Origin of the sequence: Actinotalea alkalitolerans, assembly GCF_023369855.1 — a bacterium.
GTDB lineage: Bacteria > Actinomycetota > Actinomycetes > Actinomycetales > Cellulomonadaceae > Actinotalea.
Genome location: NZ_JAMBPP010000011.1, coordinates 56,376 through 170,367, shown reverse-complemented (window position 1 = coordinate 170,367; position 113,992 = coordinate 56,376). Strand labels below are relative to the sequence as shown.

The 113,992-nt window shown below is 71.5% G+C and carries 106 protein-coding genes and 4 tRNA genes (2 of these 110 only partly in view); 64 read left to right on the top strand and 46 right to left on the bottom strand.

What is annotated here, in order from left to right; translation table 11 throughout:
- The 10 genes from M1R94_RS14995 to M1R94_RS14950 all read right to left on the bottom strand — a co-directional run.
- Positions 1-176: the start of an NUDIX hydrolase gene (locus tag M1R94_RS14995; protein WP_249382516.1), read on the bottom strand. The gene continues 406 nt to the left of window position 1, outside the view; the window shows 176 of its 582 coding nt (coding positions 1-176); its start codon is at positions 174-176; the stop codon falls past the left edge of the window.
- Positions 173-1,075, bottom strand: a complete 903-nt coding sequence (pdxS, locus tag M1R94_RS14990) for a pyridoxal 5'-phosphate synthase lyase subunit PdxS (RefSeq protein WP_308199916.1) — start codon at positions 1,073-1,075, stop codon at positions 173-175. The genes M1R94_RS14995 and pdxS overlap by 4 nt, the downstream gene beginning before the upstream one ends.
- 59 nt (positions 1,076-1,134) lie before the next feature.
- Positions 1,135-2,337: a PrsW family glutamic-type intramembrane protease gene (locus M1R94_RS14985; RefSeq protein WP_249382515.1), complete on the bottom strand. Its 1,203-nt coding sequence runs from the start codon at positions 2,335-2,337 to the stop codon at positions 1,135-1,137.
- Entirely contained in the window at positions 2,334-3,020 is a 687-nt protein-coding gene (locus M1R94_RS14980; protein ID WP_249382514.1) for a hypothetical protein, read from the bottom strand. The genes M1R94_RS14985 and M1R94_RS14980 overlap by 4 nt, the downstream gene beginning before the upstream one ends.
- Positions 3,017-4,246 (bottom strand): glycosyltransferase family 4 protein, encoded by a 1,230-nt coding sequence (locus M1R94_RS14975; protein ID WP_374109473.1) that lies wholly within the window; start codon positions 4,244-4,246, stop codon positions 3,017-3,019. The genes M1R94_RS14980 and M1R94_RS14975 overlap by 4 nt, the downstream gene beginning before the upstream one ends.
- Positions 4,243-5,202: a phosphatidylinositol mannoside acyltransferase gene (locus M1R94_RS14970; RefSeq protein WP_308199915.1), complete on the bottom strand. Its 960-nt coding sequence runs from the start codon at positions 5,200-5,202 to the stop codon at positions 4,243-4,245. The genes M1R94_RS14975 and M1R94_RS14970 overlap by 4 nt, the downstream gene beginning before the upstream one ends.
- Positions 5,199-5,804: a phosphatidylinositol phosphate synthase gene (pgsA, locus tag M1R94_RS14965; RefSeq protein WP_249382513.1), complete on the bottom strand. Its 606-nt coding sequence runs from the start codon at positions 5,802-5,804 to the stop codon at positions 5,199-5,201. The genes M1R94_RS14970 and pgsA overlap by 4 nt, the downstream gene beginning before the upstream one ends.
- 5 nt (positions 5,805-5,809) lie before the next feature.
- Positions 5,810-6,364: an HIT family protein gene (locus M1R94_RS14960; protein ID WP_249382512.1), complete on the bottom strand. Its 555-nt coding sequence runs from the start codon at positions 6,362-6,364 to the stop codon at positions 5,810-5,812.
- Positions 6,365-6,367: 3 nt separating this feature from the next.
- Positions 6,368-8,368 (bottom strand): threonine--tRNA ligase, encoded by a 2,001-nt coding sequence (gene thrS, locus M1R94_RS14955; protein WP_249382511.1) that lies wholly within the window; start codon positions 8,366-8,368, stop codon positions 6,368-6,370.
- 324 nt (positions 8,369-8,692) lie between these two features.
- Positions 8,693-8,764, bottom strand: a tRNA-Val gene (locus M1R94_RS14950).
- Between the two features lie 152 nt (positions 8,765-8,916).
- On the opposite strand from M1R94_RS14950, the gene M1R94_RS14945 reads away from it, so the two are divergent.
- A complete protein-coding gene (locus tag M1R94_RS14945) occupies positions 8,917-9,345 on the top strand; it encodes an SsgA family sporulation/cell division regulator (RefSeq protein WP_249382510.1) in 429 nt (142 codons plus the stop codon).
- A 25-nt stretch (positions 9,346-9,370) separates the two neighbouring features.
- On the opposite strand, the gene M1R94_RS14940 is transcribed toward M1R94_RS14945, so the two are convergent.
- Both M1R94_RS14940 and M1R94_RS14935 read right to left on the bottom strand, forming a co-directional pair.
- Positions 9,371-10,225 (bottom strand): aminotransferase class IV, encoded by an 855-nt coding sequence (locus tag M1R94_RS14940; protein WP_249382509.1) that lies wholly within the window; start codon positions 10,223-10,225, stop codon positions 9,371-9,373.
- 44 nt (positions 10,226-10,269) lie between these two features.
- Positions 10,270-11,358 (bottom strand): chorismate-binding protein, encoded by a 1,089-nt coding sequence (locus M1R94_RS14935; protein WP_249382508.1) that lies wholly within the window; start codon positions 11,356-11,358, stop codon positions 10,270-10,272.
- A 141-nt stretch (positions 11,359-11,499) separates the two neighbouring features.
- Between M1R94_RS14935 and M1R94_RS14930 the strand changes: the two genes are divergently transcribed.
- From M1R94_RS14930 to M1R94_RS14910, 5 genes are all read left to right on the top strand, one after another.
- Positions 11,500-11,571: transfer RNA gene (locus M1R94_RS14930), tRNA-Gly, on the top strand.
- Positions 11,572-11,623: 52 nt separating this feature from the next.
- Positions 11,624-11,694: transfer RNA gene (locus tag M1R94_RS14925), tRNA-Cys, on the top strand.
- A 39-nt stretch (positions 11,695-11,733) separates the two neighbouring features.
- Positions 11,734-11,808, top strand: a tRNA-Val gene (locus M1R94_RS14920).
- A 213-nt stretch (positions 11,809-12,021) separates the two neighbouring features.
- A complete protein-coding gene (locus M1R94_RS14915) occupies positions 12,022-13,776 on the top strand; it encodes an AMP-binding protein (protein ID WP_249382507.1) in 1,755 nt (584 codons plus the stop codon).
- Positions 13,773-14,750, top strand: coding sequence for a bile acid:sodium symporter family protein (locus tag M1R94_RS14910; RefSeq protein WP_249382506.1), 978 nt, complete (start codon positions 13,773-13,775; stop codon positions 14,748-14,750). The genes M1R94_RS14915 and M1R94_RS14910 overlap by 4 nt, the downstream gene beginning before the upstream one ends.
- A 70-nt stretch (positions 14,751-14,820) precedes the next feature.
- Here M1R94_RS14910 and M1R94_RS14905 read toward each other — a convergent pair whose 3' ends face one another.
- Entirely contained in the window at positions 14,821-16,134 is a 1,314-nt protein-coding gene (locus tag M1R94_RS14905; RefSeq protein ID WP_249382505.1) for a multidrug effflux MFS transporter, read from the bottom strand.
- Positions 16,135-16,434: 300 nt separating this feature from the next.
- Here M1R94_RS14905 and M1R94_RS14900 point away from each other — a divergent pair, with 300 nt between their 5' ends.
- Positions 16,435-17,142, top strand: a complete 708-nt coding sequence (locus tag M1R94_RS14900) for a HEAT repeat domain-containing protein (protein WP_249382504.1) — start codon at positions 16,435-16,437, stop codon at positions 17,140-17,142.
- Between the two features lie 258 nt (positions 17,143-17,400).
- On the top strand, positions 17,401-18,231 hold the full coding sequence (locus tag M1R94_RS14895; RefSeq protein WP_249382503.1) for a hypothetical protein: 831 nt from the start codon (positions 17,401-17,403) through the stop codon (positions 18,229-18,231).
- Positions 18,232-18,253: 22 nt separating this feature from the next.
- Here M1R94_RS14895 and M1R94_RS14890 read toward each other — a convergent pair whose 3' ends face one another.
- Entirely contained in the window at positions 18,254-19,783 is a 1,530-nt protein-coding gene (locus M1R94_RS14890; RefSeq protein ID WP_249382502.1) for a serine/threonine protein kinase, read from the bottom strand.
- A gap of 195 nt (positions 19,784-19,978) precedes the next feature.
- On the opposite strand from M1R94_RS14890, the gene M1R94_RS14885 reads away from it, so the two are divergent.
- Together M1R94_RS14885 and M1R94_RS14880 are read left to right on the top strand one after the other, a co-directional pair.
- Positions 19,979-20,947: a universal stress protein gene (locus M1R94_RS14885; protein WP_249382501.1), complete on the top strand. Its 969-nt coding sequence runs from the start codon at positions 19,979-19,981 to the stop codon at positions 20,945-20,947.
- Complete coding sequence (locus tag M1R94_RS14880) at positions 20,947-22,251, top strand: hemolysin family protein (RefSeq protein WP_249382500.1); 1,305 nt, start codon at positions 20,947-20,949, stop codon at positions 22,249-22,251. Before M1R94_RS14885 ends, M1R94_RS14880 begins: the two co-directional genes overlap by 1 nt.
- Before the next feature lie 31 nt (positions 22,252-22,282).
- On the opposite strand, the gene M1R94_RS14875 is transcribed toward M1R94_RS14880, so the two are convergent.
- Entirely contained in the window at positions 22,283-22,564 is a 282-nt protein-coding gene (locus M1R94_RS14875) for a hypothetical protein (RefSeq protein ID WP_249382499.1), read from the bottom strand.
- Positions 22,565-22,756: 192 nt separating this feature from the next.
- On the opposite strand from M1R94_RS14875, the gene M1R94_RS14870 reads away from it, so the two are divergent.
- On the top strand, positions 22,757-23,806 hold the full coding sequence (locus M1R94_RS14870) for an LLM class flavin-dependent oxidoreductase (RefSeq protein ID WP_249382498.1): 1,050 nt from the start codon (positions 22,757-22,759) through the stop codon (positions 23,804-23,806).
- Positions 23,803-24,507 carry an NADPH-dependent F420 reductase gene (locus tag M1R94_RS14865; RefSeq protein ID WP_249382497.1) on the top strand — a complete coding sequence of 235 codons (705 nt, stop codon included), beginning with the start codon at positions 23,803-23,805 and terminating at the stop codon, positions 24,505-24,507. Before M1R94_RS14870 ends, M1R94_RS14865 begins: the two co-directional genes overlap by 4 nt.
- 55 nt (positions 24,508-24,562) lie before the next feature.
- Here the strand turns inward: M1R94_RS14865 and M1R94_RS14860 are convergent, their stop codons facing one another.
- Positions 24,563-24,922 (bottom strand): ArsR/SmtB family transcription factor, encoded by a 360-nt coding sequence (locus M1R94_RS14860; protein WP_249382496.1) that lies wholly within the window; start codon positions 24,920-24,922, stop codon positions 24,563-24,565.
- Between the two features lie 93 nt (positions 24,923-25,015).
- On the opposite strand from M1R94_RS14860, the gene arsD reads away from it, so the two are divergent.
- Both arsD and arsA read left to right on the top strand, forming a co-directional pair.
- Complete coding sequence (gene arsD, locus M1R94_RS14855) at positions 25,016-25,396, top strand: arsenite efflux transporter metallochaperone ArsD (protein ID WP_249382495.1); 381 nt, start codon at positions 25,016-25,018, stop codon at positions 25,394-25,396.
- Complete coding sequence (gene arsA / locus M1R94_RS14850; protein ID WP_308199914.1) at positions 25,390-27,216, top strand: arsenical pump-driving ATPase; 1,827 nt, start codon at positions 25,390-25,392, stop codon at positions 27,214-27,216. The genes arsD and arsA overlap by 7 nt, the downstream gene beginning before the upstream one ends.
- Here the strand turns inward: arsA and M1R94_RS14845 are convergent.
- From M1R94_RS14845 to M1R94_RS14835, 3 genes are all read right to left on the bottom strand, one after another.
- A complete protein-coding gene (locus M1R94_RS14845) occupies positions 27,198-28,316 on the bottom strand; it encodes a sensor histidine kinase (RefSeq protein WP_249382494.1) in 1,119 nt (372 codons plus the stop codon). The genes arsA and M1R94_RS14845 overlap by 19 nt on opposite strands.
- Complete coding sequence (locus M1R94_RS14840; protein WP_249382493.1) at positions 28,313-28,954, bottom strand: winged helix-turn-helix domain-containing protein; 642 nt, start codon at positions 28,952-28,954, stop codon at positions 28,313-28,315. Before M1R94_RS14840 ends, M1R94_RS14845 begins: the two co-directional genes overlap by 4 nt.
- 96 nt (positions 28,955-29,050) lie before the next feature.
- On the bottom strand, positions 29,051-29,380 hold the full coding sequence (locus tag M1R94_RS14835) for a hypothetical protein (protein WP_249382492.1): 330 nt from the start codon (positions 29,378-29,380) through the stop codon (positions 29,051-29,053).
- Positions 29,381-29,589: 209 nt separating this feature from the next.
- On the opposite strand from M1R94_RS14835, the gene trxA reads away from it, so the two are divergent.
- The 4 genes from trxA to M1R94_RS14815 all read left to right on the top strand — a co-directional run bounded on the left by trxA (position 29,590) and on the right by M1R94_RS14815 (position 32,013).
- Positions 29,590-29,958 (top strand): thioredoxin, encoded by a 369-nt coding sequence (gene trxA, locus M1R94_RS14830; protein ID WP_249382491.1) that lies wholly within the window; start codon positions 29,590-29,592, stop codon positions 29,956-29,958.
- 15 nt (positions 29,959-29,973) lie between these two features.
- Positions 29,974-30,357 carry a hypothetical protein gene (locus tag M1R94_RS14825; protein WP_249382490.1) on the top strand — a complete coding sequence of 128 codons (384 nt, stop codon included), beginning with the start codon at positions 29,974-29,976 and terminating at the stop codon, positions 30,355-30,357.
- Positions 30,354-30,758 carry a hypothetical protein gene (locus M1R94_RS14820; protein WP_249382489.1) on the top strand — a complete coding sequence of 135 codons (405 nt, stop codon included), beginning with the start codon at positions 30,354-30,356 and terminating at the stop codon, positions 30,756-30,758. Before M1R94_RS14825 ends, M1R94_RS14820 begins: the two co-directional genes overlap by 4 nt.
- Positions 30,759-30,882: 124 nt before the next feature.
- Positions 30,883-32,013 carry a 6-phosphofructokinase gene (locus tag M1R94_RS14815; RefSeq protein ID WP_249382488.1) on the top strand — a complete coding sequence of 377 codons (1,131 nt, stop codon included), beginning with the start codon at positions 30,883-30,885 and terminating at the stop codon, positions 32,011-32,013.
- Between the two features lie 50 nt (positions 32,014-32,063).
- Here the strand turns inward: M1R94_RS14815 and M1R94_RS14810 are convergent, their stop codons facing one another.
- Both M1R94_RS14810 and M1R94_RS14805 read right to left on the bottom strand, forming a co-directional pair.
- Positions 32,064-32,444, bottom strand: a complete 381-nt coding sequence (locus M1R94_RS14810) for a BlaI/MecI/CopY family transcriptional regulator (protein ID WP_249382487.1) — start codon at positions 32,442-32,444, stop codon at positions 32,064-32,066.
- Positions 32,437-33,063, bottom strand: a complete 627-nt coding sequence (locus M1R94_RS14805; RefSeq protein WP_249382486.1) for a hypothetical protein — start codon at positions 33,061-33,063, stop codon at positions 32,437-32,439. Before M1R94_RS14805 ends, M1R94_RS14810 begins: the two co-directional genes overlap by 8 nt.
- A gap of 460 nt (positions 33,064-33,523) precedes the next feature.
- On the opposite strand from M1R94_RS14805, the gene M1R94_RS14800 reads away from it, so the two are divergent.
- Genes M1R94_RS14800 through M1R94_RS14790 form a run of 3 tightly spaced genes read left to right on the top strand, consistent with a single transcriptional unit; the run spans position 33,524 to position 36,149 of the window.
- Positions 33,524-34,024 carry a DsbA family protein gene (locus M1R94_RS14800; RefSeq protein ID WP_249382485.1) on the top strand — a complete coding sequence of 167 codons (501 nt, stop codon included), beginning with the start codon at positions 33,524-33,526 and terminating at the stop codon, positions 34,022-34,024.
- The gene (locus M1R94_RS14795; protein ID WP_249382484.1) at positions 34,021-34,950 is read left to right on the top strand and encodes a cytochrome c biogenesis CcdA family protein; all 930 of its coding nucleotides are present in this window, start codon (positions 34,021-34,023) and stop codon (positions 34,948-34,950) included. Before M1R94_RS14800 ends, M1R94_RS14795 begins: the two co-directional genes overlap by 4 nt.
- Positions 34,947-36,149 carry a hypothetical protein gene (locus tag M1R94_RS14790; protein ID WP_249382483.1) on the top strand — a complete coding sequence of 401 codons (1,203 nt, stop codon included), beginning with the start codon at positions 34,947-34,949 and terminating at the stop codon, positions 36,147-36,149. Before M1R94_RS14795 ends, M1R94_RS14790 begins: the two co-directional genes overlap by 4 nt.
- A gap of 10 nt (positions 36,150-36,159) precedes the next feature.
- Here the strand turns inward: M1R94_RS14790 and M1R94_RS14785 are convergent, their stop codons facing one another.
- The 4 genes from M1R94_RS14785 to M1R94_RS14770 all read right to left on the bottom strand — a co-directional run bounded on the left by M1R94_RS14785 (position 36,160) and on the right by M1R94_RS14770 (position 38,658).
- Positions 36,160-36,402 (bottom strand): thioredoxin family protein, encoded by a 243-nt coding sequence (locus tag M1R94_RS14785; protein ID WP_249382482.1) that lies wholly within the window; start codon positions 36,400-36,402, stop codon positions 36,160-36,162.
- Positions 36,403-36,427: 25 nt separating this feature from the next.
- The gene (locus M1R94_RS14780; protein WP_249382481.1) at positions 36,428-37,486 is read right to left on the bottom strand and encodes a permease; all 1,059 of its coding nucleotides are present in this window, start codon (positions 37,484-37,486) and stop codon (positions 36,428-36,430) included.
- Positions 37,483-37,797, bottom strand: a complete 315-nt coding sequence (locus tag M1R94_RS14775) for an ArsR/SmtB family transcription factor (protein ID WP_249382480.1) — start codon at positions 37,795-37,797, stop codon at positions 37,483-37,485. The genes M1R94_RS14780 and M1R94_RS14775 overlap by 4 nt, the downstream gene beginning before the upstream one ends.
- A gap of 69 nt (positions 37,798-37,866) precedes the next feature.
- Complete coding sequence (locus M1R94_RS14770; RefSeq protein ID WP_249382479.1) at positions 37,867-38,658, bottom strand: helix-turn-helix transcriptional regulator; 792 nt, start codon at positions 38,656-38,658, stop codon at positions 37,867-37,869.
- A 139-nt stretch (positions 38,659-38,797) separates the two neighbouring features.
- On the opposite strand from M1R94_RS14770, the gene M1R94_RS14765 reads away from it, so the two are divergent.
- The 8 genes from M1R94_RS14765 to M1R94_RS14730 all read left to right on the top strand — a co-directional run bounded on the left by M1R94_RS14765 (position 38,798) and on the right by M1R94_RS14730 (position 53,069).
- Positions 38,798-42,319, top strand: coding sequence for a hypothetical protein (locus M1R94_RS14765; protein WP_249382478.1), 3,522 nt, complete (start codon positions 38,798-38,800; stop codon positions 42,317-42,319).
- Positions 42,320-42,327: 8 nt separating this feature from the next.
- Positions 42,328-43,299 carry a hypothetical protein gene (locus tag M1R94_RS14760; protein ID WP_249382477.1) on the top strand — a complete coding sequence of 324 codons (972 nt, stop codon included), beginning with the start codon at positions 42,328-42,330 and terminating at the stop codon, positions 43,297-43,299.
- A 365-nt stretch (positions 43,300-43,664) separates the two neighbouring features.
- Complete coding sequence (locus M1R94_RS14755; protein ID WP_249382476.1) at positions 43,665-44,504, top strand: amino acid ABC transporter substrate-binding protein; 840 nt, start codon at positions 43,665-43,667, stop codon at positions 44,502-44,504.
- 30 nt (positions 44,505-44,534) lie between these two features.
- Positions 44,535-45,203, top strand: a complete 669-nt coding sequence (locus M1R94_RS14750; protein WP_249382475.1) for an amino acid ABC transporter permease — start codon at positions 44,535-44,537, stop codon at positions 45,201-45,203.
- On the top strand, positions 45,190-46,014 hold the full coding sequence (locus M1R94_RS14745; protein WP_249382474.1) for an amino acid ABC transporter ATP-binding protein: 825 nt from the start codon (positions 45,190-45,192) through the stop codon (positions 46,012-46,014). Before M1R94_RS14750 ends, M1R94_RS14745 begins: the two co-directional genes overlap by 14 nt.
- Before the next feature lie 66 nt (positions 46,015-46,080).
- Positions 46,081-48,390 (top strand): putative bifunctional diguanylate cyclase/phosphodiesterase, encoded by a 2,310-nt coding sequence (locus M1R94_RS14740; protein ID WP_249382473.1) that lies wholly within the window; start codon positions 46,081-46,083, stop codon positions 48,388-48,390.
- Between the two features lie 153 nt (positions 48,391-48,543).
- Complete coding sequence (locus M1R94_RS14735; protein WP_249382472.1) at positions 48,544-51,054, top strand: FAD-dependent oxidoreductase; 2,511 nt, start codon at positions 48,544-48,546, stop codon at positions 51,052-51,054.
- Between the two features lie 110 nt (positions 51,055-51,164).
- The gene (locus M1R94_RS14730) at positions 51,165-53,069 is read left to right on the top strand and encodes a sensor domain-containing protein (protein ID WP_249382471.1); all 1,905 of its coding nucleotides are present in this window, start codon (positions 51,165-51,167) and stop codon (positions 53,067-53,069) included.
- 2 nt (positions 53,070-53,071) lie between these two features.
- On the opposite strand, the gene M1R94_RS14725 is transcribed toward M1R94_RS14730, so the two are convergent.
- From M1R94_RS14725 to M1R94_RS14715, 3 genes are all read right to left on the bottom strand, one after another.
- Positions 53,072-53,929, bottom strand: a complete 858-nt coding sequence (locus tag M1R94_RS14725) for a formate/nitrite transporter family protein (protein ID WP_249382470.1) — start codon at positions 53,927-53,929, stop codon at positions 53,072-53,074.
- 89 nt (positions 53,930-54,018) lie between these two features.
- Positions 54,019-54,231 (bottom strand): hypothetical protein, encoded by a 213-nt coding sequence (locus M1R94_RS14720; RefSeq protein WP_249382469.1) that lies wholly within the window; start codon positions 54,229-54,231, stop codon positions 54,019-54,021.
- Complete coding sequence (locus M1R94_RS14715) at positions 54,228-54,914, bottom strand: PadR family transcriptional regulator (RefSeq protein ID WP_249382468.1); 687 nt, start codon at positions 54,912-54,914, stop codon at positions 54,228-54,230. The genes M1R94_RS14720 and M1R94_RS14715 overlap by 4 nt, the downstream gene beginning before the upstream one ends.
- A gap of 84 nt (positions 54,915-54,998) precedes the next feature.
- Between M1R94_RS14715 and M1R94_RS14710 the strand changes: the two genes are divergently transcribed.
- Genes M1R94_RS14710 through M1R94_RS14700 form a run of 3 tightly spaced genes read left to right on the top strand, consistent with a single transcriptional unit; the run spans position 54,999 to position 58,414 of the window.
- Complete coding sequence (locus tag M1R94_RS14710) at positions 54,999-55,982, top strand: ATP-binding cassette domain-containing protein (RefSeq protein ID WP_249382467.1); 984 nt, start codon at positions 54,999-55,001, stop codon at positions 55,980-55,982.
- Complete coding sequence (locus M1R94_RS14705; protein ID WP_249382466.1) at positions 55,979-56,821, top strand: ABC transporter permease; 843 nt, start codon at positions 55,979-55,981, stop codon at positions 56,819-56,821. Before M1R94_RS14710 ends, M1R94_RS14705 begins: the two co-directional genes overlap by 4 nt.
- Before the next feature lie 57 nt (positions 56,822-56,878).
- Complete coding sequence (locus M1R94_RS14700; RefSeq protein WP_249382465.1) at positions 56,879-58,414, top strand: alanine/glycine:cation symporter family protein; 1,536 nt, start codon at positions 56,879-56,881, stop codon at positions 58,412-58,414.
- Positions 58,415-58,423: 9 nt separating this feature from the next.
- On the opposite strand, the gene glsA is transcribed toward M1R94_RS14700, so the two are convergent.
- The 4 genes from glsA to M1R94_RS14680 all read right to left on the bottom strand — a co-directional run bounded on the left by glsA (position 58,424) and on the right by M1R94_RS14680 (position 62,072).
- Positions 58,424-59,449, bottom strand: coding sequence for a glutaminase A (glsA, locus tag M1R94_RS14695; protein WP_249382464.1), 1,026 nt, complete (start codon positions 59,447-59,449; stop codon positions 58,424-58,426).
- Between the two features lie 263 nt (positions 59,450-59,712).
- Positions 59,713-60,042 (bottom strand): hypothetical protein, encoded by a 330-nt coding sequence (locus M1R94_RS14690; protein WP_249382463.1) that lies wholly within the window; start codon positions 60,040-60,042, stop codon positions 59,713-59,715.
- A gap of 96 nt (positions 60,043-60,138) precedes the next feature.
- Entirely contained in the window at positions 60,139-61,239 is a 1,101-nt protein-coding gene (locus M1R94_RS14685; RefSeq protein ID WP_249382462.1) for a carboxylate-amine ligase, read from the bottom strand.
- 74 nt (positions 61,240-61,313) lie between these two features.
- Positions 61,314-62,072 (bottom strand): polyamine aminopropyltransferase, encoded by a 759-nt coding sequence (locus M1R94_RS14680; RefSeq protein ID WP_249382461.1) that lies wholly within the window; start codon positions 62,070-62,072, stop codon positions 61,314-61,316.
- An 84-nt stretch (positions 62,073-62,156) separates the two neighbouring features.
- On the opposite strand from M1R94_RS14680, the gene M1R94_RS14675 reads away from it, so the two are divergent.
- Complete coding sequence (locus M1R94_RS14675) at positions 62,157-62,876, top strand: nitroreductase family protein (protein ID WP_249382460.1); 720 nt, start codon at positions 62,157-62,159, stop codon at positions 62,874-62,876.
- Here the strand turns inward: M1R94_RS14675 and M1R94_RS14670 are convergent.
- On the bottom strand, positions 62,839-63,057 hold the full coding sequence (locus tag M1R94_RS14670; RefSeq protein WP_249382459.1) for a hypothetical protein: 219 nt from the start codon (positions 63,055-63,057) through the stop codon (positions 62,839-62,841). The genes M1R94_RS14675 and M1R94_RS14670 overlap by 38 nt on opposite strands.
- A 66-nt stretch (positions 63,058-63,123) precedes the next feature.
- Between M1R94_RS14670 and M1R94_RS14665 the strand changes: the two genes are divergently transcribed.
- The gene (locus M1R94_RS14665) at positions 63,124-63,771 is read left to right on the top strand and encodes a DUF998 domain-containing protein (RefSeq protein WP_249382458.1); all 648 of its coding nucleotides are present in this window, start codon (positions 63,124-63,126) and stop codon (positions 63,769-63,771) included.
- Here the strand turns inward: M1R94_RS14665 and M1R94_RS14660 are convergent.
- Positions 63,768-65,660, bottom strand: coding sequence for a penicillin-binding transpeptidase domain-containing protein (locus tag M1R94_RS14660; RefSeq protein ID WP_249382457.1), 1,893 nt, complete (start codon positions 65,658-65,660; stop codon positions 63,768-63,770). The two genes, M1R94_RS14665 and M1R94_RS14660, sit on opposite strands and share 4 nt — an antisense overlap.
- A gap of 276 nt (positions 65,661-65,936) precedes the next feature.
- On the opposite strand from M1R94_RS14660, the gene M1R94_RS14655 reads away from it, so the two are divergent.
- From M1R94_RS14655 to M1R94_RS14645, 3 genes are all read left to right on the top strand, one after another.
- Positions 65,937-66,818, top strand: a complete 882-nt coding sequence (locus tag M1R94_RS14655) for a D-hexose-6-phosphate mutarotase (RefSeq protein ID WP_249382456.1) — start codon at positions 65,937-65,939, stop codon at positions 66,816-66,818.
- 99 nt (positions 66,819-66,917) lie between these two features.
- The gene (locus M1R94_RS14650; protein WP_249382455.1) at positions 66,918-68,330 is read left to right on the top strand and encodes an NAD(P)/FAD-dependent oxidoreductase; all 1,413 of its coding nucleotides are present in this window, start codon (positions 66,918-66,920) and stop codon (positions 68,328-68,330) included.
- Positions 68,331-68,357: 27 nt separating this feature from the next.
- The gene (locus M1R94_RS14645) at positions 68,358-68,621 is read left to right on the top strand and encodes a KTSC domain-containing protein (RefSeq protein WP_249382454.1); all 264 of its coding nucleotides are present in this window, start codon (positions 68,358-68,360) and stop codon (positions 68,619-68,621) included.
- A 4-nt stretch (positions 68,622-68,625) separates the two neighbouring features.
- Here M1R94_RS14645 and M1R94_RS14640 read toward each other — a convergent pair whose 3' ends face one another.
- A complete protein-coding gene (locus M1R94_RS14640) occupies positions 68,626-68,919 on the bottom strand; it encodes a hypothetical protein (protein ID WP_249382453.1) in 294 nt (97 codons plus the stop codon).
- A 74-nt stretch (positions 68,920-68,993) separates the two neighbouring features.
- Between M1R94_RS14640 and M1R94_RS14635 the strand changes: the two genes are divergently transcribed.
- Positions 68,994-70,622: a molybdopterin-dependent oxidoreductase gene (locus tag M1R94_RS14635; protein ID WP_249382452.1), complete on the top strand. Its 1,629-nt coding sequence runs from the start codon at positions 68,994-68,996 to the stop codon at positions 70,620-70,622.
- A gap of 14 nt (positions 70,623-70,636) precedes the next feature.
- Here the strand turns inward: M1R94_RS14635 and M1R94_RS14630 are convergent, their stop codons facing one another.
- Positions 70,637-71,539 carry a UbiA family prenyltransferase gene (locus tag M1R94_RS14630; protein ID WP_249382451.1) on the bottom strand — a complete coding sequence of 301 codons (903 nt, stop codon included), beginning with the start codon at positions 71,537-71,539 and terminating at the stop codon, positions 70,637-70,639.
- A 56-nt stretch (positions 71,540-71,595) separates the two neighbouring features.
- Between M1R94_RS14630 and M1R94_RS14625 the strand changes: the two genes are divergently transcribed.
- The 11 genes from M1R94_RS14625 (at position 71,596) to M1R94_RS14575 (ending at position 84,625) form a co-directional block, all read left to right on the top strand.
- Complete coding sequence (locus M1R94_RS14625) at positions 71,596-72,678, top strand: type III polyketide synthase (protein ID WP_249382450.1); 1,083 nt, start codon at positions 71,596-71,598, stop codon at positions 72,676-72,678.
- Positions 72,678-73,241 carry an isoprenylcysteine carboxyl methyltransferase family protein gene (locus tag M1R94_RS14620; protein WP_249382449.1) on the top strand — a complete coding sequence of 188 codons (564 nt, stop codon included), beginning with the start codon at positions 72,678-72,680 and terminating at the stop codon, positions 73,239-73,241. Before M1R94_RS14625 ends, M1R94_RS14620 begins: the two co-directional genes overlap by 1 nt.
- Complete coding sequence (locus M1R94_RS14615; protein ID WP_249382448.1) at positions 73,238-74,281, top strand: NAD(P)/FAD-dependent oxidoreductase; 1,044 nt, start codon at positions 73,238-73,240, stop codon at positions 74,279-74,281. The genes M1R94_RS14620 and M1R94_RS14615 overlap by 4 nt, the downstream gene beginning before the upstream one ends.
- 163 nt (positions 74,282-74,444) lie before the next feature.
- Positions 74,445-75,731, top strand: a complete 1,287-nt coding sequence (sqr, locus tag M1R94_RS14610; protein ID WP_249382447.1) for a type III sulfide quinone reductase, selenoprotein subtype — start codon at positions 74,445-74,447, stop codon at positions 75,729-75,731.
- A 12-nt stretch (positions 75,732-75,743) separates the two neighbouring features.
- Complete coding sequence (locus M1R94_RS14605) at positions 75,744-76,058, top strand: TusE/DsrC/DsvC family sulfur relay protein (protein ID WP_249382446.1); 315 nt, start codon at positions 75,744-75,746, stop codon at positions 76,056-76,058.
- Positions 76,059-76,113: 55 nt separating this feature from the next.
- A complete protein-coding gene (locus M1R94_RS14600) occupies positions 76,114-76,614 on the top strand; it encodes a DsrE/DsrF/DrsH-like family protein (protein WP_249382445.1) in 501 nt (166 codons plus the stop codon).
- Positions 76,615-76,670: 56 nt separating this feature from the next.
- Positions 76,671-77,105: a rhodanese-like domain-containing protein gene (locus tag M1R94_RS14595; RefSeq protein ID WP_249382444.1), complete on the top strand. Its 435-nt coding sequence runs from the start codon at positions 76,671-76,673 to the stop codon at positions 77,103-77,105.
- Positions 77,106-77,230: 125 nt separating this feature from the next.
- A complete protein-coding gene (gene glgX / locus M1R94_RS14590; RefSeq protein WP_249382443.1) occupies positions 77,231-79,348 on the top strand; it encodes a glycogen debranching protein GlgX in 2,118 nt (705 codons plus the stop codon).
- Positions 79,349-79,355: 7 nt separating this feature from the next.
- Complete coding sequence (treY, locus tag M1R94_RS14585) at positions 79,356-81,959, top strand: malto-oligosyltrehalose synthase (RefSeq protein ID WP_249382442.1); 2,604 nt, start codon at positions 79,356-79,358, stop codon at positions 81,957-81,959.
- A complete protein-coding gene (treZ, locus tag M1R94_RS14580) occupies positions 81,952-83,763 on the top strand; it encodes a malto-oligosyltrehalose trehalohydrolase (protein ID WP_249382441.1) in 1,812 nt (603 codons plus the stop codon). Before treY ends, treZ begins: the two co-directional genes overlap by 8 nt.
- A 1-nt stretch (position 83,764) precedes the next feature.
- On the top strand, positions 83,765-84,625 hold the full coding sequence (locus tag M1R94_RS14575) for a PPK2 family polyphosphate kinase (protein ID WP_249382440.1): 861 nt from the start codon (positions 83,765-83,767) through the stop codon (positions 84,623-84,625).
- A 27-nt stretch (positions 84,626-84,652) separates the two neighbouring features.
- Here M1R94_RS14575 and zapE read toward each other — a convergent pair whose 3' ends face one another.
- Entirely contained in the window at positions 84,653-85,708 is a 1,056-nt protein-coding gene (zapE, locus tag M1R94_RS14570) for a cell division protein ZapE (protein WP_249382439.1), read from the bottom strand.
- Between the two features lie 46 nt (positions 85,709-85,754).
- Here zapE and M1R94_RS14565 point away from each other — a divergent pair, with 46 nt between their 5' ends.
- Together M1R94_RS14565 and M1R94_RS14560 are read left to right on the top strand one after the other, a co-directional pair.
- Positions 85,755-86,543, top strand: a complete 789-nt coding sequence (locus M1R94_RS14565) for a dihydrofolate reductase family protein (RefSeq protein ID WP_249382438.1) — start codon at positions 85,755-85,757, stop codon at positions 86,541-86,543.
- Positions 86,544-86,552: 9 nt separating this feature from the next.
- Entirely contained in the window at positions 86,553-87,038 is a 486-nt protein-coding gene (locus M1R94_RS14560; protein WP_249382437.1) for a hypothetical protein, read from the top strand.
- Between the two features lie 61 nt (positions 87,039-87,099).
- Here the strand turns inward: M1R94_RS14560 and cuyB are convergent, their stop codons facing one another.
- The 3 genes from cuyB to gndA are packed head-to-tail and all read right to left on the bottom strand — an operon-like array spanning position 87,100 to position 90,528.
- Positions 87,100-87,819, bottom strand: a complete 720-nt coding sequence (gene cuyB / locus M1R94_RS14555; RefSeq protein ID WP_249382436.1) for a cysteate racemase — start codon at positions 87,817-87,819, stop codon at positions 87,100-87,102.
- Entirely contained in the window at positions 87,816-89,087 is a 1,272-nt protein-coding gene (locus M1R94_RS14550) for a carboxylate--amine ligase (protein ID WP_249382435.1), read from the bottom strand. Before M1R94_RS14550 ends, cuyB begins: the two co-directional genes overlap by 4 nt.
- Before the next feature lie 4 nt (positions 89,088-89,091).
- On the bottom strand, positions 89,092-90,528 hold the full coding sequence (gene gndA / locus M1R94_RS14545; RefSeq protein ID WP_249382434.1) for an NADP-dependent phosphogluconate dehydrogenase: 1,437 nt from the start codon (positions 90,526-90,528) through the stop codon (positions 89,092-89,094).
- 121 nt (positions 90,529-90,649) lie between these two features.
- On the opposite strand from gndA, the gene M1R94_RS14540 reads away from it, so the two are divergent.
- The 6 genes from M1R94_RS14540 to M1R94_RS14515 all read left to right on the top strand — a co-directional run bounded on the left by M1R94_RS14540 (position 90,650) and on the right by M1R94_RS14515 (position 97,959).
- A complete protein-coding gene (locus M1R94_RS14540) occupies positions 90,650-91,234 on the top strand; it encodes a DUF3000 domain-containing protein (protein WP_374109472.1) in 585 nt (194 codons plus the stop codon).
- Between the two features lie 115 nt (positions 91,235-91,349).
- The gene (locus M1R94_RS14535) at positions 91,350-91,898 is read left to right on the top strand and encodes a helix-turn-helix transcriptional regulator (protein ID WP_249382433.1); all 549 of its coding nucleotides are present in this window, start codon (positions 91,350-91,352) and stop codon (positions 91,896-91,898) included.
- A 53-nt stretch (positions 91,899-91,951) separates the two neighbouring features.
- Positions 91,952-93,277 carry an HRDC domain-containing protein gene (locus M1R94_RS14530; RefSeq protein ID WP_249382432.1) on the top strand — a complete coding sequence of 442 codons (1,326 nt, stop codon included), beginning with the start codon at positions 91,952-91,954 and terminating at the stop codon, positions 93,275-93,277.
- Between the two features lie 43 nt (positions 93,278-93,320).
- Positions 93,321-94,568, top strand: a complete 1,248-nt coding sequence (locus M1R94_RS14525; RefSeq protein ID WP_249382431.1) for a thiolase family protein — start codon at positions 93,321-93,323, stop codon at positions 94,566-94,568.
- Positions 94,565-96,709, top strand: a complete 2,145-nt coding sequence (locus M1R94_RS14520; RefSeq protein WP_249382430.1) for a 3-hydroxyacyl-CoA dehydrogenase NAD-binding domain-containing protein — start codon at positions 94,565-94,567, stop codon at positions 96,707-96,709. Before M1R94_RS14525 ends, M1R94_RS14520 begins: the two co-directional genes overlap by 4 nt.
- 62 nt (positions 96,710-96,771) lie before the next feature.
- Positions 96,772-97,959, top strand: coding sequence for a GGDEF domain-containing protein (locus tag M1R94_RS14515; protein ID WP_249382429.1), 1,188 nt, complete (start codon positions 96,772-96,774; stop codon positions 97,957-97,959).
- Here the strand turns inward: M1R94_RS14515 and pflA are convergent.
- The 4 genes from pflA to M1R94_RS14495 all read right to left on the bottom strand — a co-directional run bounded on the left by pflA (position 97,953) and on the right by M1R94_RS14495 (position 105,458).
- Positions 97,953-98,852, bottom strand: coding sequence for a pyruvate formate-lyase-activating protein (gene pflA / locus M1R94_RS14510; RefSeq protein ID WP_249382428.1), 900 nt, complete (start codon positions 98,850-98,852; stop codon positions 97,953-97,955). The two genes, M1R94_RS14515 and pflA, sit on opposite strands and share 7 nt — an antisense overlap.
- A gap of 161 nt (positions 98,853-99,013) precedes the next feature.
- The gene (pflB, locus tag M1R94_RS14505) at positions 99,014-101,293 is read right to left on the bottom strand and encodes a formate C-acetyltransferase (RefSeq protein ID WP_249382427.1); all 2,280 of its coding nucleotides are present in this window, start codon (positions 101,291-101,293) and stop codon (positions 99,014-99,016) included.
- Between the two features lie 200 nt (positions 101,294-101,493).
- Entirely contained in the window at positions 101,494-103,374 is a 1,881-nt protein-coding gene (dxs, locus tag M1R94_RS14500; protein WP_249382426.1) for a 1-deoxy-D-xylulose-5-phosphate synthase, read from the bottom strand.
- Between the two features lie 38 nt (positions 103,375-103,412).
- Entirely contained in the window at positions 103,413-105,458 is a 2,046-nt protein-coding gene (locus M1R94_RS14495; protein ID WP_249382425.1) for an amylo-alpha-1,6-glucosidase, read from the bottom strand.
- Positions 105,459-105,654: 196 nt separating this feature from the next.
- On the opposite strand from M1R94_RS14495, the gene M1R94_RS14490 reads away from it, so the two are divergent.
- The 7 genes from M1R94_RS14490 (at position 105,655) to M1R94_RS14460 (ending at position 112,628) form a co-directional block, all read left to right on the top strand.
- Positions 105,655-106,746 carry a LacI family DNA-binding transcriptional regulator gene (locus tag M1R94_RS14490; protein WP_249382424.1) on the top strand — a complete coding sequence of 364 codons (1,092 nt, stop codon included), beginning with the start codon at positions 105,655-105,657 and terminating at the stop codon, positions 106,744-106,746.
- 62 nt (positions 106,747-106,808) lie between these two features.
- A complete protein-coding gene (locus tag M1R94_RS14485) occupies positions 106,809-108,080 on the top strand; it encodes a sugar ABC transporter substrate-binding protein (RefSeq protein WP_249382423.1) in 1,272 nt (423 codons plus the stop codon).
- Positions 108,080-109,240 (top strand): carbohydrate ABC transporter permease, encoded by a 1,161-nt coding sequence (locus M1R94_RS14480; protein WP_249382422.1) that lies wholly within the window; start codon positions 108,080-108,082, stop codon positions 109,238-109,240. The genes M1R94_RS14485 and M1R94_RS14480 overlap by 1 nt, the downstream gene beginning before the upstream one ends.
- A complete protein-coding gene (locus M1R94_RS14475; RefSeq protein WP_374109471.1) occupies positions 109,237-110,139 on the top strand; it encodes a carbohydrate ABC transporter permease in 903 nt (300 codons plus the stop codon). Before M1R94_RS14480 ends, M1R94_RS14475 begins: the two co-directional genes overlap by 4 nt.
- A gap of 66 nt (positions 110,140-110,205) precedes the next feature.
- Positions 110,206-111,654, top strand: coding sequence for a GuaB1 family IMP dehydrogenase-related protein (locus M1R94_RS14470; RefSeq protein ID WP_249382421.1), 1,449 nt, complete (start codon positions 110,206-110,208; stop codon positions 111,652-111,654).
- Position 111,655: 1 nt separating this feature from the next.
- The gene (locus tag M1R94_RS14465) at positions 111,656-112,342 is read left to right on the top strand and encodes an NUDIX hydrolase (RefSeq protein ID WP_249382420.1); all 687 of its coding nucleotides are present in this window, start codon (positions 111,656-111,658) and stop codon (positions 112,340-112,342) included.
- A gap of 34 nt (positions 112,343-112,376) precedes the next feature.
- The gene (locus tag M1R94_RS14460; RefSeq protein WP_249382419.1) at positions 112,377-112,628 is read left to right on the top strand and encodes a hypothetical protein; all 252 of its coding nucleotides are present in this window, start codon (positions 112,377-112,379) and stop codon (positions 112,626-112,628) included.
- A 73-nt stretch (positions 112,629-112,701) separates the two neighbouring features.
- Here M1R94_RS14460 and M1R94_RS14455 read toward each other — a convergent pair whose 3' ends face one another.
- Together M1R94_RS14455 and M1R94_RS14450 are read right to left on the bottom strand one after the other, a co-directional pair.
- Positions 112,702-113,145, bottom strand: coding sequence for a DUF1801 domain-containing protein (locus tag M1R94_RS14455; RefSeq protein WP_249382418.1), 444 nt, complete (start codon positions 113,143-113,145; stop codon positions 112,702-112,704).
- 78 nt (positions 113,146-113,223) lie between these two features.
- Positions 113,224-113,992, bottom strand: the final stretch of a protein-coding gene (locus M1R94_RS14450) for an aconitate hydratase (RefSeq protein ID WP_249382417.1). Its footprint extends 2,066 nt past the window's final position; 769 of the gene's 2,835 nt are visible here — the last part of the coding sequence; the start codon falls outside the window, past its right edge; the stop codon is at positions 113,224-113,226.

Below are 113,992 nucleotides of genomic sequence, written 5' to 3'. Positions count from 1 at the left end.
TCCATGTCGTGGCCCCGCACGAGCAGGACCCGGTCGGCGTCGTCCAGCAGGACCACCCGGGCACCCCGTCGGTGCGGGAGACCGTCGGCGCCGGTCACCCAGTCGGGTCCGAGCTGGGTGGGCAGCGCTCCGGGCAGACCCGGTGCACCGTCCCCCGACCGGGCCGCCGCGGTCACCAGCCGCGCTCGGCCAGCCGGTGCGGCTCGGGGACGTCCTCGACGTTGATGCCCACCATCGCCTCGCCCAGACCTCGCGAGACCTGGGCGATGACGTCCGGGTCGTCGAAGAACGTGGTCGCCTTGACGATCGCCGCGGCACGCTCGGCCGGGTTGCCCGACTTGAAGATCCCCGAACCCACGAAGACGCCCTCGGCGCCGAGCTGCATCATCATCGCGGCGTCGGACGGGGTCGCGATACCTCCCGCCGTGAACAGCACGACAGGCAGCTTGCCGGTCCGGGCGATCTCGACCACCAGGTCGTAGGGCGCCTGCAGCTCCTTGGCCGCGACGAAGAGCTCGTCCTCGGGCAGCGAGGTGAGTCGGCGGATCTGGTCGCGCAGGGTGCGCATGTGGGTGGTGGCGTTGGAGACGTCGCCCGTGCCCGCCTCACCCTTCGAACGGATCATCGCCGCACCCTCGGTGATGCGCCGGAGCGCCTCGCCCAGGTTGGTCGCACCGCAGACGAAGGGGACCGTGAAGGCCCACTTGTCGATGTGGTGCGTGTAGTCGGCGGGCGTCAGGACCTCGGACTCGTCGATGTAGTCGACGCCGAGCGACTGCAGCACCTGGGCCTCGACGAAGTGGCCGATCCTCGCCTTGGCCATGACCGGGATCGACACCGCCTCGATGATCCCGTCGATCAGGTCCGGGTCGCTCATCCTGGCCACGCCACCCTGCGAGCGGATGTCGGCCGGCACCCGCTCGAGGGCCATCACCGCCACCGCTCCGGCGTCCTCGGCGATCTTCGCCTGGTCGGCGGTCACGACGTCCATGATCACGCCGCCCTTGAGCATCTCGGCCATGCCGCGCTTGACCTTGGCGGTCCCGATGACGTTCTGGCTGTTCTCGCTCGCCACTTCAGTCCTTGCTGCTCGGAGGGAGCACCGCCGCGTCGTCCTGGCGGGCCGCACCCATCCTAGACCGCGAGGGTGCGACGCAGCTCCTGCCGGGCTGCCAGCAGGTCGCCCAGCAGGGCGGCCTCGTCCTGCACCGTCCGGAGGTCCTCGCGGTGGGTCAGCAGTCGCTGCCGCTGGAAGGCGAGCCGGGTCGCGACCGTCTGGAAGCGACGCATCGCCCGCCCGGCTGCCCGCCCACCCTGCCGGGACGCCCACGCGACCGCGCGACGGCGCTCACCGAGCGAGGCCAGGATCGACACCTCGGCCGGTGCGAACCACTGCGCTGCGGCGTACTCCGTGAGCCGCAGCCGCACGATCGCGGCCTCACGTCGTCGCAACCACGCGACCAGTCCCACCACCCCGAAGAAGATGGGCATCTGGACCACGACGTAGAGCAGGAAGAAGTCCGCCTCGGTGCTCAGCACGGCGCTGCCGTTCCACAGCCCGTGGAGCAGGACGGCGACCAGCAGCCCGAGCGGGAACGTCAGCAGCCACAGCGAGCGCGATCTGTGCCGCGCGGCCAGGCCCAGCCCGATCCCCACGCACGCGGTGAAGAGCAGGTGGGCGAAGGGAGACAGCACCGCCCGCAGGACGAAGACCGTCGCGACGCCGGGGCCAATCGCCTGACCCGGCCCGGAGACCTCGGCCAGCGCGGTCCCGAAGTACAGGACGTTCTCCACGAAGGCGAACCCGGCGGCGACGGTCGCCGCGTAGACCAGACCGTCGACCGGACCGTCGAAGTGCCGTCGCCACACCAGGAAGATCAGCAGCACACCCAGGGCCTTGATCGACTCCTCGACCACCGGGGCCACCACCGTCGCCCCGTAGGCCGAGGCGACCCACTCGGACGAACCCGAGGCGACCAGCAGCGCGATCGCCCCCGTGTTGAGCACGAGAGCCACCAGGACCGACACCGAGGCACCCCACCCGAAGGCGACCGCGAGGGCGGGCCAGGGTTCGGGTTCCCAACGATCCACCCAGCGCACCGCGGCCATCACCCCGGTCAGCGGCACGAAGGCCAGAAGGACCGCCGCGGGGAGCGCGTCGGCCCCGACCTCGACACCGACCACCCCGACCACGACCAGCAGCAGCAGTCCCATGACCAGGAGCGCGACGACCGTCCCCGCACCGTTCTGCCGATGGTTGCGAGGGGCCGGCCCCAGAGCACGCGGGGGGTGACCGGGGTGGGAGGGCAGGTGCCCGTGACCGATCGGATGGCTCACGTGTGGTGACCGGGCCTGCCGAGCGCCTCGGGCCAGGCGTCGTCGATCTCGACGGTCCGCGGGCTCGGGGCGTGCCCCTGCAGTCGCAGCAGCCTGACCAACGCCTTGCGACGCATCCGCCGGCTCTGGACCACGGCCTCGTTGTGGAACTGGCGCGAGAGCTGGACCCGGTACCAGGCCGCGCCGAGGGCCTCGACGAGGTCCTTCCCGAGCGGCACCTCCCGGAGCGCAGCGACCTCGTCGGGGTCGGCGAGCGCAGTACGTGCCGTGCGGGACAGCTCGCTCTCGACCAGGTCGCGGTCGACCGGAGGCGGTGGCGCCTCGTAGGGGACGTGACCGTGGGCAGCCAACTGGTCGGCGCCGTCGCGGACCCGCTCGGACTCGCTCAGGAGCCCGGCGAGATCGGGCAGCGCCTCGACCAGCTGGGTACGGCCGTGGCCCCCCGCCGACAGTGCCGCCCACGCGGCCTCGCCCAGGAGCACCGAGCTCACCGGGTCCAGGAGACCGCCGGCGGCCAGCTCGGCCGCCGCGGAGGCCCGACGGACCAGCTGGTTCTCCAGCGCGGCCCGCGAGGTCGCGACCTTGCGGTGCAACCGGTCCAGCCGCGAGGCGGTGACCCAGACCCGCCACAGCAGGAGCAGCAGCGCGGCCGTGACGAGAACCGTCACCTCCGACCAGGTCACAGGTCACCCTCCGTCCAGGACGCAGAACCGGAGGGTGGTCCGGGGAGCAGCCGGCCACGGGCCGACGACGGGTCCTCGCCGACGCGAGCCCCTGGGCCTGTCCCTGCCAGCACCATCTCGTACACGGTCAGCACCTGCTGCGTCACTGCCGACCAGTCGTACTGGAGCACGACCTGCGAGGCGCGGTCCGCGACCTTGCGGCGGAGCTCGGCGTCGGACAGGACCCGTGTCAGGGTGGCCGCCAGGTCCTCGGCATCGCCCGTGCGGAACAGCACACCGGCATCGCCGCCGTCCAGGACCCGGCTGAAGGCCCCCAGGTCACTGGCGACGACCGCGGCACCCGCGCTCATCGCCTCGACGAGCACGATCCCGAAGCTCTCGCCCCCGGTGTGCGGGGCGCAGTACACGTCGACCGACCGCAGCAGCGCACCCTTCTCCTCGTCCGAGATGCCGCCGAGGAACTCGACCGACCCGGCCAGCTCACCGAGGACCTCGCGGGCCTCGGCCGCCCCGGTCTCACCGCGACCGGCCACCAGGAAGCGGGCGCCCGGGTGAGCTGCCAGCACCGCCGGGATCGCGGCGGTGAGGACCGGCAGTCCCTTGCGGGGCTCGTCGAGGCGCCCCAGGAAGGCGACGGTCGGTGCGTCCGGGGTCCCCGTCCAGCGCGCGTCGGGCGCACCGACCGAGAACTGCTCGACGTACACACCGTTGGGGATGACCACGGCGTCCCCGCCGAGGTGGTCGACCAGGGTCCGCCGGGCGTCCTCCGAGACCGCGATCCGCGCGGCGATCTTCTCCATGCTCGGTCGGACGATCGGATAGGCCATCTGCAGCGCCCGCGAACGCACCAGCGAGGTGTGGAAGGTCGCGACGATCGGACCCTGCGCGATCCACAGCGCGAGCATCCCCAGGCTCGGGGTCACCGGCTCGTGCAGGTGCAGGATGTCGAACTCGCCCGCCGTGAGCCATCGACGTACCCGAGCGGCGCTGACCGGGCCGAAGGTCATCCGGGCCACCGACCCGTTGTAGCGCACCGGGATCGCCCGCCCGGCGGGGGTCATGTAGTCGGGGACGGGGGTGTCGTCGTCAGCGGGGGCGAGCACCGAGACCGTGTGCCCGAGCCGCTCGAGAGCCTCGGCCAGGTCCCGGACGTGGAACTGGACACCGCCCGGCACGTCGAAGGAGTACGGGCACACCAGCCCGATGCGCAGGCTCTCTCCGGTCACGGTGCGGCCTCCCCCGCCGCCGCCTGCGTGGCCGCGTAGCGCTCGGGGTCGAGGTCCTCGACGAAGACCCGCTGCAGCATGTGCCAGTGCGTCGGGTGTGCCGCGATGTCCGTACCCAGGACGTCGACCCAGGCCTGCGTGGCCGCGGTGACCTGCTCGGCCCGCGGCCGGTCCTGCGGCACGAGGACCGGGTCGTGGAAGGTGATCACGATCCCCCACCGGGTGCCGGCAGCCCGGCGCGCGGCCCCGCGCAGGCGTTCGTGCCGGATGGAGACCGGGACGAGCATCGAGCCGGTCGTGACCGCCAGAGCGGCCGGACCCGCGGCGACCCGCGCTCGCTCGCCCAGGAGGTCGACCTCGATCCCCCGTGCGGTGAGGTCACGGTCGGCGAGCAGCGGGACCAGCCGTCCCCCGGCGCGGACCTCACGGACGAGGTCACGGAACACCTCGCTGCCGGCGTCGAGCGGGATGATCGTCATACCCACGCCCTCACGCAGACGGACGAACTCCTCGAAGACCTCCGGGGGCTCGAGCCGCTCGGCGACCGTGGTGACCGGGGCGAGGTAGACCGTCGCCCAGGCACCGGCGAGGTCCCAGTTGCCCTGATGACCCAGCGCCAGCACCACCGAACGCCCTGCCATGACCTCAGCCCGCAACGGTTCGGCGCCGAGCGCCCTGACGCGGGCCTGGAGCTGCTCGGTGCTGACCTTCCCGAGGGTGAACGCCTCGCCGTAGTAGCGCAGGTAGGTGCGCATCCCCGCGCGACTGAGCCGGCGCAGCTCACGCACACCCGCCGCGGGGCGGGCCCGGCGCAGGTTCGCCTCCAGCCGACGCACCCCCTCGCCCCGCAGCATCCACGTGACGTCGGCGACCGCCAGCATCAGCCCTCGGACGACGTCCTCGGGCAGACGGTTCATCAGGCGCCAACCGGCCAGCAGCATCCGGCTCGTGCTCACCTGCTGACCGCCTGGCGACGGACGGTGGCCATCCGCTGCACCACCGTCACCGCGCTCGCGACCGCCAGCAGGCCGAGCACCACGGTGAGCACGACGGCAGGCAGCCCCAGACCGACCAGGCCGGTGGCGACCAGCACCGCGGCGAGACGATCAGCACGCTCGGCGATACCCACGTTCGCGGTCATCCCCAGCCCCTCGGCACGCGCCCGGGTGTAGGGAACGATCGAGCCGAGCACCAGGCAGGCCAGCGCGAGCACCGCCCCGACCGGGTCGTCCCCACGACCGGCGAGGTAGAGCACCAGACCGGTGAAGATCGCGGCGTCCCCGAAGCGGTCCATCGTCGAGTCGAGGAAGGCACCCCAGGCGCTCGTGCGGCCCGAGGCACGCGCCATCACGCCGTCGACCAGGTCGGTCAGCACGAACAGGGTGATGACGAGGGTCCCGACCAGCAGGTGACCCAGGGGGAAGAACCACAGCGCTGCGACCACCACCCCGAGGGTCCCGGTGACCGTCACCGTGTCGGGTGACACGCCACGGCGCAGGAGGAAGGCAGCGATCGGGGTGAAGACACGCGTCGCGACGTTCCGCAGACGGTTGAGCACCGGCCTCACCGCTCCCGTTCGACAGGCCAGGCCGCAGCCAGGCGGTCGCGGGTCTGGGCGAGCAGCTCGGGCAACGCCTTGGTGCGACCGACGATCGGGAGGAAGTTCGCGTCACCGGTCCATCGCGGCACGACGTGCTGGTGCAGGTGAGCGGCGATCCCCGCCCCCGCGACCGCGCCCTGGTTCATGCCGAGGTTGAAGCCCGCCGGGTTCGAGACCGCCCTCAGCACGGACATCGCCTCGCGGGTCAGGTCGGCGACCTCCCCGACCTCCTCGGGCGTGAGGTCGGTGTAGTCGGCCACGTGCCGGAAGGGGCACACCAGCAGGTGACCCGGGTTGTACGGGTAGAGGTTGAGCACCACGAAGGCCAGGGTCCCCCGGTGCACGACCAGCGCGTCGGTGTCGGGCCGCTGCTGGACGGCGCAGAACGGGCAGTCGGTGTCCTCACGGCCCGGGACCGGGGTCGCGTCCCCCGCGATGTAGACCATGCGGTGGGGGGTCCAGAGGCGCTCGAACGAGTCGGGCTCGCCGGCGAAGTGCTCAGGCGGGTCGGGGTGCATCGCTCAGACCTGGACGCGGTCACGCACCGCGGCCACGATCCGTTCGACGGCCTCGGCGACGAGCACGCCGTTGTCCTGACGGCCGTCTCGGTACCTGAACGAGACCGCGCCGGCCTCGACGTCCTCGCCTCCGGCGATCAGCACGAACGGGACCTTCTGGGTGCTGGCGGTCCGGATCTTCTTGCCGAAGCGGTCGTCGGACAGGTCGAGCTCGGCCCGGATGCCGTGTCCCCGCAGCTGCGCGACGACGTCGGCCAGGTAGTCGTTGAAGGGCTCGGCGACGGGTACCGCGACGACCTGGACCGGGGCGAGCCAGGCCGGGAACGCCCCGGCGTAGTGCTCCGTGAGGACACCGAAGAACCGTTCGATCGAGCCGAACAGGGCACGGTGGATCATCACCGGGCGCTGGCGGGAGCCGTCCGGGGCGGTGTACTCCAGGTCGAACCGCTCGGGAAGGTTGAAGTCGAGCTGGATGGTCGACATCTGCCACGTCCGGCCGATCGCGTCCCGGGCCTGGACGGAGATCTTGGGACCGTAGAAGGCAGCGCCACCGGGGTCGGGCAGGAGGTCCAGGCCCGAGTCCGCGCCGACCTCCTGGAGGGTGCGGGTCGCCTCCTCCCAGATCTCGTGCGAGCCGACCGACTTCTCCTCGTTGCGGGTCGAGAGCTCGAGGTAGAAGTCCTCCAGCCCGTAGTCCTTGAGCAGCTGCAGGACGAACCGCAGCGTCGCGGAGAGCTCATCCTTCATCTGCTCGCGCGTGCAGTAGATGTGGGCGTCGTCCTGGGTCATCCCCCGCACCCGCGTCAGCCCGTGGACCACGCCGGACTTCTCGTACCGGTAGACCGACCCGAACTCGAAGAGCCGGAGCGGGAGCTCCCGGTACGACCGACCACGCGAGGCGAAGATCAGGTTGTGCATCGGGCAGTTCATCGGCTTGAGGTAGTAGTCCTGCCCGGGCTTGCGCACCGTGCCGTCGTCATCGAGCTCGGCGTCGACGTGCATCGGCGGGTACATGCCGTCCGCGTACCAGTCCAGGTGGCCGGAGGTCTCGAACAGGTGCCCCTTGGTGATGTGCGGGGTGTTGACGAACGAGTACCCCGCCTCGATGTGCCGGGCGCGCGAGTAGCTCTCGAGCTCGTTGCGGATGATCCCGCCCTTGGGATGGAACACGGGAAGGCCCGATCCCAGCTCGTCGGGGAAGGAGAACAGGTCCATCTCGGCGCCGATCCGGCGATGGTCGCGCCGCTCGGCCTCCGCCAGCCGGTCCAGGTGGGCACGCAGCGCGTCCTTGGTGGGCCAGGCCGTGCCGTAGACGCGCTGCAGCTGGGGGTTCTTCTCCGACCCGCGCCAGTAGGCGGCGGCCGAGCGAGTCAGCTGGAAGCCGTTGGCGATCAGGCGTGTGCTGGGCAGGTGCGGGCCGCGGCAGAGGTCCTGCCAGACGACCGACCCGTCGCGCCTGAGGTTCTGGTAGATGCTCAGACCGCCGAGGCCGACCTCGACCGTCGCGCCCTCACCCGCCTCGTCGGCGCTGCCCTTGAGACCGATCAGCTCGAGCTTGTAGGGCTCGTCGGCGAGCTCGGTACGTGCGTCGAGCTCGGTGACCTCGCGACGGCGGAACGTCTGCCCTTCCTTGATGATCCGCTGCATCACCTTCTCCAGGGCCTTGAGGTCCTCCGGGGTGAACGGCGTCTCGACGTCGAAGTCGTAGTAGAAGCCGTCGGTGATGGGCGGGCCGATGCCGAGCCTGGCTGAGGGGTTCACCTGCTGCACGGCCTGTGCCAGGACGTGCGCGGCCGAGTGACGGAGCACGGCCAGACCGTCCGGGGACCCGATGGTCACGCCCTCGACGGTGCTTCCTGCGGTCAGCGTGACGTCGAGGTCGACCAGCTCGCCGTCGACCCGCAGGACCACGACGTCCCTGCGGTCGCTGAAGAGCTCGGTCCCGGTGCTCCCGGACTCCACCGTGCGCTCGGCGCCATCGACGGACAGTGTGATCTGTGACACGGTGAAGCTCTCCTCGCGATGGGCTGCGGGGTCGATGCTACCGACGAGACGACACCGGCGATGACCGCGCTGCCATCAGGCCTGTCGGCTCGGGGTCGGGCACCGCAGGACAGCCCGTGCGCTCTGGCGACCGACGACGATCCACCTGGTGTCGCACGCACCCGCCACTGGGCCGGACGGGTGAGGTGGAGGGCGAATATTCACGGGCCGCGCGCACTGGGCCAAATGGGTGAAGCGCGATTCTGACCTGCGAAGTCACCTGCGGTCAGAGCCTCTACGACCGTAGACTCCGCCCATTCGGCGGATCTCCTCGATGGTGCTGGGTGGGCGATACTGGGTTCGAACCAGTGACCTCCTCGGTGTGAACGAGGCGCTCTACCACTGAGCCAATCGCCCGTCAGGCGTTCAAGCAGTTCGCATGACGTCGCCAGCGATGTTAGCGAACCAAATGCAGTCTGACGAACGCGGCCCCGGTGAGTCGGCGCCGACCATGAGAGCGGGGAACCGGTGAGGGCAGTGACGACCGAGGGACGAGGAGGCGCGTGGCGATGAGAGGTTCGACGCAGGACGTCTCCGAGGCTGTCCCCATGCACCTCGTGCTCTCCGACGCGAGCGTGCTGCCGGTGACGGCCGCACTGAGCTTCGGGGTCTCCGACCCGTACACCGTCCGGGTCGAGTTCTCCGGGGCGAGCTCGACGTCGACCTGGTTGATCGGTCGTGAGCTGATGGCTCACGGCGTCCTGGCCGACTCCTCTGCTCCTGCCGGTACCGGCGACGTCCGCATCTGGCGCGACGACGACCCGTCCTACCTGCTGATCTCACTGAGCGGCGTCGAGGGCGATGCGCTCCTCGCCGGCGCGGCCGAGCCGTTCACGCGGTTCCTGGCCTCGACCGTCGCCCTGGTGCCGTTCGGTGAGGAGAGCGATCGGATGGAAGACGAGATCAGCCGGCTGATCGTCAGCCTGCTCGACGCCTGACGCTGCCGGCCCCTCCCCGCGGGCGTCACGGGTCCAGGTCGCGCGCCTCCCCGTCGAGGTAGACCTCACGGACCCGCGCGGACAGCGGCCCGACGGCCACCGGACGTCCGTCCAGTGCGACCACCGGGACCGCGGTCCGCACCGATCCGGTCAGCAAGAGCTGTGCCGACCCCGCCGACACCTCGTCGAGCACGGCGTACGGGAGCTCGCCGTCCAGCGCCTCACGGACGGGCAGCCCGGCCGCCGCAGACCACTCCAGGACCAGCTCGCGGGTGATCCCCGCCAGGCAGCCCGAGCTCAACGGTGGGGTCAGGAGCTCCCCGTCGCGCTCGACGAAGACGTTCGACCCGGTGCCCTCGCACAGCTCCCCGACGGTGTTGGCCAGCAGTGCCTCGTCCGCACCGACCTGGGCCGCCCGGGCCAGCGCGACCACGTTCTCGGCGTAGGACGTCGTCTTCAGCCCGGCCACCGCGGACCGCTCGTTCCGGGTCCACGGGACACGGGCGACGCGCGCGGTCGAGGCAGGCCGCGCAGGACCAGCGACGACCAGGAGGGTCCGGCGACCGGGGGTCCTGCCCGACCCGAGCGGACCCTGCCCCGCGGTGACCGTGATCCGCACCCGTCCCACCGTGGTTCCCGCGGCGAGCACCTGGTCGACGGCGTGACGCACCTCGTCGAGATCGGGGGCCTCGAGCCCGAGCCCCTGCGCCGACCGCTGCAGGCGTGCCAGGTGGCGGGTCAGGGCGTAGGCGCTGCCGCGCACCACCCCACAGGTCTCGAACACGCCGTCACCCACCGTCACGCCGTGGTCGACGGCCGTCAGCACCGACTCGTCCGGTTCACGCAGACGCCCGTCTGCCCACACCACCATGTCCGTCATACGGCTCTCCCTCGTCGTCCGGTCCGTCCGATCATCGCTGCTGGTCAGCCCGGGGCGCTCGCCAGACCGATCAGACGGTCCGCCTTGAGCTCGGTCTCCGCCCACTCGGCCGCTGGATCGCTTCCCCAGGTGATGCCTGCGCCCGTCCCGAAACGCAGCAGCCCGCCGTCCTCAGCGGTCCACCAGAACGTCCGGATGCCGACCGCGATCTCAGCCCGGCCCGAGTCGGCGTCGATCCAGCCCACCGCACCGCAGTACGGACCCCTGGGCACGGGTTCGAGCCGCTCGATCGCCGTCACCGCCGCCCGCTTCGGAGCGCCGGACACCGAGGCCGGCGGATACGTCGCGTCCAGGATCCTTCCCCAGGGAGGCATGGCGCTCACGAGGCGGCCCTGGACGGTGGAGACCAGGTGGACGAGGCCGGGATGCTGCTCGACCTCGAGCAGCCCGACCACCTCGACCGTGCCCGGTACGCACACCTGCTGCAGGTCGTTGCGCACGAGGTCCACGATCATGATGTTCTCCGCACGGTCCTTGTCGGTGAGCCCGGCAGGGGTCGAGGCCGTGCCCTTGATGGGCCCCGAGGCGATCAGTCCACCCTCGACCCGCAGGAAGAGCTCCGGGGAGGCAGTCACCACCCAGACGGGTGGGAGATGGCGTCCCCCCGGGACGTGCACCAGCCCCGAGTACGGGGCCGGGTTGCCCCGAGCGAGCACGCTGGTCAGCGCCTCCGGGTCAGGCTCGCGCCCGTCGAGGGCTGCCAGGGGTGCCTGGAGCACACGGCAGAGGTTGACCTGGTAGACGTCCCCGGACCGGATCGCGCGACGGATCTCGGTCACCGCCGCCTGGTAGGCGCAGCTGCCCAGTGACGACGCCCAGGTCGAGGCCGGCGGACCGGTCCAGGCGCGCGCCGAGCCGGGTCGGTCCACCGGCACCGACTCGGGGTCGCGCTCCACCTCGGCGAACCGCCAGGCGCGGACCCGGCCCTCGAAGTCCCCGACCACGGCCCAGAACCCGCCACCGTCCAGGCGATGGGACTCGGTCCGCAGGTCGATGCACTCCACGGCGCCGACAGCACTGATCCCCGCGAACCTGGCAGTCCCCGACGCTCGGCGCAAAGGGTCAGCAGGCACCGGGTCACCGTAGCGCCGACACCTCCACCAGCAGCTCCGCGCGACGTGACACGGCGACGAATCGCACCGGTTGGACTCTCGTCCTGGCCGTCGGTTAGAGTTCGGGACGCACACGACGCCGGCTCGTCCGGAACGTGTCGCGCGGACGTGGCTCAGTGGTAGAGCATCACCTTGCCAAGGTGAGGGTCGCGGGTTCGAATCCCGTCGTCCGCTCGAAGGCGCAATCCCTGGAAGGCTTCACGCCTGACGTGGACCACAGCCTTGCGGTGGAGTGGCCGAGAGGCGAGGCAGCGGCCTGCAAAGCCGTCCACACGGGTTCGAATCCCGTCTCCACCTCGCATCAAGCAGCAGTGCAGCAGCACCGGCAGTACCCATGGGCGATTGGCGCAGCGGTAGCGCGCTTCCCTGACACGGAAGAGGTCACTGGTTCGATCCCAGTATCGCCCACCAGCATCGCAGCAGGTCACAGGCCGTTCCGGAGAGATCCGGGGCGGCCTTCTTGCTGCTCTGCCCAGAGAGGTGCATCAGGAGCGGGCGTCACGGTCCTCAGCCCGGACGGCCCCGTCCGCGTGATCCAGCGGTTCGGTGCCGATCTGCGGACCGTGGGATGATCGGTGCCAGACGGGCCGACGAGGTGCCCCGTCCCGGTAAGGATGCGGCCTGATGACCGATTTCCCTTGGGTGAAGAGCTACCCGGACGACACCGGGCCGGACATCGCAGAGGTCGCCGAACGCAACCTGCCCGAGCTGTTGCGACGGTCGGCAGGCACGTACAGCGACGACATCGCCTTCACCCAGGTGATGGCCAACGGGATGAACGGCTCTCTGCGCTACCGCGAGGTCGACCGGCTGAGCGACGAGATCGCCGTCTACCTCCGCGAGGTCCTCGGCCTGCAGGTCGGTGACCGCGTCGCGGTGCAGATGCCCAACTGCCTCAGCTACCCGGTCATCGCCTTCGGCGTCCTCAAGGCAGGCTGCGTGCTGGTCAACACCAACCCCCTGTACAAGCGCGAGGAGATGACACACCAGTTCGCCGACTCGGGCGCGCGGGCGCTGTTCATCAGCGACATGTTCACCGACCGCCTTCCCGAGGTGCTGCCGAAGACGTCCGTCGAGACCGTCGTCACGGTGCCGATCTCCACGTTCCTCCCCACCGTCATCGCCGGCATCATCCGGGTCACCCAGAGGTACTGGCAGCGCTCGATCCCGCAGATCGCCGTGGACCACACCCCGCTGCGGTCTGCGCTCGCCCAGGCGCGCGAGCGGCAGCACGTCGGCGCGGATCTCGACGCCTACCTGGCGGAGGTGGACCTCGATACGGTCGCAGCGCTGCAGTACACCGGCGGGACCACCGGGGTGTCGAAGGGCGCCATGCTGACGCACCGCAACTTGGTGACCAACACGCGGCAGATGCTCCAGATGCTCGGCACGCACGTCCGGCCCGGCGAGGAGACGGTCCTGACCGCCCTGCCGCTCTACCACATCTTCGCGTTCACGGTAAACCTGCTGGGCTTCCACACCTTGGGCGGGCGCAACCTCCTGATCCCGTCGCCACGGCCCCCGAGCAACCTCAAGCGGGCGTTCGAGAACTACCCGATCACCTGGCTGACCGGCGTCAACACGCTGTTCAACGCGCTGCTCAACGAGCGATGGTTCATCGAGCACCCGCCACGCTCGCTGCGCGCGTCCGCGGCCGGCGGCATGGCGCTGCACGCCTCGGTCGCCGAGCGATGGCGTGAGGTGACCGGCACCCCCATCGTCGAGGGGTACGGACTGACCGAGTCCTCCCCGGTGCTGACCTTCAACCCCCTGGGCGGCACGATCAAGGACGGCTCGATCGGCATCCCGGTGCCCTCGACCGAGGTCCGGTGCGTCGCCGAGGACGGCACCCCTCTGGGCCCTGGGCAGCCGGGTGAGCTCGTCGCCCGAGGCCCCCAGGTGATGCTGGGGTACTGGCAGCAGCCGGAGGAGACCGCCGCGACCGTCAGGGACGGGTGGCTGTTCACCGGCGACGTCGGCGAGATGGACACCGACGGCTTCTTCCGGATCGTCGACCGCAAGAAGGACATGGTGCTCGTGAGCGGGTTCAACGTGTACCCCACCCAGGTGGAGGCCTGCCTCACGACCATGCCGGGGATCCGGGACGCCGCGGTCGTCGGTGCCCCCGACGAGCAGACCGGCGAGTCCGTCGTCGCGTACCTCGTCGCCGACGAGCCTCGGCCCAGTGCGTCCGAGGTGGTTGCCTACTGCCGCGAGCATCTCGCCGCCTACAAGGTGCCGCGGAGCGTGGAGTTCCGGGACGAGCTGCCCATGAGCAACATCGGCAAGATCCTGCGCAGAGAGCTGCGCGACGACCCGCCGTCGGTCGACGCGTCACGTCCTGCACCAGGATCCGACCTGGAAGCGGAGCAGTCATGACGGGCGCCGCACCCCTCGCGGTCGTGCTGGGCATCACGGGACCGCCGGCAGACCATCAGGTGGTCACCGACTTCGAGCAGGTCATGCTTGTCGCCCTGGTCTTCGTCATCATGTTCGGCCTGGGTGCTGGTCTCACGCCGCGCGACTTCTCCTCGGCGCTTCGGCGGCCGCAGGGCCTCGTGATCGGGTGGCTGACCCAGTTCGGCATCATGCCGCTCGTGGCCTTCCTCCTCGTCCTCGTGTTCCTCCTGCCGCTGCCGCAGGAGTACGCGGTCCCGGTGGCCATCGGTGCGCTGCTGATGGGCTCGGTACCCGCCGGCACCACGTCGAACATCTTCACGTACTTCTCGAAGGGGAACCTGGCGCTCAGCGTCATGATGACGACCCACTCGACGTTGTGGGCTCTGGTGATGACGCCGTTGGCGCTCCTGCTGTACGGCAGCCGCTTCCTGCCGCCCGACTCCGAGCTCCAGATCCCGATCGAGAACATCATCGTGACGCTGGTGATCCTCCTCGTCCCCGTGGTCATCGGGATGGTCATCCGCCGCTACAGCGCGAACATCGGTGCGGTGCTGGAGCTGATGGGTGGCCTGGTCGGCCTCTTCTTCATCGTGTTCCTCCTGGTGACGTGGGTGCCCCGGAACTGGGTCCTGCTCACGATCACCCCGTGGCAGGTGTACGCGGTCTCGGTGCTGCTCGGCCTGGTCGGCATCACTGCCGCCTACCTGATCTCCAAGGCGATCCGCCTGCACCCGGCGAACGCCCGGACCGTCGCGCTGGAGACCGGTATCCAGAACGGGCCGCTCGCCATCGCGATCGTGCTGCTGACCTTCGCGGACAGCGAGGCTCTCGGGCTCGTGCTCCTGGTGCCGGCGCTCTACTCGTTGTTCATCGTGCTCATCGCGACCGCGGTGACGCTCCGCTTCCGCCGCGCCAACGTCGCCGAGGAGCAGAAGATCCCCAACCTCCTCTGAGGAACCCCGTTCCTGCTGCTCCTGCTCCTCGTCAGCGGTGGGCTCAGGTCACAGCTGAGAGCTGGCCCGCTCAGCGCACCGCGTCGGCGTGCTCCGGGCGTCGCGGGCCTCCGGCCAGGGCGAGGAGGTCGGCGGGGACGCCGCTCTGCTGGACGCGCCCGGCGTCGTCGGCCTGCCGGCTCCACACCCGTCGCACACCGACGAGCAGCACCGCGGCCACCGTGATGACCCCGGCCATGACCGCGGCCATCGCGACCGCCGTCTGGCCGAAGAGCCCGGTGACCGGGGCGATAGCAGCGCCGATGCCGAACTGCAGCGAGCCGAGCAGCGCCGCCGCGCTCCCGGCCCGGTGCGCGTTCGCCGCGAGGGCGATGGCCGGTACCGAGGGGAAGACGAACCCGGCCGTACCCAGGATGGGGACGAGCAGCGCGATGATCGGCCACAGCCCTCCACCCATGAGCGTGACCACCAGCAGCGCGACGGAGAAGACGAGACCTGTCGCGACGGCACCCGCCAGGATGCGTTCCGGGGTCACCCGACCCAGGAGTGCGCCGTTGACCTGGCTCCCGATGGTCAGCGACAGGGACCCCGCACCGAAGACCAGGGCGAACTGCTGCGCGTTGAGACCGAACCCGTCCTGCAGGACGAAGGTCGAGCTCGAGACGTAGGTGAACAGGGCCGCGATGTAGAACCCGGACAGCAGTCCGAGACCCAGGAAGGCCCGGTCGGTGAGCAGCCCCGCGTAGGAGGCCAGCGCCGCCCGCGAGCCACCGACGCGACGCTTCTCGACCGGCAGCGACTCCGGCAGGACGAAGAGCACCAGGACCAGCAGCAGCACACCGAACCCGGCCAGGAAGGCGAACATGACCCGCCACGAGCCGAGCAGCAGCATCTGCGCCCCCAGGATCGGGGCGAGGATCGGCGCCACACCGACGATGAGCATCAACCGGGCCATGACCTTGCCCATGGCCACACCCTCATACCGGTCCCGCACCATCGCCATCGACACGACCATGCCCGCCGCACCGGAGAAGCCCTGGACGAAGCGCAGGACGGTGAGGGCCTCGATCGACGGCGTCGCGATGATCGCGACGGAGGCCACGACGTACACGGCGAGGGCAGCGATCAGCGGAGGACGCCGGCCGTAGGCGTCCGAGACCGACCCGATCAGCAGCTGGCCCAGAGCCAGCCCGGCGAGCGTCGCGGTCAGCGTGAGCTGGACCCTGGCCGGGGTGGTCGCGAGCTCGCTGGTGATCTGCGGGAAGGCCGCGAGGTAGAGGTCGATCGTCAGCGGGCCGATCGCCGTGAGCGAGGACACCAGCAGGACGAAGCCTGCGCTGATGCGCGCCCGGCCGTGCGAGAGGGCCGGAGCCGACGTGGTCATGTCCTGCCGAACGGCGCCGAGGCCGTCGCCATTCCCGTGCCGCCCACGCCCGGACCAGGGCATGCCCGTCGGCCGGCTCCCGTGGCCGACCACGAGCGCAGGACGATCGTCCCTGGAGACTCACGGTCGACCGGATGACGCTTGACGCACCAGGGCGACCTCGCCACCAGGCGCGGGGCACCGTTCGCGGCCGCGGCTCCACGGCCTGGGATCTCATGAAGCACAGGTCGCCGGCCGAGGTGCCGACCGGGTCCTTGTCGTAGGGGCGTCGTTCGCCGCACACCGGACCAGGGTGGATCCATGAACCGGGTGGAGCAGTACCGCCGTTCGCTACGGAGGTTGCCGTCGACCGGCTGGCCGGCCTACCTGTCGGAGCACTCCGGCCTACCGGGTCCACGCGGCAACATCGAGCTCGCCAAGGCCCTCGCCGAGGAGGCCGACCCGTCGGTGCTGGACGCTCTCCTGTCCGGAGAGGACGAGTACCTCGTGTTCTGCGGAGTCGTCGGCCTCGGTCGGCGTCTTGCCGACGGTGCCGCCGGTGCCGACGGCGACCTCGAGCACCAGCTCCACGCTCACGCGAGCGACGGTCGCTGGCGGGTGCGTGAGGCCGTGGCCATGGCTCTGCAACGCCTCGGCGACACCGACCCCGCACGGATGTTCCGTCTCTGCGCGATCTGGGCCGGTGACCCCGACCCGCTGGTCCAGCGCGCGGCGGTCGCCGGCGTCTGCGAGCCTCGGCTGCTGGATGGTCCGGACGCAGCCCGGGTCGCGGTCGACATCTGCGAGCTGGTGACCAGGTCGCTGGCCGCCCGGCCACGTGAGGAACGCCGCCGTCCCGAGGTCCGCGTGCTGCGCAGGGGGCTCGGCTACTGCTGGAGCGTCGCGGTGGCGGCCGATCCGCGGCTCGGGCTCCCGCGTCTTCGCGCGCTCCTGGACTCTCCAGACCCCGACGTCGGCTGGATCGTGCGGGAGAACCTCAGCAAGGCACGACTGTCCCGGCTGCTGTGAGTCCAGGCAGACGACGAGCTTTCGCAGTCCTCCACCCTGGGTGGGCCCTCGTCGCGGCGTCCCCTGCTGGCGGTTCCACCACACCACCCGTCGCGTCTCCCCCGTCTGCTGTGTCGCGGGCCAACCGAGGCTGAAGGTCTCTTCGCCGAGAAGCGTGCGGGTGGGCCGTCCTGCGCCACACTACGAGGTGGGCAGCCGCGCCCGTCGCGTCGACTGAGACCGGCGGGCGCGGGTCACCTCGCGAAGGAGGGATCGCTGGTGGCAGTGGCAGCGAGGTACCAGGCCGACGTCGAGACGATCCTTGCGACGCGGCACGACAACGGTGCGGACCACTGGACGACGCCCGACGGGGGACTCGCGAAGGGTGGCCCGTTCTCCACGCTCGAGGCCCCGCTCCTCCTCGTCGAACTGGGCGTCGATCCCACCGATCAGGTGCTCCAGGAGGCAGCCGGGGCGATCTGGCGGGCGTGGCGGAAGGACGCCCGATTCAGAGTGTCACCGTCGGGCACGATCTACCCGTGCCAGACCATCAACGCTGCTCGGGCACTGGCGGCCCTGGGACATTCCGAGGACTCGCGACTGCAATGCACCTTCGATCAGCTCCTGTCGACGCGTCACACCGACGGGGGTTGGCGGTGCGCCAAGTACTTCTTCGGTCGAGGACCTGAGACGGAGGCCTGCAACCCCGGGCCGACCCTCGCGGCTCTCGACGCCCTCCGGGTCGCCGGGCTGGCGAGCCTCGCACCACCCCAGACCGTCGAGGTCCTGCTCGCGCACTGGGTGAGTCGACAGCCCCTCGGCCCGTGCCACTACGGCATCGGCACCCTGTTCCTCCAGGTCGAGTACCCGTTCGCCGGCTACAACCTCTTCCACTACGTGCACACGCTGTCGCACTACGAGCAGGCGAGGAACGACCGCCGCTTCAGCGAGGCGCTCGGCACGCTGCAGTCGAAGCTCGTCGACGGACGGATCGTCGTCGAACGTGTCCACCGCAAGCTCGGCGCGTTGGCCTTCTGCCGCAAGGGAGAGCAGACCGAGCTGGGGACGGCGCGCTACCGCGAGATCGTGGCGAACCTCGCCGACGGGTGACCGACGTCTCGCAGCGCGCTCGTCAGTCGTCGTCGTCCTCGTCGTCCTCGTCGTCGTCGCCGTTCCTGCTGCCCTTGTCCTCGTCCGCGGCGGGCTCGCCCCAGCCCGCGACGAGCGCGGCCCGGAGCACGGCTCCCTCCTCGGGGCTCAGCGCGCCGTCTACGACCCGTTCGTCCACCCTGCGAACCATCTCGCCACTTCTCTTCGCCGCCTTGTCGTCCTCGTCCTTCTCGACGGCCTCGAGGATCCTCTCCCACCGCTTGCCGAGGTCCGCGCGCACATCGTCCTCGACGTCCAGGGTGGCCAGCAGTGCGGGGACGTCCTCGACGGCGACCGGTCCAGACGGCACCTCGGCGGGCGGCTCCTGGGCCGGCTCGTCCACCGGTTCCTCCTGGGGACCGGCGGGCACCTCGCCGCCCGCGACAGGTGGGTCCGAGTCCCCGGGGACCTCGGGCGAACCCGTGCCGAGAGCGATGGCGGCCACCGCGAGCACGAGCACCAGAACCCCCGCCGCGATCAGCAGACCCGGCGACCGACGGCGCCGGGGTCCGGGTTCGGACGCGGCAACCGCGACACTCGAGTCCGTCGCCGATCGCCGAACCGGGATCGAGGGCGGCAGGGCAGGTGTGACCGCTGCGATCGCAGACCTCCCGCCCGGGGTCGCCGACGCTCCCGCAGCGCCTACGGGCAGGACCTTGGTGCCACCGTCCACGGCTGCGGACGCCGCCGATCCGGCCATCGACGAGGCGATCGTGCCCAGGAGCTCCTGGGCCTGCTCGGCCGTCGGACGCGCGGCCGGCTCCTTGGCGAGCAGCCGGCTGACCAGGTCGTCCAGGGCGGGCGGCAGCTCGGGCCGCACGTCCCGGAGCCGGCGGGGCGTCGCGGTGACGTGCTGGCGCAGCACGTCCATCGGGTCCTCGCCCGTGAACGGTCCGCTGCCGGTGAGCAGCGCTGTGAGGAAGCACCCGACGGCGTACATGTCGCTCGCCGGTGACGCGCGGCCGCCGTCGGCCTGCTCCGGGGCGACGTACTGCGCCGTCCCCAGGACGGTGCCGACCGCGGTCAAGGACGCCTGCGCGGCCCGGGTGACGGCGGCGATGCCGAAGTCCACGACGGTCACCTGACCGCCGTCGACCACGACGTTGCCCGGCTTGACGTCGCGGTGCACGATCCCGGCTGCGTGCGCCGCGGCCAGGGCGCCGCTGACCCTCTCCCCGATGCGCACCGCGTCATCGACCCGCAGCTGGCCATCGCGCAGCACAGCTGCCAGGTCCCGGCCGGCGAGCAGCTCCATCACGAAGAACGCGGTGCTTCCCTCGACGCCGGCGTCGTAGACGGTCACGATGTCCGGGTGGACCAGGGTCGCGGTCGCGACCGCCTCCCGCTGCAGGCGCTCGGCGAGGGTCGGGTCGTCCGCACCCGCGAGGTCCACGGTCTTCACCGCGACGAGCCGCTCCAGGACGGAGTCCTGGGCCTCCCACACCTGCGCCATCCCGCCGCTGCCGATGAGGCGGCGCAGCTCGTACCTGCCCTGCAGAACCCGGGTTGCCATACCTGATCATCCCGCGGCGCCGCGCTTCCCCTCGCCGCGGGAGGGCGTCGCCCGCTCCGGCAGCACCCCAGAGGCCGTTCCGGAAAGGCGGGTGGGCTCCTTGCTGCTTTGGGCTCCCCTCGACGACTCCCTCGTGCCATCGTGGTCAGATCGAGAGCCGGCCCGTGAGCAGCCGGTACGGAGGGAGCAGATGTCGTGGGCGCAGACGAGGGAGTCGGCTCGCTGGACCACTCGGGCCCGGTCGTCGTCGGGATCGACGGGTCGTCCTCGGCGCAGGCCGCCGTCCTGTGGGCGGCGACCGAGGCCACAGCCCGTGGGCGGGTGCTGCGCATCATCCACGCGGTCGGCCAACAGGCGATCCTCGTCGTCGATCCGGAGGCGACACCCGGGGCGGACGACGAGCCACGGCCAGGAGGTCCGCGACGGCTCCTCGACGACGCCGTCGAGCACGCACGGACGGCCGGGCCCCACCTCGTGATCGAGACCCGCCTCGCGACCGGCGCGCCGGCCGCCGCGCTCCTCGACGAAGGCACCAACGCCTGCCTGGTGGTGCTGGGCAGCCGCGGACTCGGCGGCTTCACCGGGCTGCTCCTCGGATCGGTCGGTGTCCAGGTCGCAGCACACGCACGCTGTCCCGTGGTCGTCGTGCGCCCGACGGTCGCCACCTCGTCGGCACGGTCGTCGGGCCGTGTCGTGGTCGGTGTCGACGGCTCGCAGGCCTCGGATCGCGCCCTGACGTTCGGGTTCGCGGCCGCGGCCAGGAGGTCGCTCGGCGTCACGATGGTGCGGGCGTGGCAGCCGCCGGTGCCTGTCCACCCCTCGCTGCTGATCCCGCTCGAGGACCTGCACGAGGCCGAGCACCTCCAGCTGCTGGCCTCGCTCGCGACCGTTCGGCAGCACTACCCGGGGGTCGACGTGACCATCGCCCTGGTCAACGACCACCCCGCTCACGCGCTCGCGGTCGAGTCCGACGGCGCCAGCCTGCTCGTCGTCGGCTCGCGGGGGCTCGGCGGCTTCGCCGGGTTGCTGCTCGGTTCGGTGAGCCAGGCTGTCCTGCGCCACGCCCGGTGCCCCGTGGCGGTCGTGGGGCCGGGCCCGACCGCGGATGACCCGACCGGTCCGAGCGCGCTCCCTCGACCGATGTCCGCAGGGGACGGCACCTGATGGACCAGGGCACCCTGCTCAACATCGGCCTGGTCCTGGTGTTCATCCTGATCGGTGGCGTCTTCGCAGGTACGGAGATCGCCCTGGTCTCGCTGCGGGAGAGCCAGATCAGGCAGCTCGAGAACCAGGGTTCACGCGGGGCGCGGGTGGCATCGGTCGCCCGCGACCCCAACCGGTTCCTGGCAGCGGTCCAGATCGGCGTGACCGTGGCCGGGTTCTTCTCCGCCGCCTACGGCGCCACCACCCTGGCACCGGACTTCGTCCCCGTGCTCGAGAGCGCCGGCCTGTCCACCGGGCCGGCGCGGACCGTCGCGCTGATCACCTTGACCCTCGTCATCGCGTACCTGTCGCTCGTGCTCGGAGAGCTGGTCCCCAAGCGGTTCGCGCTGCAGCGTTCCCAGACCGTCGCCCAGATGGTCGGACCGGCCCTGGACCGTTTCGCCACGGTGATGCGCCCGGTCGTGTGGCTGCTGTCGGTCTCGACCAACGCCGTCGTCCGCCTCCTCGGGGGTGACCCGACCGCGAGGTCCGAGGAGATGACGGAGGAAGAGCTGAGGGAGATCGTGGTGGCCCACCAGAGCCTCACCGACGACGAACGACGGATCCTCGGCGATGTCTTCGACGCGGCAGACCGGTCCCTCGGCGAGGTGATGCGCCCCCGGGGCGAGGTCGCCTTCCTGGTCGGCGACACCCGGGTCGACCAGGTGCTGTCGACGGTCCGGAGCCGCCCCTACTCGCGCTACCCGGTCATCGGGGCGAACTTCGACGACGTCATCGGCGTGCTGCACGTCCGAGACCTGCTCGACGCCGTCCCGTCCACCCTGGTCAGAGACCTGACGCGCGACATCCTGCACCTGCCCTCGACCGCCCACCTCCTGCCGTCCCTGTCGCAGATGCGGAGTGAGGGCCGCCACCTGGCCGTGGTCGTCGACGAGTACGGCGGCACAGACGGCATCGTGACCCTCGAGGACCTCATCGAGGAGCTGGTCGGAGACATCCGCGACGAGTACGACGTCATCGTCCCGGTCCGGTCGACCTCGACCGACGGCACGCTCACCGTGGATGCCAGCATCACGATCGAGGAGTTCGCCGAGCAGACCGGCGTGCAGCTCCAGGACGGGCCCTACGAGACCGCCGCGGGGTACGTCGTCAGCCGCCTGGGCCGGGTCGCCACGGTCGGGGACTCGATCACGGTCGATCGGCACGACCTCGTCGTCACCGAGACCGCAGGCAACCGGCTGACCCGCCTCCAGGTGATCCCGCCCCCGACCAGCAACCCGACCAGCGGCGACGCGGCCGGCTGACCGTCGCCCGCCCACGTACCTGCGTGCGGGCTCAGGGCGAGAATCGCGTCGCGACGAGGACGAACATCATCATCATCATCGCCAGCACACCGAGGGCCACGCCCGCGACCGCCGGGAGCAGACGACTCGACTGACGGGTCTCGTAGCGGCGTACCCCCACGGCGCCCAGCGTGATCGCCGGCAGCGCGGTCAGCACGGCGACGATCTCCCCGATCATCGGGACGAACGACGAGACCAGCGCGACGACACCCAGGGTCAGGGCCCACTCCCCTGCCGCCTCGCCGGGCAGGCGAGGCCCAGATCGTCCGGTCATGGTCTCGCGGGTCCGTCCTTCGCTCGAGGCTGGGCGCGAGCCTAACCCCGTGCGAGCCGATCCCGCCCTCATGCCACGTCAGCGACGCACTCTCGATCGGCATGGCCGCCACGTTCGGGAATCCCCCGATCGGATTGACGGTTCAACCATATCGACGCACGATCGTGGCGTCGACACCAGGGAGGACCCGTCATGACCACCGTGCAGCTCGGCCTGGACACCTTCGGCGACGTACCGACCGACGACTCCGGCCGCGTGCTCAGCTATCCCGAGGCGATCCGTCAGGTGCTGGAGGAAGCCGTCCTCGCGGACCAGGCCGGGGTCGACGTCATCGCCCTGGGCGAGCACCACCGCCCCGAGTACTCCGTCTCCTCCCCCGAGACCGTGCTGGCGGGCATCGCGACCCGCACCTCACGGATCACCCTGGCGTCAGGCGTCACGGTGCTCAGCTCGGACGACCCCGTCCGGGTGTTCCAACGGTTCGCCACCGTGGACGCGCTGTCGCAGGGCCGGGCGCAGGTGATCCTCGGACGCGGGTCGTTCACCGAGTCGTTCCCGCTGTTCGGCTACGACCTGCGCGACTACGACGTGCTCTTCGAGGAGAAGATCGACCTGTTCGCCCGGCTCCTGCGCGAGGAGCCGGTCACGTGGACCGGCACCACCCGACCGGCGCTCGACCAGGCCGACGTGTACCCCAAGACTGCCGGCGGGCTCGACACCTGGGTGGGTGTCGGCGGCTCACCCCAGTCGGTCGTCCGCGCCGCGCGCTACGGGATGCCCCTCATGCTCGCGATCATCGGCGGCGAGCCCGAGCGGTTCCGCCCGTACGTCGATCTGTACCGGCGGGCCACCCGGCAGCTCGAGACACCGACCGGCCCGGTCGGGATGCACTCGCCCGGCTTCGTCGCGGACACCGACGACCAGGCGCGGGAGACCTACTACCCGACCTACAAGCAGATGCGCGACACCATCGGTGCGCTGCGCGGGTGGCCTCCGCTGGGGCGCGTGGAGTTCGACCGCGAGGTCGAGCACGGGTCCCTCTACGTCGGATCTCCCGAGACGGTCGCCCGCAAGATCGCCCGTTCCGTCCAGGCCCTCGACGTCAGCCGGTTCGACCTGATCTACACCGCGGGCCGCCAACCCAGCGGCGCGCGTCTGCGCTCGGTCGAGCTGTTCGGCACACGTGTCGCACCGATGGTCCGCGACCTGATCGCCGACTCCGACGCCGGAGCGGCAGCATGACGCAGGCGGTCCGGACGTTCGGGATCCTCGGCGCCGGCAAGCTCGGCACCGTGCTGGCACGCCTGGCGGTCGCGGCCGGCTACGAGGTGCTGGTCGCCGGACCGGGCGAGCCGGACAGGATCCGCCTGGTCGTGGAGGTGCTCGCGCCCGGGGCCGTGGCGACCACCGCTGATGACGTCGCCGATCGCGCCGACGTCGTGGTCCTGGCGATCCCGTTGAGCGGGCTGCCCTCCGTCCCCGCGGGCCTGCTGGCCGGCAAGACGGTGGTGGACGCGACGAACTACTGGTGGGAGACCGACGGTGAGCGTCCCGAGCTCGCCGATCCGGCGGTCGCGACCAGCACGCTGGTGGCGCAGGCGCTCCCCCGCGCCACGGTGGTCAAGGCGTTCAACCACATGGGATACCACGACCTGGACGAGGGTCCGCGACCGCCCGGAGCATCCGACCGCCGGGCGATCGCCGTCGCGGGTGACGACGCGGCGGCCGTCCGGCTCGCCTCCATGATCATCGACACCCTGGGCTTCGACCCTGTGCCCGCCGGAGCTCTCGACGACACCGTCAACCTTCAGCCGCACGCCGAGGCCTTCGGGGCCAACGTGGATGCCGCGACCCTGCGGCTGATGATCGAACGGTTCCCCACCACCGCGCGCGGCCGCCTGGTCGCGGCCGGTCGCGCCTCAGCACAGGTGGGCCTGCGCTGACCGTGACCGCTGCGCCCGTTCGCTCACGAGCCGGACGGGGACCCTCCGCTCCGACCTATGCCATCGCACCACCCAGGACCTCGGACAGGCTCTCCAGCGCACCCGGCACCACGCTGTAGTGCACCCAGGTCCCCCGCCTCTGGCTGGTCACCAGGCCGGCCTCCCGCAGCACCTTGAGGTGGTGGGACACCGTCGGTTGACTGAGCCCGAGCGGTTCTGTCAGGTCGCACACGCACGCGGTGCCCGACTCGTGGGCGGCGATCAGGGAGATCAGACGCAACCGCGCAGGATCACCGAGCGCCTTGAACCGCGCAGCCAGCGCGGACGCCCGGTCCACGTCCAGGGGCGCGCCGACCAGTGTCGGGCTGCAGGCCGACACGTCGAGCACAGGGAGCAAGGTCGGGACGGAGGTCATGGTTCCAGCATCCACCTTGGATTGACACTTGTCGATATAGGCATAGGCTGAATCGACAGCCATCGATCCGTTCCGTCGTGGAGGCACCCGCACATGAGCACCATCGAGATCTTCGAGCCCGCACTGTGCTGCAGCACCGGCGTGTGCGGCCCCGACGTCCCCCAAGAGCTGGTCACCTTCTCGGCAGACCTGGACTGGCTGACCAGCCAGGGCGCCGATGTCACGCGGTTCAACCTCGCCACCGAGCCGGTCGCCTTCGCAGGCAAGCCTGCGGTCCTGGACTTCTTGCAGGTCTCCGGATCGGAAGGGCTGCCTCTGGTGCTGGTCGACGGGGCGGTCGCCATGGCCGGTCGCTACCCGAGCCGAGCCGAGCTCGCACGCTGGGCGAAGACCCGCTCGCCCGAGCCTGCACCGGCCACGCTGCCGATGGCCGGTGCCGCAGGCGGCTGCTGCGGGGGTGGCGGCGCGTGCTGACCGAGACCTCCACGACTCCGCCGACCTTCCTGCTCGACGCCCCGCGCTTCCTGTTCCTGACCGGCAAGGGCGGAGTCGGCAAGACGTCGGTCGCCTGCGCTGCAGCGATCTCCTTGGCCGGCGCCGGCCGGACTGTGCTGCTGGTCAGCACCGACCCGGCGTCGAACGTCGGCCAGGTGTTCGGCCTGGAGATCGGGGCGACCGTCACACCGGTCAGGGCCGTCCCCGGGCTGTCCGCCCTGGAGATCGACCCGGACCACGCGGCCGCGACCTACCGGGAGCGGATCGTCGGCCCCGTCCGCGGCCTCCTTCCCGCGGCAGAGGTCAGGCTCATCGAGGAGCAGCTCTCCGGGGCGTGCACCACGGAGATCGCGTCGTTCAACGAGTTCACCGCCCTGCTCACCGGTGACGAGTCCGCGGCCGGGTTCGACCACGTCATCTTCGACACCGCCCCGACAGGCCACACCATCCGGCTGCTGCAGCTGCCGGCCTCGTGGACCGACTTCCTGAACGACGGCAAGGGCGACGCCTCGTGCCTGGGCCCGCTGGCCGGCCTGGACCGCCAGCGCACCGTCTACGCCGCGGCCGTCTCTGCCCTGGCTGACCCCGACCGGACCCGCCTGGTCCTGGTCACCCGCGCCCAACGTGCCGCTGTCGACGAGGTGGCACGGACCCACACCGAGCTCTCCGCCCTGGGCCTTCGCCGCCAGCACCTGGTCGTCAACGCCGTGATGCCTGCACCACGACTCCCGGACACCCTGGCGAACGCGGTGCGCGACCGCGAGCAGGCGGTCCTCGCGTCACTGCCCGCCGAGCTGGCCGAGCTGCCGCGTGACGTCCTGGAGCTCAAGCCCGAGAACATGGTGGGCCTGGGCGCCCTCGCTCGCCTGTTCGAGCCGGGCTCCACCGCTCCGACCGACCCGCAGGAGCCGGACGACGTGTCGCTGCCTGCGGGCGTCGCTTCCCTGGACGCCCTGGTCGAGGAGCTCAGCCACGAGGACCACGGGCTGATCATGCTCATGGGCAAGGGCGGTGTCGGCAAGACGACGATCGCCGCAGCCATCGCCGTGGCCCTCGCCGAGCGCGGCCTCCCGGTGCACCTGACCACCACCGACCCCGCCGCCCACCTGACCCAGACCCTCGCGGGAGCCGTGCCGGGGCTCGAGGTCTCCCGGATCGATCCGGCCACCGAGACCGAGCGCTACCGCCAGTCGGTCCTGAGCCGCAAGGGCGCAGCTCTGGACGAGGCCGGGCGGGCGAGCCTGGAAGAGGACCTGCGCTCCCCCTGCACCGAGGAGATCGCCGTCTTCCGGGCCTTCTCCACGATCGTCAACCAGGGCAGCAGGCGCTTCGTCGTCATGGACACGGCACCGACCGGCCACACCCTGCTGCTGCTCGACGCGACCGGGTCCTACCACCGCGACGCCGCCCGACAGATGGGCACCTCGGCCGCGGCCTTCACCACACCGATGATGCGACTCCAGGACCCCGACCACACCAAGGTCCTCATCGTCACGCTGGCCGAGGCCACGCCCGTGCTCGAGGCCGAGGAGCTCGTCGGCGACCTTCGTCGGGCCGGCATCAGCCCGTGGGCCTGGGTCATCAACAACTCCCTGACGGCGGCCTCGACCACCGACCCGCTGCTGCTGCGCAGAGCCCACGACGAGCAGGCGGAGATCACCAAGGTGCTCCGCGACAGCTCACACCGGTGTGCGATCGTCCCGCTCCTCGCGCACGAACCCGTCGGGATCGCTGCCCTTCGTGCCGTGGCCACCGCCGGGACCGGACAGCCCGTGCCGGACTACGGTCGGACCGCGTGACCCCCGGACGACCGCTGGCCGCCGGCCGGGATCCGCAGCCGGAACGTCGAGCCGTGACCACGGCCCGGTGAGGTGACGTCGATGCTGCCGCCATGGGCCGCGGCGATCGCGCGGGCGATGGTCAGGCCGATGCCGATACCGGTCCGCGTCCGCTCGGAGTCGTCGGAGGGTATCCGGTAGAACCGCTCGAAGACGCGCCCCACGTCCTGCGTCGCGATCCCCGAACCGGTGTCGGCGACCTCGGTCACCACCTCGTCGACCGTCGCGACGGTCATCACCCGGACCATCCCACCCTTCGGTGTCGCAGCCAGGGCGTTGCCCACGAGGTTGGTCACCACCTGCGCGAGCCGGTCGGCGTCCCCGGTCACGATCGCCGGACCGCCCGTCGGCACGACGTCGAGCCGCACCCCGACGTGGTCGAACTGCGGGCGCAGCCGCTCAGCAGCTCCAGCCGCGACCTCGCCGAGATCGGTCACCGCGAGCCGCAGCTCAACACCGCGCTCCTCGGCCCGGGACAGCGCACCGAGGTCGTCCGAGAGCCTGCGGAGCCGTCGGAGCTCACCCGCAAGCTCGGCCATGGTCGCCGCATCAGGCTCGAACACCCCGTCGATCAACCCTTCGACGTAGCCGTCGAGCACCGTGAGCGGGGTCCGCATCTCATGGGCGACCTCGCCGAGCAGGTGGGTCCGCCGTTCCTCACTGCCCGCCAGACGTCGGGTGAGCGCATTGACGTCAGCGACCACCGCCGCGACCTCCTGCTCCCGGGGAAGCTCGAGCTGACCTTCGTAGGACCCCTCGATGAGACGGTGGGTCGCCGCTCTCACGTCGGCCAGCGGTCGCATGATGCGTCGGGCCGACCACGCCCCCGCCACTGCTGCGGTCACGATCCCGGCCAGGACACCGACCAGCACGGCGCCGTTCATCGCGTCGACGGCCGCGGCCCGCAGCGCGCCACCGTGGGACATCGGACCCGTCATCCGGCCGGCCCGCATGTCGTACAGCTGTGGCGCGAGCGCCAGGACGACGAGGTACGCCGTCAGACCGCCGACGACGGCGACCGCCGCGTGGCTGACCAGGAGTCTCGTCGAGAGCCGGTTCATCGTGGCTCCAGCAGGAACTTGTACCCGACACCGCGCACGGTGCCGATGATCGCCGGCGCGGCGGCGTCGTCGTCGAGCTGCTTGCGCAGGTTGCGGATGTGCACGTCCACCACCCGTTCGTCACCGTAGAAGTCGCCACCCCAGACCTGCTCGACCAGCTGCTGGCGTGAGAAGACCCGTCCAGGTGCACGTCCCAGCGCGACCAGCAGGTCGAACTCCAGGGCCGACAGCCGGACCGACCGGTCACCGAGCGCCACCTCCCGCGCCGCGGGGTCGATCGTCAACCCGTCGAAGACGAGCCTGGCGGGAGAGTCGACCTGGCCTCTCCCGCGTCGCAGCACAGCCTTGACGCGGGCGACCACCTCGCGAGGGCTGAACGGCTTGGTGATGTAGTCGTCGGCCCCGACCGCGAGCCCGACCAGAGTGTCGGTCTCCTCGGCCCGGGCCGTCACCAGGACGATGTACACGTCCGAGAAGGTACGGATCCGGCGGAGCACCTCGATCCCGTCGACGTCCGGGAGCATCACGTCCAGGAGCACGAGGTCGGGCGCCCGTCGCCGGACCCTCGCGACCGCATCCTCGCCGGTCGTGGCCTCGATCACCTCGAACCCGTCGGCCATCAGGTACCCGCTCAGCACCCGCCGGATCCCCGGCTCGTCATCGACAACGAGTACCCGCCACACCACGTCGGACCCTTCCCGCGCTCCGCCGGCCGGACGTCTCAGAGGTCCGCCTCAGCTGTCAGCACGATCCCACATGCGTCCGCCCATGTGGCCGGTCCCGACGCGGTCACCGAAGCGCTCCCCGCGGAGCTCGGGCCTCAGGTCTCGCCGCTCGGCACGCTCTTCCTGCCTCTCGGCCCGATGCTCCTCGCGCCACTGCTCCATCTCGGGCGAGTCGAACACCTCCAGGCACTCCTGGGGTGCCCACGACGGCGGACCGGACCAGGACCATCCCGTACCCGGCGCCGGCGGGTCGTCCGTCGCTGCGAGTGCCGCACCCACCGGGAGCCCGATCGCCGCAGTCACCATCGCGACCAGCAGAACTCGCTTCACGGTCTTCATCGTGACCACCTCTGTCGAAGCTCCCGGGTCCAACCCGGCTACCCCACGGTCCCGCCGTCACGTGGAGGCTCTACGTGCGGAAGTCTGAAGACTCCGTGAAGGTCAACCGTCCGCGGCGCGATCCGGTGCCGAATCGTGCACGGGAATGGCCGGCTCACCGGTAGAGTTATACCCCCTGGGGTATCCAGTTCCGGCATCGAGGAGTTCGCATGGCCACCGTCAACCTGACCGCAGAGACGTTCGACCTGACCACCGAGGCCTCGGGGATCGTCCTGGTGGACTTCTGGGCGGCATGGTGCGGTCCGTGCCGCCGGTTCGCCCCGGTCTTCGAGAGGACCTCCGAGCTCCACCCGGACGTCGTCTTCGCCAAGCTCGACACCGAGGCTGAGCAGGGGATCGCCACCCGGTTGTCCATCACCTCGATCCCGACGCTGATGATCTTCCGCGACGGGATCCTGCTCTTCGCCGACGCCGGCGCCCTGCCGGCCAGAGCGCTCGAAGAGCTCATCGCCCAGGCGCGTGGCCTCGACATGGACGAGGTCCGTCGTCAGGTCGCGGCCGAGTCGACGGCCTCCTGACCGGTGCGAGACCACGTGGACCACCAGGCACCGCCCGACGGGCACGCCGAGCTCGTCGCCCGGCTTCGGACTCGTCAGGACGAGGTCCTCGAGGAGATGTCGCGCGCCCTGGCCGATACCGCGCTGTGCGCCGTCCGCCCGGACCGAGCACACCACGTCAAGTACCTCGAGGGTGTCTCCGCGGCGCTCGCCCAGGTCCGTCGGACCCTGGAGACCCGGGCCCGGTCCGACACCCTGCAGGACGGCCCGGTCGCCGTCGTCGCGCAGATCCGGCAGCAGTGGGGTGCGACGGAGGGCATCGCCTCGAACCGCGGCCACGCATGGTCCAGGTACCTGGCGGGTGCCCTCGATGCGCTCGACGAGCTCGCCGCATCCCTCACCGCCGGTGACACCCTGTGACGCCGACCCTGCCCACCCGACCGCAGCGGCTGACCGTGCACCGCCCGGGCCGGCGTGCCGTCGCCGCCCTGGCCGTCGCACCCGCGCTCTTCCTCGGGATGTCCGCCGTCAGCGGCGGTCCGGATCCCCTCGATGCCCCCGTGTGGACCGCACTCGTGGCACTGATCGCCGTGCTGGGGGCGGCGGTCCTGGCGACCTATCTCCCCGCGGTCGGGTCATGGCGGCACCTGTCGATCGGCTGCACGCCGTGCGCGGTCGTCGCTGGTCTGACCGTGCCGGCCTCCGCCGCCGTCCTGAGCAGCGGTCCGGGCGAGGTGCCCTCGGCGGTGCTCGCCCTGCTCGTCGCGGGCTTCGGCTTCGCACAGCGGCTACGGGACCCCGGTACCTGCGCCAGGCCCTGATCCCCGCCGGTGCGTCGGGATGCCCGCGGGTCGATGCCCGCGTCCCCAGCGGGAGCTCGGCGCTTGTGCGTCCCCCCTGGCCCCGCCAGACTGACCGCCTCCCCCCGACGGAAAGAGGCCGGTCATGGCATCGACACAGCGCAGGATCGGGATCCTGACCGCCGGCGGCGACAGCCCCGGACTGAACGCCGCCATCCGTGGCTTCGGCAAGACGGCCATCGGGCACCACGGCATGGAGCTGATCGGCTTCCGCGACGGCATCACCGGGCTGGTGCACAACCGCCACACCCCGCTGGACGGCGCCGCGCTGTCTGGCATCCTCACCATCGGCGGCACCATCCTCGGGACCAGCCGTGACAAGGTCCACAAGTTCGACCTCGACGGCGAGGTCCGCGACATGGTGCCGACCGTCGTCGAGAACTACGCCGAGGAAGGTCTGGACGGCCTGATCCTCCTCGGCGGGGGCGGAACGGCCAAGAACGCCCTCCGGCTGCACAAGGCGGGGCTCAACGTCCTCACCCTCCCCAAGACCATCGACAACGACATCGCGATGACCGACACGAGCTTCGGGTTCGCCACCGCCATGGAGATCGCGACCGAGGCGATCGACCGCGTCCACAGCACTGCGCACAGCCACCACCGCATCATCCTCACCGAGATCATGGGTCACCGGGCCGGCTGGCTCGCCCTCGGGGCGGGGATCGCGGGCGGGGCCGACGTCATCCTGATCCCGGAGATCCCGTACAGCGTCGAGAAGGTCGCCGAGACGATCCGGACGCGGACCGCCCGAGGCAGCTCGTTCAGCGTCATCGCGGTCGCGGAGGGCGCACGCGACATCGACGACTCAGCCGACTACGAGGCGGCGAAGCTGCTCGCCAAGGCAGCCAAGACACCCGAGGCGGTACGCGCCGCGAAGTCGCACCTGGCCAACGTGGAGGACGCCCAGCGGGAGCACACCTTCCGTCTGGCACGACAGCTGGAGGCCGCGACCGGCCTGGAGTCGCGCGTGACGATCCTCGGCTACGTGCAACGCGGCGGCACTCCGTGCGCGGCCGACAGGCTGCTCGCCACCCGGCTCGGCGCGGCCGCCGCAGACCTGGTCGCGCGCGGTCAGTTCGGGTGCATGGTCGCCGCTCGCGGGGACGGCACCGAGGCCGTGCCGCTCGAGGAGGTGGCCGGCAAGGTCAAGCTCGTCCCCGCCGACCACGACTGGATCGCGGCCGCGCGGAAGGTCGGCACCGGGCTCGGCGACTAGGGAGCGGGCCGGGCGCGCTCTCGCCCGGTGCACGGGCCCGGCCGTGGGGCTCAGGCGGAGGCGTGCGCCTGACGGATGGCCTCGCGCAGGGCGGCCATGTCGTCAGGGCCCAGACCGCGGACCAGGTGATGCAGGGCCCTGGCCCGATCGTCGCTCACCGCGAGCTCCTGGGCCATCAGGCCGGCGACGTACTCGTTGCGGTCCAGACGCGGACGGTAGGCCCAGGAGCGCTCGGTGCTGAACCGCTCGGTCAACCCCTTGCGGGTCAGGTTCGTCAGCACGGTCGCGATGGTCGTGTAGGCCAGGGGCGTCGTGGTCAGCCGCTCGAGGACGCGCCTGGTGCACAGGTCGTCGGGGCAGTCCCACAGCACGTCCATCACCCGTCGTTCGAGAGCTCCGAGGCGGGGCAGCGGCAGCATGGGGTCAGGCACGGGACGACCTCGGCACGAGTCGGCACAGCACCTGGCCGCGGAGCCGGACGACCAGGGCGACGGCGGTCACCCCGAGCCCCACCGCCGCGAGGTAGGGCTGGACGGGAGCGAACCAGGTGATCGCACCCGAGTAGCCGAGCGCGAGGAGGGCCAGCTTGTTGCAGACCGGGCACCCGACCGCGAACCAGGTCAGGACCCCGCCGGCCATGCCCAGCCTGCTCGGCGCCGCCCCGTCGTCGCCCGGGACCACCTCGGCGGACTCGTCCGCCCCGTCGCCTCGGGACCGGCCGGCTGCGCGGCCCTCGGGTCGGACGTAGCTGGCCGCGAGCATCCCGGCCAGGACCGACGTGACGATCCACACCGGGTAGTTCCACGCCAGCACAGCGATCTCACGGCTGAAGACCGAGTTGGGGATCAGGACCGTCGGGTACCCGATCAGGAGGGCGAACGCCACCGAGAACAGGCCCGCGGCCACGTACTGCCGGACGGTCCAGCTGCGCAGGCCGAGCACTGCGGCACGCAGGGTGCGAGCCGGCTCCGCGGCCGGGAGCCAGTGGCCGTCGACCTGGAGCGGGGTCGTACCCGGTTCACCGGTCCGTGTCGGGGGAGTCGTTGGCATGTGCCTACTATGCAGCATAGAGATCTACGAAGCAGCATCGTAGACACCCCGGCGGTCCGCGTCGCCTGCCCATCGCCCTCCGACCACCAGCTTCTCCGCCCGTCGTACCGGTCATTGCTGCTGGCAAGGCACCACTCCCCCGCAGAAAGGGTCCCTCCATGCCCGCATCACCCGTCCAGACGACCGGTTCGGGACCGCCCGTTCGCACGTCACGCACCCAGTGGCTTGTCCTGGCGCTCATCGCTGGCCTCGCGGTCGCGCTGGTCGTGATCGCGCAGCAGCGCGAGGGCGGCACCGCCGCCGCGGACGCGCCCCTGCCCGCGCAGGCACCCCGAGCCGCCACCGGCGACCGGGCGAAGCCGCCCAGGACGGACCTGCGGCCGAGGCGGTCACGCCCCAGGACCAGGCGACGCTCGACCTCGCCCGCCGTGACCCCGCCGACCCGCTCGCGGCCGGTCCGGTGGACGCACCCGTCGTGATGGTCGTCTACTCCGACTACCAGTGCCCCTTCTGCGCGGTGTGGGCCGAGCAGACACAACCGACGATGCTCGAGTACGTCGAGTCCGGCGACCTCCGCATCGAGTGGCGGGACATCGCCGTGTTCGGGCCGGACTCCGAGCGGGCCGCGCGCGCCGCATACGCAGCCGGCTTGCAGGGCGCGTTCTGGGAGTTCCACGACGCGCTCTTCGCCGGCGGGGAGAAGCGGGCGGCCGCCGACCTGACCGAAGAGGCCCTGGTGACACTCGCTGGGGCCCTCGACCTCGACCCCGACGTGTTCAGGGCCGACCTCGCGTCGGTCGAGGTCGATGAGGCGGTGAAGGCCAACGCCGACGAAGCGGCCGCGATCGGCGCGTTCTCGACCCCCAGCTTCCTGGTCAACGAGCAAGCCGTCGTCGGTGCCCAGCCGACCGAGGTGTTCATCGCCGCGGTCGAGGACGCACTGGCCAGGGCGGCCGGGTGACGGTCGACATCGGCTTCCTGACCGCGTTCCTCGGCGGCACGCTGGCCCTGCTCAGCCCATGCGGTGCCCTGCTCCTGCCGGCGTTCTTCGCGAGCACCGTCGGCGCGCGCGGTCGGTTGCTCGTGCACGGGGCCGTCTTCTACCTCGGTCTGGCCGTCACCCTGGTGCCGCTGGGACTCGGAGCAGCGCTGCTGGGCGCGGCGCTCTCCGCACACCGGGGTGCACTCGTCATCGGCGCAGGTGTGCTGATCGTCGCCTTCGGCGTGCTGCAGGTGCTCGGGATCGGCTTCGACCTGCGTCGGCTGCTCCCGGGCTCGGACCGCATACAGGCCGCCGCGTCCCGACGGCGAACGCTGCCGCGGACCTTCCTCCTGGGCACGGTCTCCGGTGTTGCCGGATTCTGCGCCGGTCCGATCCTCGGCGCAGTCCTGACCTTGGCGGCCGCGGAGCGCTCGGCCCTCCTCGGGGGCGCCATGCTCGCGGTCTACGCAGCCGGGATGGTGGTCCCGCTGGTGGTCCTCGCCTGGTCCTGGACACGGCTCGGAACGGGCGGCCGTGCGCGGCTCCGCGGCCACGAGGTGCAGGTCGGCCGGTTGCGGGTGCACACCACGTCCGCCGCCACCGGCCTGCTGCTGATCGCCGTCGGGATCACCTTCCTCCTGACCAACGGCATGGTCGCCCTGCCCGAGCTGATCTCCGCCTCGACCCAGGTCCGGTTGCAGCAGCAGGTGACGCAGCTCGGAGCCCGTGTCCCCGACGTCGCGGTGGTGGCCGCAGCCACCGTCCTGGCGGTCGCGGGCTGGTTCCTCCTACGCCGCAGGTCCGTGGGACCCGCGCACCCCTCGCACGAGCCGGTTGCGAGCGAGCCGGCCGGACCTGTCCCTGACCACGACCTCGAGCGCCCGACCACCCAGGTGCTCCCGTGACGGGACGGTCATCACTCAGCACCCGAGGGCTCATCGCGCTCCCCGTGGCGACGGCGGTCGCCCTGGCCGGCGGCTGCGCACCACCGACGCAGCAGCCGGACCCGCCTGCTGCGCAGACCGGCACCTCGACCGCGACCCACGGTCCGGTGCCCGTGGGGCTTCTGGCCGATCACGTCGAGATCGATCCTCGCGCGCTGCCCTACGCCTTCGAGGGCTCGACCGCCGTCGACCCAGGTTGGCAGGATGCGCCCCAGGAGTCCGCCGGCGTGTTCCTCGGGCGCTCGGCAGCGAACAGCGAGACCGGGACGGTCCGGTTCACAGCGGTGGATGCCACGGGGGTGATCCTGTGGGAGGCGGAGCGCCCCTCGGCCTCGGTGGCGGTGCTCAGCACGGCCCTGGACCGACCGATCGTCGTCCTGACCCATGAGGGCACGGCACAGGACCAGCTCGATGCTGTCGCCTACGACCTGAAGACCGGGGACGACCTCTGGGGACCCGTGGATGCCCCGGGACCGCACACCGGCCCCGGCCTCGTCTTCGGACCGGACGGCGCTCGTACGGCGCTCGACGCCATGAGCGGAGAGGTGCTCGCCACAGATGGTCCGGACGAGACGGTCGTCAGCGAGCACGATGGCAGCGTGCTCACCGCGACCGCCGACGAGCTGCGCGCGGTCGGTGCCTCCGGGCCGTTGTGGTCGGTCGCGAGGTCCGAGATCGAGCTCGCGGGCCATGCCACCGTGACGGCTCTGCGCGCCGGATCGCCCCCGGTGGGCACCGCGCTCCTCGGTCGCGCCGACGATCCCGTACCGGGTGTCGGGATCCTGGTCGAGGTCTCGACCGGTTCGATCGTCGCGACTGGTGTCCGGGATGCCCGCCTCGACGATGCCATGGGGATCTGGGTGGTCCTGGGCGTCGACGCGCTCAGCGGTCATCGGGCAGACGGTCGGCTCTGGTCCCGCCCGACGACACCTGGCACCACCCTGGCCGGGGCGGGTGGGGTCCTCGCCTACCTTCGGGTGGACGACGCGGTGCACGTCGTCAACACGCTGACCGGTGCGGACGCGGTGGCCTACGGTCCGCCGGGTCCGCTCGGCCTCGCAGTTCCCAGCGTGATCTCCCGCTCGGGTGCTGCGGTGGTGCGCACCGATCGGGTGCTCATCCTGACCACGGAGTCCCCACCCGCCGACGAACCGGGGTGACCGGGGGGTCTCAACCCGTGAGCGAGGCCAGGATCTCGCGGACGTGCGCGGCGGTGGGCACCCGGCCGTACAGCACGACCTCGCCGTCGACGACCAGTCCCGGGGTGCTCATGACCCCGTAACCGACGATCGCTGCGTAGTCGGTGACCTTCTCGAGCTCGGCGTCGATCCCGAGGTCGGCGACGGCCTCGCGAGTGACCCGCTCGAGCGTGACGCAGTTGCGGCACCCTGGGCCGAGGATCTTGATCAGCATGGTGTGACCTCTCGTGACGGAACGGCTAGAAGACGGCGTTGAACAGGAAGCCGACGGCCATGATCCCGGCGGCGACGGTGCCGAAGAACAGGCCGAGCAAGGGGACCTTGAGGACCCGCCTGAGCAGCACGAGCTCGGGGATCGACAGGGCGACGGTGGCCATCATGAAGGTCATGACGGTGCCGGTCGCCATGCCCTTCGCCCACAGCGCCTCGGCGATCGGGATCACCCCGGCAGCGCTGGAGTAGAGCGGGACGCCGATCACGGTCGCGACGACCACGGCAAGCGGGTTGTCGGGGCCGGCGTAGGTGGCGAAGAACTCCGTCGGTACCCACCCGTGGATGCCCGCTCCCAGCGCCACACCCAGGATCACCCACCTCCACACCCGGCCGACGATGTCCGTGGTCTCCTCGCGTGCCGCACCCACCCGTTCGGAGAGTGTCGGCCGGTGCCCGTCGGCGCCCAGCCTGGACACGGGCGCGGCGAAGACGAAGTCCTCGACCCACCGCTCGAGCCGCATCCTGGAGAAGACCCATCCTGCTGCCACGGCGAGGCCCAGCCCGGCGGCGACGTAGGCGACGGTGATCTGCCAGCCGAACATGTCGGCGAGCATCACCACGGCCACCTCGTTGACCAGCGGGGACGCGATCAGGAAGGCGAAGGTCACTCCTAGCGGCACCCCGGCCGCGACGAAGCCGATGAAGAGCGGGATCGACGAGCAGGAGCAGAACGGGGTGACCGCGCCCAGGACAGCGGCCATGCCGAGGGCCAACCAGAGCGGCTTGCCCTCGAGGAAGGTCCGCACCCGCTCGGGCCGCAGGGTGGTGCGCAGCAGCCCGATCGCGAAGATCATCCCGACCAGCAGCAGCAGGATCTTCGAGACGTCGTAGAGGAAGAAGTGGACGGCGTCGACGACCCGGCTGCTCAGGTCCAGCCCCATCCAGCCGCCGAGCACCGTGTCCCAGGCGACCTCGTTCAGCGCGAAGAGGCCGGCCCAGGCGACGGCCACGCCGATCAGCACGGCGATCAGCTGAGCGGTCTGCCGGCGCACCGGCTGCACCTCGGACCGTGTCGGTGCGGTCATGACCGCACCGCCCGTCGACTGCCGGGCAAGGCCTGCCCGAGCCGTGCCAGCGCGTCGTCGGCCAGCGCGTAGTCGATCCATCGTCCGCGCCGCGTCGCCACGACCAGTCCGGTCTCGCGCAGCACCTTGAGGTGGTAGCTCAGGAGGTTCCCCGCCACGGGCACGCGCTCCTGGAGGTCGCACACGCAGAGCTGACGGTCCGAGAGGGCCTCGAGAACCGCCCAACGCACCGAGTCTGCGACGGCCTGCAGCAGCGCGACCTCGTCGTCGGCTCCGCCGAGGGTCATCTCAACCGCCGTTGAATCAGCCATGCTTGAAACGTACGTCCGGCCCGGCACGGTCCTCAGGGACCTAGGTCCATCTCTCGCGCCGTTGCACGGTCAGGACACCCGCTCGAGCAGCCCCTCGGCCTGGGCACGGAGAACCGCGGTGACCCTGTCGCCGGCCGCCAGCTTGCGGTAGATGTTCTCCTGGTGCTTGGCCACCGTCCGCGGCGAGACCTTGAGCCGCCGACCGATCGCCACCACCACCAGACCCTCCGCCATCAGAGCGAGCACCGAGAGCTCCCGCGTGGTCAGCGACGGGCGCGACCCGACGGGCGAGCGTCTCGTGGCGACCGCGGACCGGGACGGCACGTGGCCACTGCTCGCAGAGCGCACCGTCGAGCGCGCGGGCGGATCAGCATCCAGGTGCGTCGCCAGCAGCCGGTGCACCTGAGCGACGAGGTCGAGCTCCTCGGTCGAGAACCGCTCGGCGCGAACGACCGCGAGCCACGTACGGCACGGGTGATCGGCGGGCCGCACCGGTACGGGGAGCGGCAACGGCAGCGCCACGGCGCCCGAGGCCCCGTCCTCGTCACACCGCGCCCACGCGGCGGTCGGCGCAGCAGACGACTCGCAGCACACCGGACCACCCGGACCGGCCTGGCGCAGACGGACGAGCAGAGGGACGTCGTCGGGCTGCTCCAGGCAGAACCGGACGTCCAGCGACGGGCGGCACGGCACTCCCAGCGTGTAGGCGACCGTTGTGCGCCGCGACCCCACGAGGCCGATCGCCCACGCATCGAGATCGACCACCAGGGCGAGCGCCGCGGCACGCACAGCATCAGCGGCGGCCACGCCGGCGCGGAGCTCCACGGCGAGCTCCCACCACCGCCGGTAGTCGATCGCCATGCAGCCCCCCGGAGCCCAGTACGCCTCTCCATACCGTGACGGACATATCCGTGTCAATGGGACGAATCGCGTATCGACCCCGCACGCCGGCGGAGGAAGGCTACGTCGAAGGCCGACGACGCTATCGATGGAGTGACCCATGCCTGAGCGGAAGCCCAGCACCGCCCGCGGCTCCGAGCGATCGGCTGCCGCCCCACCACCCATCGAGGTCCGGGTGTCCGCCAGACGCCCGTCGACCCCGGAGCCCACGATCGCGCTCGAACCCGGGCAGGAGCGGCCCACCGTGGACGCACCGCCAGCGACTGGGCGTACCCCGTGGGACACCCGCGCCATCCGCCACGTGCCGACGTTGAACCTCCTCGAACGCGACGACATCTCCGTCGCGATCCCCGTCGAGCACGCAGGCAAGATCCTCCAGGACCGGATGCGGGCCGTCACCGAGATCTACAGCACGCTCGACCACGTCCGAGGAGACCTCGAGAGGTACGTCAAGGTCGTTCCGGAGAACCTCCCGGCGAGCCTGCGGGGCCAGCTCGTGAACCCGAACGGGACCGACGCCGCCCATGTGTCGGTGCGTGCGCTCGAGCCGACCGGGACCACGACGGTGGGGACGCAGAAGATCAAGCCCCTGACGGCGTGGACCAACCCCGAGACCCGGACCGACGCTCGCGGTTCCTTCCGACTGGCGCTCCCGCAGCGACCGATCCCCGACGACGGCCTGACCCTGCGGGTGTCCGGCAGCAACCGGGCCATCGAGCTCACGTTGCGCCGCGAGGACCTGATCGGGGGCCTCGGCAAGCTGGGCACGCTCCCCCTCGACCACCACGTCTCCGCCCTCCCCCGCAGCGTGCTGGCACAGCTCGGCGACGTGCTGCTCACGGCCGACGACGACGTGCTGGAGAACCCCGAGCTCGTCGCGTCCCCACCCGAACCCTTCTCGCTGGGCGAGGGAGAGTGCGCCCGCTCGTTCCGGTCCAACCTCGGGGTGATCGACCGGTACCGCTACTCGATGCTCGTGCGGCTCGTCGCGCCGCACCTGAGCGCGCGCAGGCTGGTGACACGGATCGCCGGCCGCGAGGGGAGGTTCACGCTCTCGACATCGAGCGCTGACCTGTCTGCCTATCTCGACACCGGCCTGCTCCTTGACCTGCTGGGCAAGGACGGAGAGTGGGAGCTCTCCGAACGGTGGCCCGTCGAGGCCCCGATCGACGTCTCGGCCTTCCTCGACGACGTTCAGCGCAACCCGCGATCTGTCCCCAAGGCGGCGACCCTGGCCCTGGGCTACGTGGTCGGGATGCGACAGGTGTGGATCCCCGCCGGACTGTCGCTCGGCGACCTGGTGTACTCCCTGCCGCTGGCACCGGGCGAGCAGCAACGGATCGCCCTCTCCGACGAGCGGGAGACGCTCAGCGTGCGCGACCAGGAGTCCATGACGGCCCAGGAGCAGCAGCGCTACACCGAGACGGCCGACAGCTCCACGACGGCGGTCTTCAGCAGCGCGTTCGACGAGTCGGCGTCCGGCGGGAGCCGGATGAAGACGTCGAGCGACGCCTGGGCGGTCGGTGGCGGGGGCGGGGTCGGCGGGTGGGCGAGCGCTGGCTATGCCGGGATCCTCGGAGGTCTCGGGGTCGCCGGGGGCTACGCCAGCTCGACCACGACAGGATCGACGTCGAGCTGGCAGAGCGCCAGCCGGGACTACGTCTCCAGCGCCGCGCAGGACTTCCACTCGAACCTCGCACGGCAGTCGGCGGCGCGGCGCAGCGCCTCGCGGACGAGCGTCCGCCTGGCCTCCGCCTCCGAACGCCGTGAGGTGGTGACGAAGGTCATCACGAATCACAACCGCAACCACGCCCTGACCATGCAGTACTGGCAGGTGCTGCGGCACTTCAGCGTGACGAGCCAGGTCGACGACGTCCAGCTGGTCTGCTTCGTCCCGCTCGAGCTGGTCCAGTTCCTCCCGGCCGGGCAGTCACGCACCCTCGGGACCGGCACGCACACCAGGGCGAGCCTGCTCGCCCGGTACCAGGTGCTCCTCGCGCACCACGACGTCCTGGCGACACGGGTCCGCAGGGACGCACGACTGCGCCACGGGCTGACCGCCCTGCAGACCTTCGCGGGTCACCCGCTGATGGATGTCGAGGAGGCCACAGGCCCCGCACAGGACACGATCGACGTGGAGCTCGAAGGCTCGTTCCTCCCCTTCGAGGACGTGTACGTCACGGTCGTGTCCGTGACCGGCGCACGCGTGGGTCCCGTGAGGCTGACCGGTGCGAGCGCCGCGGTACCGCCGGGGCAGGAGACGCCGGCCGGTCTGCTCCAGGCGCTGCGGACCCGGCGCGCGGACACGATGGAGATGCGCAGGGCCAGCGTCGTCCTGCCCCATCACGTCGCCCGGACGAGCCTGGCCCGGCTCGAGCTCAGCCGCGCCTGGCGGCCGTTCTCCTACCGGCTGAGCCTGCCGGACTCGGTGACGCTCGGTGACTCGACGGCCTGGCTGACCAACGTCCGCCGGCTCGACGTCACGCTGACGGGCGACGAGCTCGAGCGGGAGCTCGGTGGTCCGACCCTCAGGGACCCCGTCGCGAGGATCGGTGCCGTCGACGTGATCGAGGCGTACTTCGGTCCCGGCGGGACCGAACGGATGCCGGTGGTCATGCCCATCGCAGCGAAGCGGCTGCCACCCGTGCTCGCCTACGCCGACGTGCTGCGGATCGAGGCCCTGCTGCAGCACGTGGTGGAGAACACGGTGGAGTACTCCAAGGCCGTCTGGCAGTCGCTCACACCCGAGGAACGGGCCATCATGCTCGAGCAGTTCACGATCGGCGTGCCGACCGGTGGAGTGTCCGATCCCTCGGACGAGGTGCCGCTCCTCAACTGCGTGGCGAACGTGGTGCTCGGCTACTTCGGCAACGCAGCCGTGATGCCCTTCTTCGTCCCCACGCCCCTGGCCGAGGACATCGGCTTCACGGCCAGGGACGTCCAGGACGCCTTGCTCCGGTTCCATCGCCAGTCCTTCGCCCCGGCGCAGTCGTCGATCACCCTGCCCGCGCGCGGGGTGCTCGGTGAGGCGGTGCTCGGCTCCTGCAGCTCGAGCGAGAAGATCGACCTCACCCGGTTCTGGAACTGGCAGGACTCGCCCACGGAGCCGGCCCCGGACCCCTCGACCCTCGCCCAGCTGCTGTCCGGCCCGAACGCACTGGTCGGCCAGGCAGGTGCGCAGGCCCCCGCGAACCTGCAGACCAACCCGATCATCAGCGTCAGCCAGGGTGCCACGGCGCCGACCACCGCCGACCTCGCGAAGGCGCTGGTCGACTCCATGCCGGACTCCAAGCTGCCCGAGAACCTCACCGGTCTGGCGGACCTCGCCGGGCAGATGAAGGTCCAGACCGAGAGCACGGCGGAGAGCCTGAACAAGACCATCTCCGAGGCGTCCGGCCTCGCCAAGGCCGCGATGAGCGCCCTTCCCGGAGCGATCAAGGCCAAGGGCGACGCGGCGGCGGCGACGACGAAGGCGGTGAAGGACGCCGCGGCCGCGACGACCGGGCCGGGGGGCTCGGAGGCCGGCTCCGGCTCCGGCACCACGACCGACGTGCCCGCCACCGACGACGGACCGGCACCCGACCCAGAACCTGACCCTGACCCTGACCCTGACGAGGAGTAGGACTCACCATGGCCGAGACCTCGCGAAGCGCCGAGGACCGCGCGATCGATGCCCTCACGGCGATCCTCGAGCAGGCGATCGCACCGGACATGCTCGAGGCGCAGCAGATCATCCTGCGCCGGCTCGCACTGTCCGGAGACCTCTTCCCCTCCAGGATCCCCCCGCCGCAGAACATCACGCAGATCGGCGGGTACCTGAACCTGATCAAGGACAACCCCGTCCTGCAGGCGCAGGTGCTCGCCTCGGCGCTAGGGGTGGCAGGGCCGAACCCGTCGCCCGGGTTCGTCCCCGACCTCCCCCAGCTGTTCTACGTGACCCGCCCCAACGACCGCCCGGCCGGCTCCGCCCAGCCCTCGACGCCGGTGCAGCTGACCGTCCGCAGCGACCTCGCCCCCGCCTTCCTCGCCGCGCGCGAGGTGCTGCACAGGCAGGGTGCGAGCCTGCCTGTGATGGACCTCCACCGTCCCCTGCCCCCCGTGTCTCTCGACGTGGCCGCCCCGACCGACCTGCTGCCGTACCTGGGTCGCACCCTTCGGCTCGTCCCCGGAGCTGCCCTGGTCGACCCGACGGCCGATCCGCTGGCCGTCGGCCAGGAGGGTAGCGGGCCCCAGCGCGTGCTCGCCCGTCAGACGGACCCGTCGGCACCGGACGCGGGCGGGGTGAGCAGCACGGACTGGGAGCTGTGGTCGTGCGACGACGCCCAGTGCACCCAGCAGACGGTTACCGGAGCGTTCATCGAGGTCGAGCCGGTCCTGGCTGCCGGGGGCTGGCACCGCGCCGGCGACCTCCAGGCACCGACCACCCGCTCGGACGACGGCGCATGGCACACCTTCACCAACGTCACAGGTCTGGTGGCCGGGTCCACGTCCGCCGGCGAGGAGCTGCGACTGCTGCATCCCGTCGGAGTGCTCGCCGCGTCCAGCATCCGCGAACGCCTGGACTGGGTGTGGGACGGCCACGCGTTCGCCCCGCCGGTCTGAGGGCGACGGCGGTGGACGAGCAGGCCACGCACGCGTGGCGACTCAACGCCGAGCACGACCTCACGCCGCCCCGGCGGTCCGCCCCGGTGCCCGGCCTGATCGACGGTTGATCCAGCCTCCCGGTCCCGCACCCCGGTGGTGAGCCACCCCGTCCGCCCCCCCTGACCACACCTGGTGCTCGCCCACGCAGTGCCCACCTCGACACCGGAGCCGGGAATCCCCGGCGGGGCCCCGGAATCACGGCGCACACGCTGGTGTTGCAGGTCCCGGGAAGGCTCACGCTCGCGGCCCGCCCGTCAGCCGCCCGCCGGATCCTTCCCCCCGCTCGCCCGACCGCCCTGCACCGACCCGAGGACTCCCCAGCCATGTCGAAGACCCTGCTCCGCACCGCCGCCGTCGCCGCCGCCGCGCTCGCCCTCGCGGCGTGCGCGGCGGACCCCGCGACCGAGAACTCCTCCGACACCGGGAGCACGCAGAGCACACCGTCGGACGGAGCGGACACCTCGCTCACGGACATCCAGGACGCCGGGGTGCTGGTGGTGGGTACCGAGGGCACCTACCGCCCCTTCTCGTTCCACGAGGACGGCTCGGGCGACCTGACAGGCTACGACGTCGAGGTCGTCACGGCCGTGGCGGAGGAGCTCGGCGTGGACGTCGAGTTCCAGGAGACCCAGTGGGACGCGATCTTCGCCGGTCTGGCCGCCGGGCGTTTCGACGTGATCGCCAACCAGGTCTCGATCACCCCCGACCGTGAGGAGGCGTACACCTTCTCCGCCCCGTACACCGTCTCGACAGGGGTCATCGTGGTCCGGGCCGACGACGACTCGATCACCTCCTTCGAGGACCTCGATGGCCGGACCACCGCCCAGTCGCTGACGAGCAACTGGCACACCCTGGCCCAGGAGAGCGGCGCCCGGATCGAGGCCATCGAGGGGTGGGCGCAGGCCGTCGCCCTGGTCGAGCAGAGCCGGGTCGACGCGACGATCAACGACAAGCTCACCTTCCTGGACTTCGCCCAGGCCAACGACGCCTCGGGCCTCAAGATCGCCGCCGAGACGCAGGAGCAGTCGCTCAGCGCCTTCGCCTTCGCCCAGGGCAGCACCTCGCTCGCGGACGCCGTCAGCGAGGCGCTGGCGAGCCTCGCGCAGGACGGCACCCTCGCCGAGATCTCCGAGAAGTACTTCGGCACCGACGTCTCGAGCTGAGCCGGTGGCCATCGGACCGGGACCGGCGCGGTGAGCCAGGCGACCTGGGACCTGCTCGTGGAGTCGTTGTGGCCGATCACCCTCGGGGCGGTCCGGGGGACGATCCCGCTCGCCCTGATGTCCTTCGCGCTGGGACTCGTGCTGGCGCTCGTGCTCGCACTGATGCGGTTGTCGTCGCGGTGGTGGTTGTCGGGCGTCGCCCGTGGGTACATCTCGGTGGTCCGCGGCACCCCGTTGCTCGTGCAGCTCTTCGTGATCTTCTACGGGCTGCCGTCGATCGGTGTGGTGATCAGCCCGTGGCCCAGCGCGGTGATCGCCTTCTCGATCAACGTGGGAGGGTACGCGGCCGAGGTGATCCGGGCAGCGATCCTCTCGGTGCCCAAGGGGCAGTGGGAGGCGGCCTACATGATCGGCATGTCGCACCGGCTCGCGTTGCGTCGGATCATCCTGCCCCAGGCCGCGAGGGTCTCGGTCCCACCGCTCTCGAACACCTTCATCAGCCTCGTGAAGGACACCTCCCTGGCCTCGTTGATCCTGGTCACCGAGCTGTTCCGCCAGGCGCAGCAGGTGGCGGCCTTCAGCCAGGAGTTCATGCTGCTGTACCTGGAGGCCGCCGGGGTCTACTGGGTGATCTGCCTGGCCCTGTCCACGGTCCAGGGATCCCTCGAGAAGAGGTTGGACCGCTATGTCGCCCACTGACGCGGCGCACGGGTCGCTCGAGCCGCCCGCCGGGGCCGGTGCCGAGGACGAGGGGGGCCGACCCCTCCTCCGGGTGCGCGGGTTGCGCAAGAGCTTCGGCTCGACCGAGGTCCTGCGGTCGGTGGACCTCTCCCTCGACCGGGGCAAGGTGCTGGCCCTGATCGGGCCCTCGGGCTCGGGCAAGACGACCGTCCTGCGGTGCCTGAACGGGTTGGAGATCGCCGACGGCGGGACGCTCGCCGTGGGCGAGGACGTCTCGGTCGACTTCGCGAGCAGGCCCACCCGGCGGCAGCTGGCCGCCCTGCGCGACCGGTCCGCGATGGTCTTCCAGCACTACAACCTCTTCCCCCACAAGACCGTCCTGGAGAACGTGATCGAGGGCCCGGTCGTGGTCCAGCGTCGTCCACGGACCGAGGCCGTGGCCGACGCCGAGGGGTTGCTCGACCGGGTGGGTCTTGCCCAGAAGCGCGACGCGTACCCCTTCGAGCTCTCCGGGGGCCAGCAGCAACGCGTCGGGATCGTGCGGGCCCTCGCCCTGCAGCCCGCCCTGCTGCTCTTCGACGAGCCGACGTCGGCCCTGGACCCCGAGCTCGTCGGTGACGTGCTCGGGCTGATCAAGGAGCTCGCGCACGAGGGCTGGACGATGGTCATCGTGACCCATGAGCTGCAGTTCGCCCGTGAGGTCGCGCACGAGGTCGCCTTCGTCGACGGCGGCACGATCGTCGAGCACGGCGACCCGGACCTCGTCCTGCGGGCCCCGCAGCAGGAGCGCACCCGGCAGTTCGTCCACCGGCTCCTCCACCCGTTCTAGCGCTCGGCCGCGCGCTGCGGGAAGCGCTTGCACTCACGCGCCGTCTCCCGTGGTCGATAGGAAGGCATGAGCAGGTCGGCGCGGGCAGCAGCGACTCGCCGCCGCGCCCTGGTCCGGCCCGTAGCCCTCACGGCTCTCAGCGCGACGGTGCTGGTCCTGGCCGCCGTCCCAGCAGAAGGTGGTGCGCCACTCCACGGCTGCCTCGCCGTGCTCGTGCTGCTCGGCGCCTGGCGGACGCTGCGCGGGCGAGTCCGGACCTCGAGCGTCAGCCGAGTGGGCGAGCGTGACCTCTGGCGCAGCTGGTCCCGTGCCTTCGCCCTGATGACCTTCGGCGCCGTCGCACAGCTGGTGCTCGACGTCCTCCTCGTCCTGGCTCCCACGGCCCGGCTCCCCGACGAGCTCCCCGGGACCGTGTCGGGCGCCGCCGCGCTCGCCGCCACCTTCGCCGTCTACCCCGGTCTGGTGCGCTGGAACCGCTTCACGGGAACGACCGCGGCACCGGGCGACAGGCTCAACGGCATCAGCGCGGTGCTCGCCGCGGTCGCCGTCGGGAACCTGCTGCTGTGGTGGACCGGCCATGCGATGACCTCGATGCCGTGGTGGCAGGTGCAGGGGTCTCTTCTGCGGCTCGGTGCCGCGGTGGTCCTCGTGGGCACCGTCCTGACCGTCGCCTCCTTGAGCGGGCTCTGGCGTGACCGCAGGCTGTGGGGCGTGGTGGCCGCCATCGGCGTCATCGCCGCCGGCGAGTCCGTGGACCTGGCTGCGGGTGTCGCGCGGGCCGGTGTCACCTGGTCGCTGGTGGCGTGGGTCCTCGCGGGTGCTGCTCTCGTGTGGTGCACGCTGCTCAGTCCCGCCGCGACCACCCCGAACGAGGCGAGCGCCCAGAGCACGACCCTCGGGTCGACGGGGATCCTGATGGCCAGCGTGACCGTCCTCGTCCTGATCGGCGGGCGCGCCGTCCGACCATCGGTGGCCTCCGCGCTGACCGAGGACACCGCGAACGCCGCGACCGTGTTCGGCCTGCTTGCGGTGCTGGGGGTCGTCGCCCGCACCGGACTCCTGGTCAGGGAGCTCTCCCAGCTCTCGCGCTCCCGTCTGGAGGCGCGCACCGACGACCTCACCGGTACGGCCAACCGCCGGGAGCTGATGAGGCACCTCACCCGGGCAGCACGGGAGTCCGGCCAGGTGTGCCTGCTCGTCGTGGACCTCGACCGGTTCAAGGAGGTCAACGACCGGTACGGCCACGGCGTGGGTGATCTCCTGCTGCGGTCCGCCGCCGCACGTCTGGGCGCGCGCGTCCCTGCCGACGCCCTCTTCGCCCGACTGGGCGGGGACGAGTTCGCGGTGCTCCTCCCCGGCGACGAGGAACGAGGGGGCGTCCTGGCCGAGCAGCTCGTCGCCGAGGCCGCCCGGCCTGTCGACGTGGGCGGCTTCCGTCTCGCTGCACCGGTCAGCGTCGGTGTGGCGGTCGCCCACGGTGAGCTCGCCGACGGCGAGCTCCTGCGTCGGGCCGACGTCGCGATGTTCGCCGCCAAGTCGACCGGCGCGGGTGTCTCCCGGTACGACGAAGAGGTCGACCTGCAGGTCCGGCAGCGCGCCGTCCGGGTCGAAGAGCTGCGAGGCGCCCTCGGTCCTGACGCCGGCGCCCACGGGCAGTTCGTCGTCCACTACCAGCCCCAGGTCTGCATGGGCACGGGGAGCATCACGGGGTTCGAGGCGCTGGTGCGGTGGGAGCACCCGGTGCACGGGCTGCTCGCCCCGGGGGCCTTCCTCCACCTGGTCGAGCAGCACGGGCTCATGCCGTCCCTCACCACCCACGTGATGTGGCAGGCCACCCGGCAGGCCGCCCGGTGGCAGCAGCCGGGGCGACGCATCCGCGTCGCGGTCAACGTCTCGACGAGCTTCCTGATCGACGACGCGCTGACGACCCTGCTCGACGAGGTCCTCGCGTCCACGGGCCTGGACCCCTCGCTGCTGGTCGTCGAGGTCACCGAGACGACCCTCATGGTCGACGCCCCGGGTGGTCTTCGGGCCGCCCAGGACATCGCGGCCCGTGGGGTAGGGCTCAGCATCGACGACTACGGCACGGGGTACTCGTCCTTGACGTACCTCCAGACGTTGCCCGCGGTCGAGCTCAAGCTCGACCAGTCCTTCACCTCCCGGGTGCTCGAGGACCCCCGGACCGCAGCGATCGTCACCGCGACGGTCGAGCTCGCCCATCGCCTCGGGCTACGGCTGGTCGCCGAAGGTGTCGAGGACGAGCAGACCCTTGTCGCACTCCGCGAGTCCGGGTGCGACGAGAGCCAGGGATACGTCCACAGCAGACCTCTGCCCGCCGACGAGCTCGAGGACTGGCTCACGCAGCACCACCGATGAGCTCGTGACCTGATCGGTCAACGATGCCCCCTCGCGTGCTGGCCGACCCCCCACGGCTGCCTATACCCGCAGGGGTATGCGACGGAAGTCCTGGGGAGAGTCCCGCCCCGCCTCGTACGGTCGCAGGACACACCGAGGACAGGAACACCAGCCATGAAGATCGTCGTCGTCGGCGGGGTCGCCGCAGGGATGTCCATCGCCGCACGAGCTCGTCGCCTGGACGAGCACGCCGAGATCGTCGTGCTCGAGCGCAGCCACCACGTCTCGTTCGCGAACTGCGGCCTGCCCTACCACGTCGGCGAGGTCATCACCGATCGCAGCCGGCTCATGCTCCAGACACCGCAGAGCCTGCAGGGATCGCTCGCGATCGACGTGCGCGTGGGCATGGAGGTCGTGGGGATCGACCGGGAGGCGCGCACGGTCACGGTGCGCTCGGTCGACTCGGGTGAGGTCTCCGTCGAGTCCTACGACACCCTCGCCCTGGCGCCCGGCGCCACGCCCGTCCGACCACCCCTGCCGGGCATCGACCTCCCCGCGGTCCACGTCCTGCGCCGCATCGGGGACATGGACACGATCAAGGCCGCGGTCGACGGCGCCGGGGACGGCGCTCGCACGGGTGGCGTCTCCCACGCGGTGGTGATCGGCGCGGGGTACATCGGCCTCGAGATGGCAGAGAACCTGCACGGTCGAGGCGTCCAGGTCGAGGTCGTGGAGATGGCCGACCAGATCATGCCCCCGCTGGACCGCGAGATCACCACGACCATGGAGAACTACCTGCGCGCGCACGGCATCGGGCTGCACCTGGGGACTGCTGCCGCAGCCTTCGTCGAGACACCGGACGGGAGGGTCGCCGTCGAGCTGAAGAACGGCACCGTCCTGACCACCGACCTGGTGATGCTCGCCGCCGGGGTGCGCCCCAGCACCGAGCTGGCGGTCGCCGCCGGCCTGGAGATCGGTCCCCGGGGCGGGATCGCCGTCGACCACCACATGCGCACGTCAGACCCTCACATCTACGCGGCCGGCGACGCCGTCGAGGTCGAGCACACCGTGCTGCCCGAGACGTGGCTCATCCCGCTCGCCGGGCCGGCGAACCGCCAGGGTCGGGTCGCCGCCGACAACATCTGCGGACGGGACACCGTCTACGACTCGACCCAGGGGACGTCGGTCGTGAAGGTCTTCGACATGGTGGCCGGCGGCACGGGCGCCTCGGAGAAGCAGCTCCTCGCAGCGGGGGTGCCCTACGCCGCGGTCCAGACCCATCCGCACGGGCATGCCGGGTACTACCCCGGGACGGCGATGATGCACATGAAGCTGCTCTTCTCGCCCGGCACCGGACGTATCCTCGGGGCCCAGATCGCCGGCTTCGACGGTGTCGACAAGCGGCTCGACGTCCTGGCGACCGCGCTCCGGGCGGGCATGACGGTCGAGGACCTCGAGACGCTCGAGCTGGCCTACGCGCCGCCCTTCGGCTCGGCCAAGGACCCTGTCAACATGATCGGTTTCGTCGCGTCGAACACCCTGCGAGGCGACCTCGAGCTGTGGCACGCCCGCGACTACCCCCAGGCCACCGACGGCGCCCGGGTCATCGACGTGCGTGGACCGCAGGAGTTCTCTCTCTGGCACCTCCCGGGTGCCGAGAACGTCCCGCTCGAGGAGCTCCGGTCGGCCCAGGCGGACTGGGACCGGGCCACACCCCTGCGCCTGTACTGCGCCGTGGGGTTCCGGAGCTACCTGGCCTACCGCGCGCTGGTGCAGCGCGGCTTCACCGACGTCCGGACGCTCTCGGGCGGGATGGCCACCTTCCGGGCGTTCCACGACGTCACGCCGAGTGAGGTCGACTCCCCCACGCCGGTGATCTCCTACGCCGAGACCGCCCCCGCTCCCGTCCGTGCAGCGTCCCCCGCACCGTCGGTCTCCACGGGGGTGCTGGTCGACCTCGACTGCACCGGCCTGGCCTGCCCGGGCCCCATCATGAAGCTCCAGGACACCATCCGGACGCTGGCCGACGGCGACGAGGTCGTGGCGCACGTCTCGGACCCGGGCTTCCGGCTCGACGCGCCGGCGTGGGCCTCACGCAACGGGCACACCGTGCTCTCGCTGACCCCCGAGGGTCCCGGCTACGCGGCCCGGATCCGCAAGGGCACCTCGTCCCAGCTCCCCGGAGCGGCGCCCGAACCGGGCACGCCGGACCAGCAGGGCATGAAGTCCTTCGTCGTCTTCTCGGGCGAGCTCGACAAGGTCCTCGCCGCGTTCATCCTGGCCAACGGCGCCGTCGCGATGGGCGACGAGGTCTCGATGTTCTTCACCTTCTGGGGGCTCAACGCCCTACGTCGCCAGGACCCGCCCGCCCGGCCACGGTCGGTGATGAACCGGATGTTCTCCGCGATGCTCCCTTCCGGGGCCGACCACCTGAAGCTCTCGACGCTGCACATGCTCGGGGCGGGCACCGGGCTGATGAAGAAGGTCATGCGGGACAACAACGTGCCCAGCCTGCCCGAGCTCATCGCCTCGGCCCAGGCCTCCGGGGTCCGCCTCGTCGGCTGCACGATGACCATGGACCTGCTCGGGATCGCTCCCGAGGACCTCGTGGAGGGGGTCGAGCTGGGCGGGGTGGCCACGTTCCTCGGTGAGGCCGACAGGTCCAACGGTGCGTTCTTCATCTGATCAGGCCGGGTAGCTCTCGCTCAGGTCGAGCGGCTGTGTGCCGATAGGGAGAGGGACGTCCCGTCTGTCGGGGACGTCGTCGCAGGGGCCGACGCGAACAGGGAGGTCCCGTGCTGGTCCGACGTACCGTCCTGCGGCAGCGACTCTCCCCCCTCCTGCGCGTGCTGCTGCCCACCCAACGCCGGCCCCGCCCTGCGGAGGCCCTCGACCATGCCCCCGGCGAGCTGGCGGCCGCACATGCCGAGCTCGCGGCGACCAGTGCCGAGCTCGCCCGCCGGACCAGCTTCACCGATGCCCTGCTCGAGACGATCGAGGTGGGCATCGTCTCGTGCGACGCCCACGGGGTGATCAACGTCAGCAACCGCGCCGAGCGCGAGCTGTTCGGTCTGCAGTCCGGGCTCGGCGGCCTACACACCGCTGACCTCGAACCGTTGATCGACGTCCTCCACCCGTCAGGTCGACCCCTCCCGGCCGACCGGTACCCGCTGGTCCGGGCGCTGCGCGGCGAGGACCTCGAACCCCTGGACGTCCTGGTCGGCCCCGTCCGAGGACCTCACCGCGAGGTCGTCGTCCGGGCGAGCCGGATGACCGGGCCCGACGGCGAGGTCCTCGGAGCGGTGGCAGCCCTCACGGACGTCACGTCCGAGCGCGCCGCGACGCGCGCGCTGGTCGAGGAACGCCACAAGCTCCGTGAGGCCCAGCTGCTCGGTCGGCTCGGTGGGTTCGACCTCGACACCACGACGGGCACCTGGAGGTTCTCGGACGAGCTGTGCGCCCTGTGGGGCGCCGAACCAGGCTCGCTGACCCCTGAGCGCTGCGCCGAGCTCGTGGTCGAGAGCGACCGGGCCCGGGCTCGCGCCGTGTGGGCGACGGCTCTCACGACGGCGGGTCGTCACGACGTCGAGTTCCGCATCCTGCGCGCCGACGACTCGTCCGAGCGTGTGATCCGGGCGGCCCTGGAGGTGGAGCACGACGACGACGGTCGCCCCACGAGGGTGCGCGGGAGCCACCTGGACATGACGGACCTCGAGCACGCGCAGTCCACGGCCCGACGTGCCAGCGCCTTCTCCGACGCGGTCCTCGCGGCCAGCCCCGACATCACCGTGGTCACCGAGGTGAGCGAAGGTCGACTGCTGTACGTGTCACCGGGCAAGGAGATCCTCGGTTCGGCGGTCGAGGACCTGATGACCCTGGGGATCCCGGGCCTGCTCGCCCTGGTCCACCCTGACGACCTGTCCGAGCTGGCCGGCCTCTACGGCGAGGCCTTGCACCTCCAGGACGGCCACACCCTGCAGAGCCGCTACCGCGCCCGGGAGGTCGACGATCGCTGGTGCTGGCTCAACCACCGGGTGACGCCGTTCCGCCGGGACTCCGAGGGCAGCGTCGTCGAGATGCTCGCCGTGATCCGCGACGTCAGCGACCTGGTGCATGCCGAGGACAGGTTGACCCATGCGGCCCTGCACGACAGCCTCACGGGCCTGCCGAACAGGGCGCTCCTGGTCACCACGCTCGAAGCCGCCCTGAGCCGGGCGCACGTCGACGGTCAGGAGGTCGCCGTGCTGTTCATCGACCTCGACGGGTTCAAGGAGGTCAACGACTCCGGGGGGCACTCGGCCGGTGACATCGTCCTGCAGGAGACCGCCCTGCGGCTGCAGCACGCGCTGCGACCCGATGACGTCGTGGCCCGTGTCGGCGGGGACGAGTTCGTGATCGTCGTCGAGCCCTGGGACCGGGAGGGCACCTCACCGCGCGCTGCGGGGGGGACGTCCGTGCGGGAGCTGGCCGTGGAGATCGCGCGCCGGGTCACCGAGGCGCTCGCCCCGGTGGTCCATGTCCGGGGCCGTGCCCATCACGTCACGGCGAGCATCGGCATCACGTATGCCAGGCCCCCCGCACGGGACGAACCCGCCCCGGCGACCGTCGACGAGGTGCTCCACCGCGCGGACGCCGCGATGTACCGCGCCAAGGCGCGAGGGAAGAACCGCTACGAGGTGCTCGACGACGCTCCGCGCTGAGGTCAGGAGTGCGTCGAGCGCTTGCGCAGGTAGCGCGCGTCGTCGTTGGCGTAGGCGTAGTACAGGCCGATGAGCAGCCCACCGCCGATGAAGTTGCCGAGCAGCGCGATCGCCACGTTGGCCCCGGCGAGACCCAGGTGGATGCCGTCCTGGAGGCCGACGACGGTGAACAGCACCGTGTTGGCCACCGAGTGCTCGAGGCCCAGGAAGGCGAAGATGAACACCGCGATGATCATCACCAGGCTCTTCGTCAGGTCGTCCTTGATCAGGCCGTTGTAGATCAGCAGCATCGCCAGGTTGATCGCGAAGTTGCACAGGACGGCCCGGACGAACAGGTCGCCCCACCCGCCGGCACCCGCCGTGATGAACTCGAGCTTGTGGTCGACCGAGGCCTGCATCTCCGTGAAGGTGGCGCCGTCGGTCAGGGTGCTGAACCGCACGAGCGCTGCGATGAGCAGTCCACCCAGGAAGTTGCCGAGGAAGCACAGGCCGAGCAGGCGCAGCGCCTTGGCCCAGCTCGTCCGCCGGTAGTAGGCACCGATCGACACGACCATCATGTTCGAGGTGAGGAGCTCGGACTTGGAGTAGTAGATGAACACCAGAGCCCAGCCGAAGGTCAGTGCCCCTGCCAGACGCCCGAGCTCGCGCAGCGACGAGCCGCCCACGACCACCGTGTCGAAGGCAGCCACGACGCCGTAGTGCGCGACGTACAGCAGCCCGATGATGATCCCGGCCATCGCGGCCCGCTGGAGGTAGCGCCGCGCGAGCTCGCCCGACATCGCGGTCTTCGTCTCGAGCGCCTCGAGGACCGTGCTGATGAAGTGCTTGCCGGGGAACAGCTGATACGGGTCGGAGGTCATGGGCGATACGTTCCCACGCCCGAGGGTCCCTCGAGACCGGCCGATCGGCCCAGACGGCTCCGCAGACCTACGCTTCGGGGCGTGCCCTCCTACCGTGTGACCCTTGCCGTCGGGATGCTGCGACCGGGGACCGACCCGTCGACGGTGCTGCCGACGGCGGCCACGGCGGCGCGAGAGCGCACGACGGTCGAGGCCTGCGAGATCTCCGTGGTCCGCGGCCAGGCGAGGGTCACCGTCCGGTTCCTGGCCGACGGCGACCAGGACGCGACCTCGATCGCGCGGCGTGTCAGGGCGACCGTCACCTCCCTGGCGGAGGTGGACTCGCCGGTGCTCCACCGTCGGTACGGTCCTCGGTGGCACCGGGTGCGGGCGTTCTCGCCGTCGTACTGACACCAGGCACCTGCCCGGCACGGTCGGCGAGCGACGTCACGATCCGTGCCTCGGCGTCGTAGTAGTCCAGCCCCCAGTCGGCGACCATGGCCGGGTACCTCACCTCCTCGCGGTCGCCCAGCTGGTCACGGACGCCCTGCAGCTCGGCCCGCCTTACGGCCAACGACGCCCGGTACTCCTCGAGCATGGCCCGCATCGCCTCGGGGGTGCTCAGATGGCCCATCAGCAGACGCAGGGCCACCGGGTGCTTGAGCACCGGGAAGCCGACCGCGGTGCGGTCCATCCACGTCCGCACGGCGACCCGCCCGTCGTCGGTGATCACGTACCGGGTGGTCGGGCGCGCGCCGGCGGCATCGTGCTGCGCGGCGACCATGCCCGCTCGGACCAGGCGCCCCATCTCGGAGTAGACCTGGCTCATCGCCGGTGAGACCCAGTAGAAGCGCAGCGTGCGGTCGGCCATCTGCTTGATCTCGTACCCGGTCAGCCCGACGTCGCTCCGCTCGGTGAACGCCAGCAGCCCCAGGAGCGCGTAGGCCGTCGGGCTCAGCCGGGCGTCCGGTCCCGATCCGTCGGGCAATTCCGTTGCGTCGGTCATCGAGACGATCCTAGTGTTCCTATTCGGAAGAGAAGGGGTCCTTGGGCCCACCACCCGTTGACAGACCGACGTGCGAGGAGTGCCATGACCGACCTGGCGATCGAGACCGAGAAGCTGGTCAAGACCTACAACGGCACCCCCGCGGTGGACGGCATCGACCTGCAGGTGGAACGAGGCGGGGTGCACGGTTTCCTGGGACCCAACGGAGCGGGCAAGACGACCACCATCCGGATGCTCGCGACCCTGCTGCGGCCCGACGGCGGGACGGCCAGGGTCCTGGGCAAGGACGTCGTGCACCAGGCCGACGAGGTGCGCAGCGCCGTGGCCCTCACCGGGCAGTTCGCCTCGGTGGACGAGGACCTCACCGGCCTGGAGAACCTCGTCCTGGTCGCACGCCTGCTCGGCTACTCCCGCAGCGGGGCACGCCGTCGGGCTGCCGAGCTGCTCGACGCCTTCGGGCTCAGCGAGGCGAGCGACCGGCTGGTCAAGAAGTACTCCGGCGGGATGCGCCGCCGCATCGACATCGCGGCGAGCATCGTCGTGACCCCCGAGCTGATCTTCCTCGACGAGCCGACGACCGGCCTGGACCCCCGCAGCCGCAACCAGGTGTGGGACATCATCCGCGCGATGGTGGGCGCCGGGACGACCGTCCTGCTCACCACCCAGTACCTGGACGAGGCCGACCAGCTCGCCGACAGGATCTCGGTGATCGACACCGGGCGGGTGATCGCCGAGGGCACCCCGGGCCAGCTCAAGGCCTCGGTGGGCTCGGGTGCCCTCCATGTGCGCGTGCGCCACCCCGAGGACCGACCCCGGGCCGCCGAGATCGTCGCCCGCGCCCTGGGCGCCGAGGTGCTCGTAGCCTCCGACCCGGCAGCGCTGTCAGCAACGGTCGAGTCGTCGGCCCCTGCGATGCGGGCGATCTCCGAGCTCGAGGCGCAGGGCATCACCGTCGCCCAGTTCTCCCTCGGTCAACCAAGCCTCGACGAGGTCTTCCTCGCCCTGACCGGTCATCTCGCCCAGAGCGGGGACGAGCCCGCCACCGACCTCACGGAGGGAGCAGCATGACGCTCGAGAAGGAGACCCCCACGCTCCGCACCGACGTGCAGGCCGTGCACTCGGCGCTCTCCACGGGCACGCGCCCGCCCCGCCCCGGACCGCTGTCCACCTCGATGGCCTTCGGGTGGCGCGCCCTGCTCAAGATCAAGCACGTCCCCGAGCAGCTGTTCGACGTCACCGTCTTCCCGGTGATGATCACCCTGCTCTTCACCTACCTCTTCGGCGGAGCGCTCGCGGGCAGCCCCCGCGACTACATCCAGTTCCTGCTCCCGGGGATCCTCGTGCAGGGGGTCATCATGATCACGATGTACACCGGGGTGACCCTCAACACCGACATCCAGAAGGGGGTCTTCGACCGCTTCCGGTCGTTGCCGATCTGGCGCCCCTCGGCCCTGGTCGGGATGCTCCTGGGTGACGCCTTCCGGTTCACGATCGCCTCGACGGTGATCCTGGGCCTGGGCCTGATCATCGGGTTCCGGCCGACCGGCGGCCTTGCCGGGGTGGTCGCTGCGGTCGCGCTCCTGCTGCTGTTCGCTTTCTCGTTCGGCTGGATCTGGACGTTCCTGAGCCTCGTGCTCCGCACGCCCAACGCCGTCATGGGCGTGAGCATGATGGTCATCACGCCGTTCACCTTCGGCAGCAACATCTTCGTGGACCCTGCGACGATGCCCGGATGGCTCCAGGCCTTCGTCGAGGTCAACCCGATCTCCCACCTCGTGACGGCCGAGCGCGGCCTGATGGCCGGTACCGCGACCAGCGCCGAGGTGCTCATGGTGCTGGTGTGGTCGGCGGTGCTCGTCGGGGTGTTCGGGCCGCTCACGATGCGCCGCTACGGTCGGGGGCGCTGATCTCACCGAGGCTCGCCTCCACTTGTGACTCCGGTCACAGTCGTGTGAACTGCTCCGATGACACGAGCCCTGGTGACGAGCGCCGCCCCCGGATCGACCGTGAGCCGCATCGAGGAGGCGATCAACTCGTGGTTCGAGCCGATCGCCGCCGCAGTGTCCGGCGTCATCTTCTCCGAGGTCCGGCTGGGCCCGGTGGGGTTCCCGATCCTCATCGCCTGGCTCATCGCCGCTGCGATCTTCTTCACGGTCGCCCTGCGCGGTATCCAGTTCCGCGGCATGGGCCACGCGCTGGCGCTGGTGCGAGGCAGGTACGGCCGCAAGGACGACCCCGGTGAGGTGAGCCACTTCCAGGCGTTGTCCTCGGCCGTCTCGGGCACGGTGGGCCTGGGGAACATCGCAGGGGTCGCGATCGCCGTCACGATCGGTGGTGCGGGGGCGACCCTGTGGATGATCCTGGCCGGGCTGCTGGGCATGTGCACCAAGTTCGTCGAGTGCACGCTCGGGGTGAAGTACCGCGAGGAGCACGAGGACGGCACCGTGACCGGCGGCCCGTTCCGCTACCTCCCGATCGCCTTCGCCCGGTTCGGCCGGCTGCCCGCCAAGGTCCTGACCGGCGTCTACGCCGTGGCGATCTTCTTCTTCGGCGCCGTGGGCGGCAACATGTTCCAGTCCAACCAGACCTACGCCCAGGCACGCAACGTCACGGGCGGCGAGGACGGGGTTCTGGGGGGCGACGGAGCGGCTCTGCTCTTCGGCATCCTGCTCGCGACCGGGGTCGCCGTCGTGATCATCGGGGGCATCAAGTCGATCGCCCGGGTCACCAGCAAGCTGGTCCCGGCGATGGCCATCGTCTACCTCGCGTCCTGCTCCGCGGTCCTGGTGGTCAACGCGCAGCAGATCGGACCTGCCTTCGGGGAGATCCTCGCCGGCGCCTTCTCCCCGCAGGGGGTCGGCGGTGGCATCGTCGGTGTCATCATCATCGGCTTCCAGCGTGCCGCGTTCTCCAACGAGGCAGGCATCGGCTCCGCGCCCATCGCCCACTCGACGGTCCGCACCCGCCGCCCGGTGACCGAGGGGTTCGTCGCGGCGCTCGAGCCGTTCATCGACACGGTGGTGGTCTGCACCTTCACCGCCCTGGCCATCATCATCGCCCGCCCGCAGTCCTGGCTCGACGGTCGTGCGGAGGTCGCGGCCGGCGGCCCCGGGCCGGGCGACGGCGTGACGCTCACCTCGGACGCGTTCGCCACGGTGCTCCCCTGGTTCCCCTACGTCCTGGCCGTCGCCGTCGCGCTCTTCGCCTTCTCGACGCTGATCACCTGGGCCTACTACTCCCAGAAGGCGTGGACGACGATCTTCGGACGGACCCCACGGACCGAGCGCACCTTCCAGGTCGTCTTCGTCACCTGCACGGCGCTGGGCTCGGTCGTGACCCTGGGTGACGTGGTCGCCCTGGCCGACGCGATGCTCTTCCTGTGCGCGTTCATCAACATCCTCGGTCTCTACCTGCTGTTCCCGGTGGTCCGACGAGAGCTGGCCGAGTACTGGGCCGACCGTCGTGCGGGTGAGCTCGTCCGCTCTGACACCACCTCGTGAGACCCGACCTCAGCGAGGGTCGTCCATGTCGCCGTCCACGATGGGCTCGCCCGAAGCGAACAGGTTGAGACCGAGCCGCTCGGAGAGCTCCCTCGTGGCCCGTTGCCCACGCACGCTGTTGCCCGCGTCGTCCAGCGGCGGGGAGAACGTCCCCAGCCCGCCCTTGCCCGGCGAGACGGTGACGATGCCGCCGCTGACCCCGCTCTTGCCGGGCAGGCCGACCTCGTACAACCAGTCGCCGGATCTCTCGTACATGCCTGCAGTGGCCATGACCGCCAGGACCCGCCGCGAGGTCCCCGCGTCCACGACGCGTTCGCCGGTCACCGGGTTGACCCCACCGTCGGCGAGGGTGGCCGCCATGATCGCGAGGTCGTGCACGGTCACGGCGATCGAGCACTGCCGGGTGTAGACCTCGGTGGTGCCGTCCGGGTCGAAGTAGAGCTGGTCGTAGCCCCGCAGCAGGTGGGCGATCCCCCTGTTCCGTCGGTTGGACTCGGACTCCGAGGCGAGGATCTCCTCGTCGAGCTCGAGGTCGCGCCCGGCGAACCGCGACAGGCCTCGCAGGACGAGCTGCCACTTGTCCTCGACGGTGTCTCCAGGGACCAGGCTCGTCGTCGCGATGGCCCCGGCGTTGACCAGCGGGTTCATCGTCCGTTCCTCGTGCAGCTCGACGGCCATCACGGAGTCGAAGGGTAGACCGGTGCCGTTGACGCCGAGACGCTCGCGGGCCTCGGTGTGGCCGACCGCCTCGCACACCAAGGCGTAGACGAAGGGCTTGGAGATGCTCTGGATCGAGAACGGCACCTCGACGTCGCCCTGCTCGTAGACCTGACCGTCCACCGCCGCGAAGCAGATCCCGAAGAGATCGGCGGGGGTCTGCGCGAGGCCCGGGATGTAGTCGGCGACCTGGCCTCCGTGGTCGTCACGGCACGTCGCGTACGCGTCCTCGACGTGCCGCCGGATCGTGCCCGGATCCGGCAACCGACCGGTGGTCGACGCCTGCTGCTTCTTGGTCGACCTCTTCGCGGTGCCCACCCGGGCGACCCTAGTCGTCCGGCGTCGGGGCCGCCCCTCCTCGGCACGACACCCGCGGCCGTCACCCCGCATGACAGATAGATACCCCCCGGGGTATTGTTCTCCTATCACCGATCGATCAAGGAGACACGACATGTGCAGTCCGGCCCGATGCTCGCGATGTGGAAAGGTCACCTGGAGCGGCTGCGGGATGCACGTCGATGCCGTCATGGCCGGGGTACCCCGACCCCAGCAGTGCACCTGCCGCTGACGGGCCGTCCCGGTCAGGAGCCGGGACCCGGCCGGGCGTAGCGCACCTCCCACAGCTGCGCGTCCCGACCGGTCCGGACCCACCCGTCGGTCTCGATCTCGGCGCAGAGGTCCGTCAGGCACCGCGTCAGGCCCGGGACCGCCTCCTCGTCCCACCGGACCGCACCGATCACCGGGGCCATGAACGTCGCGCTCACGTAGCGAGGAGAGCCGTCGACGACGGCCACCAGCCGATGCAGGCGGTAGCCGGGCACAGCGGTGAGCGTGGCGACCAGGGACGCCCACCAGGAGCGCGCACCGGCCTGCTCGACCTGGATCATCAAGAGCTCCGACGGGGTGTCCATCGGTCCATCATGCTCGCTGACACGCGGTCGTGGTCGAGGCCCTGCCGATCGGCGGGTGCCCCGTCGGCGCCCGTGACACACCGCGCCCCGCACACCTCAGCGGTGGCCCGCCGTCACCCGGACGGCATCCGCCACCACCGCGGACAGGTCGCCGCTCCGTGCGAAGACCTCGCGCTGACGGCGCGCTCCCGTCCCCCGGCTCAGCACCTGCTCGAACCGCGTCTCGACCGCCTCCTCGTCACCGGTCCGCGCCAGGGCCGGCCGCACGTGCTCGAGCATCGCCTCGACCACGTCCCGCGCGGGACGAGGGGTGCTGCGCCACGGGTCCAGCAGCTCGCCGTCGAGCCCATCGCGACCCGCCTGCCAGCGGGCGAGCCGCAGCAGCGACGTCGTGACAGGCGCGGCAGGCTCACCTGCCTGCCACTCGTGGGCCGCGGTCTCGACCAGACCGCGACACAACCCGGCCACCAGCACCGCGTCCTCGACCTCGAGGCAGACGTCAGCCGCCCGGACCTCCACGGTCGGGTACCGGCTCGAGGCGCGCGCATCGAGGTAGACCATCTTCTCGTCCAGCACCACCCCGGTCGCGATCATCTCCTCGACGGCCCGCCGATACCCGTCAGCCGAGCCGAACAGCTCGCTCGGGCCCGCGGAGGGCCACCTCAGCCAGACCTGGGACCGGAAGCTCGCGTACCCCGAGTCCTGCCCCTGCCAGAAGGGCGAGTTGGCGCTGAGGGCCAGCAGGGCGGGCAACCAGATCCGGATCCGGTCGATCACCCCCACGGCCTCCTCGAGGGAGTCGACCGAGACGTGGACATGACACCCCGAGATGAGCTCCTCCCTCGCGGTCAGACCGAACCGCTCGGCGATCCGCAGGAACCGCGGTGACGGTGCGAGCGTCGGTCGCACCGGGAGCGGTGAGGTCCCCAGTGCCGCCACCTGCGCGCCGACGTCCCGACCCGCCTGGACCGCCCGCCCTCGCCAGGCCCGCAGCTGTGACGACAGCGCGCCGAGATCGGTCTGCGGCGGGGTGTCGATCTCGAGCTGCTCCAGCTGGAGCTCGCCGTCGACCGAGCCGCCCACGGCCGCACCGCCCTCCGGCTCGCCCTGCGTCGCGTGCCTGACCGCATCGCCCGCACGGGCGATCGGCCGCCCGGTCGCACCGTCGATCAGGAGCAGCTCTTCCTCGATCCCCATGGAGCGCACGTGGTCAGTCTGACCAACCCGGGTCACGACCGCACCCGCGCACCACCACACCCGCGGAGCAGCACTCAGGTGCCCGGTGCCGCCCGCGCCAGGTACACCGTGTTGGTCGACTCCCGCCCCTGCAGCGGGTTGTCGAACCTGACCACCTCGGCGCGGACGTCGACGAAGACCTGCTCGAGCGCCGACTGGTACTCGCCGTCCGGAGGATCGTTGGACCAGAGCGAGAACACCCCGCCCGGGTGCAGGTGCGCCGCAAGGGCACGCATACCTGCGAGCTCGTAGAAGCCGGCGCTCGCGGGGTCGAGCAGGTGACGCGGCGAGTGGTCGATGTCGACCACGATCGCGTGCACGCGGCGCGCGGGGTGATCGGGGTCGAGACCCGCACCACCGGCCATGGCGAAGAAGTCCCCGTGCACCAGACGGCACCGGGCATCGCCCGTCAGGACCACGCCGGCGGGCACCAGCCCGTCCCGGTGCCAGTCGATGACCGCCTCGAGGGCGTCGACCACGACGAGCGAGGCGACCGCGGGCGACTCCAGGACCCGCAGCGCGGTGAACCCCAGCCCCAGCCCGCCCACGACGACGTCGAGGGTGCCAGGATCCTGCGGGAGCATCTCCAGCGCGAGGGCAGCGACCTCGACCTCGGCCACCGTGAACAGGCTCGACATCAGGAAGTCGTCATCGAGCTTGACCTCGTGGACCTCGCGACCGAACATCGGGTCCCACCGCCGACGCAGGCTCACCTCACCGATCGGTGTGGCCCGCCGGTCGAGCTCCTCCAGGCGTCGCCGTGAGCTGCTGGACCTGTCGCGACGAGGGTGCATGGCGCCGACCCTAGGCCCAGCAGGCACTCACCCGACGGCGGCGCCGGTCCGCGCCGCCCTCCACGCGGTGACAGGATCAGCCGCATGGAGTTCCAGCAGGTCGTGAGCCGACGTCGCATGGTGCGCAGCTACTCCGCCGATCCGGTTCCCCCGGCAGTCGTCGACCGGATGCTCCAGAACGCGCTCAGGGCACCGAGCGCCGGGTTCAGCCAGGGGTGGGCGTTCCTCGTCCTGGACCGCCCGGCCGATGTCGACCGGTTCTGGCGCGCGACCACCCCTGAGCACCGAGCACAGCACCCCGGCAGGTGGCTGCGCGGGATGCGGACCGCGCCCGTGGTCGTCGTCCCGATGTCCTGCCGTGCGGCCTACGTCGAGCGGTACGCCGCACCCGACAAGGTCCGCGACGAACCGGCGGAGCCCCGGTGGTCGGTGCCGTACTGGCACATCGACACCGGGATGGCCGCCCTGCTGATCCTCCAGACGGCCGTCGACGAGCACCTGGGCGCCTGCTTCTTCGGCATCCCTCCCGACCGCGAGCACCTGCTGCGCGCCGAGTTCACGGTACCCGATGACCTCACCCCCATCGGTGCGATCACGATCGGTCATCCTGCCGACCAGTCCCGCCCGACGGGCTCGGTGACCACCCGCAGGCGCACACCGCTGCACGAGGTCGTCCGTCGAGGGCAGTGGTCCACCACGCCCGTCACGGGCGAGGATCCTGGACGCCGTCAGCACCCGGACGAGAAGGCCGGGCCAGGAGCCGACGTCAGCCGCGTCGCGCGAGCCCGTCCGCGAGCGTGCTGATGAGCGCCGCGGCATCCGCCGGTGCGAGCCTGACGGTCGCGGTGCACCGGCCGAACCGCCACACGCTGACCACGAAGACGTCGTCGTCCTCGTGCCAGGTGACCTGCAGAGCGCGGTGCTGGCCGCGGACGTCGGAGATCGCGGTCGTCGCTGCGAGAGGAAGTGCCCTGACCTCACCCATCTCTGCACGATCCTCCTGCGCGGTCACCGTGTCCAGGGCGGAGCGTCCGTACGCGAGGTCGGACCGGTGACGTCGGGACGGGTCCACGCCGCTCGTGCTGACCGGGAGGTGGCGACCTGGGCCCTGGTGTCGGCGGCCACCGCCCCGATCGCCATGATCGGGGGGTGGACGGTGGCCGCTGCGATGCAGGACCGCTTCGACGGGGTGGGCGAGACCATCAGCGCGCTGGCCGCGAGCACGGCGTCAGCCCCGTGGGTGATGGGTGCGGGCCTCGCCGTGACCGGGCTCTGCCACGTGGTGACCGCGTCGGGGCTGCGTCCGTTCCCGACGGCCGGCCGCCTGCTCCTGGCGCTGGGCGGGGTCGCCACGGCGGGGGTCGCGGCACTCCCTGTGGACCTGCAGCCGGCCGCCCACGGCGCCGCGGCCGCGATCGCCTTCGGCGCGCTCTCGGCGTGGCCGGCGGGGGCATGGCGATCATCGGGACAGGGCGTGCTCAGCGCACGGACCGCCCGCGTGGCGACGTCGTCGCTCGTCGGCCTGCTCGTGGTGTTCGTGCTCGAGCTCCAGGGCATGACTCCGCTCCGGGGCGCTGCGACCGGCGCCCTCGAACGTCTGCTCGCCGGCACCCAGGCGGTGTGGCCGCTCGTCGTGGTTCTCGCCCTGCGCCGCTCCGAGCGTCATGGCGGCGGCCGGCGGTCAGGTCCTGGCTCCTAGGTCCACGGTCCGGCGACCGCGAGCAGCTGCTCGAGCAACGGGCCGGCCGTGGTCGATCCGTAGTCGCCCTCCTCGACGAAGACGGCGATCGCCAGGTCACCCTGGACGGCGATCATCCACGCGTGGTTGCGCAGCTCTGGACCCGACCCGAACTGGGCCGTGCCGGTCTTGGCGAGCACCTCCGGGCCGGGGGTGTCGACCAGGAACGTCGCGCCCCCCTCGGTGACCACGGCCCGCATCATGTCGCGGAGGGCGGCGGCCTCGTCCACGGCAAGGGGTGTCGTCGACGGGTCGGGCTGCGGTGCCCCCTCACCGACGACCCACGGCACGACGGTCCGACCGGCAGCGGCCGAGGCGGCGACTCCTGCCATCGCCAGGGGTGAGACCTGCACCCGGCCCTGACCGATCATGGAGGCCGCGTGGTCCGTCCCGGAGGCCTCGACGGGGACGTCACCCAGGAACACGGGCAGCCCCAGGTCGCCCTCGCCGCCCAGACCCAGTGATCCGGCCGCGTCAGCGAGCGCCTCCTGCGTGGCACGGTCACGCGACCCGATGAACGCGGTGTTGCACGAGTGCGCCAGAGCCGTCCGGAGCGTGATCGACCCGTTCGCCTCCACCGGGTAGCCGGGGAAGTTCGCGAAGGACCGCCCGTCCACCTCGATCGTCGTCGGGCACGGCACGACGTCGTCGGGCGCGATCCCGGCGCGGAGCAGGGCCAGGGAGCTGACCACCTTGAAGACCGAGCCCGGTGCGTAGGTGCCCAGCGTCGCGGTCGAGTAGCCCTCACCGCCGGGTCCGCTCGCCGCCGCGAGAACCTCACCGGTCGACGCCCGGACGGCCACGACGGCGCTCGCCGGACCGACCGGTTCCAGGATGGTCTCGGCCGCGTCCTGGAGCTCTGGGTCCAGCGTCGTGACGAGCGCCTCACCCGCGACCGGCTCCTGGTGGAACAGCCCTCGTTCGGCTCCGGTCGCCTCCGAGGTCGCCAGGATCGTCAGACCGGGCCGTCCACGGAGCTGCTCGTCGTACTGCCGCTGCAGACCCGACAGGCCCGCGACGTCCCCCGGCTGGACCTGACCGCCGGAGGCCTCGACGATCTCCGCGGTCGCCGGACCGGCCGTCCCCAGGATCGGCCGTGCGAAACGACGTGTCGGTGCCAGCGGCAGGCTGTCGGCCACCTCGAGCGCACCGGGCACCGCGGCGAAGGCCACGAGGTCGACACCCGGGTCGTGCTCACGGACCACCAGGCCCTCGACGAACGCCCGTTCACCCGCCGAGGCGACGCGCTGCGCGTAGGGCTCGGGTTCGAGACCCAGGACCGCGGCGACCTGACGTGCCGCGTCGTCCCAGACCGCCGTTTCGATCCTCGTCTTGTCCAGGCCCAGCCGGAGCACCGGGCGCTCCTCGACCAGGACCATCCCTCCGGCACCGAGCACGGGTGCTCGCTCGGCCGACTCCCGCCGCACGGTGAGCACCTCACCCTCGAGCAGGTCGGGAGCGAGCACGAAGGTGCTCCAGCGCACCACCCACGCGTCCTCGACGAGGTCCATCCGCGCCGTGGTGCCGTAGGTCCAGTCCCGCTCGCCGTCGTCGACGTCCCAGGTGTAGGCCAAGGCTGCCGTCGCGACAGCTCCCGTCTCGTCGACCGTGACGTCCTGGACCTGCACGGCTGGTCGCAGCGGTTCGAGACCCGCCAGGGCGAGCGAGAGCGTCTCGGTCGCCTCCTGCGCCGTGGCACCGGTCAGGGGCACGGCCGACAGGTCGCCTCCGGCGATCCCCTCGGCGAGCGCCTCGGCGACCGGTCCGGGCTGCGGCGGGCCGGCGGTGCAACCGACCAGCCCTCCCCCGACCGCGAGCACCGTGGCCAGCGTGAGTGCCGGTGCGCGCATGCTCCTGGCGTGGGCGCGCCGCCCTCGCGCGCCGATGTACCGTCCCCGCACCGTCATCCTGCTCCCCTGCTCCCCTGCTCCCCTGCTCCCCTGCTCGCCGAGCACCCGCCCGGTTGCCCACCCATCCTGGCGCACACGGACCGCGGCCCACCCCGGTTCGAGGGTGTGTTCGCGGCACGTCCACGGCCCCTGGCCCTCGCGCCGGACCGGTAGCGTCGCCCGACGGGACGGTCGTCGGAGCCGTCCCTGGTCGGTCACCCACATCCAGGAGGAGTCATGCCCGAGCTGCCACCCGCCGTCACGCTCGAGGCCGGACAGGGGGGACTCCCCGTCCTGCGGGTCGACTCGCCCGCTGCCCGGGCAGAGGTCTACCTGCAGGGCGCGCACATCACGTCGTGGACGCCTGCGGAACACCCCCCGGTGCTCTGGACGAGCCGGAGCAGCCGGTTCGAGCCGGGGCGTGCGATCCGCGGAGGGGTCCCGATCTGCTTCCCCTGGTTCGCCGAGCACCCGCAGGACGCCGACGCCCCCGCGCACGGCTTCGCCCGCACCACCCCGTGGACGCTGATCGCCGCGCAGGACGACGGGGCGTCCGTCGAGCTCGTGCTGCGGCTGACCGACCAGGACCGCCCTGCGGACCCGCGGTGGCCCCACCGCTTCGAGGCGAGGGTGACGATCCAGGTCGGTGCGGCGCTCTCGCTGCGCCTGGACGTGACCAACCGTGGGCATGAGCCCTTCGACTTCGAGGAGGCGCTGCACACCTACCTCGCGGTCCCCGACGTGCGCGAGATCGAGGTCACCGGTCTGCACGGGGCGCCTTACGTCGACCGCAGCATCGACGAGCAGACCCGCACCGACGACGCACCGTCGATCCGTCTCCGGGACGAGACCGATCGTCTCTACCCGAGCACGCGTGCCACGGCCGTGGTGCACGAGCCAGGCGGACGGACCCTCCGGGTGAGCAAGACCGGCTCGGAGGCGACCGTCGTGTGGAACCCGTGGGTCACGAAGGCCGGTCGCCTGCCGGACATGGGCGACCACGAGTGGACCGAGTTCGTGTGCGTGGAGACCTGCAACGTCCGCGCAGCAGGTGTCCGCCTGGCCCCCGGGGCGACCCACTCGATGACCGCGACCATCGAGACCACCGACGCCGGCTGAACGACTCGCCGCGGACCACGCGGGGCCGAGGTGGCGCGAGGACGCCGCGCGGGTGACGCTGGTCCCCTGATCGCTGCCGCCGACCGTGGGGAACCGACGATGACCAGCCTCCGTGAGTCCGCGCCTCACCACGTCGTGATCATCGGGTCAGGGTTCGGCGGCCTGTTCGCCGCCAAGGCCCTCGCCCGCGAGCAGGTGCGGGTGACGGTGATCGCCAGCACCGGGCACCACCTCTTCCAGCCGTTGCTCTACCAGGTCGCCACGGGCGTGCTCTCGGAAGGGGAGGTCGCGCCGGCAACCCGCGAGGTGCTGCGCAGGCAGAGGAACGCACGTGTGCTGCTCGGGACCGTCACCGAGATCGACCTCCCGACCAGGATCGTGACCTCGACCTCACCCGCGGGTGAGGTGCGGACCGCCTACGACAGCCTCATCGTGGCGGCCGGCGCCGGCCAGTCGTACTTCGGCAACGACCAGTTCGCCAGGTACGCACCCGGGATGAAGAGCATCGACGACGCCCTCGAGCTCCGCGGGCGGATCTTCGGTGCCTTCGAGCTCGCGGAGGTCACCCAGGACCCCGAGACCGTCGCGGAGCTGCTGACCTTCGTGGTGGTGGGTGCTGGTCCGACCGGTGTCGAGATGGCCGGGCAGATCGCCGAGCTGGCGCACCGAGCGCTGCGGGGCAACTTCCGGCACATCGATCCCCGCACGGCCCGCATCGTGCTGGTCGACGCCGTGCCCCAGGTGCTGAACGGCTTCGGCGAGGGTCTCTCGGGCAAGGCTGCCGGGCAGCTCGAGGCTCTCGGGGTCGAGCTGCAGCTCGGGATGAAGGTCGTCGGTGTCGACTCCGACGGTGTGGACCTCCTGGACGCCCACGGAGCACCGACACGGATCCGGTCGCGGTGCAAGGTGTGGGCAGCGGGGGTTGCCGCCTCGCCCCTGGGGGCCCAGCTCGCGCAGGCGGCGGGCTCGTCGACCGATCGCGCGGGCCGGGTGCTCGTCGAGCCGGACTGCACGCTGCCCGGTCACCCCGAGGTCTTCGTCGTCGGCGACATGATGGCCCTCGACGAGCTGCCCGGGGTCGCACAGGTCGCGATGCAGAGCGCCCAGCACGCCGCCGACCAGATCCGCCGTCGACTGCGCGACGAGCCGACCGGGCAGCCCTTCCGGTACCACGACAAGGGCAGCATGGCCACGGTCTCGCGTTTCTACGCCGTGGCCAGCGTCGGGAGGTGGCACGTGGCCGGGTTCGTGGCGTGGTTGCTGTGGCTCGTGGTTCACCTGATCTACCTGATCGGCTTCAAGAACCGCCTCACGACCCTGCTGCACTGGGCGGTGAGCTTCGTGGGGCGGGGCCGGTCGGAGCGCACCGCGACCCTGCAGCAGGTCCTGGCGCGGACCGCGCTCCAGGACTACGAGGAGCTCCGGCGTTCCGCGGCGGGCCCGTCGGACGTGCGCGCACCCACGGAGTCACCCGCTCCCCGACCGGCGCAGGGACCAGCGACCTACAGATGAGCCTCCGGCAGGCCGGACAGTGGAGGCATGCTCTTCCTCCGGTCGACCGACTACGACGACCACACCCGTGTGCTCAAGGTCCGCTACGCGACCCCGAGCGGCAGCTCGTGGGCCTCGTTCGAGTACCGCGACGTCCCGGACGACGTCGTCGACCGGTTGCGGGCAGCGCGCCCCCACGGCCGGCGGGTCCTGGAGCAGCAGGTCATCCCCTTCCACGACGTCCGACGGGCCGGCCAGACCACCTGGCAGGCACCGGCGAACCGTTCGGCACCGGTCACGGTCGGCGCCTGAGACCTCAGGCCGTCAGCGCGAGGAACGCGGTGCCGTCGTCGATGTCCAGCGCCCGGGCCATCACGCGGGCCAGACCTGCGACCGTGCTGATCAGCTGGGACGGGGCGACCTCCACCGCGGGCCGCGCGGCGTGGTCCACGTCCCAGACCCGCAGCCAGTAGCCCTCGTAGACCGGGTCGTAGCCCCACGACGAGCGGGCTGACCAGCCCGGCAGGTCCACCTGGTGGACGAACCCGGCCCCCCTGACCACGGCGCCCGCAGGTGCCTGGGTGCCGCCGATCTGCGTCGCTGGGTCCATCTGCCCATCGTGCCGCCCACCACCGACACGACCGCGGGGGTGACAGGACGGCCACCAGGGCTCAGGCTCGACCTGTGCGCACCACGACCGGACAACGCCCGCTCACCTCGGCGCGCCCCGGACAGGGACCGGCGCGACGTCGGGCCGCACTGGCCGGCGTGCTGTCCGCGGGCCTCACCCTCGGGGTCGCGCAGCTGGTCGCGGTCGCGGTGTCGCCGGGCTCGGCGCCACTGGTCGCCGTCGGTGACGCCTTCGTGGACCGGACCCCCGCCTGGCTCAAGGACGCAGCCATCGCGGCCTTCGGCACGCAGGACAAGGTCGCCCTCTTCGTGGGGATGGGACTGGTCCTGGCCGCGCTCGCCGCCGGAGCAGGGCTGCTCGCCCGTTCCCGCCCGGCCGCGGGCGTCGCCGCTGTGGTCGCACTCGGCGCGGTCGGGGCCGTGGCGGCATGGACGCGACCGGACGCGGTGATCACCAGCCCGCTGCCGAGCCTGGTGGGGGCTGCCGCCGGGGTCGTCGCACTGCTCGCGCTGGTGCGACGCATCGAGGTCCCGGCCACCGCGACCCCGTCGCCCGCCGGCGTGGGCGGCGCGGCCAACCCTGCCGAAGCTGATCCCGATCCTGGGGTGGAGCTCGATCGTCGACGCTTCCTGGGGGCAGCGGTCGTCGTGACCGCTGCCGCCGCGCTCAGCGCGGCTGCCGGGGCCGTGGCCGGCTCGGTCGGCCGCGCGGCCGGTGCCGCACGGGACCTCATCCGCCTGCCGGCGCCGTCGCGGCCGGCACCTCCCCTGCCGCCAGGGGTGCAGTCCACCACCCCGGGGGTCGTGGACTTCGTGACGGACGTCGCCGACTTCTACCGGATCGACACGGCCCTCACCGTGCCTCAGGTTGACCCGGCGACCTGGACCCTGCGGATCCACGGCCTGGTGCAGAACGAGATCCTGCTGACCTTCGACGAGCTCCTCGAGCTGGAGATGGTCGAGAGCTACGTGACCCTGGTCTGCGTCTCCAACCCTGTCGGCGGCTCGCTCATCGGGAACGCCAAGTGGCTGGGCCATCCGCTGCGCACCCTGCTCGAGCGAGCCGTCCCGCTCCCCGAGGCGGACATGGTGCTCTCGACCAGCGTGGACGGCTTCACCGCCTCGACACCGCTCGGCGTGCTGACCGACAGCAGGGACGCGGTCCTGGCGGTGGCGATGAACGACGCACCGCTCCCGGCCGCGCACGGGTTCCCGGTGCGCATGGTCGTCCCCGGGCTGTACGGCTACGTCTCGGCCACCAAGTGGGTGGTCGACCTCGAGGTGACCCGGTTCGCCGATCGCACCGCCTACTGGACGGACCGGGGCTGGTCCGCCGAGGGACCGGTCAAGACCTCCTCACGGATCGAGGTGCCACGTCCCGGGGTCCCGGTGCCCCCCGGTCCGGTGGCTGTCGGTGGGACGGCCTGGGCCCAGCACACAGGCATCACCGGTGTCGAGGTCCAGGTCGACGACGGACCGTGGCTCACGGCACAGCTCGCCGACGAGGCGTCGATCGACACGTGGCGCCAGTGGTCGTTCACCTGGGACGCCACCCCCGGTGCCCACACCCTGCGCTCACGGGCCACCGATGCGACCGGCGCCGTGCAGACCGGGACCGTGACCGGCGTGGTGCCCGACGGCGCCACGGGTTGGCACGCGGTCGAGGTGGCGGTCCAGTCCTGAGCAGGTGTCCTCCTCTACGTCGCTCGCGCCTCGGGGACCAGCTCGGGTCCGGCGAGCACGAGGAGCACCACGCAGACCGCCGCGACGGCCATGCTCAGCGCGAAGGGCAGGCGGCTGCGCCCGTCACGGTGCGCGGCCGCTGCTCCCGCCCCGGCCAGGAGGAGTGCCGCCCCGGCCCCCGACCAGCCGGCCGGGGTCACCGGTGGCGGCGGTCCCAGGACGATCACCCCGACGGCCGCGACCAGCACCGAGAGCGCGAGCACGGTCGACCGTGCACGACCCCACCGGTGCGGGAGCCCCCGGACACCGGTGGCCGCATCGTCCTCGAGGTCGGGGAGCACGTTCGCGACGTGCGCCCCGACACCCAGCAGGGACGCACCGAGCACCACCCACCACGGTGGGACCGGCCGTCCGGGCAGGGCGAGGACGATGAAGACCGGGAGCAGCCCGAAGGAGACCGCGTAGGGCAGCCACGACGCGGCCGTGTTCTTGAGGCGCAGGTTGTAGGCCCAGGCGCCGGCCACCGCCACCAGGTGGACCGTCCCGGGCACCAGGCCGGTGGCCAGGGAGAGCACCACGCAGCCGGCGGCAGCCACGAGGGCAGCCGTCCGCAGCGTCCCGGGGCGGATCAGCCCGGCCACGACGGGCTTCTCCGACCGTTCCACCAGCGCGTCGCGGCCGGCGTCGAGCCAGTCGTTGGACCACCCGACCGAGAGCTGTCCGGCGAGCACCGCTGCGGTGACCAGCACGGCGGTCCCCCCGGGTGCTCCGACCCCGATCGCGAGCGCACCGGTCAGCCCGGTCACGAGCAGCGTCGGCCCGGCGTGCGCGGCGAGGGCCAGACCCTGCAGGGCACGTCCGACGTGGGCCCCGGGCCACGGGCTGCGCCGGTGGGCGTTCGGAGCGAGGGGGTCCACGAGTCCGACGCTAGCAACGCCGCGCCCGAACACAGGTGACGTGGCACGATGCCGAGATGTCGCGTTTGGCCGCAGTGTCGCCCGCCCTCCCGCCGCACGTGTACGACCAGGCGGAGATCTCGGCCGTGATCGGCCCGTTGCTGACCGAGGACCCTGGACGCCGCACGGTGCTGGACCGTCTTCACCGTGCGAGCGGTGTGAGCACCCGTCATCTCGTGCTGCCGCTCGAGAAGTACGCCGGCCTGACCTCCTTCGACCAGGCCAACGACCTGTTCATCGCGCTCGGGGCGGACCTGGCCGAGCACGCGGTGCGCCAGGCCCTGGCCGACGCCGACATCCTCGCCGAGGAGGTCGACTTCCTGCTGTTCACGTCGGTCACCGGGGTCTCGGCCCCTTCGATCGACTCGCTGCTGGTCGAGCGGCTGGGTCTGCGGCGCGACGTGCGACGGCTGCCGTCGTTCGGGTGGGGGTGTGCCGGTGGCTCGGCCGGTGTCGCCCGGGTCCACGACTACCTGACCGGACACCCCCAGGACGTCGCGGTGCTCCTGTCGGTCGAGCTCTGCTCACTGACCGTCCAGCAGGGGGACGACTCGCTGGCGAACCTGGTCTCGAGCGGGTTGTTCGGCGACGGCGCGGCCGCCGTGGTCATGGTCGGCGAGGAGCGCGCGGTCTCCGGGCGAACTGCCGGACCACGTGTGCTGGGCAGCCGCAGCGTGATCTACCCCGACAGTGCGGGGAGCCTGGGCTGGGACATCGGCGGGAGCGGCTTCCGGATCGTGCTGTCCGCGGGGATGCCCGAGGTCATCGAGGAGCATCTCCGCCAGGACGTCGTGACTCTCCTCGCGGAGCACGACCTCACCCTGGGCGATGTCACGACCTGGGTGGCCCACACCGGGGGGCCACGGATCCTCGAGGCCGCAGCCCGGGCTCTCGGTGTCGCCGACGAGGCGTTCGCGCGCAGCTGGAGCTCGCTGGACCGCGTGGGGAACCTGTCCTCCTCCTCGGTGCTGCACGTGCTGGCCGACACCCTGGACGGTGGCGACCTCGAGCCGGGCGACGTCGGCGTGATGTTCGCGTTCGGCCCGGGGGTCGGCGCGGAGATCGTCCTGCTCCACCAACCGCAGGAGGGCCCTGGCTGATGCAGACACTCTTCGTCGTCCTGGTCGCCGCGGTCGCCCTGGAGCGACTGGCCGAGCTCGTGGTCTCGTCCCGCAACGCACGCTGGTCCTTCGACCGCGGCGGCGTCGAGGCCGGCAGGGGTCATTTCCCGGCGATGGTCGTGCTGCACGCCGGTCTGCTGGTGGCCTGCGTCGTGGAGGTCCTGGTCACCGACCGCCCGTTCGTCCCTGCGCTCGGCTGGGCCGCCCTGGTGCTGGCTCTGGGGAGCCAGGCCCTGCGGTGGTGGTGCATCACGACCTTGGGTCCGCGGTGGAACACCCGGGTGATCGTGGTCCCCGGGCTCCCCCTGGTCACCGGCGGCCCCTACCGATGGCTGCGGCACCCGAACTACGTGGCGGTCGTGGTCGAGGGTGTCGCCCTGCCGCTGGTGCACACCGCCTGGGTGACAGCCGTGGCCTTCACCGTCCTGAACGCGGTGCTCCTGCTCCGGTTCCGCATCCCCGCCGAGGAGCGGGCGCTCGGGCTGGCCCTGGCCGAGCCCTCCGGCGGTGGGCCGCGCGACCTCGACCCGCGACGCCCGTGAGCGCAGACCTGGACGCCGACGTCGTGGTCGTCGGCGGTGGTCCGGTCGGCCTGGCGAGCGCGATCGGTGCCCGGCTCGCGGGTCTGAGCGTGGTGGTGGTCGAGCCGCGGCGCGGACCGGTGGACAAGGCCTGCGGTGAGGGGCTCATGCCCGGGACCCTCACGGCCCTGCTCGGTCTGGGGCTCGACCCGCCGGGCCATGTGCTCCGGGGCATCAGCTACCGGGACGCGCGCCGGCACGCCGACCACCCGTTCGCCACCGGACCCGGCCGCGGGGTGCGTCGGACCGTCCTGCACGCTGCGCTGGACCGACGCAGCGTGGAGCTCGGGGTGGAGCGGCTCGAGCGGCGCGTCGTGTCGGTCGAGCAGTGGCCGCACGGGGTCGAGGCGGCCGGGGTGCGTGCGCGCTGGCTGCTGGCCTGTGACGGCCTGCACTCCACGGTGCGCCGCCTGGTCGGTCTCGAGTCCCCGGGTCGCGCCGTCGGGTCCCTGCGCGCTCCTCGTCGGTTCGGTCTGCGTCGCCACTTCGAGGTCGCCCCCTGGACCGACCTGGTCGAGGTGCACTGGGGCCGCGACGTCGAGGCCTACGTCACCCCGGTCGCGGCCGACCTCGTGGGCGTGGCGCTGCTGGGTCCGCCACGGGTCGACTTCGCTGCCGCGCTCACCTCGTTCCCTGCGCTCGCCCGCCACCTTCACGACGCTCAGCCGGCCACCGGGGTCAAGGGTGCAGGTCCGCTGCGTCAGCGGACGAGCCGTCGGACGTCAGGTCGGGTGCGGCTGGTGGGGGACGCCTCGGGGTACGTGGACGCGCTGACCGGGGAGGGTCTGCGCGTGGGCCTCGCGCAGGCCGCCGCGGCGATCCGGTTCCTGGACGACCCTTCGGGCTACGAGCGGGCGTGGGTGTCCGCGACCCGGGACTACCGGGTGCTCACCTCGGGCCTGGTGGCCTGGGCCGCCTCGCCGCTGCGAGGAGCGGTCGTCCCGGTGGCGCACCGTGCGCCCCGCCTGTTCGGCGCGGTGGTCGAACGCCTCGCACGCTGAGACCGGGACCCCGCGGCTGCCGCCCCGCACCAGAGATACCCCCTACCGTATGCGACGAACGTCCCTGTCGGGCTGCGTCGACGCCCCCTAGCGTCGGAGGTGGGCGTTCATCAGCGCCCTGCCCGGCACCGTCGCCGGGACGAGGTGGGCGAAGGAGCTTCCGATGCGGAACCTGGTGGTCCTCGGTGCCGGCACGGCCGGCACGATGGTGGTCAACAAGCTGCGACCTCGACTGCCCGACGACGAGTGGACGATCACCGTCGTCGAGCCGTCACCGACCCACTTCTACCAGCCGGGCTTCCTCTTCCTGCCGTTCGGCGGCCTGCGGCCGAGCGACGTCGCCAAGCCGTTGCGCCCCACCCTGACCCGTGGGGTGCGCCTGGTCCCCGCAGCCGTCGACCGGGTCGACCCCGAGGCCCGCCTCGTCCGGCTGGAGGACGGCTCAGAGCTCGGCTACGACTACCTCGTCATCGCGACGGGCACCACCCCCCGACCCGAGGAGACCCCGGGGATGGCCGAGGGGATGGGTGACTCGGTCCACGAGTACTACACCTACACCGGTGCGAACGCCCTGGCGGCCACGCTCGCCACGTGGCCGGGCGGCCGGATGGTCGTGCACATCACCGAGATGCCGATCAAGTGCCCGGTCGCCCCGCTCGAGTTCACCTTCCTCGCCGACGCCTGGTTCACCGGCCGCGGCATCCGGGACGAGGTCGAGATCACCTACGTCACGCCGCTGCCCGGTGCGTTCACCAAGCCGATCTCCTCCCAGCGGCTGGGTGACATGCTCACCCGGCGTGGCATCGCGATCGAGCCCGACTTCGTCGTCGAGCAGGTGGACACCGAGGCCCGGACGCTCACCGCCTACGACGGACGCGAGATCCCGTTCGACCTGCTGGTCACGGTGCCCCTCAACATGGGTGCCGACTTCATCGGGCGCTCGGGCCTCGGCGACGACCTCAACTACGTACCTGTCGACAAGCACACCCTCCTCTCGACCCGGTACGACACCATCTTCGCGATCGGTGACGCCACGAACATCCCTGCCTCCAAGGCGGGCTCGGTCGCGCACTTCGCCGCCGACGTCTTCGTGCCGAACTTCCTGGCCCACGTCGACGGCAGGCCGATGCCCGAACGCTTCGACGGCCACGCCAACTGCTTCATCGAGACAGGCCACGGCCGAGGGCTGCTCATCGACTTCAACTACGAGACCGAGCCGCTCACGGGCGTCTACCCGCTGCCGGTCGTCGGGCCGATGAGCCTGCTCAAGGAGACCCGGCTCAACCACTGGGGCAAGGTCGCCTTCCGCTGGATCTACTGGCACGTCCTGCTGCCCGGACGGCACCTGCCGGTGACCGCGCACATGTCGATGGTCGGCAAGAAGGCCCCGCCGGCCGTGTCCGCCACGACCACCACGACGCCGCCTGCCGTCCCGGCCGGGCTCGACTGAGAGGAAACACCCATGACCGTGACCGAGATCGGCGGCCGCCAGGTCCACGTCGACGCCGAGGGATTCATGACCGAGCCCTCCGAGTGGGACGAGGCCCTGGGCACCGTGCTCGCGAGCAACATCGGCATGGAGCTGACCGAGGCGCACTGGCGGCTCATCCGGTTCCTGCGGGAGGACTTCGCGACCCAGGGCGAGACGGCCACGACCCGGCGGGTCGCCACCGTCGCCGGCGTGCCGACCAAGGAGCAGTTCGCGCTCTTCCCGAAGAAGCCGGCCAAGAAGATGGCCTACATCGCGGGCCTGCCCAAGCCCCGCGGCTGCGTCTGAAGACTCTTCCGCCTCCGTCGACCCACCACTGCACGCCCACCCGAGAGGACCACCGATGTCCGCACCGATCGTGCCCAACTTCGACGACAGCGCTGACGAGGGCCGCAAGCTCGCGATCATCTGCTCCAAGGGCAACCTCGACATGGCCTACCCCGGGCTGATCCTCGGCAACGCGGCCCTCGGTGAGGGGATCGAGACCCACCTGTTCTTCACCTTCTGGGGCTTCGACATGATCACCAGGTCCCGCATGGGTGATCTCAAGTTCACCCCGGTGGGCAACACCGCGACCCACATGCCGATGGGGCTGACCCCTCTCCCGGGCATGACCGCGATGGCGACCAAGCAGATGAAGAAGACGATCGCCGACCTCGACGTCCCCGACGTGCCCGAGTTCCTCGAGCAGATCGTCGCTGCCGGCGGTCACCTGTGGGCGTGCCGACTCTCGGCCGACATGAACAAGCTCAGCGACGCCGACCTCTACGAGGGTGTCGAGGGCATCATCTCGGCGACCGACTTCATCGAGAAGACCGCTGGGGCGCAGCTGCTCTTCATCTAGGCAGACAGATCGAGCCACCCGCACCCGCCACATACCCCATGGGGTATGCTCCCAGCATGCGCCCAGCTCGCCCGTCCCCTCGCGGGATCGCCATCACGCTCGCCACGACCGTCGCCCTGCTGCTGGGACCCACCGCATGCAGCAGCGGGCCTGCCACGCCGGCGGCGCAGGGCGCGACGGACCTGGACGCGTCCGAGTTCGCCGAGCTCGTGGCGCGGGAGGGCACGGTCGTGCTCGACGTCCGGACGCCGGCCGAGTTCGCCGAGGGGCACCTCCCGGGCGCGGTGAACCTCGACCTGAGCTCCGGGGAGTTCCCCCAGCAGGTCGCCGCGCTGGACACCGACCTCGCATACGCCGTCTACTGCCGCAGCGGCAACCGTTCGGACCAGGCCCTGGCGATCATGCGGGAGTCGGGGTTCACGGACGCCGCGCACCTCGAGGGCGGGATCCTGACCTGGACCCAGGCCGGAGGTGCCGTCGTCCGTGAGTGACCACGGCGCGCGGGGCGCGGTTCAGGCCTGTCGGGCTCCGGCCCACAGCCTCGGCGTGACGCTCCCCACAGGCTCGACGGTGGTCACACTGCGCACTCCGGCCCTCGTGCTGGCACTCTTGGCCCATGCAGATCTGGCCTGGTAAGCCCTACCCCCTCGGCGCGACCTTCGACGGGACAGGCACGAACTTCGCGCTCTTCTCCGAGGTCGCCGAACGCGTCGAGCTGTGCCTCATCCACGACGACGGCACCGAGGAGCGTGTCGACGTCCCCGAGGTCGACGCGTTCGTGTGGCACGTCTACCTGCCGAGCGTGCAGCCCGGCCAGCGCTACGGGTACCGGGTCCACGGCCCCTACGAGCCGAGCAACGGCCACCGCTGCAACCCGGCCAAGCTGCTGCTCGACCCCTACGCCAAGGCCGTGGACGGCCAGATCGACGGCCACCAGGCACTGTTCTCCTACGACTTCGGCGACCCCGACAGCCTGAACACCGACGACTCGGCCGGGCACACGATGACCTCGGTGGTCATCAACCCCTACTTCGACTGGGGCCACGACCGTCCGCCGAACCTGGAGTACCACGAGAGCGTCATCTACGAGGCCCACGTCAAGGGGCTGACCCAGCAGCACCCCGGGGTCCCGGAAGAGCTGCGCGGCACCTACGCCGGCATGGCGCACCCGGCGATCATCGACCACCTCGTCGAGCTGGGGATCACCGCGATCGAGCTGATGCCCGTGCACCAGTTCGTCAACGACCCCACGCTCCAGGAGAAGGGGCTGTCCAACTACTGGGGCTACAACACGATCGGGTTCTTCGCCCCGCACAACGGCTACGCGTCCTCGGTGAACCCCGGCCAGCAGGTCCAGGAGTTCAAGCAGATGGTCAAGGCCCTGCACGAGGCCGGTATCGAGGTCATCCTCGACGTGGTCTACAACCACACAGCCGAGGGGAACCACTTCGGGCCCACGCTGTGCTTCCGCGGGATCGACAACGCCGCCTACTACCGCCTCGTCGACGACGACCAGGCGCACTACTTCGACACCACCGGCACCGGCAACTCGCTGCTCATGCGCAACCCGCACGTGCTCCAGCTGCTCATGGACTCGCTGCGGTACTGGGTCACCGAGATGCACGTCGACGGCTTCCGCTTCGACCTCGCCTCGACCCTCGCCCGCCAGTTCCACGAGGTGGACCGTCTCTCGGCCTTCTTCGACCTGGTCCAGCAGGATCCGGTCATCAGCCAGGTCAAGCTCATCGCCGAGCCCTGGGACGTCGGCGACGGTGGCTACCAGGTCGGCGGCTTCCCGCCCCTGTGGAGCGAGTGGAACGGCAAGTACCGCGACACGGTCCGTGACTTCTGGCGCGGCGAGCCGGCCACCCTGGCGGAGTTCGCGAGCCGGTTGTCGGGGTCCTCCGACCTCTACGAGCACACCGGTCGCAAGCCCATCGCGTCGATCAACTTCGTGACGGCCCACGACGGCTTCACCCTGGCCGACATGGTCACCTACAACGAGAAGCACAACGAGGCCAACGGCGAGGACAACCAGGACGGCGAGAGCCACAACCGGTCCTGGAACCATGGGGTCGAGGGTCCGACGACGGACCCTGAGATCACCGCCCTGCGCTGGCGCCAGCAGCGCAACTTCCTGACGACGCTGCTGCTGTCCCAGGGAGTGCCGATGATCTCGCACGGCGACGAGCTCGGCCGCACCCAGGGCGGCAACAACAACGGCTACTGCCAGGACAACGAGGTGACGTGGGTCGACTGGGACCTCGACGACGCGGCGCAGGGTCACCTGGAGTTCACCCGTGGTCTGGTCCACCTGCGCCGCGACCACCCGGTGCTGCGCCGACGGCGGTTCTTCTTCGGCAGCGCCGAGCACGGCGGCGAGTCGGGGCTGGGCGACATCGCCTGGTTCAACAACTCCGGTGAGCACATGTCCGACGCCGACTGGCACGAGGGCCACGCCCGTTCGGTGATGGTCTTCCTCAACGGGGAGGCCATCGCCGAGCCGGACCCCCGGGGTGAGCGAGTCGTGGACGACAGCTTCCTGGTGATCTACAACGCGCACGGCGAGTCCATCGAGTTCACGCTGCCTCCGGCCGAGTTCGGCGAGGCCTGGACCTGCGTGCTCGACACCGACCACACCCTGGACCGCGGCGCCGAGGTGCTCGCCGGCACCGGTGTCGAGGTCACCGGCCGGAGCACCTTGGTCCTGACCCGACCGGTCAACGGTGGCTGACGCGCGGATGACGAGCCCCGACACCACCCCACGGCCAGGACCGGCCCGTCGTCGGCCGCCGACTGAGCGACGGGTCCCGGTCTCGACGTACCGCCTGCAGCTCAACGCCGAGTTCACCCTCCAGGACGCGGCGGCGCAGGTCGGCTACCTGGCCGCCCTCGGCGTGTCCCACCTGTACCTCTCACCGATCCTGACCGCGGCCCCGGGGTCCACGCACGGGTACGACGTCGTCGACCACCACGAGATCTCCCCGGTGCTGGGCGGTCGCCCGGCGCTCGACCGGCTCGCGGCAGCTGCGCACGCCGCCGGGATGGGGCTCGTCCTGGACATCGTGCCCAACCACATGGCCGTGCCCACCCCGGTGTGGCACAACCGGGCCCTGTGGTCGGTCCTGGCCCTGGGCGCGGAGTCCCCGTACGCGTCGTGGTTCGACGTCGACTGGTCGGCGGGTGACGGGGCCCTCCTGATGCCCGTCCTCGGTCGTCGGATCGGCGCGGTGCTGGCCGGTGACGAGCTCAGCATCGACGAGTGCGTCGTGCCGGGGCAGGGCGACCTCCCCCAGCCCGTGCTGCGCTACTACGACCACCTCTTCCCGGTACGCCCGGGGACCGAGCACCTCCCGATGGCCGAGCTCGTGGACCGTCAGCACTACCGGCTCGCGTACTGGAAGGTCGCCGACGAGGAGCTCAACTACCGGCGGTTCTTCGACGTCGGCACCCTGGCGGCCGTCCGGGTCGAGGACCCCGAGGTCTTCGACGCCACGCACGAGCTCGTCACCGGCCTGCTGGCCGACGGGACGATCGACGGCCTGCGCATCGACCACCCTGACGGTCTGGCCGACCCCCAGGGCTATCTCGAACGCCTCGCTGCGGCCACAGACGAGGCCTGGGTCGTGGTCGAGAAGATCCTCTCCCCGACCGAGGACCTGCCCGAGGACTGGGCCACCGCCGGCACCACCGGTTACGAGGCGATGTGGCGGATCCAGGCTTCCTTCGTCGACCCGGGGGGCGCGGCCGAGCTGGGGGCGGTGATGCACCGCCTGACCGGCGACACGACCGACGCGCTGCCGGCGATGATCGACGCGGCCAAGCGCGAGATCGTCAACGGTCCGCTGTACGCCGAGGTGCACCGGCTCGCCGACCTGGCTGCCGACATCTGCCGTGACGACCTGCGGCTGCGCGACCACACCTGGCGGTCCCTGCACGACTGCCTGGTCGAGCTGCTCGTGGCGGCCGATCGGTACCGGTACTACGTCGTCCCCGGTCAGCAGGTCCACCCCGACTCGGCTGTCGCGTTCGCGGCATGCGTCGAGGCCGCGCGCTCGCATCTGGTCGACGACCGTGTGGAGACCCTCGAGGTGCTCGCCGACCTGCTGATCGGTCGCGAGGTGGGCTCGGCGGGACGCACCCACGAGGCACGACGGGCCGAGCTCATCGTGCGCTTCCAGCAGACCTGTGGCGCGGTGATGGCCAAGGGGGTCGAGGACACCGCGTTCTACCGGTGGACGCACCTGGTCAGCCTGAGCGAGGTGGGTGGCGCTCCCGAGCGGTTCGCGATCAGCACCGAGGAGCTCCACTCCTGGGCCGCCCGTGCCCAGCAGCACTCACCGGTCGCGATGACCGGTCTCTCGACGCACGACACCAAGCGCAGCGAGGACGTCCGGGCCCGTCTCGGCGTGCTGTCCGAGCTCCCCGTCGAGTGGTCGGAGCTGGTGGACGCCCTCCGGGCGGTCACCACCGAGCTGCGCCCGTCGCTGCTGGACGGTCGCACCGAGAACATCCTGTGGCAGACCCTCGCCGGCACCTGGACCGAGGACGGGCCCCTCGAGGTGGCCCGCCTCACCGAGTACCTCACCAAGGCCATCCGGGAGGCGAAGTCCCACACGTCCTGGACCGCCCAAGAGCCCGCCTACGAGCAGGCGGTGCTGGGCTTCGCCGAGCAGGTGGTGGCCCACCCCGAGGTCGTCCGTCTCGTCGAGACCTGGGTGCGCCGCGCGGCGCCCGGTGTTCGTGCCGCGACGCTGGGCACCAAGCTCGTCCAGCTGACGCTGCCGGGGGTCGCCGACGTCTACCAGGGCACGGAGATCCCGGCCGTGGCACTGGTCGACCCGGACAACCGTCGCCCGGTCGACTTCGACGGCCTGGCTGCGCGTCTGGCCCGGCTGGACGACGGCGAGACCCCCCGCGGCCTGGCGGACGAGAAGCTGCTGGTGACCGCTCGCGCCCTGAGGGTCCGCCGTGACCACGCGGACGCGTTCACCGGGGAGGAGGCGGGGTACGTCCCGCTGCCCTGCTCCTCGGGCAACGCCCTGGCCTACGCACGCACGGTGGACGGGTCACCGCGAGCGCTGGTGGTGGCCACCCGGCTCGCGCTGTCGCTGGACCGGTACGGCGGGTGGCGTGACCACACGGTGGCGCTGCCCGAGGGGGGCTGGACGTGCGTGCTGACCGGGCGGGCGATCCGTGGTGGCCTCGTCCGGCTGGTCGACCTGCTCGACGACCTCCCGGTCTGCCTGCTGGTACCCGACCAGGACGCCGGCGCCGCACCGCAGCAGCCGGACCACACCTCGACGACGAGCACCCCGTCTGCCGCACGGAGGATCGATGACTGACGACTCACCCGTCCAGGTCACCCGGCACGGGTGGACCGACCAGGGCTGGGCGCCCGCGGTGTGGGCACCCGCGGCGGCCAGGGTCGACCTGCACCTGCCTGGCACCGGTGAGACGACAGCCATGCAGCGAGGGGCCGACGGGTGGTGGGTCTCCGGACGACACCTGTCCCACGGCACGGACTACGCGTTCGCGGTCGACGGCGGCGCACCACGACCCGACCCGCGCACCCTCTGGCAGCCCCAGGGGGTGCACGCCGCGAGCCGCACGTTCGACCCTCGCGCGCACCAGTGGTCCGACGCGAGCTGGGAGGGACGCGACGTCCGCGGTGCGGTGATCTACGAGCTCCACCTGGGGACGTTCACCCCCGAGGGGACGCTCGACGCAGCCGTCCACCGTCTCGACCACCTGGTCGACCTCGGCGTGGACGTCGTCGAGCTCATGCCGGTCGCGGCGTTCCCCGGCGTGCACGGCTGGGGGTACGACGGCGTCGCGCTGTTCGCGGTGCACGAGCCCTACGGCGGGCCGGCAGCCCTCCAGCGGTTCGTCGACGCCGCCCACCAGCGCGGGCTGGCCGTGTGCCTCGACGTGGTCTACAACCACCTCGGGCCGTCGGGCAACTACCTCAGCGTCTTCGGCCCGTACTTCACCGACCGGCACCACACGCCCTGGGGCCAGGCGGTCAACCTCGACGGGCCGGACGCCGCCGAGGTCCGACAGTTCGTGCTGGACAACGTCCGGCACTGGCTGCGCGACTTCCACGTCGACGCGCTGCGGGTCGACGCGGTGCACGCCCTGGTGGACGACTCCCCCGTCCACCTGCTCGCCGACATGTCCGCCGCCGCCGACCAGCTGTCGAGCACCGTGGGGCGCCCGCTGTCCCTGATCGCCGAGTCCGACCTCAACGACGTCCGGATGGTCACGCCCCGCGCCGAGGGCGGTCTGGGGATGACCGCCCAGTGGGCCGACGACGTCCATCACGCGGTGCACGCCCTGGTCACGGGCGAGCGGCACGGGTACTACGTGGACTTCGGGACGGTCGAGGCGCTGGCCAAGACCCTGACCTCGGTCTTCCTGCACGACGGCACCTTCTCGACCTTCCGTGGCGCGACCTGGGGGACCCCCGTGCCCCCGACGACCGACGGCCGACGGTTCGTCGTCTTCGCCCAGGACCATGACCAGGTCGGCAACCGGGCGCTGGGCGACAGGCCCTCCGAGCGGCTGGATGCCGGTGGCCTCGCGATCAGCGCCGCGCTGGTGCTGACCTCACCCTTCACCCCGATGCTCTTCATGGGTGAGGAGTGGGGAGCGCGGACCCGGTGGCAGTACTTCACCGACCACGCCGAGCCCGACCTGGTGCGATCGATCCGCGAGGGCCGGACGGCCGAGTTCGGCGGCCACGGGTGGACCGACCTCTACTCGGGCCCGGTGACGGTGCCCGACCCCCAGGCGCCCTCGACGGTGCACGACAGCCTGCTGGACTGGACCGAGCCCGCGGTCCAGGAGCACCGGCGGATGCTCGACTGGTACCGCGCGCTGATCGCCCTGCGGCGCAGCGAGCCGGATCTCACCTCCGGGGACCTCACGGCCGTCGCGGTCGACCGTGCCGATGACGACTCCTGGCTCGTGGTGCACCGCGGTGGGCTGCGGGTGGTCCTCGTGCTCGGCCACGACGCGGTGACCGTGCCGCTGTCGCCCGGTTCCCCGGTCGAGGTGCTGACCGCGTGGGACGAGGCCGCGACGACCACCCTCGACGGGGCGGTCACCGTTCCCGGTCGGTCGGCGACCGTCGCACGGGTGCTCTGAGATGACGGCCGACCACTGGGAGATGTCGCCGGCGGCGGCGCTGCGGGTCACCCCCGGGTTCGACCTCGCGGGCCTCGACCACTCCGCGACGCCGGGCTGGTCAGCAGGCAAGAAGGAGGGCCGTGCGGCGACCGGCGACCGCGGCGAGATCATGTCCGACCTGCAGGAACGGCTCTTCGCGCACGGGCGCAGCGGCGGTGACCGATCGGTGCTGCTGATCCTGCAGGGCATGGACACCTCGGGCAAGGGAGGTGTCGTCCGGCACGTGCTCGGCATGGTCGATCCGCAGGGTGTCGCGCTGCGCTCCTTCGCGGCGCCGACCCCGCAGGAGGCTGCCGAGCACTACCTCGAGCGCGTCCGGCGATCCCTGCCGCGCCCCGGGTACATCGGCGTCTTCGACCGCTCGCACTACGAGGACGTGCTGATCGTGCGGGTCGAGGAGCTCGTGCCCCGCTCCGGGTGGGAGCCACGGTACGACGAGATCAACGCCTTCGAGGAGGAGGTCGCCGCGGCCGGGACGACGATCGTCAAGGTCCTCCTGGCCGTCTCACCGGACGAGCAGGCAGAACGGTTGCGGCGACGGCTCGAGCGTCTTGACAAGCACTGGAAGTACGACCCGGCCGACATCGACGCCCGCGAACGGTGGCCGGAGTACCTCGAGGCGTACCAGGCCGTCCTGGACCGGACGTCGACCCCCACCGCACCCTGGCACGTGGTTCCCGCCGACCGGAAGTGGTACGCGCGGCTGGCCGTGACCGAGCTGGTCACCCGCGCGCTGGACGACCTCCACCTCACCTGGCCCACCGCGGGCTTCGACCCGCAGGTCGAGCTCGCCCGGCTCGAGGCGTCGACCCACCGCTGAGCTCCGCGCCACGTCCGAGGTGCAGGGTCAGCCCTGGCGGGCGAGCACCGCACCCTGCTCGGCGAGCGCGCCGAGCCGGGACAAGGACCGCAGGTACTTCTTGCGGTAGCCGCCGTTGAGCATCGTGGCGCTGAACAGACCCTCGGTCCCCTGCCCTCCCAGGAGCACCGGCACGTCCAGGTCGTAGAGGCGATCGACCAGGACGACCAGACGCAGCGCGTCGGCCTGGTCGGTGACAGGCCCCACGCCGACCAGCCCGACCGCACGGACCCCTTCGAGCATCGCCCCGTACCGGCTGGGGTGCACGGTGCGCAGGTGCGCGGTGACGTCCGTGAAGTCGTCGCAGGTGGCACCCTCGACGACCGCGCAGGCCGCGCGGACGACCTCGTCCTCGAGCCCGCGCTCGGCGCGAGGTGCGTCGCGGTGGCGGTAGTCGGGGCCGTCGATCCGACGCACCTCGAAGCGTGCGGCCAGAGCCTGGATCTCCCGCAGGAAGTCCTCGGCGGCGAAGCGCCCCTCGCCGAGCGACTCGGGCAACGTGTTGGAGGTCGCCGCGAGGGCGACACCCGCGTCCGCCAGCTCGCGCAGCAGGCGTGACATCAGCACGGTGTCCCCGGGGTCGTCGAGCTCGAACTCGTCGATGCAGACCAGCCTGCGGCGCGAGAGCGCCTTGACCGTGGGGGCGAAGCCCAGCGCCCCCACCAGATGGGTGTACTCCACGAAGGTGCCGTAGGTCGCGGCCTGCGGACCGACCGCGTGCGCGAGGGCCGCCAGGAGGTGGGTCTTGCCGACCCCGAAGCCCCCGTCGAGGTAGAGCGCCACCGGCGGGGTCCGGGGCGCGCGTCGCCACCACGAGGTCGGCTGCGGACGGCGGAGCTCGTCGGACACCGCCTGCAGCCGGTCGCGAGCCTCCTGCTGGCTCGGGTGGCCGGGGTCGGGGTGGTAGCTGTCGAAGCTCGCGTCGGCGAAGTGCCGCGGCGGTACGAAACCGGCCAGGAGCTGGCCGGCAGGGACGTCGGGCGTCCGCTGGGACAGGGGCTGCGGCGGCGCCTGGGGCGACGTCACCGGGTGCGGCACGTTCATGGGTGCCCAGCCTAGGTGCTGCTCCCGCACCGGATAGCCTCGGCGGGTGAGTCACCCGCCACCGGCCCTCGAGGTCCTGCTCCCCGCCGGCTCGGGCGACCCGATCGGTCCGGACCCCGCCGAGGCACGGCTCAGTGCCCTGTACGCCTACCCCGGGGCGTCCGGCTCCGGGAGGTGGGCGTGGCTCCGCGGCAACATGATCAGCACGGTGGACGGCGCCTCGACCGGCGCCGACGGCCGGTCCGGCTCGATCAACGGACCTGCCGACCTGCGAGTCTTCACGACGCTGCGAGCCCTGGCCGACGTCGTCCTGGTGGGTGCGGGCACGGTGCGCTCCGAGGGGTACCGTGCACCGCGGACCGCACCTGCCCTCGTGCCCGGTCGCGGATCGCGCGGGCAGGCGGACCATCCTGCGCTCGCCGTGGTCACCGCCTCGGGGGACCTCCCCCCCGACCTGCTGGCGGACCACCCTGCGCCGTGGGTCTTCACCACGCAGGCGGCGCCCCACCTGGCCGACCTGCGCCGCCGTCTGCCCGCCGATCGGCTCCACGTCCACCGGGACACCGTGGACCTGGCCCTCGTGCGTCACGCCCTGGCCGAGGGCGACCACCCCCGCATCCTGACCGAGGGCGGCCCCAGCCTGCTCGCGGCGCTCCTGCGCGAGGGACTGGTCGACGAGCTGTGCCTGACCACGAGCCCGGTTCTGGTCGGCGGGCCCGCCCCCCGGATCCTCGACGGGACCGACTGGTACCGACCGGCCGTGAGGGCGTCACCGACCCACCTCCTGCACGCCGACGGGGTGCTCCTCGCGCGCTGGCTCGTCACGTCCGACTAGGCTCGCACCGTGAGCGAGATCATCCTGGTGCTGACCGAGGACGCCCTGGCGGCCGCCGACGTCGAGCACATCACCGCCCTGCACCACGACCAGGACGTCCGGTACCACGTGCTGGTCCCCGCCGACACCGAGCGCAACGTGCTCGTCTCGTTGGTCGACCACCTGAGCCTGGGCGAGCTGCGTGAGGCCCTGGATGCCGTGCTGGGGCGCGAGCCCGAGCCCGAGGTGGCCAGGGCCACCGCCGAGGAACAGCTCGAGTGGAGCCTGGCCGCCTTCGCAGCCGCCGGCGCGACCGCGGACGGGGCGGTCGTCGCGGACGACCCGTTGCCGGCGCTGCGCGCCGCACTGGCGACCCACGACGTGCACGAGGTGATCGTGGTGACCCTCCCCCACGCCCTCGAGGACACCTTCCACACGGACTGGGCCTCGCGTGCCCGCGAGCACCTGAGGGTGCCGGTGCTCCACCTGTACAGCGGCACCAGCCGCCTCGGCTGACACGCCGGCCCGTCCGGGGTGCACCGGCACGAACCCGGCGCTGCGCACGACGTGGCGAGGATCAGCCGCGGACGGTGTGGCCCGCGCGCTCGATGGTCCGACGCGCGAGCACGTCGAGCGAGTCGACGTAGGTCGCGTCGGACAGCAGGTCGAAGTCCTCGGCGACGACCGACAGCTCGGTGCACCCCAGCACCACGACCTGGGCTCCCTGCTCCTTCAGTCGACCCACGATGCCGCGGAACGCGTCGATGTCGACCCGCCGCCCCGCCTTGACCTGGTCGTAGATGATCCGCATGACCTCGGCCTGGTCCTGCTCGTGGGGCAGGACGCAGTCGATCCCGTGGTCGGCCAACGCCCGCTGGTAGACCTCGGCCCGTGCCGTGCCCGAGGTCGCGAGCAGACCGACCGACCGGAGGTCCGGCACGCGGCGACGGGCCTCCTGGACGGTCTCGTCGATGATGCTCACCACCGGGACCTGCACGGCCGCGACGATCTCGTCGGTGAAGTAGTGGGCCGTGTTGCAGGGCAGCACGAGGAAGCTGACCCCGAACCTCTCGAGCCGACGCGCGTCCTGCGCCATGACCGGGCCGGGGTTCTGGGCCGACTCCCCCAGGATGTAGGCGGTCCGGTCCGGGATGGTCGCGTGGTTGAGGACGACCATGTCCAGGTGGTCCTGGTCCCTTTCGGCCGCCGTGAGCCGCACGACCTTGTCCAGGAAGTACGCCGTGGCGAGCGGACCGACCCCTCCGATCACGCCGACCGGTGCGGGCGCGGCGGTCACCGCGGCACGACCGACCGGGTGCTCGACCCGACCAGGGGGTAGTGAGTGCGGTACTTGCGGAACTGGTTGAGCTGGGCGACGAGGAGGTAGGCCACCCGGCGGGGGTCGAGCTCGGCGCGATACCACAGCGGGTTGGTGGCGTGTCGGCGGCGGAACAGGTGGCGGGCGCGGGCTCGCAGCGTCCGGTCGGCGACGTACCGCAGCAGCAGGGGGCGTGGCAGCACCGTGTACAGGTGCTCCTCGGTCAGCACCTCTGGGGTGTCGTCGGGGAGCGGGTCGAGGCCCTGCAGGTGCTCGCGCACGTACAGCTCAGCGGTGTTGCGCCCAGCCGCGGTGATGTAGAAGTTGCTGCGACCGAGACGAGGGTTGAGCTCGAAGAAGACCGTCCGACCGTCGCGGGGGTCGTACTTGAGGTCGAAGTTCGCGTACCCGGTCCACCCGATGTGCTCGAGCAGGCGCCGGGCCTGCTCGACGACCTCGGGCCCGGGCTGGGTGATGATGCCCGCCGGGTTCCCCAGTGCGCCCGGCGTGTGCTCCTCGAGCAGGACGTGACCGAAGGACGCGAAGCGCATCCGGCCACGGGCGTCGCTGTAGCAGGTCAGGATCCGCATGCCCGAGTCGTCCCCGGGGATGAAGTCCTGGATCACGAACGAGTCGGTGTACCCCGAGGCGCGGATGCGCTCGAGCAGCTCGGCGAGCTCCTGCGGGGTCGCGACGGTGAAGACCTTCCTCTTCCCGGGGAACTCGACCTGGTGGTAGGCCGCGGTGTTGGCCGTCTTGGCGATCACCGGGAACGTCAGGCCCGAGGTGTCGGGCACCCCGCCCGCTGCGACGTCGTGCACCACGGTCGTCGGGTGCGCGAGACCCAGCTCCGCGCACAACCGACCGAAGTGGTCCTTGTCGGTCACCAGGTCGAGCCGGTCCCTGGTGGTGTACGGGATCACGTACAGGTCCTCGAGCCGGTCACGGTTCTCCACGATCGTCCGGACCAGCCAGTCGGCGCTCCCCAGCAGGATCAGGCGACGCCCGACGTGCTGGGCCGCGATGGCGCGCAGGCGCGCGACCGCGGTGTCGGCGTCGTCGATCCCGGGCTCGACGACGTTGGTCAGGATCCGCGAGTGCCGGACCAGGCCGGTCGAGACCGTGGAGACCACGACGGACCGGGTGCCGTAGGCCTCGTGGAAGGTCCGCGCCAGGCTGTAGGCGCCGATGTCCCCACCGAGGATGACCGGCTGCAGGTCCGGGAGCTGGACAGCAGCAGAGGGCATCGGCTCAGGCCTCGACCTCGGTGCGGTCGGTGGTCCACTGGACGTGGAAGGTGCCGGGCCGGTCGGTGCGCTGGTAGGTGTGGGCGCCGAAGTAGTCACGCTGGGCCTGGATGAGGTTGGCCGGCAGCCGCTGGGCGCGGACCCCGTCGTAGTAGGCCAACGACGAGGAGAACGCCGGGGTGGGCACGCCGTTGAGGGCGGCCTGGGACACGACCCGGCGCCACGCCGGGACACCGTTGCCCACCGCACCGGTGAAGTACTCGTCGGCCAGCAGCAGCGGCAGGTCCTCGTCCCGCTCGTAGGCCTCGGTGATGCGGTCCAGGAAGCGGGCCCGGATGATGCACCCACCGCGCCAGATCCGCGCCATCGCCCCCCGGTCGATGTCCCAGCCGAACTCGGCGGACGCCGCGGCGATCTGGTCGAACCCTTGCGAGTACGCCACCACCTTGGAGGCGTACAGCGCGAGCCTGACGTCCTCGATGAAGGCCTCGCGGTCGGTGACGTCCCACTGCCCGGCGTGACCCTGCAGCACCCCCGCGGCCGCCGCCCGCTGGGGCACCGAGCCGGACAGCGCGCGGGCGAACGTCGCCTCGGCGATCCCGGTGATCGGCACCCCCAGGTCCAGGGCGTTCTGCACGGTCCACCGGCCCGTGCCCTTCTGCTCGGCACGGTCCAGGACGACGTCCACGAAGGCCGCACCGGTCTCGACGTCGACCTGGGCCAGGACCTCCGCGGTGATCTCGATCAGGAACGACTCCAGGTCACCGCTGTTCCACTGCGCGAAGATCTCACCGATCTGCGCGGCCGAGGCACCCAGACCCTGCTTGAGCAGGTCGTAGGCCTCGGCGATCAGCTGCATGTCGGCGTACTCGATGCCGTTGTGGACCATCTTCACGAAGTGCCCCGCGCCATCGGGTCCCACGTAGGTGCAGCACGGCACCCCGTCGACCTTGGCGGCGATCTTCTCCAGGATCGGACCGAGCCACTCGTAGGACTCGGCTGAGCCACCCGGCATGATCGAGGGCCCCAGCAGGGCTCCCTCCTCACCGCCGGACACCCCTGTGCCCACGAAGTGCAGGCCGTGGGCCTTGAGCTCGGCCTCACGCCGCCGGGTGTCGGGGAAGTGGGCGTTGCCGGCGTCGATGACGATGTCGCCCTCCTCGAGCAGGGGCACCAGCGAGGAGATCACCGCGTCGGTCGGACCGCCGGCCTGCACCATCACGATCACCTTGCGCGGCCGCTCGAGCGAGGCCACGAAGTCCTCCAAGGACTCCGATGCGACGAACTCGCCCTCGTGCCCGTGGTCGGCCACCAGCGACTGCGTCCGACCGAACGACCGGTTGTGCACCGCCACCGTGAAGCCGTTGCGAGCGAAGTTGCGAGCAAGGTTGCGGCCCATGACCGCCAGACCTGTGACACCGATCTGCGCGCGTGCGGACATCCTCAGGTTTCCTCTCCGACGGTGACGTTCCCCGGCCAGCGTAGTCGCGGGTGTGACATCGGGCCGGACGTGTCCGCGCGCCGGTCCGTTGCCTGTCGGCGACCGGTCGTACAGTGCGATCGTGATCACAGCGGATGCGGACGTCCCCGCCGAGTTCGTGCGCGCACTGCAGTCCCTGCGCGACGAGCGGCTGCGCCCCGAGGTCCACCTGAGCGAGGTGCCCGCCCCGGGCCGGATCGCACCGTTCTCGGTCGCCCTCACCGGTGAGATCCGGGTGCGCGGCACGATCGACGCGACCGAGGAGGACCCGGCCACCGGCCGCATCGTGGTCCTGCACGACCCGGTCGGCCAGGAGGCGTGGGACAGCACGTTCAGGGTGGTGACCCTGGTCAGGGCCTCGCTGGACCCGGAGGTCGGCGCCGACCCGCTGCTGTGCGAGGCTGCGTGGACCTGGGTCCAGGACGCCCTGCAGGACCATCGTGCCGAGCACCGGGCCCTCGGGGGGACCGTGACGCGGGTCCTGTCCCAGACCTTCGGCGCGCTGGCCGAGCGACCCGACGAGGTCGAGGTCGAGATCCGCGCCTCGTGGTCACCGCCCGACGGCGACCTCGGCCCGCACCTCGCCGCATGGTCGACCCTCCTGTGCACCGCGGCAGGTCTGCCGCCCGTGCCTGACGGTGTCACCGCTCTGGGCCGTCGGCACTGACGCGACCGACCGCAGGCCTGCCCTCACCCGCGCGACCGGGTCGCTCAAGTGCTGCGACGGTCCTGCCGATAGTCCCCTCAGGACACATTGGCCCGCAGCACGGGGGGGAACCTGAGTGAGCGTGGAGCACGTCCGCACCAGCGTGGTGCGCGACCCGGAGACCGACCGGGCCGGACGACGCCTGCTCACGACCACGGGTACCCAGCCCTCGCGCGCGGCGGCCCCGGAGTCCGGCTCGGTCTGCTTCGTCGTCAACGAGCTGACCGACGGTGACGGGGCTGCCCTCGTCCGCACGTTGCGGCGGCGCGGTTCGACCCGCGCCGTGCTGCTCACCCGCACCGCGGGGCGTCGTGAGCTGCTCAGCCTGCTCGGAGGTGGTGTCCGCGGAGCTGTGGCGTCCGACAGCCCCGGCGCACTGCGGATCGCCGCACGGCAGGTGGTCGGCCCGGCCCCGGCGCCGCGTACCGGACCTGAGCTCACCGCCCGCGAGATCGGCGTCCTGCGTCTGGTGGCCGACGGCCGGAGCAACCGCCAGATCGGCGAGCACCTCGACCTCTCCGCGCTGACCGTCAAGAGCCACCTCGCGCGCATCTCGAGGAAGGTCGGCACCGGCGACCGCGCCGAGATGGTCGCCTTCGCGATCCGGCACGATCTCCTCGCCTGAGGTCGCGGCACGCCTGCCGGACGCTCACCCCACGACCGTCTAGCGTGGGCACCATGCCCAGCGACCCCCGCAACGACGCGTCCGGACCTGCGGTCGATCCGGTCGGCACGACCCCGGCGGGACGGCCGCGCGCGGATGGGGCCAGGACGGGTGAGGTCGTCGCCGTCGTGGAGGGCCCGGTGGTCACCGCGTTGCGCGAGCCCGCCGACGGCGTGCCGGACGTGGTCGAGAGCGTTGCCGCGCTGGACACCGCGGTCGCCGCGTTCGCCGCCGGGACCGGACCGGTGGCGGTCGACGCCGAGCGCGCCTCGGGCTACCGCTACGGGCAGAAGACCTACCTGGTGCAGATGCGTCGGGCCGGTGCCGGAACCGTTCTGATCGACCCGGTCCCCCTGCCGGACCTCTCGGCCATGACGACCGCGCTCGGGGACGCCGAGTGGGTGCTGCACGCGGCGTCGCAGGACCTGCCAGGCCTCGCCGAGCAGGGGCTGCGACCCGCATCCGTCTTCGACACCGAGCTCGCGGCTCGCCTGCTCGGCATGGAGCGCGTCGGGCTCGCGGCGGTTGTCGCCGAGGTGCTCGGGCTGGGGCTCGCCAAGGAGCACTCGGCCGTCGACTGGTCGACCCGGCCGCTGCCCCGCGAGTGGCTCCGGTACGCCGCCCTGGACGTCGAGGTCCTCATCGAGCTGCGCCGTGAGCTCGGTGACAGGCTCCGCGAGGCCGGCAAGGAGGAGTGGGCGCGGCAGGAGTTCGAGACCGTCCGGCTCGCCCCGCCCGCCCCGCCACGCGTCGAGCCCTGGCGCCGGATGTCTGGTCTGCACACCATCCGGGACCGGCGACGGCTGGCCGTGGCGAGGTCGCTGTGGCAGGCCCGCGAGGCCGACGCGCGCCGTCGCGACATCTCCCCCGGACGCGTCCTGCCTGACGCCGCGATCATCTCGGCCGCGACCGAGCTCCCCCGGACCCTCCCGCAGCTCACCGGCCTGCGGCTGTTCTCCGGCAAGGGCACGCGTCGTCGCGCGGACCACTGGTTCGCGGCGGTCCGCGAGGGTCTGGCGGTCGAGGAGGGCGACCTCCCCACGACGCGCGGTCCGCGCACCGACGGCCCCCCGCCCCCGCGGGCCTGGGCCGACCGCGACCCTGCTGCGGCAGCTCGTCTGGCAGCAGCCCGAGCCGTCGTCGGCGAGATCGCTGCCCGCCACTCCGTGCCGGTCGAGAACCTCCTCCAGCCGGACCTGCTGCGGCGCCTGTGCTGGAACCCTCCGGCCGAACCTGGTCCGGAGTCGGTCGCCGACGCCCTGGTGGCCGGAGGTGCCAGGTCCTGGCAGGTCGAGCTCGTGGCAGAGACGTTGGCTGCAGCACTAGTTACCGTCGAGTAACCTCCTGCTTGACCGGACACCGCAGTCCATCACAGGAGGCTCGATGCCCAGCGCAGCGCGCGTGCCCCAGACCGTCCGCGACGTCGTCTTCGTCGACGGCGTACGCACCCCTTTCGGCCGTGCCCGACCCGACGGCCTCTACGCCCACACCCGGGCGGACGACCTGGCGGTCAAAGCTGTCCGTGAGCTGCTCCGCCGCCATCCGACCCTGCCGGCCGACCAGATCGACGAGGTGGCGATCGCCGCCACCACGCAGTCAGGTGACCAGGGCCTGACACTGGGCCGCACCGTGGGCGTGCTGGCAGGTCTGCCCAGCAGCGTCCCCGGCTTCGCCGTCGACCGGATGTGTGCCGGTGCGATGACGGCGGTGACCACCACGGCGTCGGCGATCGCCGTCGGGGCCCAGGACGTCACGCTCGCCGGCGGCGTCGAGCACATGGGCCACCACCCGATGGGGCACGACGCCGATCCCAACCCCCGGTTCCTGTCCGAGCGCCTGGTCGCGACCGACGCGCTGAACATGGGCAGCACGGCTGAGAACCTGCACGACCGCTACCCCGCCCTGACCAGGGAGCGCGCCGACGACTTCGGGGTCGCGAGCCAGGAGAAGTACGCGACCGCCCTGGCCGCCGGGCAGATCGAGCCCGACCTGGTGCCCGTCGCCCTCCGCGACCCGGAGCGCGGATGGGGACTGGCCACCGCGGACGAACCGCCTCGACCAGGGACCACCGTCGCGCAGATCCGTGATCTCACGACGCCCTTCCGTGCCGGAGGGCGGGTGACCGCAGCGACCTCCGCGCCGCTCACCGACGGTGCAGCGATGTGCCTGCTCGCCGACGCAGGCACCGCAGACCGGCTCGGCCTGCCCGCACGCATGCGGCTGGTCTCCTTCGCCTACGCCGGGGTCGACCCTGCGGTCATGGGCATCGGACCTGTCCCGGCGACGCACAAGGCACTCGCCCGCGCCGGCCTGGAGATCGGGGACATCGGCCTGTTCGAGATCAACGAGGCGTTCGCGGTGCAGGTGCTCGCGTTCCTCGACGCCTTCGACATCACCGACGAGGACCCGCGGGTCAACCCCTACGGCGGAGCGATCGCCGTCGGTCACCCGCTCGCCTCCTCGGGGGTGCGGTTGATGACCCAGCTCGCCCGGCAGTTCGCCGAGCGACCCGAGGTCCGGTACGGGCTGACCACGATGTGCGTGGGGCTCGGCCAGGGAGGCACCGTCATCTGGGAGAACCCGCACCACGCCGACTACTCAGGACACCTCGCGACAGGGGAGCAGGCATGAGCCAGACCACCGAGCCCACCGCACCCACCCCGACCCCCGCGCGCCCCGAACGCGTCGCGCACGCCCACGTCCGCGACGTCCACCTCCCCCAGGGGCAGGGCACGCTCGCACTCGTCACGGTCGACAACGGGCTGGACCACACCAAGCCGACCACCTTCGGCCCGCTGGGGCTGACCGCGCTGCGCACCGTCCTGACCACCCAGCAGCACCGCGCCGCAGCCGGCGAGATCACCGCCGTCGCCGTCACGGGCAAGCCGTACTACCTGGCCGCAGGGGCCGACCTGACCGGTGTGGCGCAGATCTCCCAGGAGTCCGACGCCCGGGGCATCGCCGAGCTCGGCCACGCGACCTTCCGGCTGCTGGGCGAGATGGCCGTGCCGACCTTCGCCTACGTCAACGGCGCAGCACTCGGCGGGGGGCTCGAGCTCGCCCTGAACTGCACCTACCGCACGGTCGCCGCCGACGTCGGTGCCCTCGCCCTGCCCGAGGTCTTCCTCGGGCTGGTCCCAGGATGGGGGGGCTGCTACCTGCTGCCGCACATGGTGGGTCTGCGCAACGCCCTCGAGCTCGTCCTGACCCGACCCCTGGCCAACAACCGGATGACCGATGCCGCCGGGGCCCTCGACCTCGGGCTGGTCGACACCGTGCTGCACCCGGCTGACTTCCTCGAGCAGTCGATCGCCTGGACGGCCGACGTCCTGGCGGGCCGGGTCAGCGTCGAACGCCCTCCGCTCGACGACCAGGAGACCTGGGACGCGACGATCCACGCAGCCCGAGACCAGCTCGACCGGCGCCTCCACGGTGCCAAGACCGCCCCCTACCGGGCGCTGGACCTGGTCGCCGCTGCCCGGACCACGGACCGCGACGCCGCGTTCGCCGCCGAGGACGAGGCGCTGACCGAGCTCCTCATGTCCGACCAGCTCCGGGCCGGGCTGTACGCCTTCGACCTGACCTCGCGCAAGGCCCGCAACCCCGCAGGCGCTCCTGACGAAGCCCTGGCCCGTCCGGTCCGTTCGGTGGGGATCGTCGGTGCGGGACTGATGGCAGGTCAGCTCGCGGTCCTGCTGTCCCGGCGTCTGAGGGTCCCGGTCGTCATGCGTGAGATCGACGACGAGCGTGTCGAGGCGGGTCTGGCCGGGATCCGCTCGCTCGTCCAGGGCATGGCGCGCAAGGGACGCGTCTCGGAGCAGGAGGCCAACCGCATCCTGGGTTCGATCAGCGTCAGCACCGACCTGACCACGCTGGCCGGCGCCGACCTCGTCATCGAGGCGGTCACCGAGGTGCTCGCGCTCAAGCAGCGGGTCTTCGCCGAGCTCGAGGAGATCGTCTCCGCCGAGACGGTGCTGGCCACGAACACCTCGGCACTGTCGGTCACCGCGATGTCGACCCACCTGCGCCACCCCGAGCGGGTTGTCGGCCTGCACTTCTTCAACCCCGTCGCCCAGATGCCGCTGATCGAGGTCGTGCGCACACCGGAGTCGAGCGACGCAGCGGTGGCGACGGCATTCGCCGTCGCGAAGTCCCTGCGCAAGACAGCGGTCGGGGTGGCCGACCGACCGGGTTTCGTCGTCAACCGCCTGCTGCTGCGCATGCTCGCGGAGGTCGCAGCAGCGGCCGAGAACGGGACCCCCGTCACGGTCGCCGACGTCGCACTGCGCCCCCTGGGTCTGCCGATGGGGCCCTTCGCCCTGATGCAGCTGGTGGGTCTGCCGGTGGCGCTGCACGTCCTCGGCTCGCTGCACGAGGAGCTGGGCGACCGGTTCCCCCTCTCGCCCGGGCTCGAGAAGCTCTCCGACGAGGGTCGTCGGGTCGTTCCCGAGCCGGACGGGCGTGGCGCCGAGCAGGGCGTCGACCCCCTCATCCAGGAGGCGTTCGGAGCCCCTGGTGGGCCGGCGGCCCTCGACGAGGCAGGTGTGCGCGACGCCGTGCTCTCCGGGCTCACCCAGGAGATCGGGCTCATGCTCGACGAGGGCGTCGTCTCCGGGCCCGAGCAGATCGACCTCTGCATGGTCCTCGGCGCGGGATGGCCCTTCCACCTCGGCGGCATCTGCCCCTACCTGGACCGGACCGGTCACACCGAGCGGCTGCTCGGCAGGCGGCTGCTGCCCCCCGGTGTCGCCGACGTCCCGGCGCACCGGTGACCGGCCCCAGGATCCACCCGGCCGGACGATCAGGATGGCGGGCAACCTGCCGATGAGTGGACGTGGCCATCGCCGACACTGACACGCCCGCGTCGGTCGGCGTCCCGGACCCGGGCGCCGACGACGTGGGTGGGCAGCGCGCTGCCCGGCGGCAGGTGCACCGCTTGCGGATGACCCTGATCGCCGCGACCAACGCCGGCCTGCAGGCCGCCGTGGTGCTCGCCTTCGCCGCGGCAGGGGCCGTCTCGTGGCAGATCGCGGTGGTGTTCACGCTGACCACGATGACCACCACGCTGTCCTTCGCCCTCGCGGTCCGCAGGGGGTGGAACCTTCGCCTGGCCGATCCGAGCATGGCGGTCCCCCAGGTCGTGTCGAGCCTGGTCATCCAGCTGCTCTACCTGGTGCTCGCCCCGAACCTGTGGGTGATCTTCCTGGTGGGGGTCCTGATCACCTTCGTGTTCGCGATGATGAACTTCAGCCCGCGCCAGTTCCGCACGACTCTCGTCGCCCTGGCGGCGGGCATCGGCGTCGCACTGCTGCTGGGGCGCGACAGGTTCGGGCACCCCGGGACCTCGGCGACGGACATCACGCTCCTGTGGGTCTTCTTCGTCCTGTGCATCCACCAGCTGACGATCATCGGGGCGCGGTTCAGCGCGCTGCGGGAGCAGCTCTCGACGAAGAACGCCGAGCTCTCGGCCTCCCTCGAGCGGATCCGTGAGCTGGCCGCGGTCGACGAGCTCACCGGTGCGGCGAACCGGCGGACGTTCATGCAGGCCCTCGTCGAGGAGAGAGACCGGGCCGACCGCACGGGTCAGGACTTCGCGGTCGCCATCCTGGACATCGACCGCTTCAAGTCGGTCAACGACCGCTTCGGGCACTTCGTGGGCGACGACGTGCTCAAGGAGTTCTGCGAGGTCGTCCGGTCCGCGCTGCGCTGCACCGATCGCTTCGCGCGCTTCGGCGGGGAGGAGTTCGCCCTGCTGCTGGTCGGGCCCACGGGGAGCCGGGAGGCGTATGAGGCGGTCGAGCGCATCCGTCGCGCGATCGCGGACCACGACTGGGCACCGCTCACCCGTGACCACTGCGTGACGGCGTCGGCCGGGGTCGGCTTCCGGCGTCCCGGCGAGGGTGTCGAGGCGCTGCTCCGCCGGGCCGACGCGGCGCTGTACCAGGCGAAGGCGTCCGGGCGGAACGCCACCACCCTCGCCGCCGACCAGACCGCCGACGTGGGGACCGACCCGGCTCAGTAGACGGTGAGACCGTGTGACCGGAACTGCTCACGCACCCGTGCGACCAGCTCGGGCGAGGGGGCCTGGGTGTCCTCGAGCTCGTACCTGAGCCCGAGGCTCTCCCACTTGTCGCGCCCCATCTGGTGGAAGGGGAGGACCTCGACGCGGGTGACCGTCGGCAGCGACGCGACGTACGCGGCGACCGCCTCGACGTTCGCCGGGTCGTCGGTCAGGCCCGGGACCAGCACGAAGCGCACCCAGATCTCCGTGCCGCGGGCTGCGAGCCGCCGGCCGAAGTCCAGGGTCGGCTGCAGCTGACGCCCGGTGACCTTCTGGTAGGTCTCGGGGTCACCGGACTTCACGTCGAGCAGCACCAGGTCGATGTCCTCGAGCATCTCCTCGGTGCAGTTCGCGCCGAGGTAGCCCGAGGTGTCGACCGCGGTGTGGATGCCCAGCTCCTTGGCGCCACGCAGGATCCGCGCGACGAAGGCGGGCTGCATCAGCGGCTCGCCACCGGAGATCGTGATGCCACCGCCGGTGACCTGGAAGATGTTCCGGTACCGCGTGATCCGTGCCAGGAGCTCTGCCGCGGTGACCGGCTCCCCCCGGCGCATCTCCATGGTGTCGGGGTTGTGGCAGTAGAGGCACTGCAGCGGGCACCCGGACAGGAAGGTGGTCAGCCGGGTGCCGGGGCCGTCCACCGCGGTGACCAGCTCCCAGGAGTGGACCGACCCCAGCTCTCCGGTACGCATCTGCGCGAAGCGGTCCGACCGGTCGGCCTCGCTCAGGGTCAGCCCGGAGGTCCCGGTCGAGGGACGGTCGTGGCCACCACCGACGAGCGGCACGCCCAGGTCGATGATCGGGGCGCCCGGTCCTGCTGGCGGGGATCCTGCCGAGGTCGTCGCGGTGTCCATGCCCTCAGTCTGACGCAGGCGGGCCGTCAAGTCATAGGACGAATGTCCGAGCAGTCGGACGACCGTGCCCTGAGACCGCCACCCGCCCGGGAGGTCCGAGCGGTCCGGGCACGCCGAAGGGCGTGGCACCGACCTGGTGCCACGCCCTTCGGGTCGAGGTGTCAGAGACCGCCGTGGAAGGTCCGCGACAGCACGTCGAGCTGCTGCTCGCGCGTGAGCCGGACGAAGTTCACGGCGTACCCGGAGACCCGGATGGTCAGCTGCGGGTAGTTCTCCGGGTGCTCCATGGCGTCGAGCAACGTGTCACGGTTGAGCACGTTGATGTTGACGTGGAACCCGTTGGAGACGGTGTACCCGTCCAGCAGACCGACCAGGTTGGTGACCTGCTCGGTGCGCGACCGTCCCAGGCCCGAGGGAACGACCGTGGACGTCAGGGAGATCCCGTCCATCGAGTCGTCGTAGGGCAGCTTCGCCACGCTGAGGGCGCTGGCGAGCATGCCGTGGGTGTCACGCCCGTTCATCGGGTTGGCACCGGGGGCGAACGGCTCGCCGGTGCGACGCCCGTCGGGGGTGTTGCCGGTGTGCTTGCCGTAGACGACGTTGGACGTGATCGTCAGGACCGACTGCGTGTGCAGGGCACCGCGGTAGGTGGGCTGCTTGCGGATCTTGCCCATGAAGCTGCGCACCAGCTCGACGGCGATCTCGTCGACCCGGTCGTCGTCGTTGCCGAAGGTCGGGAAGTCACCCTCGACCACGTAGTCCACGACCAGTCCTGACTCGTCGCGCACGGGACGGACCGTGGCGTACTTCATCGCGGAGAGCGAGTCAGCCGCCACGCTCAGGCCGGCGATGCCGCAGGCCAGCGTGCGCAGGATCGCCCGGTCGTGCAGGGCCATCTCGATGCGCTCGTAGGCGTACTTGTCGTGCGACCAGTGGATGCAGTTGAGCGCGTCGACGTAGGTCTCGGCGAGCCAGTCGAGCAGCGTGTCGTACGCGGCGTAGACCTCGTCGTAGCCGAGCACCTCGCCCTGGATCGGCATGCTGACCGGTGCGACCTGGGTACCCGAGATCTCGTCCCGACCACCGTTGATCGCGTACAGCAGCGCCTTGGCGATGTTGACCCGAGCGCCGAAGAACTGCATCTGCTTGCCGACCCGCATCGCCGAGACGCAGCAGGCGATCGCCGCGTCGTCGCCGCACGCGGGACGGATCAGGTCGTCCGACTCGTACTGGATGGCCGAGGTGTCGATCGAGACCTGCGCGCAGAACCGCTTGAAGCCCTCAGGGAGCTTGTGGCTCCACAGGACCGTCAGGTTCGGCTCAGGGGCCGGGCCCAGGTTGTACAGGGTCTGCAGGTAGCGGAAGGAGGTCTTGGTGACCAGCGACCGCCCGTCCTCACCGAGACCACCGATCGACTCGGTGACCCAGGTCGGGTCGCCCGAGAACAGGGCGTCGTACTCGGGGGTGCGCAGGAAGCGTACGATCCGCAGCTTGATGACCAGGTCGTCGATGAGCTCCTGGGCCTCGGACTCGGTGATGACACCGGCGGCGAGGTCACGCTGCAGGTAGACGTCCAGGAAGGTCGAGGTGCGCCCGAGCGACATGGCGGCACCGTTCTGCTCCTTGACCGCACCCAGGTAGGCGAAGTAGAGCCACTGCACGGCCTCACGAGCCGTGCCGGCAGGACGCGAGATGTCGTAGCCGTAGGAGGCGGCCATCGCCTTGAGCTCACCGAGTGCCTTGATCTGCTCGGCGTTCTCCTCGCGCTCCCGGATGACGTCCTCGGTCGAGCGCTCCATGTTGAGCTCTGCACGCTCGAGCTTCTTCGCCTCGATCAGCGCGTCGACGCCGTACAGGGCGACACGGCGGTAGTCACCGATGATGCGTCCGCGGCCGTAGGCGTCCGGGAGCCCCGTGATCAGGTGCGAGCGCCGCGCAGCCATCACTGCGGGCGGGTAGACGTCGAAGACGCCGGAGTTGTGGGTCTTGCGGTACTCGGTGAAGATCTTCGCGATCTGCGGGTCTGCCTCGTAGCCGTAGGTCTTGAGGGCGCCCTCGACCATGCGCCATCCGCCGTAGGGCATGATCGCGCGCTTGAGCGGCGCATCGGTCTGCAGGCCGACGATCAGCTCGTTGTCGGCGTCGATGTAGCCCGGTGCGTGCGCCGTGATCGTCGACGGGGTGCTCGCGTCGATGTCGTAGACGCCCTTGGCGCGCTCCTCGGGGAACATGGCCAGCAGCCGGTTCCAGATGCCGGTCGTGCGCTCGGTCGGACCGGCCAGGAACTCCGCGTCCCCGTTGTAGGGCGTGTAGTTGCGCTGGATGAAGTCTCGGACGTCGATGCCGTCCTGCCACGGGCCGGCGACGTATCCGCGCCATGCGTCGACAGGCCGCTCGGGCTGCGGGGTGACCGCCGTGCCGTGCTCTGTGGTGATCGCCATCGGGCTGCTCTCCTCGGGTCGGGCTCCTGTGTCCTCGACGCTACGCGAGGACTCATGGGATGACCTGGGACCAAAGGGCCCTACCTGCGGGCCGACCTCGTCCACGGTCGTGATGCCGGTCACACCAAGGATGCCGCATGCCGCAGGGCGCGGGATTAGACCAGTTAGAACCGCCCGCCAGGCGAGACCGACCTGCGGGTCTACGCCTGGCGGAGCGCGGGCAGCACGTCGTGCGCGATGTCCTCGGCGCGCAGGCGGAGCGTCTCGACGAGCTGGATCGGCGTCGCATGGTCGAGGAAGGCGAGCGGGATGCCGAAGCAGTGCACCGCGACCTCGAGACCTGCCTCGGCGCAGCGCTGACCGAGCAGCGAGCCCACCCCTCCGTCGACCACGCCGTCCTCGACGCTCACCACGTGGTCGTGCTCACCGGCGAGCTTGACCAGGGCGGGCTCGACCGGCAGGACCCACCGCGGGTCGACCACGGTGACCGTCATGCCCTCACCCGTGAGCAGGGCGCCCACCTCGAGGGCCGTCGAGGCATGTGCGCCCACCCCGACGACGAGCACCGAGGGCAGGCCGGCGGTGCCTGGGTGCCGCGCCAGCACGTCCACACCGTCGAGGGTGTCGATCGCGGGGATCGGCTCGGGCAGCGGCCCCTTGGGGTAGCGCACGACGCTCGGGCCGTCGTCGACGTCCACCGCGGTGCGCAGGGCGGAGCGGAGCGTCGCCTCGTCGCGCGGCGCGGCCAGGCGCAGACCCGGCACGATCCGCAGCATCGCCATGTCCCACATGCCGTTGTGGCTGGCGCCGTCCTCACCGGTCAGTCCTGCGCGGTCGAGCACGAAGGTGACCCCGGCCTTGTGCAGGGCCACGTCGAGCAGCACCTGGTCGAACGCGCGGTTGAGGAAGGTCGCGTAGACCGCGACGACGGGGTGCAGCCCCGCGAACGCCATGCCGGCCGCCGAGGTCGCGGCGTGCTGCTCGGCGATCCCGACGTCGAAGGCGCGAGACGGGAACTCGGTCGCGAAGGGCGCCAGGCCGACGGGCTGCAGCATCGCCGCGGTGATCGCGACCACGTCGGACCTGCGCCGACCGATCTTAACCATCTCGTCGGCGAACACCGAGGTCCATCCGAAACGCGACGGGGCCACCGGCAGCCCGGTCTCGGGGTGGATCTGACCCACGGCGTGGAACCGGTCGGCGACGTCCTGCTCGGCGGGGATGTAGCCCCGACCCTTCTCGGTCATGACGTGCACGATCACCGGCCCGCCGAACGCCTTGGCCCGCCGCAGCGACTGCTCGACCGCTGCGATGTCGTGGCCGTCGATCGGACCGACGTACTTGAGCCCGAGGTCCTCGAACATCCCCTGGGGCGCGACGACGTCCTTGAGGCCCTTCTTGAGGCCGTGCAGCGCGCCGTAGGCGAGGCGTCCTGGCGGACCCGAGCGGCGCAGGGTCCGCTTGCCCCAGTCCAGGAAGTTCTCGTAGCCGCGCGTGGTCCGCAGGGTGTCCAGGTGGTGCGCGAGACCGCCGATGGTCGGGTCGTAGGAGCGGCCGTTGTCGTTGACGATGATCACCAGCCGACGATCCTGCGAGGCGGCGATGTTGTTCAGGGCCTCCCAGGCCATCCCTCCGGTGAGCGCGCCGTCACCGATGACCGCCACGACGTGCCGGTCCGCACGACCCCGTACCGCGTAGGCCTTGGCGATCCCGTCCGCCCAGGACAGCGCCGTCGACGCGTGGGAGTTCTCGACGACGTCGTGCTCGGACTCCGAGCGGCTCGGGTAGCCCGAGAGCCCCCCGCGCTTGCGCAGCGCCGAGAAGTCCGTCCGTCCGGTCAGCAGCTTGTGGACGTACGACTGGTGACCGGTGTCGAAGACCATCGTGTCGCGTGGCGACTCGAAGACCCGGTGCATCGCCAGGGTCAGCTCGACCACACCGAGGTTGGGCCCGAGGTGCCCACCGGTACGGGACACGGACTGCACGAGGAAGTCACGGATCTCGGTCGCGAGCACGGGGAGCTGGCCGGGCGTCAACGACCGCACGTCCTCGGGCGAGGTGATCCGGGGCAAGATGGCCATCCGGACATCGTACGGCGCAACCGCCCCCCGGACCTCGCTCACCGCAGCCCGAGAGGAGCCTGCGTCCTGACCTCGACGAGGTGCCCGGCGGCGTCGACCTCGATGTCGAGGGCGTGGCCCGCGATCCGCAGCCCGCGGATCCGCGTCGCCCCGAACGGAGAGGGGGTCGTCGGAGAGACCTGCAACGTGCCACCGGGCACGTCCGGGACCAGTCCGAGCCCGCTGACCAGCAGGACGACGGCCGACGCGGCCGACCATGCCTGGGGGCGGCACGCCGCGGGGTACGGCACCGCCGACGGCACGGTGCCGCGCGCGTCGCCGCCGTGCAGCTCGGGCAGCCGGTAGCCGACCTCGCTCCCTGCCGCCAGCAGGCCCTCAGCCAGCGCCGCAGCGACCGCGGTGTGTCCCGACCGTGCCAGTCCCGCGACCGCGATCGCGGTGTCGTGGGTCCACACCGCACCACCGTGGTAGCGGAGCGGCCAGTACCCGTCCGCACCGGTCGACAGGGTGCGCAGCCCGTACCCGGAGTCGAGCGACGCCGAGCCGAGGCGCCGCGCCACCTCCGCCTCCTCCTGGGCGTCGAGCAGACCGGTCCCCAGCAGGTGGCCGATGTTGCTGGTGAGGGTGTCCACGGGCTTCTTGTCCGCGTCCAGGGCGATCGCCGGGTACGCGCCCTCGTCGTCGGTGACCCAGAAGCTCTCACGGAACCGCACCGCGAGGTCCGCCGCCCACGCACGCCAGGCCTCGGCACCGGGGCGCCCGAACGCGTCGAGCAGGTCCGCGCCGGCCCGTGCTGCCTCGTGCGCGTAGGCCTGCACCTCGCACAGGGCGATGGGTCCGGTCGCCAGCCGGCCGTCACGCCACTGCACCGAGTCCCCCGAGTCCTTCCACCCCTGGTTCGCCAGGCCACGGCCCCCCTCGTCGAGGTACTCCAGGAAGCCGTCCCCGTCGGCGTCACCGTGGTCGCGCATCCAGCCGAGGGCGGCCTCCATGGCGGGCAGCAGCGCGGACACCTCCTCCGCGGGCATCCCCCAGCGCCAGGCGTCGTGCAGCAGGCACACGAACAGCGGGGTGGCATCGACCGTCCCGTAGTAGAGCGGCGGCAGCACGCGGTCGCCGTCACCGAGCGGGAGCGGCTTGCTGCGCACCTCGTGCAGGATCTTCCCGGGCTGCTCGGCGGTCTCGACGTCCACGACCGTGCCCTGGCGGGCGGCCAGGGTCCGCAGGGTCCCGGCCGCGAGCTCGGTCCCCAGGGGCAGCATCATCCGCGCCGCCCAGAGGCTGTCGCGTCCGAAGAGGGTGAAGAACCACGGTGCGCCGGCGGCGAGGAAGACGTCCGTCGGGGCGAAGGCGGCGCTCATCCGCAGGGTGCTCAGGTCGTCCAGCGCCTGCCCGACGAGTGCCGGCAGGCGACGGTCGTCGCTGGTCACCTCCGGGGTGGACCACGTGGCCCCCTGCGGTCCGGCGACGACCACGGCCTGCGGGGTCCTCGCACCGAGCTCCCAGGTGACCGTCGTCGCGACGCCGGGAGCAGCGGTCATCCGCCAGCTCAGCTCCGGGTGACGGGGGTCCTCCAGACCGATGAGGGCCCCTGGTGCCGTGACATGGACCGCGGCGTCGGCACCGCTCCATGCCAGGCCGTCGTCGGTGAGGTGCGCCACCTGTGGCCGACCGGTGCGACCGGCCTTGACAGGCTCCATCTCCGCCAGGTCGCAGGCGAGCGTGAGGGTCAGGGTGAGGTCGACAGGTGCTGCGGTGCCCGTGGTCACCTCGAGCCTCTCGCGGACCGCGCCAGGGGTGACCGTGCGGGTCCGGCGCAGTCGTACCGTCGGGTCGGCGCCGGGTTCGTCCACGGAACGCAGCAGCGAGACGGCCTGGATCACGCCCGGGCCGTCAGGTCCCGCCGCGACGGGCTCGGGCTCGTGGCCGTCGACCGTGAGCACGGCCTGGGACAGCACGCGCAGGTCCCCCTGGTAGACCCCCTGAGCACCGACGGCCCGGATCTGCCCGTCGTGACCCGACCATGCCTGGGTGGGTGCCATGGTCGCGGCGAGCAGGTCGTGCAGAAGCGGTTGCAGCTCCATCGGTGTCTTCCCCTCGGTGCACAGGTTCGTGATCAGGTCGTGATCTGGGGCCGGGGCCTCTGCTCTTGACAACCCCGACTCGGCGATCCACGCTGTGGATATCCATTTGAGCGATCCAACGCCGCGAACACTACGCGATTTGATCGCTCCAATACAGTCCCGGCGAGAACGGGGCACCCAGCGCAAGGAGGCGTCTGTGGACGGCCGTCCCACCCTGCAGTCCGTCGCCGATCGAGCCGCGGTCTCCCGCCAGACCGTCTCGAACGTCCTCAACGCCCCGCACCTCGTGCGCCCCGAGACGCTCGAACGGGTGCAGAGCGTGATCGACGAGGTCGGCTACCGGCCCCACGGGGCGGCCCGCCAGCTGCGCACCCGTCGATCCCGCGTGATCGGCCTGCGCCTCCAGCCCTCGGTCGACGGGATCAACGGGGCGGTCCTGGACCGCTTCCTGCACGCCCTGACCGAGCAGGCACAGCTCCGCGGCTACCGGGTCATGCTGTTCACCGCGACCGACGACCACGCCGAGATCGGCCAGTACAGCGAGCTGCTCGACACCCTCGAGATCGACGCCTTCGTCCTGACCTCGACCCACCACGGCGATCCACGCACCCGGTGGCTCGCCGACCACGACGTCCCGTTCGTCACCTTCGGACGACCCTGGGACCCACCGGCCGACGGGGCCACCGCCCCCGAGCACGCCTGGGTCGACGTCGACGGCGCCGCCGGGACACGTGCCGCGGTCGAGCACCTGCAGTCGCTGGGGCACCGGCGGATCGCGTTCCTCGGCTGGCCCGCAGGCTCGGACACCGGCGACGACCGGCGCCTCGGCTGGCGTCGCGCCGTCCAGGCCGCCGGGGTGCCCGACCACGAGCTCGACGCCCTCGACGTCGGTGTCCTGGACGGGGTCACCAACGGCGCGCAGGCTGCGCACCGTCTGCTGGCCCACGTCTCGCCGACCGCCTTCGTCTGCGCGAGCGACTCGCTCGCGCTCGGCGCGCTCGCCGTGACCCGGTCACCCGCCGCCGTCGCCGGCCCGACCGGCCGCCGCGCAGACCTTCCGTCGCCCGCCGTCATCGGCTTCGACGACACGCCCGTCGCCCGCGCCGTCGGGCTGTCGAGCGTCGCACAGCCACTCACCGAGGCGGCCGGCCGGTCCCTCAGCCTCCTGCTCGAGCAGCTCTCGGCACGCCACCAGGGCCCCTCGACCACCACAGCCCGTGGCAACGACCACCACGTCCTGCTCAGCCCGAGCCTCGTGGTCCGAGAGTCCTCGGCCCCCTCCGCCTGACCCGCACGACCGCCCGAACGCCACCGACCGAACGCCCTCGCTTCACCGACGAAGGAGACACCATGCGTCGCACCGCACGCAGCACCACCCTCACCGCCCTGATCGCAGGCGGCGCCCTCGCCCTGACCGCCTGCGGCGGAGGCTCGAGCTTCGACGACGACGAACCCGCGGGGACGGCTGAGCCCGGCACCGGGGACGGCACCGGGGCCTCACTGACGCTGCTCATCGGCTCGAGCGGCGACGCCGAGACGGACGCCGTCAACGCCGCCGTCGCCGCCTGGTCCGAGCAGTCCGGGATCGCCGCGAGCGTCAACGTGGCCTCGGACCTCAACCAGGAGCTCGCCCAGGGCTTCGCGGCCGCCAGCCCGCCCGACGTCTTCTACGCCAGCACCGACCAGCTCGCCGGCTGGGTGGCCAACGGGTCGCTGCACCCGTACGCGTCCGAGCTCGCCTCGGCAGACGACTTCTACCCGTCCCTGCAGGAGAACTTCACCGTCGACGGTGAGTTCTACTGCGCGCCGAAGGACTTCTCGACCCTCGCCCTCGTGATCAACGAGGACGCCTGGACCGAGGCAGGTCTCACCGAGGCCGACGTCCCCACCGACTGGGACAGCCTGCGGTCAGCGGCTGAGGCGCTCACCACCGGCGATCAGGTCGGGCTCGCGTTCGGGCCCGAGTACCAGCGCGTCGGGACCTTCATGGCCCAGGCCGGAGGCGGACTGGTCAGCGAGGACGGCACCGAGGCCATCGCGGACAGTCCCGAGAACATCGAGGCCCTGACCTTCGTCCAGAGCATGCTCACCGACGGCATCGCGGCCTTCCCGTCCGACATCGACACCGGGTGGGGCGGGGAGGCGTTCGGCAGCGGGCGCGCCGCGATGACCATCGAGGGCAACTGGATCACCGGTGCCCTGCGCAACGACTTCCCGGACGTCAGCTACCTCGTGGCGCCGTTGCCCGCCGGTCCCGCCGGTCAGGGCACCCTGCAGTTCACCAACTGCTGGGGGATCGCCGCCGACAGCTCGAACCAGGAGGCCGCGATCGACCTGGTCGAGTTCCTGACGGCGACCGAGCAGCAGGCGGAGTTCGCCGAGGCGTTCGGTGTCATGCCCTCGGTCGAGTCCGCGGGTGACGACTTCCGCAGCACCTTCCCGGAGCAGGCCGCGTTCCTCGACAGCGCCGAGTTCGCCGTCGGGATGCCGACCGTGCAGGGCGCCTCGGACGTCATCGCCGACTTCAACGGCCAGATCGAGGGCCTGCGCACCGCTGACGTCGAGGCGATGCTGCAGTCCGTCCAGACCAACATGCAGGCCGTGCTGGACTCCGCAGGCTGATGTCCACGACACGCAGTGCGGAGGCGACCAGCGCGTCTGCCCGCAGCCCACGGCGGTCGCCGTCTCGTCGCTCCGGTGTCCGGGGCCGCGAGGCGGCGGCCGGGTGGCTCTTCATCTCCCCCATGATCGTGATCCTCGGGCTCTTCCTGGTGGTGCCCGTCCTGATGGCGGCATGGGTGAGCGTCTCGGACTGGACCGGTCGCGGGAGCCCGCTGTCCTCGACCGTCGGGTTCGTCGGCGGTGAGAACTACAGCCGACTCCTCGCCGACGGCGGTCTGGCCACCCAGGACTTCGGCACCGCCGTCCGCAACAACGCCTGGTACGTGTTCCTCGTCGTGCCGCTCCAGACGGCGCTCTCGCTGTTCCTCGCCGTCATGGTGAACCGGAAGGTGCTGCGGGGTCGTGGCGCGTTCCGCACCGCGTTCTACTTCCCGTCCGTCACGAGCTCGGTGGCGATCACCGTCCTCTTCCTCTTCCTCTTCTCCGCCTCGGGCGCCGTCAACAAGGGCCTGAGCTACCTGAGCATCACCGGACCGAACTGGTTCGCGGACGCGCGCGGCGTGGTGCACGTGCTCCTCGGTGCGCTGGGCGTGCAGAGCGGCCCGGCCGCGCTGACCGGCAACGGCTTCCTGGGGATCACCTGGTGGTCCTGGATCAGCGGCCCGAGCGTGGCCATGAGCGTGTTCATCATCATGGCCGTGTTCACGACGTCCGGGACGTTCATGCTGCTGTTCATCGCCGCCTTGCAGCAGATCTCCGGTGACGTCGAGGAGGCTGCCCTCATGGACGGGACCTCTGCCTGGCAGCGCTTCTGGTACGTCACCGTCCCGATGCTCCGTCCCACGCTGTTCACGGTCATCACCCTGGGGCTGATCGGGTGCTGGCAGGTCTTCGACCAGATCTACACCGGCACGCAGGGCGGACCCGCGAAGACGACGCTCACTCCCGCCTACCTCTCCTACCAGTCGTCCTTCGAGCAGCAGCAGTGGGGCCGCGGCGCCGCGATCGCGTTCGTGCTCTTCGCGATCATCGTGGTCCTGACGATCATCCAGCGGCTGATCCTGCGCGAGCGGGACACCGTCCCCAGGCGCAAGCGGTTCATCCATCCCATCCGTACCGGCGAGAGCGGTGCCGTCCCCGGAGCAGGAGCCCAGCGATGAGCGCCACGACCCTCGACCCGGCCCGCGACTCGGCGAACCGTGCCCGTGAGCTGCGCGCGGACCGCTCCGCGAGACGTCGCCGCACCGGGACGTTCTTCGTCTACGCGGTGCTGCTCATGATCGTCCTCATCTACATCTACCCGTTCCTGGTGCAGGTGTCGACGTCCTTCAAGTCCGAGGCCGAGGCGGTGGCCTCGCCCCTGGGCCTGGTCCCGCAGCACTGGACCTTCGCCGCGTACGAACGGCTCTTCCTACGGTCCGACTACCCGGTGTGGTTCAAGAACTCCGTGATCGTGACCATCTGCGTGACGCTCGGCCGGGTCTTCATCAACTCCCTCGCCGGCTACGCCCTGGCCCGGCTCGAGTTCCGTGGGCGCGGCCTCGTCTTCGCCGGGCTGGTGGCCGTCATGGCCGTCCCCGGCGTCGTCCTGCTCATCCCGAAGTTCCTGGTCATCAACCAGCTCGGCATCTACAACACCTACGCCGGCATGATCATCCCGCTGCTGGCCGACGCCGCGGGGATCTTCATCATGAAGAACTTCTTCGAGTCCATACCCCGCAGCGTCGAGGAAGCCGCCCGGATCGACGGTGCAGGCCCCTTCCGCATCTACTGGTCGGTGGTGCTGCCCATGGCCACGCCCGCGTTGGTCACGCTGGTGATCCTGGCGTTCCAGGGGTCGTGGAACGAGCTGTCGCACTTCATCGTCGCCTCGTCCGACCCCGAGCTGCGCACCCTCACCAAGGGTGTCGCGCAGCTCGCATCCGGCGGACTGGGCCAAGGACTCCAGTACCCGCTCAAGCTCGGCGCAGCCGCGATCATGACGATCCCCGTCGCTGTCCTCTTCTTCGTCTTCCAGCGGCGGATCATGAACGTGACCAGCGGTGCCGTGAAGGAGTGACCGTCGCGTCGTCGGGCCCGAGCGTTCCACGGGCTTGGCGACGCGCGGCACCCTTAGGCTCACCTCATGCGCTTCCTGCCAGGCCACCAGCCGACGACCGACCTCACCTACGGCGACGTGTTCCTCGTCCCGTCCCGCTCCGACGTCGCCTCACGCTTCGACGTGGACCTCTCCGCCTCCGACGGGACGGGCACGACCCTGCCGATCGTCGTGGCCAACATGACGGCCGTGTCGGGACGGCGGATGGCCGAGACCGTGGCACGCCGCGGCGGGATGGCGGTCATCCCCCAGGACATCCCCGCGGACGTCGTGGCTGATGTCGTGGCGAGCGTCAAGGCGCGGCACACGGTGGTCGAGAGCGCCGTCGCGATCGGCCCCACGGACACCGTGCACACGGCCCTGACACTGATCGGCAAGCGATCGCACGGCGCGGCGGTCGTGGTCCAGGACGGCCGCCCGATCGGCGTGGTGTCCGAGGCAGACTGCCAGGGCGTGGACCGCTTCACCCAGGTCTCGGAGGTGATGACGCCCGACCCCACGGTGGTCGAGGTCGACGTCCTGTCCGGGCCGGACGGGCTCGAGGCCGCGTTCGAGCGGCTGCACGCGTCCCGACGTCGCTTCTCCCCCGTCGTCAGCGCCGGGGTGCTCGTGGGTGTCCTGACCCGCACGGGTGCGCTGCGCAGCTCGATCTACACCCCCGCGCTGGACTCCTCCGGGCGGTTGCGCGTCGCCGCGGCGGTCGGCATCAACGGCGACGTGCGGGCCAAGGCCGCTGCCCTGCTCGAGGCGGGGGTGGACACCCTCGTGGTGGACACCGCCCACGGCCACCAGCGGCGCATGCTCGAGGCGCTGGCCGCGGTACGCACCCTGTCCCCCGACGTCCCGGTCGCCGCGGGCAACGTCGTCACCGCCCAGGGCACCCGCGACCTGATCGAGGCCGGGGCGGACATCGTCAAGGTCGGGGTCGGGCCGGGAGCGATGTGCACCACCCGGATGATGACCGCCGTCGGCCGGCCGCAGTTCTCGGCCGTCCTGGACTGCGCGGCCGAGGCCCGCCGGCTCGGGGCGCACGTCTGGGCCGACGGCGGCGTCCGGCACCCGCGCGACGTGGCCCTGGCGCTGGCTGCGGGCGCCTCGCAGGTCATGGTCGGCTCGTGGTTCGCGGGGACTCACGAGAGCCCGGGCGATCTCCATGACGACGGGACCGGCAGGCTCTACAAGGAGAGCTTCGGCATGGCCTCCGCGCGCGCCGTGGCCGCACGGACCCAGGGCGGGTCGGCGTTCGACCGGGCCCGCAAGGCCCTCTACGAAGAGGGCATCTCCTCCTCACGGATGTACCTCGACCCCCACCGGCCCGGTGTCGAGGACCTGCTCGACCAGATCACCTCGGGGCTGCGCAGCTCGTGCACCTACGCCGGTGCGGCGAGCCTGGCCGAGTTCGCCGAACGTGCGGTCGTGGGGATCCAGTCGGCCGCCGGCTATGACGAGGGCAGGCCGCTGCCCGCAGGTTGGTGACATGAGGACGGGGTCCGACCCGGGCGGGGGGCAGGGGCCTCGCGCACAGGTCGCCGCCCTCGTCGGGCGCGGCGTCGCGTGGGGCATCCCCGGTCGACTCCTCGATCCCGGTGCCCGGCCCGCGGCTGTCCTCGTGCTGCTCGGTGTGCTCGACGCGCTCCCTGCCCACCACCGGCTCGCGGCGGTGCCGGCCGACCTCGACGTCCTGCTGGTCCGGCGCGCCTCGACGCTGAACCATCACGCCGGCCAGGTCGCCTTCCCGGGCGGTCGGGTCGACCCCGGGGACCGGGACGTGGTCGCCGCAGCGCTGCGCGAGGCCGAGGAGGAGACCGGCCTGGACCGAACGGGGATCGAGGTGCTCGGCACGCTGGACCCCGTGCCGGTACCGGTGAGCGACCACCTCGTCACCCCGGTCCTCGGGTGGTGGGCCAGCCCGTCACCCGTCGGGGTCGTCGACGCGGCTGAGTCGGCGACGGTCTTCCGAGCACCGGTCGCCGACCTCGTCGACCCGGCCAACCGCTCGAACGTCGTGCTGCGCCGGGCCGGGGTGTCGCACCGGTCTCCCGCGTTCGACGTCGCTGGTCACGTCGTCTGGGGGTTCACCGCCCTGGTGCTCGACCGCCTCCTCGACGAGCTGGGCTGGGCCCAGCCGTGGGACCAGGAGCGGACCCGTCCTGTCCCGCTCTGACCCCTGCCGTGACGACGCGTGCGAGGATCGGACGATGAGCGGCAGCCCGACAGACTGGACCTCCGGGGAGCGGGTCTTCGCCCCGCCGAGCGGGACCGTGGACGTGGACTGGCTCGTTCCCGCGGTCCTCGAACGCTGCGACGGCACGCACCCGGCGCAGGCGCGCTCAGCCCTCGTGATCGCCTGGTCGGCGGTCCGGGACGGCGAGACCCCACCACGTCACGACGACCTGGGTCGTGTGGCGGCCGAGGTCGTCGAGGCCGCGCGGCGAGCCTTCCGCGGCTGAGACCCCCACGGTTCGCCGACGCGGTGTGCCCGGGCACCCTGCACCCGGCACCCCTGCGCCCGGCATCGCGAGGTCAGGGCCAGGTGCGGGTGGTGGTGACCTGGTACGAGCGCCGGACCATCTCCTCCAGGACCGTGAGGTCGACGTCCTCGAGACGCTTGAGGTACAGGCAGGACACGCTCGTGGTGTGGGGGCCGAGTCGCTCGAGCTGGTCGGTGTAGCCCTCGAAACCGTCCGCGAGGTAGACCGTGGTGCTCGCCTTGCGCGGGGAGAACCCGACCGCGGCCGCGTCACCCTCGCGACCCGTCGCGTAGACGTAGTGGTACCGCCCGAAGCCCACGATCGACGAGCCCCACAGCTTCGGAGGCTGCCCTGTGGCACGGGACATCATCTCGACCAGCACGTAGGCGTCCGCACGGCGGACGTCGTGCTCGATGCCGGACAGGAAGGTCTCGACGTCCTCGTCCGTCTCGACGGTCCTGACGACCGACCTGTCCGACTGCCGCTGCGCGCTCATCCGTCGATGGTCGCGCAGCGGCTCGCCGATGTCACGCGTCCGGCGGCCTTCCCAGGTCGGCGCCCCCGGAGCGCACGGTCAGGCCGTGACCAGCGAACGCAGCACGTACTGCAGGATGCCGCCGTTGCGGTAGTAGTCCGCCTCGCCCGGCGTGTCGATCCGCACGACGGCGTCGAAGGTCACCACGGTCCCGTCGGGGGCTGTCGCGGTGACAGCGACGGTCTCGGGGACGGGTCCGTCGTTGAGCGCGGTGACCCCGGTGACGTCGAAGGTCTCCGTGCCGTCCAGACCGAGCGAGTCCGCGGACTCGCCCGCCGGGAACTGCAACGGCAGGACGCCCATCCCGATGAGGTTGGAGCGGTGGATGCGCTCGAAGCTCTCGGTGATCACCGCGCGCACCCCCAGCAGGCTGGTGCCCTTGGCGGCCCAGTCGCGCGAGGACCCCGAGCCGTACTCCTTGCCGCCGAGGATCACCAGGGGCACTCCCGCCCGGGCGTAGGACTGCGCCGCGTCGTAGATCGTCGTCTGCTCACCCGTGAGGTGGTCGACGGTGAATCCCCCCTCGACACCGGGCACGAGCTGGTTGCGCAGCCGGATGTTGGCGAAGGTCCCCCGGATCATGACCTCGTGGTTGCCACGCCGCGAGCCGTAGGAGTTGAAGTCACGTCGCTCGACACCGTGCTCGGCGAGGTAGGCACCGGCCGGGCTGTCGGCCTTGATCGAGCCCGCCGGGCTGATGTGGTCGGTGGTGACCGAGTCGCCCAGCTTGGCGAGAACGCGGGCACCCGAGATGTCGACGACCGGCTCGGGCGTCGCGGACATGCCGTCGAAGTACGGGGGCTTGCGC

Excerpts from the sequence above, each read along its gene's own strand:
- M1R94_RS14960 (WP_249382512.1), bottom strand. The coding sequence starts at position 6,364 with ATGCACCCCGACCCGCCTGAGCACTTCGCCGGCGAGCCCGACTCGTTC.
- M1R94_RS14945 (WP_249382510.1), top strand. The coding sequence starts at position 8,917 with ATGAGAGGTTCGACGCAGGACGTCTCCGAGGCTGTCCCCATGCACCTC.
- M1R94_RS14940 (WP_249382509.1), bottom strand. The coding sequence starts at position 10,225 with ATGACGGACATGGTGGTGTGGGCAGACGGGCGTCTGCGTGAACCGGAC.
- M1R94_RS14915 (WP_249382507.1), top strand. The coding sequence starts at position 12,022 with ATGACCGATTTCCCTTGGGTGAAGAGCTACCCGGACGACACCGGGCCG.
- M1R94_RS14910 (WP_249382506.1), top strand. The coding sequence starts at position 13,773 with ATGACGGGCGCCGCACCCCTCGCGGTCGTGCTGGGCATCACGGGACCG.
- M1R94_RS14905 (WP_249382505.1), bottom strand. The coding sequence starts at position 16,134 with ATGACCACGTCGGCTCCGGCCCTCTCGCACGGCCGGGCGCGCATCAGC.
- M1R94_RS14900 (WP_249382504.1), top strand. The coding sequence starts at position 16,435 with ATGAACCGGGTGGAGCAGTACCGCCGTTCGCTACGGAGGTTGCCGTCG.
- M1R94_RS14890 (WP_249382502.1), bottom strand. The coding sequence starts at position 19,783 with ATGGCAACCCGGGTTCTGCAGGGCAGGTACGAGCTGCGCCGCCTCATC.
- M1R94_RS14880 (WP_249382500.1), top strand. The coding sequence starts at position 20,947 with ATGGACCAGGGCACCCTGCTCAACATCGGCCTGGTCCTGGTGTTCATC.
- M1R94_RS14875 (WP_249382499.1), bottom strand. The coding sequence starts at position 22,564 with ATGACCGGACGATCTGGGCCTCGCCTGCCCGGCGAGGCGGCAGGGGAG.
- M1R94_RS14870 (WP_249382498.1), top strand. The coding sequence starts at position 22,757 with ATGACCACCGTGCAGCTCGGCCTGGACACCTTCGGCGACGTACCGACC.
- M1R94_RS14865 (WP_249382497.1), top strand. The coding sequence starts at position 23,803 with ATGACGCAGGCGGTCCGGACGTTCGGGATCCTCGGCGCCGGCAAGCTC.
- M1R94_RS14860 (WP_249382496.1), bottom strand. The coding sequence starts at position 24,922 with ATGACCTCCGTCCCGACCTTGCTCCCTGTGCTCGACGTGTCGGCCTGC.
- arsD (WP_249382495.1), top strand. The coding sequence starts at position 25,016 with ATGAGCACCATCGAGATCTTCGAGCCCGCACTGTGCTGCAGCACCGGC.
- M1R94_RS14845 (WP_249382494.1), bottom strand. The coding sequence starts at position 28,316 with ATGAACCGGCTCTCGACGAGACTCCTGGTCAGCCACGCGGCGGTCGCC.
- M1R94_RS14835 (WP_249382492.1), bottom strand. The coding sequence starts at position 29,380 with ATGAAGACCGTGAAGCGAGTTCTGCTGGTCGCGATGGTGACTGCGGCG.
- trxA (WP_249382491.1), top strand. The coding sequence starts at position 29,590 with ATGGCCACCGTCAACCTGACCGCAGAGACGTTCGACCTGACCACCGAG.
- M1R94_RS14815 (WP_249382488.1), top strand. The coding sequence starts at position 30,883 with ATGGCATCGACACAGCGCAGGATCGGGATCCTGACCGCCGGCGGCGAC.
- M1R94_RS14805 (WP_249382486.1), bottom strand. The coding sequence starts at position 33,063 with ATGCCAACGACTCCCCCGACACGGACCGGTGAACCGGGTACGACCCCG.
- M1R94_RS14785 (WP_249382482.1), bottom strand. The coding sequence starts at position 36,402 with ATGCTGATCAAGATCCTCGGCCCAGGGTGCCGCAACTGCGTCACGCTC.
- M1R94_RS14780 (WP_249382481.1), bottom strand. The coding sequence starts at position 37,486 with ATGACCGCACCGACACGGTCCGAGGTGCAGCCGGTGCGCCGGCAGACC.
- M1R94_RS14775 (WP_249382480.1), bottom strand. The coding sequence starts at position 37,797 with ATGGCTGATTCAACGGCGGTTGAGATGACCCTCGGCGGAGCCGACGAC.
- M1R94_RS14770 (WP_249382479.1), bottom strand. The coding sequence starts at position 38,658 with ATGGCGATCGACTACCGGCGGTGGTGGGAGCTCGCCGTGGAGCTCCGC.
- M1R94_RS14765 (WP_249382478.1), top strand. The coding sequence starts at position 38,798 with ATGCCTGAGCGGAAGCCCAGCACCGCCCGCGGCTCCGAGCGATCGGCT.
- M1R94_RS14760 (WP_249382477.1), top strand. The coding sequence starts at position 42,328 with ATGGCCGAGACCTCGCGAAGCGCCGAGGACCGCGCGATCGATGCCCTC.
- M1R94_RS14755 (WP_249382476.1), top strand. The coding sequence starts at position 43,665 with ATGTCGAAGACCCTGCTCCGCACCGCCGCCGTCGCCGCCGCCGCGCTC.
- M1R94_RS14745 (WP_249382474.1), top strand. The coding sequence starts at position 45,190 with ATGTCGCCCACTGACGCGGCGCACGGGTCGCTCGAGCCGCCCGCCGGG.
- M1R94_RS14740 (WP_249382473.1), top strand. The coding sequence starts at position 46,081 with ATGAGCAGGTCGGCGCGGGCAGCAGCGACTCGCCGCCGCGCCCTGGTC.
- M1R94_RS14735 (WP_249382472.1), top strand. The coding sequence starts at position 48,544 with ATGAAGATCGTCGTCGTCGGCGGGGTCGCCGCAGGGATGTCCATCGCC.
- M1R94_RS14725 (WP_249382470.1), bottom strand. The coding sequence starts at position 53,929 with ATGACCTCCGACCCGTATCAGCTGTTCCCCGGCAAGCACTTCATCAGC.
- M1R94_RS14715 (WP_249382468.1), bottom strand. The coding sequence starts at position 54,914 with ATGACCGACGCAACGGAATTGCCCGACGGATCGGGACCGGACGCCCGG.
- M1R94_RS14710 (WP_249382467.1), top strand. The coding sequence starts at position 54,999 with ATGACCGACCTGGCGATCGAGACCGAGAAGCTGGTCAAGACCTACAAC.
- M1R94_RS14705 (WP_249382466.1), top strand. The coding sequence starts at position 55,979 with ATGACGCTCGAGAAGGAGACCCCCACGCTCCGCACCGACGTGCAGGCC.
- M1R94_RS14700 (WP_249382465.1), top strand. The coding sequence starts at position 56,879 with ATGACACGAGCCCTGGTGACGAGCGCCGCCCCCGGATCGACCGTGAGC.
- M1R94_RS14690 (WP_249382463.1), bottom strand. The coding sequence starts at position 60,042 with ATGGACACCCCGTCGGAGCTCTTGATGATCCAGGTCGAGCAGGCCGGT.
- M1R94_RS14685 (WP_249382462.1), bottom strand. The coding sequence starts at position 61,239 with ATGGGGATCGAGGAAGAGCTGCTCCTGATCGACGGTGCGACCGGGCGG.
- M1R94_RS14680 (WP_249382461.1), bottom strand. The coding sequence starts at position 62,072 with ATGCACCCTCGTCGCGACAGGTCCAGCAGCTCACGGCGACGCCTGGAG.
- M1R94_RS14675 (WP_249382460.1), top strand. The coding sequence starts at position 62,157 with ATGGAGTTCCAGCAGGTCGTGAGCCGACGTCGCATGGTGCGCAGCTAC.
- M1R94_RS14670 (WP_249382459.1), bottom strand. The coding sequence starts at position 63,057 with ATGGGTGAGGTCAGGGCACTTCCTCTCGCAGCGACGACCGCGATCTCC.
- M1R94_RS14660 (WP_249382457.1), bottom strand. The coding sequence starts at position 65,660 with ATGCGCGCACCGGCACTCACGCTGGCCACGGTGCTCGCGGTCGGGGGA.
- M1R94_RS14655 (WP_249382456.1), top strand. The coding sequence starts at position 65,937 with ATGCCCGAGCTGCCACCCGCCGTCACGCTCGAGGCCGGACAGGGGGGA.
- M1R94_RS14650 (WP_249382455.1), top strand. The coding sequence starts at position 66,918 with ATGACCAGCCTCCGTGAGTCCGCGCCTCACCACGTCGTGATCATCGGG.
- M1R94_RS14645 (WP_249382454.1), top strand. The coding sequence starts at position 68,358 with ATGCTCTTCCTCCGGTCGACCGACTACGACGACCACACCCGTGTGCTC.
- M1R94_RS14640 (WP_249382453.1), bottom strand. The coding sequence starts at position 68,919 with ATGGACCCAGCGACGCAGATCGGCGGCACCCAGGCACCTGCGGGCGCC.
- M1R94_RS14625 (WP_249382450.1), top strand. The coding sequence starts at position 71,596 with ATGTCGCGTTTGGCCGCAGTGTCGCCCGCCCTCCCGCCGCACGTGTAC.
- M1R94_RS14620 (WP_249382449.1), top strand. The coding sequence starts at position 72,678 with ATGCAGACACTCTTCGTCGTCCTGGTCGCCGCGGTCGCCCTGGAGCGA.
- sqr (WP_249382447.1), top strand. The coding sequence starts at position 74,445 with ATGCGGAACCTGGTGGTCCTCGGTGCCGGCACGGCCGGCACGATGGTG.
- M1R94_RS14605 (WP_249382446.1), top strand. The coding sequence starts at position 75,744 with ATGACCGTGACCGAGATCGGCGGCCGCCAGGTCCACGTCGACGCCGAG.
- M1R94_RS14600 (WP_249382445.1), top strand. The coding sequence starts at position 76,114 with ATGTCCGCACCGATCGTGCCCAACTTCGACGACAGCGCTGACGAGGGC.
- M1R94_RS14595 (WP_249382444.1), top strand. The coding sequence starts at position 76,671 with ATGCGCCCAGCTCGCCCGTCCCCTCGCGGGATCGCCATCACGCTCGCC.
- glgX (WP_249382443.1), top strand. The coding sequence starts at position 77,231 with ATGCAGATCTGGCCTGGTAAGCCCTACCCCCTCGGCGCGACCTTCGAC.
- treY (WP_249382442.1), top strand. The coding sequence starts at position 79,356 with ATGACGAGCCCCGACACCACCCCACGGCCAGGACCGGCCCGTCGTCGG.
- treZ (WP_249382441.1), top strand. The coding sequence starts at position 81,952 with ATGACTGACGACTCACCCGTCCAGGTCACCCGGCACGGGTGGACCGAC.
- M1R94_RS14575 (WP_249382440.1), top strand. The coding sequence starts at position 83,765 with ATGACGGCCGACCACTGGGAGATGTCGCCGGCGGCGGCGCTGCGGGTC.
- zapE (WP_249382439.1), bottom strand. The coding sequence starts at position 85,708 with ATGAACGTGCCGCACCCGGTGACGTCGCCCCAGGCGCCGCCGCAGCCC.
- M1R94_RS14550 (WP_249382435.1), bottom strand. The coding sequence starts at position 89,087 with ATGCCCTCTGCTGCTGTCCAGCTCCCGGACCTGCAGCCGGTCATCCTC.
- gndA (WP_249382434.1), bottom strand. The coding sequence starts at position 90,528 with ATGTCCGCACGCGCGCAGATCGGTGTCACAGGTCTGGCGGTCATGGGC.
- M1R94_RS14530 (WP_249382432.1), top strand. The coding sequence starts at position 91,952 with ATGCCCAGCGACCCCCGCAACGACGCGTCCGGACCTGCGGTCGATCCG.
- M1R94_RS14525 (WP_249382431.1), top strand. The coding sequence starts at position 93,321 with ATGCCCAGCGCAGCGCGCGTGCCCCAGACCGTCCGCGACGTCGTCTTC.
- M1R94_RS14520 (WP_249382430.1), top strand. The coding sequence starts at position 94,565 with ATGAGCCAGACCACCGAGCCCACCGCACCCACCCCGACCCCCGCGCGC.
- pflA (WP_249382428.1), bottom strand. The coding sequence starts at position 98,852 with ATGGACACCGCGACGACCTCGGCAGGATCCCCGCCAGCAGGACCGGGC.
- pflB (WP_249382427.1), bottom strand. The coding sequence starts at position 101,293 with ATGGCGATCACCACAGAGCACGGCACGGCGGTCACCCCGCAGCCCGAG.
- dxs (WP_249382426.1), bottom strand. The coding sequence starts at position 103,374 with ATGGCCATCTTGCCCCGGATCACCTCGCCCGAGGACGTGCGGTCGTTG.
- M1R94_RS14495 (WP_249382425.1), bottom strand. The coding sequence starts at position 105,458 with ATGGAGCTGCAACCGCTTCTGCACGACCTGCTCGCCGCGACCATGGCA.
- M1R94_RS14485 (WP_249382423.1), top strand. The coding sequence starts at position 106,809 with ATGCGTCGCACCGCACGCAGCACCACCCTCACCGCCCTGATCGCAGGC.
- M1R94_RS14480 (WP_249382422.1), top strand. The coding sequence starts at position 108,080 with ATGTCCACGACACGCAGTGCGGAGGCGACCAGCGCGTCTGCCCGCAGC.
- M1R94_RS14475 (WP_374109471.1), top strand. The coding sequence starts at position 109,237 with ATGAGCGCCACGACCCTCGACCCGGCCCGCGACTCGGCGAACCGTGCC.
- M1R94_RS14470 (WP_249382421.1), top strand. The coding sequence starts at position 110,206 with ATGCGCTTCCTGCCAGGCCACCAGCCGACGACCGACCTCACCTACGGC.
- M1R94_RS14465 (WP_249382420.1), top strand. The coding sequence starts at position 111,656 with ATGAGGACGGGGTCCGACCCGGGCGGGGGGCAGGGGCCTCGCGCACAG.
- M1R94_RS14460 (WP_249382419.1), top strand. The coding sequence starts at position 112,377 with ATGAGCGGCAGCCCGACAGACTGGACCTCCGGGGAGCGGGTCTTCGCC.
- M1R94_RS14455 (WP_249382418.1), bottom strand. The coding sequence starts at position 113,145 with ATGAGCGCGCAGCGGCAGTCGGACAGGTCGGTCGTCAGGACCGTCGAG.